Raw genomic sequence first — 114,647 nt, forward strand, 5'->3', positions numbered from 1 at the left:
CTGCTCACCCTCGCGGGCGTCGGCGCCGTGACCTCGGCCGTCGGGGTGTTCCTGTTCGACCGTCGCGATGTCGGTGTCTGAAGCACGCCGTGGTGACCGCCGCCCCTCGGGGGACGGTCACCACCACGCCCGGCAGGAGCGGCCCGGAGGCGATCACACCTGGCTGGCCCGAGGCTGCGAAGGTCTCCTGCGTGTCCCGGCCGGCGGCCAGCGGGGCGAGGCTGCCGCCCGGCTGGGCGCCCGCGCCGCCGACGAGGATCTGCAACCACATGACCTTGTCGACGGGGTGTTCGCCGCTGCCCGCCTCTGCTGGAGCACGTCCCTCGAATCCACCGACACCGTCGCCGCCGTCCGTACCCGCGCCGCGACGCTGCTGGAAACCGCCCATTCGGTGCTGGTGGCGGCCATGGACGGCTACCTTCGGCAAGCCAGGGCCGAGCTGGTTCGCCACGGCACCGAACGAGCCGCGTTCGTCAACGACCTGCTCACCGGTCGGGCGGAACCGGGCAGGCTGGCCGAACGCGCCCACCGCTACGGCATCCGCCTGTCGGCCACCCACACCGTCCTGGTCGCCCGTACGCCCCGCCTCACCGCCGACATCGTCCACCGCGTCGACGCGGCGCTCGCCGCCCGCTTCGGCGAAGGGAACACCCTCACCACCCTGCGCGACGGCGGCCTGGTGTGCATCAGCGCCGGGGGCCTACGGGGCATCGGGGCGGAACTGGCGCACCTGCTCCTGGCCGAACTCGGCCCCGACGGCTGGCAGGTGGCCGTCGGCCGCCCCCACCCCGGCGTGCACGGCCTCGTCGCCTCGCTCGACGAGGCCCGCAACGCCCTCGACCACGCCAGCAAACTCGGCTTCACCGCACCCGTGCTCCACGCCGCCGACCTGCTGGTCTTCCCCGTCCTGCTGCGCGACCGCGACGCCATCACCGACCTGGTCACCACCGTCCTCGGCCCGCTCACCACCGCCCGCGGGGGAGCCCAGCCCTACCTGGACACCCTCACCGTGCTCTTCGACAACCAGGGCAACCACACCGCCACCGCCCGGCAGATGCACCTTTCCGTACGCGCGGTCACCTACCGCCTCGACCGCATCCACCACCTGACCGGCTACCACCCCAACGAACCCACCCAACGATTCACCCTCCACGCCGCCGTACTCGGCGCCCGACTGCTCGGCTGGCCAGACGGGACAGCAGGCTAGGTCCGGCGCGAGCGCTACCGCTCCCCGGCCTCGGCCTCGGCCAGCCACCCGGACACCTCCGCGTCGCTGACCGGGAAGCCGGGGAAACGGACGAGGCGGTTCAGCGGTATCGCCCGGATCATCTCGTTGGCCTGCTCCCCGACCAGCATCGCGCCGAGGCCCGAGGCGTCGGGCCTGGTGCGCAGCGCCGTGTCCAGCCGGGGACCGAGGACGGGGTGGGCCAGCCACTGCCCGGCCAGCGACTCGACGGTCACCGGCCGGGTGAGGTCCTCGCCGGCCACCGCCACCGTGGCCGTCGCGCGGATGTCCCGCGACGAGGCCCCGACCCGGATCTCGACGTCGCCGCTCTCGATCACCCAGCGCCGGTGGGCGGTGTCCCAGTAGGAGAGGTCCCGGGCGGTCAGCGTCACCCGGGCCGCGACGGTCTCGCCAGGCTCCAGCCACACCTTGACGAACGCCTTCAGCTCCTGCGGCGGCCGGTACACCGAGGAGTGCCTGGCGGTTACGTAGACCTGGACGACCTCGAACCCGGCGCGGTCGCCGGTGTTGGTGACGGCGCAACCGACCTCGACCGTGGTCTGCTGCCCGGTGCCGCGCACCGTGGCGTGGGTCCGCCCGTACGCGAAGGAGGTGTAGGACAGCCCGTGCCCGAACGGGTAGGCGACCGGCAACTCGTGGGCGTCGTACCAGCGGTAGCCGATGAGCAGGCCCTCGCCGTAGCGCACGGTGCCGTTCTCGCCGGGGAACGCGCCGACGGTCGGGTTGTCCGCGTAGCGCACCGGGATGGTCTCGGCCAACCGGCCGGACGGGTTGGCCCGGCCCAGCAGCAGGTCGGCGATCGCCCCGCCGCCGGCCTGGCCGAGGAGCCACCCCTCCAGCACGGCCCGGACCCGACGGTGCCACGGTTCCACCGCGACCACCCCGCCGTTGGCGAGCACCACCACGACGCTGTCGTTGACCTCGGCGATCCGCTCGACCAGCGTCACCTGGTGCGGCGGCAGCTCCAGTGAGTCCCGGTCGTACCCCTCGGACTCGTAGCTGGCCGGCAGCCCGAGGAACACCACGGCGACGGCTGCTCCGCGCGCCCGCGCCACCGCCTCCTCGACCAGCGCCGGGTCCGGTTGATCCGCGTCGAGGCGGTACCCGGGTGCGAAGGTGACCTCCCGCCTCCCGCCGAGCGCGGCCCGCAGCGCGGCCAGGGCGTCGTCCAGCCGCGTCGGGTTCACCTGCGAGCTGCCGGCGCCCTGGTAGCGGGGGGTGCGCGCAATCTCGCCGATCACCGCGACGGGGCCGCCGGTTCGCGCCAGCGGCAGCAGGCCGCCCTCGTTGCGCAGCAGCACGGCGCTCTGCGTCGCCGCCTCCCGCGCCAGCCGGTGGTGGGCGTCCGCGTCGTACGGCCGGCGGTCGGCCAGGCCGGGCGACACCCGCTCGAGTAGCCGCAGCACCCGGGTCACCGCGAGGTCGACGGCCGCCTCGTCGAGCGCGCCGGAGCGGACGGCCTCGACGATCCGGGTGGCGCCGACGCCGCCCGAGGCGGGCATCTCCAGGTCCAGGCCGGCGTGTACGGCGCGGTCCCGCTCGTTCACCGCACCCCAGTCCGACACGACCAGGCCGTCGAACCCCCACTCGTCGCGCAGCACGTCGGTCAGCAGCCAGCGGTGCTCCGACGCGTACACTCCGTTGATCCTGTTGTAGGAGCACATCACCGTCCACGGCCGGGCGCGGGTGACGATCCGCTCGAACGCGGGCAGGTAGATCTCCCGCAGCGTCCGCTCGTCGACCTCGGCCGAGACGGTCATCCGGTCGGTCTCCTGGTTGTTGGCGGCGAAGTGCTTCACCGACGCGCCGACACCCTGCGACTGGATTCCGGCGACCAGGGCGGCGCCCAGCTCACCGGCGAGCACCGGGTCCTCGGCGAAGTACTCGAAGTTGCGTCCGCACAGCGGCGACCGTTTCATGTTGACGCCGGGACCGAGCAGCACCGCGACCCCCTCGGCCCGGCACTCCCGGCCGAGCGCGACACCGACCCTGGTCACCAGCTCGGTGTTCCAGGTCGAGGCCAGGCCGGCGGCCGGCGGGAAGCAGGTCGCCGGCACGCTGTCGGCCAGGCCGAGGTGGTCGGCGGCGGAGGACTGCTTGCGCAGCCCGTGTGGGCCGTCGGTGAGCATCACCGCTGGCACACCGCGCCGTTCGACGGCCGTGGTGTGCCAGAAGTCCGAGCCGCCGAGCAGCGCGGCCTTCTCCGGCAGGGTCAACTCGGCGAGCAGCCGGGCGATGTCCAGGTCGGTCACGATTCCTCCGTGCCGGTCGTCGGGCGGTCCGGGTCGCTCGTCGGGCGGTCCGGGGCGGGCCAGGGCACCCGCAGGTCGAGCAGGTGCCCGGAGAACGTCTTGCCGTGCGGGTCGACCCGGGGCGACCGGGTGACCCCGCCGGCCAACCCGCCCCGCACCACCACGGTCAGCGCCGACAGGCCGGGCACCGGTGTGATCGACACGGCGTCGGCGGGCACCCGGAAGTGCTGGGCGACCCGGGCCACGGTCAGCACGGCGGCGAGGGTGTCGAAGTCCTCACCCGGGTAGGCGCGCAGCAGCAGGATCGAACTGTCGCCCTTGTCGCCGGCCCGGGCATGGGCGATGTCCCACAACCGTCTCGTCGTGTCCGTCACGCCAGCACCTCGATCGTCGTCTCCACCTGGGACCGGGGGACGAGGGTCGAGACCACCCCGACCGTCTCACGGACCTGGGAGGTGACCCCGCCGCCACCGGCCGGGCCGTTGGTGTACAGCGCCTCCATCTCCTCGCCGAGGATCGCGGCGTCCTGCCGGGACCAGGTCCGGGCGGAGGCCCGCAGCCACACCTCGGGCGGCTCCGGACCGTCACCCGGCTGCCAGAACGGCCGGGCGCTGGTCAACCCGACCAGGTCGAAGGTCAGCTCGCCGGCCGGTCGACCGTGCACCTCGACCCAGCGTTCGGCGATGACCCGGGCCGCCAGTTCGGCCCGGGACCGGCAGCCGGTGCCGGCGTAGACGATCCCGGCGGAGGCCAGGAACCCGTCGTCGATGCCGACGCTCACCTTCAGCTGCTCCGGTCGGTCGACGATGGTGGCGCCGTACGCGGTGACCTCGTCGGGACCCACCTCACCGACGCTGACCCCGGTCAGGTCGAGCACGCCGTCCGGCGTGACGTAGCGCTGCGGGTCCTCGATCTCGTAGAGCAGCTGCTCCACGACGGTGGAGGTGTCGAGGCGGCCACCGGTGCCCGGGAGCTTGCGGTACACGGCGTGGCCGTCGGCCGTGACGTCGGCGTACGGGAACCCGAGACGGGCCAGGTCCGGGACCGTCTTGCGCGGGCCGTCGGCGTAGTAGCCGCCGGTGAGCTGGCCGCCGCACTCCAGCAGGTGCCCGACGAGCAGGCCGTTGGCGACCGGTGCGCCGCCCCCGTCGAGATCCCACCCGAACCGCACGGCGAGCGGGGCGAGAAACAGCGCCGCGTCGGCGGTACGCCCGGCGAGCACCACCCGCGCGCCGGCACGGATCGCCTCGGCGATCCCGGCCGCTCCGGTGTAGGCGTTGGCCGACACGATGCGGTCCCGGAACTCGTCCAGGGTGGAGTCGGTGCCGAGCACCGGGCACTCGTCGAGCACCAGGCGGTCCAGCACGTCGTCGCCGGTCACCGCGGCGACCGGGAGGTCACGCAGGCCGAGGTCCCGGGCGAGGTCCCGGACCGCCCGCGCCGCGCCGAGCGGGTTGGCGACCCCGGCGTTGGTGACGACCAGGCCGCCGCCCTCGACGACCGGGGCCAGGCTGCCCCGCAGCCGGCGCAGGATCCGGGGGTCGTACCCGGGCGCGGTGCCGCGCCGCAGCCCCTGCTGGGCGAGGGCGATGGTCCGTTCGGCGAGGCACTCGAAGACCAGCGCGTCGACGTCACCCCGCCGGGCCAGGTGCTCGGCGGGCTCGTACCGGTCGCCGGCGAATCCGGCGCCGACCGCGATCCGGTACGTGCTGGCGCGGTCGTGCCGGATCGGGGTGGTGCTGTCGTGCCGGGCCGGGGTGGCCGTGCCGGCCGGTGCTGTGGTCGTCATGGGCGTTCGATGCCTTCCCAGAGGTCGCGCCGGCCGGCGCTGAGGTCCTGCCCGGCGCGGAACTGGTCCGCGGCGAGCAGCAGCCCGGTCGACTCGGGTGGCGCCGCCACCGGCGCCCAGCCCGGGTCGCCGGTGTGTGCGAACGCGCCGAGGTGCGCCCGGAACCGGCGGCTGAGGTCACGGCGGGTCGTCGCGCCCTCGGGGTGGTAGCCGAAGAACCGGTGGACCGTCGGGTCCTCGGTGGTGCCGAAGAGCAGCGGCGTCTCGGTGCCGTGCCCGGCGACCGGGCCCAGGCTCGGGCAGCGGCCGAAGGCACACAGCCAGGTCCGGCCACCGGCCGTTGCCCGGGCGGCGGCCAGCCGCAGCGCCGGCAGCCGGTAGACGTAGTCGGTGAGCAGCGCCTCCCGGGCCTGCTCGGGGCTGCGGCCGGCGGCGTAGTGGGCGACGATGCCGGCGGCGCGGTCCGGGGCCACGCCCCAGGAGGTCACCTCGTCGACGACCCCGGCCAGCCCGCCGGGCGCGAACGGACCGGTGCCGCGCAGGGTGGCCACCTCTTCGGTGGTGGTGGCCAGCAGCATGGGCACCGCCGTCGCGGCCACCGCCGCCGGCATCGGGTGGCCGTCGAGGACCGTCGGGTTCAGCACGACGCCGAAGCTGCGCGGTCGCGGGCCGTTGCGCGCGCCGATGTCGGTGGCCACCACCGTCGCCTGTGCGGCGAGCACCGCGTCAGTCGACGCGGCGAGCGGCGTTGCGCCGAGCCGGGCGAGGAACGCGTCGCCCAACTCCCGGGCCCGTTGCGGCGGCACCAGCCGGGAGGCCCCACCGGAGAAGAGGGCGAGCCGGTGGAACAGCCCGGCGGCGGACGGGGCAGCCGGCAGGGCGGCGGCGAGGAACGCTCCGGCGCTCTGCCCCATGACGGTGACCTGGTCGGGTCGGCCGCCGAACGCCTCGATGGCGGTGGCCACCCAGGCCAGCGCGGCCACGATGTCGCGCAGACCGAGGTTCGTCGCCTCGGCCAGGGCCGCCCCGTGGTGGGCGAGTTCGGCGAAGCCGAGGGCACCGACCCGGTAGTTGGGCGCGACGACCACCACCCGCTGGTCGCGTACCAGGTGGTGTGGGTCGGTGGCCGGGGTGACCGCCGTGCCGCCCTCGAACCCGCCGCCGTACAGCCAGACCACCACCGGCCAGGGGCCCGGCTCCTCGGGCGCCCAGACCGACAGGTGCAGGCAGTCCTCGTCGGTGCGCAGGCCGGGCAGCCAGGGCGAGGCCGGCTGGACCGGCGCGGGTCCGGGGGTTGTCGCGTCCCGGACGCCGGGCCACGGGGCCGCCGGTCGCGGCGAGCGCCAGCGCAGCGCGCCGACCGGGGGCGCGGCGTACGGTACGGCGTGGAAGACCCGTACCCCGTCGGTGGTGGTTCCCGCGAGGTCGCCGGCCGCCGTGCGGACCCGGCAGGTGGCCGCGGTGCTCACGAGGCCGCCTCGGCGGCCGGGTCGGCGATGCGGGGGATGGCGTCCAGCAGCCGGCGGGTGTAGTCCGTCGCCGGAGCCCGGTAGACGTCGGCGGGCCGGCCCTGCTCGATCAGCTCGCCCCGGTACATCACCCCGATCCGGTCGCTGACGAACTCCACCACCGACAGGTCGTGCGAAATGAACAGGCAGGCCAGCCCGAGTTCGTCCCGCAGGTCCTTGAAGACGTTGAGCACCTGCGCCTGCACCGAGACGTCCAGCGCGGAAACCGGCTCGTCGGCGATGAGCAGCCGGGGCTCCAGCGCCAGGGCACGGGCGATCATGATCCGCTGCCGTTGCCCGCCGGAGAACTCGACCGGCTTGCGGTCGGCCGCCCAGCGGGGGAGCCCCACCTGGTCCAGCAGCCGGTCCAGACGACCCCGGCGCTGCGCCGGGGTGTGCAGCCGGTGGATCCGCCACGGCTCGTAGACCAGATCCCGGACGGTCATCCGGGGGTTGAGCGCGCCGTACGGGTCCTGGAAGACCATCTGCACGTCGCGGCGCAGCCGGGCCAACTCCCGGCCCCTCGCCCCGGCGACGTCCCGGCCGTCCAGCCGGATCGTGCCGGACGCCGGCGTGTCGAGCCGGGCGATCAGCCGGGCGACCGTGGACTTCCCGCTGCCCGACTCGCCGACCAGCCCGTACGTCTCTCCGGCGCCGAGGGTGAAGGAGACGTCCCGTACGGCGTGCACCCTGCGGCGGGTGAACAGCGAGCCGGCGGTGAAGACCTTGTTCAGGCCGGTCACCTCGATCAGGGGGGTCATCGGTCGGTCCCTTCTCCGTCGCGGCGTACCCAGTGCCCGGGCGCCTCCTCGACCAGGCGGCTGGGGGTGCGCCGGTCGGCCGGGAGAGCGCGTTCGTCGCGCAGGTCGCGGGCGGTGGTGGCGACCGTGGGCAACCGGCGACGGGTGTCGCCGATGCGGGGGATCGCCTCCAGCAGAGCCCGGGTGTAGTCGTGTCGCGGCCCGTGCAGGACCGTCCGGGTACGGCCGGTCTCGACCAGCTCACCGGCGTACATCACGGCCACCCGCTCGCAGGTCTCGCTGACCACGGCAAGGTCGTGGGTGATCAGGACCAGCGCGAGACCGAGCTGTCGCTGCAACGAGGTCAGCAGGCCCATCACCTGCTTCTGCAGGGTGACGTCCAGGGCGGTCGTCGGCTCGTCGGCGATCAGCAGCCGGGGGCGGCAGGAGATCGCCATGGCGATCATCACCCGTTGCCGCATCCCGCCGGAGAGCTGACCGACCCGGTAGCGGGCGATGTCCCGCCCGTCGCCGAGCCCGACCAGGTCGAGAAGTTCGGCGATCCGCTCCCGCCGCTGCGCCCGGGACAGCTCGAAGTGCGCGTCGAGGGCCTCGGAGAGCTGCTGGCCGACGGTGAGGATCGGGTGCAGCGCGGACATCGGTTCCTGGAAGACGAAGCCGATGTGCCGGCCGGCGAGCTCGCGGCGCCGGGCCGCCGGCATGCCGACGAGCTCCTCGCCGGCGAAGGTGACCGAGCCGGTCGCCGTCAGGTTCGGCGGCAGCAGCCCTGCGACGGCCGAGGCGGTCACCGTCTTACCCGAGCCGGACTCGCCGACCAGCGCGAGTGACTCCCCGGCGTCGACGGTGAGGTCGACGTCCCGGACCGCGGCGAAGGGACCCCGCCCGGCGATGTCGACGCCGAGGCCCCGGACGGTCAGCAGCGCGCCCGACGGATCCGTGGTGCTGGTGGCGTTCACCTGTCGGCCGCCTTTCCGTACCTGACCCTCGGGTCGACGACCGCGTACAGCACGTCGACGGCGAGGTTGACGACGATGATGAAGATGCCCACGAAGAGCACCACGCCCTGGATGACGTCGTAGTCGCGGCGGCCGACGGCGTCGAAGAGCAGCCGGCCCATGCCGGGGATGCCGAAGATGTTCTCCACGACGACGCTGCCGGAGAGTACGGTCGCCAGCAGCAGCCCCATGATCGTGAGGATCTCCACCGAGACGACGCGCATGACGTGCGCCGTACGGATCCGCGCCGGCCGCACGCCGAGCGAGCGGGCGGTGGTCACGAACGGCTCGTGCAGCACGTCGACGATGCTGGAGCTGACCATCCGGCTGACGATGCCGAGCTGCGCCAACGCGAGCGTGAGAGCGGGCAGGAAGATCGCCTGCAGGTGCGGGCCCACCCCCTCGGACCAGGTGCGATAGCCGCTGACGGGGAAGGCGCGTACCTGCACCGCGAACACCACGACCAGCAGCAGGCCGAACCAGAACTGCGGGATGGAGATCCCGATGATGCCCACCGCGCTGGCGATGCGACCGTCGGGCCGGCCCCGGCGGAACGCGGCGACCATCCCGATCGCCATGCCCCCGACCGTGGACAGCGCCAGGCTCAGCAGGCCGATCTCCAGGGTGACGGCGGCGTACCCGGGGATGAGGTCCCGGACCGGCTCGTGCAGGAAGAGGCTGTCGCCGAGGTCCAGCGTGACCAGTTTCCGCAGGAAGGCGCCGAACTGGGCGAGCAGCGCGGCGTCCAGGCCGAGCTGGTGGCGCAGCGCGGCCACCTGCTCGGGGGTCGCCTGGTCGCCGAGGATCTGGGCGGCCGGGTCACCCGGCGCCAGGCGGATGATGACGAAGACCATGACGACCGGCACCAGCGCGGTCGGCAACAGGGCCAACAGGCGCTTGACGAGGTACGTCAGCACGGGTCACCTCCTTTCGCCGAGCGGGTCGAGGATGTCGCGCACCCCGTCGATCACGACGTTCGCCGACAGCACGGTGAGCAGTAGGGCCAGCCCGGGGAACAACCACATCCACCAGGCGGTCTGCAGATAGTTGCGGGATTCGGCGAGGCTCGCGCCCCAGCTCGGCACGTCCGGGGGCAGGCCCGCGCCGATGAAGCTCAGCGCCGACTCGATGAGCACCGCCGTGGTGAAGACGATGGCGGCCTGCACCAGGACCGGCGTGAGGCAGTGCGGCAGCACGTAGGTGCGCATGATCCGCCAGCGTCCCGCGCCGACCATCCGGGCCGCGTCGATCATCGGTAGCTGCGAGACCACCAGGGCCCGGCCGCGGACCACCCGGGCCACCGAGGGCACCAGCACGATGGTCAGGCTGGTCACCACCGTGTTCAGCCCGGGGCCGAGGATCGCCATCATCGACAGGGCCAGGACGATGACGGGGAACGACATGATGCCGTCGACCACTCGCATCACGATCAGGTCGACCGGACGGAACATCGCCGCCGCGATGCCGACCAGCGCGCCGACGGTGACGCTGAGCAGGCCGACGGCGAAGCCGACGGTGAGTGAGGCCCGACCGCCGTAGAGGACCCGGGTGGCCACGTCGCGGCCGAGGTTGTCGGTGCCGAAGGGATGTCCGGGGCCGGGGGCCCGCAACCGTTGCAGGGCGTCGAAGGCGTTGGGATCCCCAGCGACCATCGGGCCGACCAAGGCGGTCGCCACCACCAGGGCGAACAGGGAGACGGCGACGAGGATCGACGGCCGGCGCAGCGCCTGACGCAGGGCGCCGTAGCGGTGCGGGCCGACGGTCGGCTCCGCTACGGCGCCCTGTGACGGAGTGTCGAGGTGCGTGGTCATGGGTCAGGAACCCTGGATCCAGACGTTGTAGTAGCCGCCCATCAGGGCGTCGGCGTTGTCGAAGTGGGTCCGCTGTGAGACCGCCAGCAGCGGACGGGTGGTGCCGAACTTGAGGAACGGCACGTCGGTGTAGATCAGCGCCTGCAACTGGCCCCAGAGCTGGACTCGCTTGGCCTGGTCCGGTTCGTTGGCCAGCTTGGTCAGCAGCGCGTTCTTCTCCGGGTTGGTCCACGCCCCGGGGAAGGCGTCCTGGAGGTACGGCAGCAGCAGCGGGTCGGCGTAGGTGGGGATGCCGGAGGAGAACAGGTCGAACCCGGTCGGATCGGTGCGGCGCTGGATGAGCGACGCCTGGTCCATCACCTGCAGGTCGACGTTGATGCCGGCGGTCTTGAGCAGCTGCACCGCCGGCTCCACCGGCCCGTACCAGGTGGGGTCGGCCTTGGTGGTCATCCAGCGCACCGGGGTGCCGTCGTAGCCGGCTTCCTTGAGCAGCTGGGTCACCTTCGCGGTGTCCGGCTTGTTGTAGGCCTCGGTGCCCTGTGTGGCGTGGAAGGTCGTGTTGACCTTGGGGATGATGCTGCCGTCGAGCTCGTAGAACTCCGGGTTGCCGAAGCCGGCGCCCATGATCTGGGTCTGGTCGAGCGCGGCGAGGAACGCCTGGCGCATCTTCACGTTGGCCATCACGCCCTTGGCCTTGTTGAACACCACCGTCGAGCCGCTCAGTGCGCTGAGCAGCACCGGAACGGCGGTGGTGGAGCCGCTCAGGGGCTGGTAGGTGTCCAACGGCAGGGCCGAGGTCACGTCGACGGCCCCGGTCTGCACCGCCTGCACCTGCGCCGAGCTCTCCGGCATCGGCGTGAAGACGATCTTGTCGGCGTACGCGACCTTCTTGCCGGTGGGGCCGTCGCCGGCCTCGTCGCGGGCTGCGTACCCGTCGTAGCGGACGAGCTGGATCTCGCGGTCGGCCTGGTACGAGGCGAGCTTGTACGGGCCGGTGCAGATCAGGTCGTTGGCGGGCTCGGTGATCGGGCGGTCGGACTGCACCGAGGCGGGCATGACGTACGCGGTGGTCAGCAGCGTCGGCACGATCGCGCTGGGCTGCTTCAGGGTCAGGGTCAGCTCCAGGTCGCCGCTCGCCTCGACCGAGGCCAGGTTGTTCGCGAGCAGCGCGCCGTTGCCGGGGGTGAGCAGGAAGCGCTGGATGCTGGCCACCGCGTCCGCCGCGGTCAGGGCCGCGCCGTTGTGGAAGGTCACGCCCGAGCGCAGCTTCACCGTGTACGTCACGTTGCGGTCGTAGCTGAAGGTGTCGACGAGGACGGGCTTGACCTCGAACTTCGTCGAGATGTCGAACAGTGGCTCGCACACGTTCCGGGCGGTCTGCCAGTTGGCCTGGAGCGTGGTCGCGTAGGGGTCGATGACCGGGGGGATCGAGGAGAGCGCGACCGTCAGGGTCCCGCCGGCCTGGGGGGTGCCGCCGCGTGTGGAGGGCCCGGAGGCGGCGGTGGTCGGGGTGCCGCCGCCGCTGCACGCGGTCAGCGTGAGGAGGCCGCCGAGCAGGGCGGCGAGGGCTGTTCGGCTCCGTGGCGACCGCGACGGACACCCGTCCGCCGGAGCCCGGGATGAATTTCTGAACACGATTCTTCACATCCCATCTGGCGCAGTCTCTGCGCGTCACGACCTGACTGACCGTGTTGTCCTCGGCGAGGACAGCGAGGACAGCGGGTACAGTAAGGCGGATCACAGCAAGGGCTGTCAAGTAACGAGCCGGAAACGAACCGGCCACGACGGCGGCCGCAGGAGGAGACGAACACCATGGCGACACCTGAGCAGATGGCCGAGACGTTGCGCCGCGCCATCCGGGAGAAGGTCATCCCGCCCGGCAGCCTCCTCGTGCAGGAAGACCTCGCCCGCCGTTTCGAGGTCAGCCGCAACCCGGTGCGCGAGGCGCTCCGCATCCTCGCCAGCGAGGGGCTCGTGGAGATGGCGACCGGCGGGCGGGCGTCGGTCCGCCAGCTCACGCTGGAGGACCTGCGCGACATCTACGACCTGCGGATCACCCTGGAGCCGACCCTCGCCCCGGCGATCGTCGAGGAGGCCCGGGGCCGCGACATTGTGGTGCTGCGTAGGCTCTCCGACGAAATGGCCGTCACCGACACCACGGCCACCTGGCTGCGCCTCAACTACGAGTTCCACCTCAAGCTGTACGACCTCGCCAGTAGGCCGCACGCCCGCCGGGTCTGCGCCAACCTGTTGGCGCTCACCCAGCCCTATTCCCAGGAGAACATCGAGAAGCTCGGCGGTCGGCAGGCCGCGATCCAGGAACACCGCGAGATGGTCGACGCCGTGCAGCGCGGCGACGCCGGGCAGCTCGCCGCGCTGATCCACCAGCACCTCACCACCGCCCGCGACCACCTGACCGCAGCCCGGGTCAATCCCCGGGACCCGGCCACCCTCGACCTGACCGCCCTGCTCGGCACCTAGCTGCGGCTGGAGTCTCAGGCGATCCGCTAGCCGATTCCCGGCGTCGTCGCGATCACCGGTGGACTGCCGAGTTTGCGGCGCAGCCGACCCACCGTCACGGTGACCGTGTTGGTGAACGGGTCGGCGTTCTCGGCGCACCGGGTCGAGCTCGATCCTGGCCGCGCAGAGTCCGGGGCGCGGGCGTCCGGCTTGCGGCGGGCCAGCGCGGAGGCGCAGGATCAGCTCCGGGGAGTGGCATCAACGTCCGCGGCACCCCGTTTACCGTTCAGAAGGCCCCGCCTGTGCTCAACGACGGCGGCTCGGTGATCCTGAACGGCTCCACCAACGTGGACGTCGGCGCGGAGGCCCTCGGCCTCTATGCCCGGGTGGCGACCTTCGCGATGGCCTTGGAACTGGCGGAGGAGTTCGACGCCGCCTGGCACGCGTTCGCGTTGCTCGACGGGGTGGTCACCGAGTGGCCGTGGCAGATGATCGGCGATCCGGTCGAGCGGTTCATCGCCTCCCGTGACCATGTGCACGAGAACCTCGGCTGACGACCCGGGCAAGGTCAGGGGTGGGCTGGGCTGCCCGGCCGAGCCTCGTCGGTGCCAGGTGCGAGGTCCCCGCTCAGCGGGCCTTCCTCGTCGCCCGCTTGCGGGGCGGGGTCAACAGGTCGGCGATCGCCGCGATCGCGGACGGCACCAGGCGGTAGTACGCCCAGACGCCGCGCTTCTCGCGTTCGAGCAGGCCGGCCTCGGTGAGGATCCGGAGGTGGTGACTCACGGTCGGCTGGGAGAGCCCGAGCGGCGCGGTGAGGTCACTGACGGATGCCTCGCCCCCCGGGGCGGACTGGATCAGGCTGAGCAGCCGCAGCCGGGCCGGGTCGGCGAACGCCTTCAGCACTCCCGCGAGTCGTTCGGCGTCGGCGCGCTTGATCGGCTCGCCGGTGAGCGGCGAGACGGCAGGCGCGGAAGTTCTCGGAGTTCCCACGCCCCTCATCGTCGCACCGATGCCATCGATCGGGCGGTAGAACCGGAACCCCGGTCGCCGCAGGTTCGCGGGTGATGCCCCGTCCCGGCTGTGCCGGCGATCGGACCCGGCGCGGGTCCGCGTAGCCCGGCTGTGGCGGCGAAGGCCGCGATCGCCGACATCGCCGCCCCTGCGTCGGTGGGCACTCGGGTTGGATCCGCCAAGGCGTTGGATCCCGCCGAGGCGCTCGCGGCTCCGGTCGCGGTGCGCGGACGACATTCAGGCGGAAGTTCGCGTATGTGCTGGTCAGCGAGAGGCGGGGCAGGAGGTTCATATATATGAACTTGTGTTCTTATCCTTGACAGGCAGGTCTGAGCTGGCAGACGATGCCGGGCGTGTGCAAAATCCCTGTTAACAATCGGCGCCAACTACTGACATCGGCCGGCGCACAGTGAGCGCCGAGCCGGGGTGCGGGCCGCATGGGCTGCGGGTCGGTGGGCGGATCGCGCCACTCGGTGCGCCCGGCGCAGCGCCGCACCTGTCCTGGTCGGTGCCGTGGGATGCCGAGACCGACCCGGATCGCGGATTCCGGGTCTCGGTGGCGGCGTCCCGGCAGGCGGTCGAGTCGGGCACGGACCTCGCCTGGTCGACCACCTGCGCCCGGCCCTGGACTGTGTACGGGGGGCCGGCCCTGGCCTCGCGCGACCGCCGCTACTGGCGGGTCACCGCCACCGACCGCTCCGGCCAGCCGGTCAGCAGTGCCACGGCCACCTTCGAGGTCGGGCTGACCGAACCGACGGACTGGTCAGCCGCTTGGATCAGCGCACCCGTACCCACCTACCGGCGGGAGAGCTGGGATCCCTGCCCCTACCTGCGACACGAGTTCGACGTCGACGAGGTGGGTACCGCCCGGGTGTACGCCAGCGCGCTCGGTCTGTACCGGCTGTGGCTCAACGACGTCGAACTGACCGGCGACGCGCTGTACCGCCCCGGTTGGACGGACTACCGCACCCGGGTCCACCACCAGACCTTCGACTGCGGGACGGCGCTGCGTCCGGGCCGTAACACCCTGGCAGTCGTGCTGGCCAACGGCTGGTACGCCGGACGCCTCGGCCTGCTGCGCGAGCCCGGCTTCTACGGCGACCGGCCGGCGCTGCTGGCCCAACTGGAGATCGACGGCAGGCCGGTCGCCTCGACCGGTGCCGGTTGGCGCGCCGGGCACGGGGCGCTCCAGGCGACGGACCTGTTGCGCGGTGAGTCCCAGGACCTGCGGCAGGAACCGGTGGGCTGGCGGCTGGCCGGCTTCGACGACACCGGGTGGGCGTCGGCCGAACCGTTCGACGGTGGCACGCCCCCGGTCGAGCCGCAGCCCCACGACTCGATCACCGCCTACCAGGTGCACACCGGTCGGCTCGTGCACGCGCACGCGCGGGGCCCCGCCGTCTTCGACTTCGGGCAGAACCTGGTCGGTTGGACGAAGCTCACCACGAAATGCCTGCCGTCGGTCGAGTTGATCGTGCGCCACGGCGAGATCCTGACTCCCGAGCGGCTCGTCTACCGCGACAACCTGCGCGGGGCTTTCCAGGAGGACCGCTTCGTGGTGCCCGACGCCGGACCGCACGAGCTCGCGACGTCGTTCACCATGCACGGGTTCCGCTACGCGGAGGTCTGGGGACTGCCCAGCCAACTGCCATACCACAACTTCGCCCTGCTGCCCGACACCTCGATCGAGGCGGTGTCCGTCACCGGGCTGCCCCGCGCGGTCGGCGAGTTCACCTGCTCCGACGAGCGCCTGACCCGCCTCGCGCGCAACGTGGAGTGGACCGTCCGGGACAACTTCCTCGAGGTGGCCACCGACTGCCCCCAGCGCGACGAGCGGCTCGGCTGGCTGGGGGACGCCGGGGCGATCGGGCCGACCGCCGCCTACCACTTCGACGTCTCCGCCTTCCTGGCGAAGTTCGCGCGGGACGCGGCGGACACCCAGGGCCCGGACGGGGAGATCCGCAACTACGCCCCGGCGATTCCGCCCGCCACCCTGCGGCCCGGCGCGCCCGGCTGGTCCGACGGCTTCATCCGCCTCGTCCACCTGCTCGTGCAGCGCTACGGCGACCTGCCGACCGCCGAGCGGCTGTTCGCGTCGATGGTCCGCTTCCTCGACCACGTGGACCGCGCCAACCCGGCCGGGCTGCGGGTCAACGAGGTCGGTGCCGACTTCGGCGACTGGCTGTCGCTCCCGGAACGGGAGGGCCTGGCGTTCCATCCGGGCTACGCCTACACCGGCGCCTACTCGACCACCCCGACCGCCATCGCCGACACCGCGCACAGCTACCGCTCCTTCGTCCAGCTCGCCCAGATCGCGGCCTGGCTGGGCAAGGACCGGGAGGCGGCCCGGCTGGCGGATCGGGCGGCGGAGATCCGCGACGCGTACCGCACCGCGTTCCCGCTCGCGGCCGGCGGCGTCGACGACGCGACCCAGACGGCGTACGCGCAGGCGGTGGGGTACGGGCTGCTCACCGGCGCCGAGGCCCGGGCCGCCGCGGACCGGCTGCGCGCCGCCATCGAGCGTGCCGGTCACGTCACCACCGGCATCCACGGCGTGGAGCACGTGCTGCCCGTGCTCTGCGCCCACGGGCACGCGGACTTCGCGCTCGAGCTCCTGCTCCGCGACCAGATGCCCGGCTGGCTCTACATGGTCGACCAGGGGGCGACCACGATCTGGGAGAAGTGGGACGGCATCCGGCCCGACGGCGCCCTCGCCACGGCCGAGATGAACTCCTTCAACCACTGCGCGCTCGGCGCCGTGGGCCGGTTCCTGTTCGAGCACGTCGCCGGAATCGACGCCACCGAGACCACCTGGACCGGGGAGATCACGGTGCGGGCGGCGTACTCCACCGCGCTCGGCTGGGCCCGAGCGTCCTACGACAGCCCGGTGGGCCCGATCAGCAGCGCGTGGCGGTGGTCGGGCGACGTGGTCGAACACGAGCTGCGGGTTCCCGCGACCGCCCACGCGATCGTACGGGCGCCGGCCGGGGCCCGGCTCGCCCTGGCCGGCCAGGGCGGCGACGCCGGTGCCGCCGAGCTGCGGCTCGGTCCCGGCCGGCACACCGTCGTCGTGCACGGGCTGGTCGCGTCATGATCCCGAGCTGGCCGATGGCCCGTACCGCGCTTGTGAAGATCGTCCGGCTTGCGGCGGTCCTGTTCGTGGTGTCGCTGCTCTGCTTCCTCAGTCTCAGCCTGCTGCCCGGCGACCCCGCCCAGGCCATCCTCGGCGAGTCCGGGTCGCCGCAGGCGGTCGCCGCGCTGCGCGACCAGCTCGGGCTGGACCGGCCGTTCCTGGAGCGCTTCCTCAGCTGGCTCGGCAACGCGTTGCAGGGCGACCTCGGCCGGTCCTACGCGACCAACCAGACGGTCGCCCGGATCATCGCCGACCGGGCCCCGGTCACGATCGAGCTGATCGTCCTCAGTCAACTGATCGCGATCGCCGCCGCGATTCCCGCAGCCGTGGCGGCCGCGGCCCGGCGTGGCTCGGCGCTCGACCGGGGGATGAGCCTGTGGGTCTTCACCGTCCTGTCGACGCCCAACTTCGTCATCGGATTCGTCCTGATCTGGGTGTTCGCGGTCCAGCTCGGGCTCTATCCGGCGAACGGATACGTCCCGGTCAGCGCGGGTGTCGGGCAGCACTTCGGCTCCCTGCTGCTGCCCTCGCTCACGCTGGCCGCCGCACCGTTCGCGCTCTACCAGCGCGTGCTGCGCGCCGATCTGGTCGAGACGTACGGCCAGGAGTTCATGCAGGTGGCCCGGGCCAAGGGCATCTCGCCGATCCGCGCCGCCATGCGGCACGCCTTCCGGCCGAGCCTGCTCAACCTCACCACCTCCGTCGGCGTCACGGTGGGGGTGCTCATCGGATCGGACGTGATCGTGGAGACCCTGTTCAGTCTCCCCGGGCTCGGTGCCGAACTCGCGCACTCGGTCAGCGCCCGCGACTACGCGGAGGTGCAGGGCCTGGTGCTGGTGATCGCCGCCGCGTTCGTGCTGATCAACGCGGCGGTCGACCTGATCTACGGGCTGATCGACCCGCGGCTGCGGGCGCACACCCGGGCGGTGACCCGATGAGCCTCGACGTCGAACCCACGGCGCCGGCCACCGGGGCCACCCCGTCGACACCGTCCGTCCCGGCGCGGCGTGGCCGGCGGTGGCGACTGACCGACCTGCTGTCGATGGTCTGGCTGGTGCTGCTGGTCCTGTCGATGCTGTTGCTGCCGACCGTGCTCGGCCTGGACGACCAGACGATGGCCGCCGCCGACCGGCTGAGCGGGCCGTCCGCCGCGCACCTGCTCGGCACGGACAACTACGGCCGCGATCTGCTCGCGCGGGCGCTGTCCGGGGCCCGGGTCTCGCTGGTGATCGGCTTCGGGTCGGTCGCCGCCGCAGCGGTCGTCGGGGTGCCGCTGGGCATGCTGGCGGGTTACCTGCGCGGCCGGCTCGACGCGGTCGTCTCGTTCGTGGTGGACGTGATCCTGGCCTTTCCGGGCCTCATCCTCGCCCTCGCCCTGGCGTCGTTCCTCGGTGCCTCGATCACCAACGTGCTGCTCGCGATCACCGTGCCGATGACACCGGTGTTCATCCGGCTGGCCAAGGCGCAGACCCTGGCCGTGGCCGGTCGGGAGTACGTGGAGGCCAGCCTGGTGATCGGTACGCCGGCCCGGTCCATCCTGTGGCGGGACGTGCTGCCGAACATCCGCGCGGCGGTGCTGGCGTACGCGCTGGTCAGCATCGGCACCGCGATTCTCATCGAGGGCGGTCTGAGCTTTCTGGGCCTGGGCGTGCCCTCGCCCCAACCATCGTGGGGAAGCATGATCAATCTTGGCCGGTCCTTCATCGCGAACGATCCGTTGCTGGTCGTGGTGCCGGCGGCGTTCATGCTGCTGACGATCCTCAGCCTGAACCTGCTCGCCGACCGGTTCCTGTCCGGGGCGGACGCCGTGACGGGCGGTGTGCGATGACCGGTGACGCCCTGCTGAGCATCCGTGACCTCGTGGTGGAGTTCCCGACCCCGACCGGCCCGGTGCGCGCGGTCGACCAGGTCAGCCTCGACCTGGGCCTCGGCGAACGGCTGGGGATCGTCGGGGAGTCCGGCTCGGGCAAGAGCGTCCTGGCGCGTACGGCGATGGGCCTCACCCGTACCCGGGCGGCCCGGGTCACCGGCCGGGTCCAGCTCGCCGGCCACCCCGTGCTCGACCTGAGCGAGCGCCGCCGCCGGGCCCTGTGGGGCCGGGAGGTCGCCATGGTGTTCCAGGATCCGCTCAGCGCACTGCACCCCATCACCCCGATCGGGGAGCAGATCGCCGAGGCGGTGCGGCGCGACCCCCGGGTGACGCGCCGGCAGGCCGCCACCCGGGCCGTCGAGCTGCTCGAGACGGTGGGCATCCCGTTGGCGGCGCAGCGGGCCCGGGCCCGCGCCCACGAGCTGTCCGGTGGGATGCGACAGCGGGTGGCGATCGCGATGGCCATCGCCTGCCGACCCAAGCTGATCTTCGCGGACGAGCCCACGACCGCCCTGGACGTCACCGTGCAGGCCCGCATCCTCGACCTGTTCGACGACCTGTGCCGGGAGTTCGGCATCGGGCTGGTCATGGTGAGCCACGACCTGGGCGTGGTGGGCCGGCACACCGACCGGGTGGCGGTGATGTACGCCGGCCGGATCGCCGAGCGCGGTCCCGTCACGGACGTCTTCGCCAGCCCGGGCATGCGCTACACCAGCGCACTCATGGCCGCGATCCCGCAGGCCGACGTGGCCCGGCAGATTCTGCCCAGGCCGATTCCGGGGCTGCCGCCGAACCTGCTGGACCCGCCGCCCGGCTGCCGGTTCGCGCCCCGGTGCGGCTTCGCGTCCGACCGGTGCCGGACGGCACAGCCGCCGATGACCGCGCGCGCGGCGCGGGCCGGGCACGAGTTCGCCTGCTGGCACCCCGGCGGGCCGGCGGCCGACGCGGTGGCCACGCCGCGCCAGGACAGGGAGGCGGTCGAATGACCACCCGGCAGAGCACCCCGGTGTTCGAACTCCAGCACGGCTCGGTCCGGTACGGCACCGGCCCGGTCGACGCCGTCTCGCAGGTCTCGGTGCAACTGCACCGGGGCGAGATCCTCGGACTGGTGGGCGAGTCGGGCTGCGGCAAGTCCACGACCGCCCGGGCCATGCTGGGCCTCGTCCCGCTCAGCGGCGGCACCCTGCTGCTGCACGGCGAACCGGTGCGCCGCCACGACCGCCGGCTGCGCAGATCCGTACAGGCGATCTTCCAGAACCCGGCGGCGTCGTTCAACCCGAAGCGGTCCCTGCTCGACTCGGTCGCCGAGCCGCTGCGGGTGCACGGGCACGGCACCCCCGCCGAGCGCCGCCGACGAGCCCTCGCCGAACTGGACCGGGTGGGCATCACCGAGCAACTGGCCCACCGCCGGCCCCGGGAGGTCTCCGGCGGCCAGTGCCAGCGCGCGGCGATCGCCCGGGCCACCATCCTGCGCCCGGAGATCCTCGTCTGCGACGAGCCGGTCTCCGCGCTGGACGTCTCGATCCAGGCCCAGATCCTGGAACTGCTGGCCGAACTGCGCGCCGAGCAAGGGCTGGCGATGCTGTTCATCTCGCACGACCTGGGCGTCGTCGCGTCCCTGTGTGACCGCACGGCGGTCATGTACGCCGGCCGGGTGGTGGAACAGGGCAGCGCCCTCGACATCGCCCACGATCCACGCCACCCCTACTCCGTCATGCTGCAGGACTCCGTACCGACCCTGGACCTGTCCACCGGTCGGGTGCCCAGGATCCAGCCCACCCCGGGCGTCGAGGACGTCGACGGCCGTCAGTTGAGCGGCTGCCGGTTCGCCGCGCTGTGCCCGTCGGTGACCACCACCTGCACCACGTCGTCACCTCCGCTGCGGGAGCTCGCGCCGCGGCACGAGGTGGCCTGTGTCCATCCCCTCCCAGCCACCACACCGCGTGTCGCGCCGACACCGTCGGCCACGGTCTGACCCACCTCACCGGGGCTGCCCGGCTGGCTCGCGACACGGTTTCGCCGCTGTCCACGACCGTTACCTGAAAGGCCCCGACATGCCCGTCTCTTCCGTCCGCCGCCGCTTCCGTTGGGGCACAGCCCTGCTGGTGGCCCCCCTCCTGGCGGTTGCCCTGACCAGTTGTACGACCAACGCCGGCACCGGTGACGCCGGCTCCGACGGCGCGCCCCGCACCGGCGGAACGTTGACGGTCGCCCTGGCCGTCGAGGTCAAGACCCTGGACCCGAGCAAGGGGTCCGCCAACGCGATGGCGCTGGTCGGCTCGTCGATCTACGACACCCTCATGGTCGTTCCCAAGGTCGGCGACCAGCCCCAGCCCAATCTCGCCACGTCGCTGACCGCGAGCCCGGACCAGTTGACCTGGACGATGACCCTGCCCACCGGGGTCCAGTTCAGCGACGGCACGCCGTTCAACGCCGAGGCGGTGAAGTTCAACCTGGAGCGCGGCATGGCCAAGGGCTCCACGGCTGCCGCGCTGCTCTCCTCGGTCAAGTCGGTGGAGGCTCCCGACGAGACCACCGTGCTGCTGCACCTGAAGGAACCGTTCGCCAGCCTGCCGTACGCCTTCGCCTACGACGGATCCGGGACCGCGGGCTACATCGCCTCGCCCACCGCCCTCAAGCAGTACGGCGACGACTACACGGCCCACGCGGCCGGGGTCGGACCGTTCAAACTCCAGTCCTGGTCGCCCGGCAAGCCGGTGGAGCTGGTGCGTAACCCGAACTACTGGAACAAGGACCGGCAGGTCTACCTGGACCAGGTCGTCATCAAGACGATCGCCGACCCGCAGAGCGCCTACCAGGCGCTACAGGCGGGTGACATCGACCTGATGTCGACCGTCAACCCCACCCTGATGCAGACGGCCAAGGCCAACAACCAGGTCAACTTCGTCCAGGGGGTCGGCGGCGACCAGGACGCCGTCATCCTCAACCTGGCCCAGTCGCCGTTCGACGACCTGCGGCTGCGGCAGGCGGTGTCCAAGGCGCTCAACCGGCAGGAGATCGTCGATCTGACCACCGAGGGCTTCGGCACGCCGGCGGTCAGCCTGTTCCCCGCGGGGAACGCCTTCCACGGCACGGCGGCCGATCCGGGCTTCGACCTGGAAGGAGCCAAGGCGCTGGTCAAGGAGTACGAGGCGGCGACGGGCAGGAAGGCGACGTTCTCGTACACGTGCAACACGATCCGCCCGGCCACGGACGTCATCGTCGCGCAGCTCAAGGCGGCCGGCTTCGACGTCAAGCTCGACGCGCTGGACTACTCCGCGTGGGTGGCCGCCTTCTTCGGCAAGAAGTACCAGGCGATCTGCTGGACCATGGCCGGCTTCCTGACGCCGGACCTGCTGCCCTACCGGTTCCTGCACTCGGCGGGCGACCTGAACACGGGCGGGTTCGCCGACGCGACGTTCGACGCCAGGGCGACCGCGGCGCGCGCCGAGTCGGACCCGGCCAGGCAGAAGCAACTCTGGAACGAAGCGGACGCCGTGCTGACCACCCAGTTGCCCTGGGTGTGGACGACCAGCGCGCCGATCGGCTTCATCTGGTCGAAGCGGATGCGCAGCGCCGACTACGACGAGCCGAGCCGGCTGCGCTACAGCGTGCCCACCTTCGCCAACGCCTGGGTCACGAACTGATGCCGCCGCTGATCACGCGGCCGGCTGCCTGAGGAAGGGGAAACCATGGATTGGATCGGTCGGGTCGGTGTCGTCACCGGGGCAGCCTCGGGCATCGGGGCCGCGACGGCGCAGGAGTTGGCCGCCCGCGGCGTGCACGTGGTCGCGATGGACGTCGACCCGGCCGGTCTGTCCGCCACGGTCGCCGCGATCGGGGCCGCCGGGGGCGCCGCGACCGCCGCGGTCGTCGATGTCGCCGACCGGGCCGCGGTGGGGGACGTGGTCGGCGGCGTCGCGGCGTCGCACGGACGCCTCGACCTCGTCGTCAACTGCGCCGCGACCTTCCTGGCCCGGGGGCTCGACGTGACCGGCGCCGACTGGGACCACGTGCTGCGGGTCAACGTGCAGGGCATCAGCAACGTGGTGCAGGCGGCCCACCCCCTGCTGGCCCGCGCCCCGGGCGCGGCGATCGTCAACACCGCCAGCATCTCGGCGCACGTCGCGCAGCGGTCGCGGTGGACGTACAACACGACGAAGGGCGCGATCGTCACGCTGACCAGGTGCATGGCGATGGACCTGGCCCCGGACGGCATCCGCGTCAACGTGGTGAGCCCCGGCTGGATCTGGACCCCCGAGGTCAGCCGGGCGGCGGGCGGTGACCGGGCCGCCTGGGAGCCGGTCTGGGGCCGGTTCCACCTGCTGCGCCGCCTCGGGGAGCCGGCGGAGGTGGCCCGCGCCATCGCCTTCCTGTGCTCCTCCGACGCCAGCTTCATCACCGGCGCCGAACTGCCGGTGGACGGCGGCTACCTGGCCATGGGTCCCGAGGGGCTCGGGGACGACTCCTCGTTCGCCGGCTCCCGGTAGCACCGCCCGTCCGCCCCACCGGGCGCATCGACTAGTGATTCGAGGAACGACAGTGACAACGAACATCGTCATCACCGACACCAACCTGGGGGACGGCTCGATCGAACGAGCCGTGCTGGCCGGCGACTTCGCGGTGAGCCGGTTCGACGCCAGGACCGAGGACGGGGTCCTCGGCGTCGCCGCCGAGGCCGACGGGCTGCTGGTGCAGTGGGCGCCCATCACCGACCGGGTGCTGGCCGGGCTGCCCCGGCTGCGGGCCGTCGTACGCTACGGCATCGGCCTCGATAACATCGACCTGGCCGCCGCCGCCCGGCGGGGGATCGCGGTGCGCAACGTCGACGACTACTGCCTGGCGGAGGTCGCCGACCACAGCATGGCGGCCGTCTACGCGCACAACCGCCGGCTCACCACGGCGAGCCGGTCGTGCGCCGACGTGGGTTGGACCACCGCGGGCATCGCCCCCGCGCTGCCGCCCGGGCAGGACCCCGTCGGCGTCGCCGGCTTCGGCCGCATCGGCCGCGAGGTCGCGGCGCGGGCTCTGGCCCTGGGCTTCCCGGTGCACGTGTGGGATCCGTTCGTGTCCGATGTGCCGGCCGGCGTCACGGCGCACCCGACGCTGGTCGAGCTGGCCGCCGCCGTAAACCACCTCACCCTGCACGTGCCCGCGACGCAACAGACGCGCGGGATCGTCGACCGCGCCGTGCTCGACGCGCTCGGGACGGACGGCCACCTGGTGAACACGGCCCGGGGCGCCCTGGTGGTCGAGACCGACCTGCTGGCCGCGCTCGACGCCGGCACGCTGGGCTTCGCCTCGCTCGACGTGCTGGCCAGCGAGCCGCCCGAGCAGACGTCCGCGAAGCTGTCCGGGCACCCGCGGGCCCTGGTGACACCCCACATCGCGTACCTGTCGACGGTGTCGCTGCCGCAGTTGCAGCAGCGGGCCGCCGAGATCCTGCGCGACCTGCTGACCACGGCGGGCTGACCGGTGCGTGCCCTCGTCTTCACCAGGCCGAACACCGTGGAACTGCTCGACGTCGAGCCACCCGTACCGTCCGACGCCGAGGTCGTCGTCGCCGTCCACGCGGTCGGCATCTGCGGCAGCGAACTGCACGGCATCGCGGACTCCCACTTCCGCAGCCCACCGCTGATCATGGGCCACGAGTTCTCCGGCACCACGAGCGACGGGCGTCGGGTGACGGTGAACCCGCTGCTGAGCTGCGGCACCTGCGACCTGTGCCTCCTCGGTCGCGACCAGTTGTGCCGGCGCCGGCAGATCCTCGGCATCCACCGGGCCGGCGCGTTCGCCGAGTACGTGGCGGTGCCCGAGCACGCACTGCACCCGCTGGCGCCCACGATGTCGTTCGAGACGGCCGCGATGATCGAGCCGCTGGCGAACGCGGTGCACGCGCTGAACCTGGCCCGCCCGGCCGAGGGGGCGCGGATCGCGGTCCTGGGCGCCGGCACGATCGGCCTGGTCTCGCTGCTCGTCGCCCGCCAGTATTCCGACGAGGTGACGGTCTGCGACCTGTCCGAAACCCGCCTGGCAGTGGCCGAGCGCCTCGGCGCGGCGGCCGTCGGCCCGACCCTGACCGGCGAGTTCGACGTGATCATCGACGCGGTGGGTGCCTCGGCCACCCACCGGCTCTCGGTGCAGCGCCTGCGTCCGGGCGGCACGGCCGTCTGGGTGGGGCTGCTCAGCAGCGACGCCGGCTTCGACGGACAGCAGATCGTCCGGGAGGAGAAGCACGTCGTGGGCTCGTACTGCTACACCGCCGCCGAGTTCGCCCACGCGGTCGTTCTCGCGGAGACGGTCGCGCTGGACTGGACCTCGTCGTTCGACCTCGCCGACGGCGCCGCCATCTTCACCGAGCTGATGCGGGGCCGCCAGGATGTCGTGAAGGCCGTCCTGCGGCCGTGACCGGTACGGCCACGGCCACGGCCGATCCCAAGGAAAGGAGGAACGCCATGTTCGGCGTTCGCTTGCTTCATCTCGGTGACGGTGACGTCCCCGGGCCCGAGGTGTACTGGATGTCGGACTGGGACCGCTGGTACCGGCTGGCCTTCCAGGCCGTCCTGATCCAGGGCGCGGGCGTCAACGCCCTGGTGAGCACCGGCCCGGCCCGGGACCTCGGCCCGATGAACGCGCGATGGGCCACCTTCCTCGGCGAGCGGGCCGCCCTGCGGCGGGCCCCCGGGCAGTGGCTGCCCGACCAGTTGGTAGCCCAGGGCCTCGCCCCCGAGGACATCACGCACGTCCTGCTGACCCCGTTGCAGCTCTACACCACGTCGAACGTCGCGTTCTTCCCGCGTGCGCAGATCTGCCTGACCGAGCGGGGGTGGACGCACTTCCACCGGACGAAGAAACACCCGCATGACGACCGCTGGTCCTGCCTGCCGCCGGAGGTGCTGCACCACCTCACCCACGAGGCGTGGGACCGGGTCCGGCTGCTCGCCGACGAGGACGAGGTCGTGCCCGGCATCCGTACCTGGTGGACCGGGTCGCACCACCGCGCCTCGATGGCCGTCGAGATCGACAGCACGGTCGGCGTCGTCACCGTCACCGACGCCTACTTCACCCGCCGCAACCTGGACTCCGACCACCCGATCGGGATCTGCGAGAACATCTACGAGGCCATGGCGGCGCACGAGCGGGTGCGACGGGTCGCCGACGTGCCGCTGACCCTCTACGACGCCGATCAGCTCACGACGTACCCGGACGGGCTGGTCGCCGCACCGCCGCCTGGTCGGTGAGGTGACCGGGGGTCGCTTCCCGCTGTCCGACCCGGCCGGACAGCGGGAAGCGGCGGGGTCAGCCGGCCGGGTGGTATCCGACGACGGTCTGCTCCTGCCGGCCCAGCCCCTCGATCTCCAGGGTCACGACGTCGCCGACCCCGAGATAGGGGAACCGGCCGGACAGCGCGACGCCCTGCGGGGTGCCGGTGTTGACGACGTCGCCCGGCATCAGCAGCATGTGCTGGCTGAGGTGGACGATCAGCTCGGGGACCGAGAAGATCATGTCGGCGGTGCTGGAATCCTGCCGGGGCTCACCGTTGACCCAGGAACGCAGCCGGAGCCGGCCCGGGTCGAGCTCGCCCGCCGGGCGCAGCACCGGACCGAGCGGGTTGAACGTCTCCGCGCACTTGCCCTTGGACCACTGGCCGCCGGAGATCTCGATCTGGAAGGCGCGCTCGGACAGGTCGTTGGCGAGCGCGAAGCCGGCCACGTAGTCCAGCGCGTCGGCCGGGTCGGTGAGGTGACGCGGCGTGCGCTTCATGACGACGGCGAGTTCGACCTCCCAGTCGGTCTTCACCGAGCCGGGCGGCAGGATCACGTCGTCGTCCGGGCCGACCACGCAGCCGGGATGCTTGAGGAAGACCACCGGGTGCTGCGGCGGGGCGGCGCCCGACTCCGTGGCGTGGGCCGCGTAGTTCATCCCGATGCACACCACGGCGGGCGGTCGCGCGACCGGCGCGCCGATGCGCTGCCCGGCGGTGTCCACCGGGTCGAGCGTGCCGGCGGCGAGCGCGGTGGCCACCCGCTCGATGCCGTCGGTCTCGAAGAAGGGGCCGTCCAGGTCGGCGGTGAGCCCGGCGAGGTCGTATTCCCGGCCCTCGTGGCGCACGGCTGGCCGCTCCTTCCCGGGGGCGCCGAATCGGAACAGTTCCACGTCAGTCCTTTCGTGTCGTCGGTCAGGCGCCGTCGCGGTAGCCGAGGCGGAGCGAGAGCTGCTGGGTGGTGGAGCAGAGCGTGTCGATGGTGCGCCGGATGAGGTCAGGCGTCTTGCGAACCTCGGGGATGGAGACGCTGATGGCGGCCCGCGGGGCGGCTCGTAGGCCGTTCAGCGGAGCCGCTACGCAGAAGACGCCGGGGGTGTACTCGCAGTTGTCGATCGCGTACCCGTTCGCCCGGGCCTGCCGGACGGCGGCGACGAGCTCGGGGAGCGAGGTGACCGTCTGCGGGGTGTACCGGACGAACTCCGTGGCGGCGAAGCGGTCCCGCAGGTCGTCCTCGTCGAGTTGGCTGAGCAGCGCCTTCCCGATGCCGGTGGCGTACGCCGGCAGGCGCACGCCGACCCGGGAGGCGAGCCGCAGGTGGTGATCCGGATCGACCTTGGCGATGTAGACGTTGTCGGTGCCATCGAGGGTGGCCAGTTGGACCGTCTCGTTCAGCGTGTCCCGGAGGGTCTCCATGTACGGCAGCGCGACCTTCTCCAGGTCGTTGATCGCGACATAGCTCTGGCCGGCCTGCCACAGCCGGATGCCGATGCGGAACCGGCGGGTGTCGGGGTCCTGTTCGAGGAAGCCGCGGGCCGTCATCGTCATCAGCAGCACGTAGGTGCTGCTCTTGGGGAACTCCAGGTGGCGCTGAACCTCGGTCAGCGTCAGCCCGTCACGGTGCTCGGTCAGCAGGTCGAGGATTGCCAGCGTGCGGTCTGCCGACTTGACGAGAGTGCTCATAGGACCGGACCTGTTCATGTAGATGAACCGTGGTTTTGATACTGGTACCATACAACCTCGTTGCCGCCGGTGCTTCACCGGGCCGGGCACCGCACGGTGAAAGGACGTCGAATTGGGCCAGGATGCCGGGCCGTGCGCCCGTACCGTCGCGGTGAGTCCACCTTCTGCCCGGGTGGCGTTGTTCGTCACCTGTCTCGTGGACGGGTTGACGCCCGGCGTCGGCGCCGCGACGGTCGCGGTGCTCGAACGGCTGGGGCTGGACGTGGCCGTACCGCGGCGACAGACCTGCTGCGGTCAGCTGCACGTCAACTCCGGCTACCCGGATCAGGCGCTGGCCCTGGTCCGCAACCACGTCGCCGCGTTCGCCGACGCCGAGACGATCGTCGCGGCCAGCGGCTCGTGTGTCGCGGCGGTCCGGCACCAGCACGTCGAACTCGCCCGGGCGGCCGGTGACGAACGGCTGGCCGCCGAGGCCGCCGCCGTCGCCGCACGCACCTACGAGCTGTCCGAATACCTTGTCGACGTGCGCGGCGTGCTGGACGTCGGGGCGTGGTTCCCCCACCGGGTGACGCTGCACCAGGCCTGCCACGCGCTGCGCCTGCTGCGCACCGGTGACCGGGCGCGGCGGCTGCTGGACCGGGTCGAGGGCATCGAACTCGTGGACCTGCCCGACGCCGACTCCTGCTGCGGCTTCGGCGGCACCTTTGCGCTGAAGAACGCGCCCGTCTCCGCCGCCATGCTCGACGACAAGCTGCGGGCGGTCCGCGCGACCGGCGCGACCGTCGTCACCGCGGGCGACGCCTCATGCCTCACACACCTCGGCGGCGGGCTCTCCCGCGCGGCGGCGGGAACGCGGGCCGTGCACCTGGCCGAGATCCTGGCATCGACCCGGGACCAACCGTGGACACCGCCCCCGTCCGGTGCCCGGCCGCACCCGAGGAGGCAACCATGACGGTGTTCCTGGGCCTGCCCACGGCGCCGCCCGGCATCGGCAACCTGCACGCCGCGACGCCGTTTCCGACCGCCGCCGCCGAGGCACTGCGCGACGACCAGTTGCGTCGCAACCTCGCGCACGCCACCCGGACGATCCGCGGCAGGCGGCTGCGCACGGTCGCCGAGCTGGACGACTGGGAGCAACTGCGGGCCGCCGGGGCGGCCGTCAAGGACGACGTGCTCAGCAACCTGGACCGCTACCTGCCGCAGCTGGAGCAGGCGGTGACCGCCCATGGCGGCACCGTGCACTGGGCCCGGGACGCGGCTGAGGCGAACGCCATCGTCGTCGACCTGGTCCGGCAGGTCGGTGCGCCCGAGGTGGTCAAGGTCAAGTCGATGGTCACCGCGGAGATCGGCCTCAACGAGGCGCTGGCGCGGGCCGGCATCGGGGCCGTCGAGACGGATCTGGCCGAGCTGATCGTGCAGCTCGGCCGGGACCACTCCAGCCACATCCTGGTGCCCGCCATCCACCGCAACCGGCGGGAGATCCGCGACATCTTCCGGCGCGAGATGGCCGGGGTGGACCCGGCGCTGGGCGACGAGCCGGCCGAGCTGGTCGAGGCGGCGCGGGCCCACCTGCGGCAGCGCTTCCTCGCCGCCCGGGTGGCCGTCTCGGGGGCGAACTTCGCGATCGCCGAGACCGGCACCCTGGCGGTCGTCGAGTCCGAGGGCAACGGGCGAATGTGCCTCACCCTGCCCCGCACCCTGATCACCGTGCTGGGGATCGAGAAGATCCTGCCGACCTGGCGCGACCTGGAGGTGTTCCTGCAACTGCTGCCACGGTCGTCGACCGCCGAGCGGATGAACCCGTACACGTCGATGTGGACCGGCGCGGTGGAGGGGCAGGACTTCCATCTCGTACTGCTCGACAACGGCCGCACCGCGACCCTCGCCGACCCGGCGGGCCGGGCGGCCCTGCGGTGCATCCGGTGCTCGGCGTGCCTGAACGTGTGCCCGGTCTACGAGCGGACGGGCGGGCACGCGTACGGCTCGGTCTATCCCGGGCCGATCGGCGCGGTGCTCACCCCGCAACTGACCGGGGTGGCCGACCACCCCCACCTGCCGTTCGCCTCGACCCTGTGCGGGGCCTGCTTCGACGCCTGCCCGGTGGCGATCGACATCCCGCGCATGCTGGTGCACCTGCGGGCGCAAGCGGTGGCGGCGACCGCGCAACAGCGGCGGCTACCGACGCCCGAGGCCGCCGCGATGTCGGTTCTCGGCTGGCTCATGTCCGGCCCGTGGCGCTGGTCCGGGGCCCTGCGCGCGCTGCGGTTGGGGCGGGTCCTGGGCCGGCGTACCGGCTGGATCCGCCGGTTGCCGCCGCCGATGTCGGCGTGGACGAGGTCGCGGGACGCGCCGCGTCCGCCGCGACGTCCGTTCCGGGCCGGTGGGAGTCGCCGATGACCCGCCACGTGCCCGCTGGCCGTCCTGGTCGCGACGCCACCACCGGCGACCGGCCGGCCGACACCGCGCGGGCCGAGGTGCTGCGCCGGGTCCGGCTCGCCGTCGGGACGCAGCCACCCGGCGTCGGGGTGCCCCGGGACTACCGGGGTGCCGGGTCGCGCCCGGTCGACGACCCGGTCGGGCTGTTCGTGCAACGGCTGACCGACTACCGGGCGAGCGCGTACCGATGCGGCGCGGCCGAGGTCGGCGCGACGGTCACGGGCATCCTGGGTGAGCGTGGCCGGACGCGGATCTGCGTTCCCCACGACCTGCCCGCGCAGTGGACCGCCCCCGACTGGCAGGTGATCCCCGGTGGAGTGCTGCCGGACCCGGCCGCCCTCGCCGCCTTCGACGGCGTGGTCACCGGCTGCGCACTGGCGATCGCGCTCACCGGCACGATCGTGCTGGACTCGGGACCTGGCCAGGGCTGGCGTGCGGTCACCCTCGTCCCCGACTACCACCTGGTCGTGGTGCGTGCGGACCAGATCGTGCCGGCTGTCCCCGACGCGATCGCCCGACTCGACGCCACCCGGCCGATGACCTGGATCAGCGGGCCGAGTGCCACCAGCGACATCGAGTTCGACCGGGTCGAGGGGGTGCACGGTCCGCGCACCCTGGACGTGCTGGTGGTGGCCGAACCCGGGTAGGGCTCAGTCCTGCCGGGCGGCGGCGCGCAGCTCGACCTTTCGGACTTTGCCGGACGCGGTCTTGGGCAGGTCACGGAACTCGATGCGGTCGGGCACCTTGAACGCGGCCAGGTGGGCCCGCACGTGGGCCCGCAGCGTGTCCGGGGCGGCGTGGGCGCCGGGCCGCAGCGTCACGAAGGCCACCGGTCGTTCGCCCCAGCGTTCGTCGGGCACCGCGACCACCGCGGCCTCCAGCACCGCGGGGTGGCCGGACAGCACCGCCTCGACCTCGATCGACGAGATGTTCTCCCCGCCCGAGATGATCACGTCCTTGGCGCGGTCGCGCAGCTCGAGGTATCCGTCCGGATGCCGGACCCCGAGGTCGCCGGTGCGGAACCAGCCGTCGGGCGCGGCCGCCCGGGTCGCCGCCTCGTCCCGGTGGTAGCCGAGCATCACGTTGTTGCCCCGCATCGCGACCTCGCCGACCGTCTCGCCGTCGGCGGGGACGTCGTGTCCGTCGGTGTCCACCACCCGCAGCGCACACGAGATCACGTTGGCCACGCCCTGCCGGGCGCGCAGCGTCGCCTGCTCCGGGGCCGGCCGGTGGTCCCACTCCGGCTGCCAGTCGCAGATCGCGACCGGGCCGAAGGTCTCGGTCAGCCCGTACAGGTGCGTGATGTCGAAGCCGAGCGCCGCGCACCGGCGCAGCAGGCTGGGCGACGGCGGTGCGCCACCGACCGCGACGGTCACCCGCCGGTCCGGGACGGAGCTGGCCGAACCCGCCTCGGCGAGCGAGACGAGCACCGTGGGCGCGGCGCACAACATGGTCACACCCTCACTTTGGATCAGGTCCCAGACCCGATCCGGTACGACCCTGCGAAGGCAGACGTGGGTGCCCCCGGCTGCGGTCACCGCCCAGGTGAAGCACCACCCGTTGCAGTGGAACATCGGCAGTGTCCACAGGTAGACGGTGCCGGTGCCCAGTCCGAAGTGAGTGACCATCGCCAGCGACTGGAGGTAGGCCCCCCGGTGGTGGTACATCACCCCCTTGGGGTGGCCGGTGGTGCCGCTGGTGTAGTTCAACGCCATTAGCGCCCGCTCGTCCGGCACCGGCACCCGGCGCGGTGCCGCCGCGGCGAGCAGCCGCTCGTACTCCGTACCGCCGTCGACCAGCCGCACCCCGGGCAGCGTGCGGACGATCGCGGCGGCGAGCTCGGCGAGATCCGGGTCGTACAGCAGCGCCCGGCAACCGGCGTGCTCGACGATGTAGCGCAGTTCGTCGGCGGAGAGCCTGGTGTTCAGCGTGACGAGGACCGCGCCGCCGTAGAGCACCCCGAAGTGCGCCTCCAGCAGGAGGTGGGTGTTCGGCGCCAGGACGGCGACCCGGTCACCCGGCCGTATCCCGAGGTCGGCAAGCGCGCCGGCCAGGCGTAGGCAGCGGTCGTGGAACTGGTGGTACGTCAGCCGCAGCGCGCCGTCGACCACCGCCAGCCGGTCGGCGTGCACCGCTGCGGCCCGGTCGAGGAAGGCGGTCGGGGTCAGGGGTTCGAAGCTGAGGCTGCCGTGGGGCCCGTCCCGATCGGCAAGGCCCGTTCGGGCGCTGCTCGCCATAACAGAGGGTTCCGTCTCGTTCGGCTGAAGAGTTCGGCCATTGTTGCCCTCAGTTCCAAATGCTGTCAATAGGTTCAGATATGTGAACCTGACTGGTGGTTGCTTCCCGCGATCCGCAGGGCCATCTCCCCGTACTGGTGGACGATCTCGTCCTCGGCGAGCTCGCCGTGCGGTCGGAACCACATCGCCACACCGATGCCCATGTCGAGAATCGCGTACGAGGCGAGCCGGGTCGACGGCACCCGGAACCGGCCGAGGTCGACGCCGTCGGCGATGAGCTGACGGAGCCGCCGTTCGTAGGTGCCGCGCCGGTCGAGGATGTCGGCGCGGTGCGGCTCCTCCAGGCTGTTGATCTCCCGGTTGCCGACGAACGCCTCCGCAGCGTGCCGGGCGTGGTACCGCACGTGAGCCTCGGCGACCCGGCGCAGCCGGGTCTCGATGTCGTCGCTGCTGTCGAGGGCGGCCTGCTGGTTCTCCAGCAGCGCGGTCATGGTGCGCAGCATGATCCCGGCCAGCAGGTCCTGCTTCGAGCGCACGTGCTTGTACACGCTGGGGCCGCGGATCCCGGCTCGTTCGCCGATCTCGTCCATGGTGGTGAGCTGGTAGCCCCGGGCGGCGAACAGGTCGAGCGCCGCGGCGCGGACCTGCTCAGCCCGGTCGGGTCGCCCACCCGCCGGGGCGGGGACCGGGTCCTGCGGGCGTGCCTGGTCGCCCATCGTCTGGAATTCCACCGGCACATGTTGACACGCCGCTGGCAGGGCTGATTCCCTGTTTGGCTAGTGAGCGTTAGCTCAAGTCGATGGCACCGGAGGCAACCTTGGCCGTGGATCTCAGCCCCGACGACGCGGCCCGAGCCGTCGCCGAACGGACCCGGGCGTTCATCCGGGACACGGTGCTCCCGGTCGAACGCGAACACCGGGGCAACGCCCACGCGGCACCGGAGCAGCTGCGGCTCGACCTGCAGGCGGCCGCGAGACGCGCCGGGGTCTTCTGCCCCCACCTGCCCCCACGGTGGGGCGGCCTGGGCATCGACCGGCGTGGGCAGGCACTCGTGTTCGAGGAAGCCGGCTACTCGCTGTTCGGCCCGCTGGCGCTCAACATCGCGGCCCCCGACGAGGGCAACATGCACCTGCTGGCGGCGGTGGCCAACCCCGATCAGCAGGAGCGGTACCTTCGTCCGCTCGCGGCCGGGCTGATCCGCTCCTGCTTCGCCATGACCGAACCGGCACCGGGGGCGGGATCCGATCCGAGCGCGCTCGCCACCACGGCCCGCCCGGTGCCCGGTGGGTGGGTCCTGAACGGCCGCAAGTGGTTCACCACCGGCGCCGACGGGGCGTCGTTCGCCATCGTCATGGCCCGCACCTCCGGCCAGCCGGGGGACCGGGGCGGCGCGACCATGTTCCTGGTGGACACCGGCGACCCCGGGCTGGAGCTGGTCCGGACGATCGAGACTCTCGACGAGGCGATGATCGGCGGGCACGGCGAACTGGCGCTGCGGGACTGTTTCGTCGCGGCCGACAGTGTCCTCGGGGCGGTGGACCAGGGGTTCGAGAACGCCCAGGTCCGGCTCGCGCCGGCCCGTCTGACGCACTGCATGCGGTGGCTCGGCCTGGCCCGCCACGCCCAGGACATCGCGCTGGACCGCGCGGCGGGCCGGCGGGCCTTCGGGTCGGCGCTGGCCGACCTGGGCATGATCCAGCAGATGCTCGCCGACAGCGAGATCGAGATCGAGGCCAGCCGCGCCCTCATCCTGCGGGCGGCGTGGGAACTCGACTCCGGTGGCTCCGGGGCGCAGTCCACCTCCATCGCGAAGGCATTCGTCGCGGAGGCGGTGTGGCGGATCGTCGACCGGTCGCTGCAGGTCTGCGGCTCCCTCGGCGTCTCGGGTGACCTCATGCTCGGTCGCTACCTGCGGGAGGTGCGTCCGTTCCGGATCTATGACGGACCGAGCGAGACCCATCGGTGGGCCATCTCGCGTCGCGCGGTCAAGCGCCGGGCCCGCGAACTCGACGCCACCGCGAGCGGAGCGCAGCCGGCATGACCGTCGAGCTGGGGACGTTGGACCTGCGGGCGCTGGGGGCGTACCTGGCCCGGCACATCCCGGACCTCACCGGGCGACTGCGGGCGGACTTCGTGGACGGTGGCAGATCCAACCTGACGTACGCCGTCCACGATGGCGACCGGTCGTGGGCGCTGCGGCGGCCCCCACTGGGCACCATCGCGCCCTCGGCGAACGACATCCATCGCGAGTTCCGGGTCACCACCGCCCTGGTCGGCTCGCCCGTGCCGGTCGCGACACCCGTGCTGTACTGCGCCGACCCGACCGTGATCGGGGCGCCGTTCAGCCTCGTGGCCTGGGTCGACGGCGTGGTGATCCGAGACCCCGGGCAGCTTGCCGTCCTCGCACCGTCGACCGTGTGGTCCATCGGGCATTCGATGATCGACCTGCTGTTGCGGTTGCACGCGGTCGCACCCGCCAGCGTCGGACTCGGCACGTTCGGTCGGCCGGAGGGCTTCCTGCTCCGACAGGTGCACCGCTGGAAGCGGCAGTGGGACGTCGTGGCGACCAGGCCGTCCACCGACGCGGACGAGCTACAGCGCCGGCTGGTGGCCGCAGTGCCACCGCAGTCCGCGCCCGGCATCGTGCACGGCGACTTCCGGCTGGACAACATCATCTACTCGGCGGACCTGTCCGGTGTGGCGGCCCTGCTCGACTGGGAGATGGCCACGATCGGCGATCCGCTGACCGATCTGGGTCTGCTGCTGGTCTACACCGATCCGGTGTGCGCACCCGTGCTGCCGCACGGCTGCCCGGTGACCGGCAGCGACCGCTTCCCGACCCGGGACGAGATAGTGGCGACCTACGCCGCCGGCACATCCAGGGACCTGACCCACCTCACCTTCTACGAGGCGCTGGGCTACTACAAGCTGGCCGTGATCGCGGAGGGCGTGCACCGGCGGTTCGTGGAGGGGATGACCATCGGCTCCGGGTTCGAGACGGTGGGTGGCGCCGTACTGGGGCTGCTTGCCGCCGGGCTGGACCGGCTCCGGGGCTGACCCGGGCGCACCGGGGAAGCAGCGGGCACATGGAGCAGACCGGTGATGTGGCTGGGATGCCGGCCGCCGACGAGACCGGCAGGGCGGTGGTGGCGGCCGGCTCGCGCACCCTTCGGGCTGGCCCGTCAACCGTGGCGCCGGGACAGCGCAGGCTCGCCGGTGGGCGTACCGCCCGGGCCTGGCTGGCCGAACCATCGGGTGAGCGCGCGGCGCAGCTGACCGGCGTCCGGCTCGTCCGCGCCGGACTCCCAGGCCACGTAGCAGTCCGGACGCAGCAGCAGGGCGGTCGGGCCACGGCCCGGGACCGTCCCCTCGACCACGTCGACCCGGTCCCGCCACGGCTCGGCCACGGCGGCGAGGGTGCCGGTGTGGTCGAGCAGCAGGGGCCGGGCGGTGCGCGTCAACTCGGCCAGTCGTGCCGGCCCGGTGGCGGTGTGCAGCACCTCGTCCGGTGCCCAGCGCCCGGTGAGCGGCCCGTCGGGCGCGTCCATGTCGTAGCGGACGTCCGTGCCCGCCAGGAGTGCGGCGACGTGGGCGGCGTTCTCCGGCCTGGCCAGGAGTTCGCCGAGGAGCACCCGCAGCGCGGTGACCTCGCTGCCCGGGGAGATCAGCGCCGACTGCGCCTGGGTCGACATGGTCACCCGCCGGGCCACCGGGCGACGCTCCGCCTCGTAGGTGTCCAGCAGCCCCTCCGGTGCCCAGCCGTGCAGCTGCGCGGCCAGCTTCCAGCCGAGGTTCACCGCGTCCTGCAGCCCCAGGTTCAGCCCGGGGCCGCCGATCGCGGAGTGCACGTGGGCGGCGTCGCCGAGCAGCAGCACCCGGCCTGCGCGGTACCGGGCGGCGAGGCGGGTGTTGCCGCCCGTCAGCCGGCGCAGCAGGTGCGGTCCGTCCCCGGCCGGCGGGCCCAGCGGCACGTCGACGCCGAGGACCCGGGCCACGCTGGCGCGCATCTCGGCGAGGGTCATGGCGCCCTCGACCGCCGTCGACTCGGGCCACTCGGTCGTCGTGATGACCGGCAGGCGGCCGGGAAAGGGGGCCCAGGCGATCAGCCCGCGCTCGGTGCGGGTGTGTTGGAAGGGCGGGACGACTCCAAACCCGGGCACCGTCAGGCCACCGGTGGCCGGGTCGATCAGCTCCGCCGGCACGCTGACCTGGGCGGTGCGGGACACCGACCGGTCCGTGGTCACGCCGGGGAAGTCGATGCCGGCCAGTTTGCGTACGGTGCTGCGCCCGCCGTCCGCGCCGACCAGATACCGGCAGGTGAGCGTCGTGCCGTCGGCGAACGCCACCGCCACCGCGTCGGTGCGCTGCCGCATCCCGGTCACCTCGTGCCCGCGACGCACCCGCACCCCCAGCTCGGCGGCGCGCTCGGCGAGCACCTGCTCGATTCGTCGCTGGGGCACCCCGAGAACGTAGAGCGGATTCTCCGGCACCGCGCGCAGGTCGAGCGGCAGCGCGCCGAAGACGAAGCCGGGCTGCGGCCGCAGCGGGGCCGGGTCGGCACTGAGGCGCTGGTAGAGGCCACGCCGGTCGAGCATGCGGACGACCTGGCCGACCAGGCCGTTGGCGCGCTGCTCGGTGCTGGGCTCGGGGAGCCGCTCGCACACCACCGGCCGGATCCCGGCCAGGGCCAGCTCGCAGGCGATCATGAGGCCGTTCGGTCCGGCGCCGACCACGATGACATCGATCACGACAAGATCCCTTTCGGGGCAGGGGTGGGCCGTCCGCCGACCTGCGACGGACCGGTGAGGAGAGGGGCGACGTCAGCCGGCGACGGGTGGCGGCAGGCCCGCGGCGAGTTGGGCCAGTGCGTCGGGGAGCAACCGTTCCATTGCCACCGGCGGATCGGCGTGCAGGAAGTGTCGCGTCACCGCGCCGACGGCGGCGCTGACGGCGGCGGCCACCAGGTGCGGATACAGGTCGCGCTCGGGGTCGGTGCCGGTGCGTTCGGCGACGGCCGCCGCCAGCTCGGCCTCGGCGACGGCGCCCGCGCGCAGCATCTCGCCCTGCAACGCCGGCTCGGCGAGCATCATCCGGAGCCCGCTGGTCCACTCGGCGTGGGCGGCGGGCGGCGACTGCGCGACCTCCGGGCCGGGCTCGAACTGGGTCAGCGCCGCCGCGGTGATCGCCGGCCACAGGGGTTCACCCGGCGGCCGGCCGCGCAGCGCGTCGGCCACTCGCCGACTGCGGTCGAGATGCCGCGCCGCGATCGCCTCGGCCTTGCTGGAGAAGTAGTTGTTGAATGTCCGTGGGGAGACGCCTACGGTCTGCGCGATGTCCTCGACCAGCACGTTGTCGAAGCCGTGTGCCACGGCCAGGCGGATCGCCGCCCAGCTCAGCGCCGCCCGGGTCTCGGCCTTCTTGCGCTCCCGTAGTCCGCTCACGAACACACGCTAGCATGAGTTGCGCGCCGCGCAAATATTCGTGCCCCGCAGTTTTCTGCGCGCTTCCCCGCTCACCCTGGGGCGAGTGTGGAGTTACCCTGAGCGGCGACTCGCCCGACACATCATCTGGTGTTTCCATCTTCGCCGTGCGCCCATATATGGTGTCACCCGTAGCTGGTTCGGCCATCGGTCCACGGTGGTCGAGGCAAGAGGGAACCCGGTGCGAGTCCGGGGCTGCCCCGCAGCGGTGAGTGGGAACGACCGCCGTCAACGAAGCACTGGGCCCGTGCGGGCCTGGGAAGCGACGGCCAGTAGGCACCGAGCACGACGCCCGCGAGCCCGAAGACCTGCCAGCGTGCCGCACGCGACGCGTGCGGCGGTCGAAGGCCGCGCGGGACGGCCGACGCATCAGCTGGTCAGCCACGGTGGGGTGTGCCGTCGGGTGGCCGGCGGCGTCCTCCCGCGCGCCCCTCGATCTCGGGGACGGGCGTGAGGAGAGCGAACATGAGCGGGACGCAGGAGCAGGCGGGGCCGGAGCAACGCCGGCACGTCATGCAGGTCCGCAAGCGGGACGGCGACACCGAGCCGGTGGACGTCAACAAGATCGTCCGGGCGGTGGAGCGCTGGGTCGCCGACCTGGACGAGGTCGACCCGCTGCGGGTGGCGACCAAGACGATCAGTGGCCTGTACGACGGGGCGACCACCGAGGAGCTGGACAAGCTGTCGATCCAGACGGCGGCGGAGCTGATCGGCGAGGAACCGCAGTACTCGAAGCTGGCGGCCCGGCTGCTGGCCGCGTACGTGGAAAAGGAGGTCCGCGGGCAGCAGGTCGCGAGCTTCAGCCAGTCCATCCGGTACGCCCACGGCCTGGGCCTGATCGGCGACGGCACGGCCGCGTTCGTGGCCGCCCACGCGCGCAAGCTGGACGATGCCGTGGATCCGGCCGGGGACCTGCGGTTCGAGTACTTCGGCCTGCGCACGGTCGCGGACCGCTACCTGCTGCGGCATCCGCAGACCCGGCTGGTGGTGGAGACGCCGCAGTACTGGCTGCTGCGGGTGGCCTGCGGCTTGTCGCAAACGGCGGGTGAGGCGGTCGACTTCTACCGGCTGATGTCCGCCCTGGCGTACCTGCCGAGTTCGCCCACGCTGTTCAACTCCGGCACCCGGCACACCCAGATGTCGTCGTGCTTCCTGGTCGACTCGCCGCGCGACGAGCTCGACTCGATCTACGAGCGCTACCACCAGGTGGCGAAGCTGTCGAAGTTCTCCGGTGGCATCGGCATCTCCTGGTCGCGGGTGCGGGGCCGGGGCGCGTTGATCCGGGGCACCAACGGCAGGTCGAACGGGATCGTGCCGTTCCTCAAGACGCTCGACGCCGGGGTGGCGGCGGTCAACCAGGGTGGCCGGCGCAAGGGGGCGGCCTGCGTCTACCTGGAACCCTGGCATCCGGACGTCGAGGAGTTCCTGGAGCTGCGGGACAACACCGGCGAGGAGTCCCGGCGCACCCACAACCTGAACCTGGCCAACTGGATCCCCGACGAGTTCATGCGCCGGGTCGAGGCCGACGGCGACTGGTCGCTGATCGACCCGTCGGACGCGCCCGAGCTGCCCGACCTGTTCGGCGAGGCATTCGACGAGGCGTACCGGGCGGCGGAGAAGAAGGCCGTCCGCACGGTCCGGGCCCGCGACCTGTACGGGCGGATGATGCGTACGCTCGCGCAGACCGGCAACGGGTGGATGACGTTCAAGGACGCGGCCAACCGGCTGTCCAACCAGACCGGCGAGCCGGGCAACGTGATCCACCTGTCGAACCTGTGCACCGAGATCCTGGAGGTCAACGACGACGCCGAGACGGCGGTGTGCAACCTCGGCTCGGTCAACCTGGGCGCGCACGTCAGCGCCGACGGCGTCGACTGGGACAGGCTGCGCGCGACCGTCCGTACGGCGGTGGTGTTCCTCGACCGGGTGATCGACATCAACTACTACCCGGCGCCGCAGGCGGCGGCGTCGAACCCGCGCTGGCGCCCGGTCGGGCTCGGGCTGATGGGGTTGCAGGACGCCCTGTTCACCCTGCGCCTGCCGTTCGACTCGCCCGAGGCCCGCGAGCTGTCGACCCGGGTGCAGGAGGAGATCTTCCTGACCGCGCTGGAGACCTCCGCCGGGCTCGCCGAGCGGTTCGGCCCGCATCCGGCGTACGCGCAGACCCGCGCCGCGCGCGGCGAGCTGCACCCGGACCTGTGGGGCGCGGAGGTCACGCAGGCGCGGCGGTGGGCCGCGCTGCGCGAGCGGGTCGCCGCGCATGGCCTGCGCAACTCGCTGCTGGTCGCGATCGCGCCGACCGCCACGATCGCCTCGATCGCCGGCTGCTACGAGTGCATCGAGCCGCAGGTGTCCAACCTGTTCAAGCGCGAGACCATGTCCGGCGAGTTCCTCCAGGTCAACACGTACCTGGTCCGTGAGCTGAAGGCGCGGGGGCTGTGGACACCGGCGGTCCGCGAGCGGATCAAGCGGGACGAGGGCTCGGTGCAGGGCGTCGCCGAGCTGCCCGAGGCGGTGCGCAGACTGTTCCGCACCGCGTGGGAACTGCCGCAGCGCGCCCTGATCGACCTGGCCGCCGCCCGTGCCCCCTACATCGACCAGTCGCAGTCGCTCAACCTGTTCCTGAGCGCACCGACCATCGGCAAGCTCTCCTCGATGTACCTGCACGCCTGGAAGTCCGGACTCAAGACCACCTACTACCTGCGCTCGCGTCCCGCGACCCGCATCCAGCAGGCCACCGTCGCGGTCACCCCGGCCGCCGGGCCGGTCGTCGCGGTGAGCGCCGACGAGGCGCTGGCCTGCTCCCTGGAGAACCCCGAGAGCTGCGAGGCGTGCCAGTGACCGCTGTCTCCGAGTCCCACACCACCACCGGCCGGCGGCACCTGCTGCTCGACCCCGGGATGGACCTGACCCTGCGGCCGATGCGCTACCCGCGGTTCTTCGACCGGTTCAAGGACGCGATCAGGAACACCTGGACCGTCGAGGAGGTCGACCTGCACTCCGACCTCGCCGACCTCGCCCGGCTCTCCCCGGCGGAGCAGCACCTGGTGTCCCGGCTGGTCGCGTTCTTCGCCACCGGCGACACCATCGTCGCCAACAACCTCGTGCTCAACCTCTATCAGCACGTCAACTCCCCGGAGGGCCGGCTCTACCTGTCCCGGCAGCTGTTCGAGGAGGCGGTGCACGTCCAGTTCTACCTGAATCTGCTGGACACCTACGTGCCGGACGAGCGGGAACGGTTCGCGGCGTTCGCGGCGGTGGAGAACATCCCGTCGATCGCCCGCAAGGCCGAGTTCTGCTACAAGTGGATCAACTCGATCCACGACCTGCGGGAGCTGCGGACGCGGGAGGACCGGCGGGCGTTCCTGCTCAACCTGATCTGCTTCGCCGCCTGCATCGAGGGGCTGTTCTTCTACGGCGCCTTCGCGTACGTGTACTTCCTGCGCTCCCGGGGACTGCTGCACGGGCTGGCCTCCGGCACCAACTGGGTGTTCCGCGACGAGTCGATGCACATGGCGTTCGCCTTCGACGTGGTGGACACCGTGCGCGCCGAGGAGCCGGAGCTGTTCGACGCGGAGCTGGAACGGCAGGTGCGGCAGATGCTGGCCGAGGCCGTGGAGTGCGAGGTCCAGTTCGCCGCCGACCTGCTGGAGCAGGGCGTGTCCGGGATGTCGCTGGCCGACATGCGTGAGTACCTTCAGCACGTGGCCGACCGGCGGCTGGCTACGCTCGGCATCGCGCCGATGTACCACAGCCGCAACCCGTTCGCGTTCATGGAGTTGCAGGACGTGCAGGAGCTGTCGAACTTCTTCGAACGGCGGGTGTCGGCCTACCAGATCGGGGTGACCGGGACGGTCGGCTTCGACGACGACTTCTGACGGTGTCGCGGGGGTGTCCGACCGGGCACCCCCGCGACGTCGCGTGCCCTCAGCCGCCGCCGGCCGCCGGCACCGCCCGCAGGTCCGCGATCGCCGCCGCGACCCGCTCGACCCCCGCGCCGGAGAGCAGCGAGTAGTGGTCGCCGGCAAGGGGTACGTGGGTGAACCGGTCCCGCGCCAGACCCGCCCAGAAGCGGCGCACCGCCTCGGGTCGGGCGTCGTCGCCGCCGGCCCCGGTGACCAGCAGCAGCGGCACGGCCGCCGGTTCCGGACGGTACGCCGCGATCGCGTCGAGGTGCGCGGTGAACAGGGCGAGTAGCCGGTCGAAGTCCGGTCCGGCGGCGACCGACTGGCCGGTGCCGGCGAGGTCGACGCGCAGCTCGCGTGCCGGGTCTTGGGTGTACCCGTCGACGTCCATCAGCTCGCCCGGGTAGGTGTCCACCAGCACGACCGGCACCACGGTGCCGCGTTCGGCCCACCGCCGGGCCAGCTCCCACGCCACCAGACCGCCCATGGACCAGCCGACCAGGAGTTCCGGCGGGCCGTCCAGCCGTTCGTCGACGGTGCGCAGGTAGGCGTCGGCCATCGCGGTGACGGAGTCGCGTGGGGTCTCGCCGGACACCAGGCCCTCCGCGCGCAGCGCGTGCAGGCAGAGATCCGGGGCGAGGGCCGTGGCGAGCCCGAGGTACGGCGTCACGCCGCCGCCCACCGCATGTACCGCCAGGGCCGGCCGAACCGCCGGCGGGCCGCCGAGGGTGACGAGCCGGTCGAGCCGTGGTTCCTCCGCCCCGTCCGGCTGCCCCGACCCGGTGCCGACAGCGGCGACGGCGGCGGCGACCGCGCCGACCGTCGGCGCGCGGAAGAAGTCGCCGGCCGACAGCCGCGCTCCGGTGGCCCGGTGCAGATCGACCAGGAACCGCAGCGCCTCGAACGAGTTGCCGCCGAGGGCGAAGAACGAGTCCGCCGCGCTGCCCGGCGACCGGCCGATCCGCTCGGCCCACATCTCGGCCACCACCCGCTCGGTGCCCTCCGGCGTCCAGCCGGTGCCGCCGTCGGCCTGCCCGGCGGCGCGTACCGCCGGGCGGTCGAAGTCGCGCAGCAGTGCCACCCGGTCGACCTTGCCGTTGGCGGTCAGCGGGATCGAGCCGACCCCGACCACGTACTTCGGCACCGCGTACCCGGGCAGCAGGGTGGCCAGTTCGGCGCAGATCGCGCGGTCGTCGACGGCGTGCCCGCCGGCGGCGCGGACGAACAGCACCAGCTCGGCGCTCTCGCCGCTGCCGTGCACGGCAGCGGCGGCGGCGTGTACCGCGGCCTGCCGCTCGGCGGCCACCTCGACCTCGCCCAGCTCGACCCGGTTGCCCCGGATCTTCACCTGGCTGTCGCGCCGGCCGAGGAAGACCAGCGTGCCGTCCTCGGTGAGGATGGCGAGGTCGCCGGTGCGGTACATCCGGGCCGGACGCTCGGCGGTGGAGGTGCGCGGGTCCAGCAGGAAGCCGGCGGCGGTGCGTTCCGGATCGTTGACGTAGCCGAGCGCCGGGCACACCCCGCCGAGGTGGACCTCGCCGACCGCGCCCGGCGGCACGTCCCGGCCGGTCGGATCGAGCAGGTACACGTTCACCCCGGGCACCGCAGCGCCGATCGGCACGTGCGCCGGCCCGCCCGCGTCCCCGCCCGGTAGCACGTGGTAGGTGACGGCGTGCGTCTCGGTCGGGCCGTACAGGTTCATCAGGTTGCCGCGCAGCCGGCCGAGCAGCGCGCGGGACCGGCTGTCCAGGTGGAGCTGTTCGCCGGAGACACAGATCCAGCGGACCTGATCGAGGCCGAGATCCGCGCCGGTCACCGCGTCGGCGAACGCGCCGAGCGCGGCGACCGGCAGGTACACGTGGGTGAGCCGGGCGGACTCGACGAACCGGGCGACCGCGGCGAAGTCCCGGCGGTCGACGTCGCCGAGGCCGCAGACCGTGCCGCCGGCCGCGAGGGTCGGCAGGATCTCCTGGTACGACACGTCGAAGCCGAGCTGCGCGTACTGGAGGAACCGGGTGTCCGGGCCCATGCCGAGCGCCTCGACCTGCCAGTGCAGCAGGTTGAGCAGCGGCCCCTGCCCCATGTGCACGCCCTTCGGGCGGCCGGTGGAGCCGGAGGTGAAGATGACGTACGCCGGTTCGGCGCCGGTCGGCACCGCTGCCGGTGGGATGCCGGCCGGCGCGTCGGCCGCAGTCTCCAACTCGGCGAGGCTGACGGCCGGCGGGCCGTCGGGGACCGGCGAGCGGCCCACGACCAGCCGGCTGCCCGCCTGCCCCAGCATGTACGCCAGCCGGTCAGCCGGCAGCGCCAGGTCCAGCGGCAGGTACGCGGCGCCGCAGCGCAGGATGGCCATGATCGCCACCGTGGTCTCGTGCAGGGTCCGCGGCGTGATGCCGACGATGTCGCCCACGCGTACGCCGTACGCGTGCAGTCCGGCCGCCGCCCGTTCGGCCCGGTCCAGCAGGTCCCGGTAGGTGAGGTCCGGTCGGCCCGGCTCGGTCACCGCGACCGCGTCCGGTGTCCGCTCGGCGGCTGCCTGCACCAGCGCGTAAATGCCGGGTCCGGGTTCGGCGGCGGCGTGGTCGAGACGGTGTGGACGGTATCCCGGCGCGTCGCCGCGCACCGGCGCGGACAGCCGGGCCAGGGCGATCGTCGGGTCGGCGACCACCCGGTCCAGCAGCTGTCGGTACTCGTCGGCGAACCGGCCGGCGAAGCTGGCCGGGAACAGGTCGACGTCGTACTCCAGCTCCAGTTCCAGCCCGTCGTCGGTGGGGGTCGCGCCGAGCCACAGGTCGAACCTGGCGGTGTCGTTGCTGACGTTCTCGACGGCGACGGACAGGCCGGCGGTGACCGGCCGCCGGGTCACCAGCGCGTCCTGCATGGCGAACATGCACTGGAACAGCGGGTTCCGGTTGGACGAGCGGTCCGGGCCGATCTCGGTGACCAGTGCGTCGAACGACACCGCCTGGTACCGCTTCGCCTCGCGTACGGTGTCGGCGACCTCGCGGCAGTGCCCGGCGAACGTGGCGTCGTCGGTGCCGGCCGGCAGCACCAGGGGCAGGGTGTTGAGGAAGAAGCCGCACAGGTCGTACGCGGCGACCGTGCGACGGGTCAGGAACGGGCTCCCGACCACCACCCGGCTGTTGCCGGAGTACGCGCCGAGCAGCATCGAGTAGCAGGCGAGCAGCACGGTGAACGGGGTGGTGCCGATCCCGCGCGCGGTCCGCTCCAGGTCCTCCCACTGCGCCCGGGTCAGCCAGCGTTTGACGCTGCGGGCGTCGAAGTTCGTGTCGACGGGGCGTTCCGGCACCGGGTGGAGCAGCGTCGGCGGCACGTCGGCCAGCCGGGCAGCCAACTCTGCGGCCCGGCCGTCGGCCACCGCCGCCTGTGCGGCCGTGACCTGTGCCGCCTGTTCCCGGGCGAACTGCTCCTCGCGTGTCGTCACGTCCGGCTCGGGCGGCAGGTCCGCGACCGGTTCGCCGAGGGCGAGCCGGTAGCCGGCGACGAAGTCGTCCAGGAACAGGTTCATCGAGTAGCCGTCGCTGACGGTGTGGTGGATGGTGCACAGCAGCGCGCCCCGGCCCGGCCCGGTGAGTAGCCGGAACCGGCACAGCGGCGGCTCTGCCAGGTCCAGGGGCAGGCGGGCGAACCGGTGGCTCTCCTCGTCGAGCAGGTCCGGCCACCGGGCCGGGTCGTCGGTCGTCCGCCGCACCTCGAGCGGCACCCGCACCGCCGGTGCGACCACCGCCCGGGGCGTTCCGCCGGAGATGTCGAAGCCGGTGCGCAGCGACGGCTGGATCCGCAGCATCCGGGCCAGCGCGGCGCGCACCGCCCGCTCGTCGGGCTCGCCGTCGAACAGCAGCCGGAAGCTGATGTTGTAGAGGTCCTTGCGGGGTGCCACCTCCTGGATGAACAGCAGGCTGTGCTGTGCCGGGGTCACCGGCACCTCGCGGGTCGTCCCGGCCATCTCTCGTCCTCCGCTCGTCATCGGGTCAGTCCAGCCGGTGCCAGGCGGCGAGGTACTCGTACAGGTCGTGCACGGTGTCGACGGCGTCGAGCTCCATCGGCTCGATCTCCCGGTCCGGATCGTCGGTGACGATCGCGATGAGGCGCAGCAGGGTCAGGGAGTCGGCGCCGAGCTCCACCAGGGGAGTGCCGGCGTCGTAGCTCGTATCGCCGAGCAGCCGCCGGATCGCCTGGCGCAGCCGGTCGGCCACCGCATCCGTGGGCAGCTCCAGGGCCGTGTCGGCGGGGTACGGGTTCATCGGTCACCTCGTCTTCCACTCGGTCTTGCTCGTCGGGGGTGCGTGCGGGCCGCAGCGCGGCAGCCGCGGGCCTGGCCGCAGCGACGACCGTGGCTCGGGCCGCGGCGCGGCAGCGCGCACCGGTCAGCGGGTCAGCTTCGTGAAGGCGTCGCCGACGCGCAGCAGCAGCTCGGCGACGTGTGGCACGCGCAGCGGGTCCGGCGCGGCCAGCGCCTCCCACTGCTGCTCCGGCGTGTCGCCGTAGAGCATGCTGGTGGCTGCCTTGAAGCGCAGCGCGCGCGGGTCGTCGCCGAGCAGGTGCCCGGCGAGGACGGCGACCGAGTACTCGTCCAGCAGGTGCCGGCGCAGCGAATCGGAGTCGGTCACCCCGTGGCCGGCCAACGCGTCGCGCATCGGCGCGAAGTCCGGATACACGTAGAACCCACCGGTCGGCGGCCGGCACCGCGCGCCGCAGTCCACCATGATCCGATGCACGGCGCGGGCCACGACGCCGTGCAGCCGGGCGCTGGCGGCGAGATGCGCGCGCAGCTCCGGCGGCTCGGCGAACGCGTAGGCGGCGACCTCCTGCATCGGCCCGGCCAGCGTCGACCACACCTCGCTCGCCACCGAGAGCACGCCGTCGCGCAGCCGCGCCCCGGCCTCGCCGGCCGGGAACCGGGCCACGCCGATGCGCCAGCCGCCGACGGCGAGGCTCTTGGAGAGCCCGCTGGTGACCACGGTCCGGCCCGGTGCCACCTCGGCCGGGCTGAGGAACGGCAGCTGCGGGTCGTGCACCAGGTCGCGGTAGATCTCGTCGGAGACGATGAACAGGTCCTCCGCCTCCGCGACGGCGCAGAGCTCGCGGACCAGCTCCGGCGGGGCGAGGGTGCCGGTCGGGTTGTCCGGCAGCGTGAGGATCAGCACCCGCGGGTCCTCGCCGCGCCGCCGGGCGTCCGTGATCGCCGCGCGCAGCGCCGCCGGATCGGGCACGCCGCCGCACGCGTCGGGGATCGGCACGCCGATCGCCCGCTTGCCGGCGAACCCGGCCTGTGGCGCGTACGTGTTCCACGCCGGGCGCGGCAGCAGGACGTCACCGGGCAGCACCAGGTTCAGCGCCATCAGCAGCGGCTTGCTGCCGGGGGCGACGACCACCTGGTCCGCGTCGGTGGGCAACCGCCGTCGGCTGAAGTACCCGGCGACCGCCGAGCGCACCGCGTGGTCACCGGCCACCGGCCCGTACGCGTTGCGTCCGGCGCCGGCGCACAGCCGTTCGACCAGCGGCGGGAAGGCCGGCAGGCGCGACTCGCCGAAGGCCAGGTGGATGATGGACTCGCCGCGCGCCTGGCGGTGCAGCACGAGTTGGTTGAGGGCCAGGTTGGGGGACAGTCCACGGTCGGCCATCGTCGGCTCCCTGTCAGTTTCGGGTCAGTGCGGTCGCGACCGGTTCCGGCCGGGTGCCCCGGATCGCCGCTGCGATGTCGGCCGGCGCGTCCGCGTCGAGCTCCAGTTCGTCGAGCCAGGCGGCGCTGGTCGAGTACCGGGCCCGGAACGGGCGGCCCACCAGGACGGGGTTGCGCGCCTGGAGCATCCGCAGCTGGAAGAACCGGCCCTGTGGGGTCTGCTCGACCCCGTCCACCACCACCTTGCCGGGGGCGGCGGACATGATCGGGCCACGCACGGTCCGCGCGAGACCCGGCAGCTTCCGGTACGCCGCGTGGAAGATCTCCACCGCCCGGGCCAGCGGCACCTTGAAGTAGTCGTGCGGTCCGGTGTCCCGCTCCACGAACATGTAGTAGGGGATCGCTCCGACGGACAGTTCCGCGCGCCACAGGTCGGTCCAGGCGCTGGCGAGGTCGTTGACGTGCGCGATCATCGGGGCCTGGCAGTAGACCATGGCACCGGTCGACCGGATCCGGGCCACCGCCTGCCGGGCGAGGTCGGTGGAGAGTTCGCGGGGGTGGCTGAAGTGCGCCATCACGGCGAGCTGGCGGCCGCTGGCCACGACCTGCTCCATGAGGCGCAGCAGGTCGTCGGCGTCGGCGTCTGTGACGTACCGGTGCGGCCAGTACGCGATCGACTTGGTGCCGATCCGGATCGTCCGCACGGTGTCGACGGCGAGCAGGGGCTCCAGGTGGCTGCGCAGGCGCGCGGTCGACATCACCATGGGGTCGCCCCCGGTCACCAGGACGTCGCTGACCTCCGGGTGCCGGTGCAGGTATCCGATGAGCTGGTCCGGGTCGGGGGCGGCGAAGCGCAGGTCGGCGTCGCCGATGAACTGCGCCCAGCGGAAGCAGTACGTGCAGTACGCGTGGCAGGTCTGGCCCTGACCGGGGAAGTAGAGCACCGTCTCGCGGTACTTGTGCTGCACGCCCTGCACCTCGACGCCGTCGAGCCGGGGCACGTTGAGTTCCTTCTGTCCCGACGGGTGCGGGTTCAGTCCGGACCGGATGTCGCGTACGGCGGCTTGCAGCTCCAGCTTCCGGGCCGGGTCGGCGGAGAGCAGCGCGAGCCGCCGTTCGTCGGCGTCGGACAGCATGCCGGGTTGCGGGAAGACCAGCCGGAACACCGGGTCGTTCGGCACCTGCTGCCAGTCGACGAGTTCGGACAGGACGTACTCGTTGACCCGGAACGGAAGCACCATCGACACGAGTCGGATGGTCTCCCGGAACTCGTCCGACAATCCGTACCGGGACGCGATCTCGTCTATCTGTCGTGGTCCGATGGCGCGAAACCGCGCCTTGTCCAGCACGCTGGCCGACAGCATCGTCATTCGACTACCTCCGGAGGTTTCGGGGATCGCACCGGTGGCCGGCGAGCATTCCGGTCGAATGTCGGCGGCACTGCGGAGTGCAGTGGATTTCCAATACCGCCAGTCTATTTCCGGCAACGTGAGGATGGTCGATGCGCGGGGTGGCACGTGATAGCCGGGGCGTATGGCGCAATAGCGCGCCCGGATCGGCGGCACGGCCTTGGCGTGTCGACGCCGGACAACGAGGGGCGGGCCACCGAAGCGGCCCGCCCCACCGTTCGGGGGAGTGAGGTGCTCAGCCGCGGCCGACCGGCACCTCGGCCAGGGCGGCGGGCGTGACCGTACGCAGGAACGGCACGACCAGCGCCAGGGTCGCCACCGCGAACACGGCGAACGCGGCGCGGATGCCGAACCACTCGGCGAGCAGGCCGACCAGGCCGGCGCCCACCGGCAGCGCACCCCAGCTGAACAGCCGGGCGGCGGCGTTGTAGCGGCCCAGCATGTCCTCGGAGACCAGCTGCTGGCTGATGGTCCGCGAGTTCACCGTCCACAGGGTCCCGCCCATGCCGCCGAGGAACGCGGCCACGGCGACCACCCACATGTCGGTGCTGACCACCGGCGCCGCCACCATCGCGGCCGTGCCGAGGATGTCGGCGAACATGGCCCAGCGCCGGCCGAGCCACCGGTTGATCGGCCCCACGGTCAGCGCCCCGACCAGGCCGCCGACCCCGAGCGCGCTGAGCAGGATGCCGTAGCCCCTCGCGTCCAGCCCCATCACGTTCGTCGCGACCAGCGGGATCAGCGCCAGCCACGCACCCCAGCACGCGGCCAGCACGGTCACCACCATGGTCATCACCCGCAGCAGGTGGTGCTGCCAGAGCGTGCGCAGCCCGGCGGCGATCTGCTGGTTGACGGTGCCGGCCGGACGCTGGTCGCCGGCCCGGGGCCGGAACCGGCCCACCAGCAGCGCGAGCACCAGCATCGAGATGACGAACGTGACGCCGGTGGCACCCAGCGCCACGCTGACGCCGGCCGCGACCAGCAGGCCGCCGACGAACGGTCCGCAGAACTCGTTGCAGACGGTCTCGGCGCCGGCCACCCAGGAGTTGGCCCGCTCGCGGTCGGCGGTGGGCACCGCCGACGGCACGATCGCCGCCCCGGAGGTGAGCGCCACGACCGAGGCCACGCCCAGGGTCAGCCCGGACAGGTACAGCAGCGGCAGGCTGATGGCATCCACCGCGACCGCGACGAACAGCCCGGCGATCGTGGCCAGCCGGACCAGCTCCGCCGCCCACAGCAGCCGTCGGCGGTCGAACCGGTCGACCAGCACCCCGACGTGCAACGCCACCAGCAGCCAGGGCAGGGTGAGCGTGAGCGCCACGCCGGAGATCTGCGCCGGTGAGTCGGTGAGCCGGGTCGCCATCAACGGCAGGATCACCTTGGTGACACCGTCGGCCAGGTTCGTCATGGCGGTGAAGAGCACCAGCACCGCCGTGTTCCGGCTACTGGCGACAGGCGTGGCGGTGACCGGTGGGGACGCTGCCGTGCTGGTGCTGCGATCAGTCACGACCAACTCCAAGTCCGTGGCCCAGGGATGTTCCGACAGCATACGGCAGCTCGCGGTCTCGTCGATTTGCAAAGCCTATGGGCGCATTGTGGAAACCAATTGACCGCGGGGCTCGCGCCGGTTGCCGGAAACCGTCGGGGATCGTTGGGTGAATAGCCCGCTATGCTGCCATGCGATCCGTCTATCGTGACCCGGTCCCCGTCTCCTTCCGCCCTCCCCGGTCAATTCCATACGCTCGAACCAGTTCGACGTCCGGATTCGAATTCGAGGAGGCGGATCGGTGGGTCGCGGTCGGCAGCCCACCCGGGAGCAGGCGCCACGAGCAGAAGGAGTTCTGATGTCCGTACCACTCGCGTTGGTCACCGGCGGCACCCGGGGGATCGGCCTGGCCCTGAGCCAGCGCCTCATCCGCATGGGCCACCGGGTCATCGCGTTCTACTGGTCCGACCGGACCGCGGCGGAGAAGGCCGAGGCCGACCACCCCGACCGGCTGCACGCCCGGCGCGTCGACCTGTCCGACCCGCAGGAGGTCGCCGCCGCGGCCCGCGCGGTGCTGGCGGAGTTCGGGGCCCCGAAGGTGCTGGTCAACAACGCCGGGATCAACATCGACCGGCCGTTCTTGGAACTGTCCGACGACGACTGGCGGCGGGTGCTGGACACCAACCTCTCCGGACCGTTCTGGCTGACCCGGGCCCTCGCGCCGGCGATGCTGGCGGCCGGCGGCGGCTCGGTCGTGAACATCGGCGCCACCACCGGCATCCGGCCCCGGGTCGACGGGGCGAACTACTGCGCCAGCAAGGCCGGGCTGCTCCAGCTCACCAAGTGCCTCGCCCTCGAGCTCGCGCCGGGCATCCGGGTCAACTGCCTGATCCCCGGCATGATCGACACGGAGGAGCTGCGGGTCCGGTGGCGCCTGGACGACCCGGCCCGGATGGCCGCCACGCTCGACGAGATCCCGTCCCGACGCATCGGTTCCGCCGAAGACATCGCCGACGCCCTCGAGTTCATGGTCGGGCCCGCGGGCACCTACCTGAACGGGCAGAAGCTGATCGTCGACGGCGGGCAGTTCATGTGGTGAGGCCGCGATGACCGACGAACTGCTGACCGCCGCCCGCGCCGCCTTCGACGCGGCACCGCCCATCGGCGACCCGGCGTACCTGCGCTACTGCCACGAACTCGGCCGGCAGCTCACCCGGGCCTGGCCCGCCGTGGTCGCCGCCAACGACCGGGACGTCGCTGCCGCGCAGCGCCGGGGACACCCGCCCACGCTCGTCGACCGGCTGCGGCTGACCGACGAGCACCTCGACCGGCTGCTCCGGTTGACCGCCGACGTGGCCGCCGAGCTGCCCGCGGTCTGCGCCGACGGCCCCGGCATCCCGGCCGGCGGCTGGGGGACGCTGCGGCGGGTGCCGAAGCCGCTCGGCGTGGTACTGATGATCTACGAGGCCCGGCCCACGGTCACCGTGGACGGCGCGCTGCTGCCGGTCGTGGTCGGCAACGCGGTGCTGCTGCGGGGCGGCAAGGAGATCGCCGAGACGGATGCCGTCCTCGCCCAGGTGATCCGGTCCGCGCTGGTCGCCGCCGGGCTCCCGCCGGACCTCGTCACGGTCCTCGACGACCCGCAGCGCAAGGTGATGCGCGCGTTGTTGGCCCGGCCGGACCAGGTCGACGTGCTGGTGCCCCGGGGCAGCCCGTCCCTGATCGACTACTGCCGGTCGGCCAGCACGATCCCGCTGATCGCCAGCGGCGGCGGGGTCAACCACCTGTACGTGCACCGCAGCGCCGACCTGGCCCTGGCCGCCACCGTCACGCTGGACAGCAAGCTGCCCGAGCCGGCCGGCTGCACGTCGGTCGAGCTGGTGCTCGTCGACGAGGAGGTGGCCGGCGCGTACGTGGCCGAACTGCGTCGCCAGGTCGAGGCCCGCACCGCCGTCCTCACCCTCCGGCTGGACCCGCGCGTGCCGGCGCCCGTCCCGGTGACCGTGGCCGTCCCGACGACCGGCCCGGCGCAACCGCGACCCGGCCCGGCCGCCCCGACCGCCGACCCGGGCTCCGGTTGGCGGACCGAACCGCTGGAGAAGCACGACCTCGGACGCGAGTTCCTCGATCCGACGATCGGGGTGCTGCCGGTGTCCGGGCTGGACGAGGCGGTACGGCACATCCGCCGCCACGGCTCCGCCCACACCGAGGGCGTCGTCGCCACCGACCGCGCCACCAGCGCGGAGTTCGCCCGCCGGGTGGACGCCGCCACGATCGTCGTCAACGGATCGCTGCGCCTGCACGACGGTCCCAAGCTCGGCCTCGGCCCCGAGATCGCCATCGCCACCGGGCGGCTGCACGTACGCGGCCCGGTCACCCTCGACGCGTTGATGACCAGCTCCTGGCTGGTCGAGGCGAACGGCGAACTACGCGGCTGAGCGACCGGCCCGAACCCCCCGCCCGTCACGTGAAAGGACCGAACATGTCCACCGTAGAGACAGTCGACCGGGTCGCGGTCGTCGACACCGTCAAGCGGGTCGTCATCGCCGAGTCCCGACTCTCCATCAGCCCGTCCGACATCTCCGAGGCGGAGCCGCTGGTCGGCGACCTGCTGCGGGTCAACTCCCTCGGCTTCGTCGGCATGCTCGTGCGCATCGAGGACGAACTCGACATCGTCCTGCCGGACGACCTGTTCGTCGGCCGCAGCTTCCAGACCGTCGCCGACCTGGTCGACGTCGTCCTGGGTGTCGCGGAGGCGACCCGATGAGCACCGGGGTGCCGACCAGCTGGCGCAGCGTGCTGCCGTACCTGTCCGAGCCGATGCCGCCGGACCTCAGCCCGGCTGCCGGCGACCGGACCGGGGTGCAGGTGAACCTGCCGATGGAACTGGTCCGGCAGAGCGTGCTGGAGCGCGAGTACTGGCCGATCCCGGAGGAGGTGCTCGCCACCTACCGCAAGTTCCGGCCGACCCCGCTGTGGCGGGCCACCGGCTTCGAGGCGGCGATCGGCGCCCGGGTGCCGATCTACGTCAAGTACGAGGGCGGCAACATCTCCGGCAGCCACAAGCTGAACACCGCGCTGGCCCAGGCGTACTACTACCAGAAGGCCGGCGTTCGCGAGCTGGTCACGGGCACCGGCGCCGGGCAGTGGGGCACCGCCATGGCGGCGGCCTGCGCGTTGTTCGGGCTGCGCTGCCGGGTGTTCATGGTCGAGTCGAGCCTGCGGCGCAAGCCGTACCGGGGTGTGCTGATGCGCATGCTCGGCGCGGAGGTGCACTCCAGCCCGAGCGGGCTGACCCGGGTGGCCGTGCAGCGGCGCGACGGCACCGGCAACAGCCTGTCCCTGGCGATCGGGGAGGCGGTCGAGTACGCGTCCCGCCACGACGGGGTCGCGTTCTGCATCGGCAGCGGTGAGACGTACAGCATCCTGCACCAGTCGGTGATCGGCCTGGAGTCGCAGGACCAGCTCGCCGCACTGGACGCCGAGGTCGACACGGTCGTCGGCTGCGTCGGCGCGGGGTCGAACTTCGGCGGCATCGCGCTGCCGTTCCACGCCGCCGCCGCGTCGGCCGGCACCCGGCCGCCGCTGCTGGTCGCGGCCGAGTCCAGCACCGCGCCGAAGCTCACCCGAGGGGTCTACGCGTACGACAAGACCGACGCCACCGGCAGCGGCCCGCTGGAGGCGATGTACACCATCGGCAGCGACTTCCCGATCCCGGACGCGCACTCGGCCGGGCTGCGGTTCCACGGCGCGGCGAAGGTCATCTCCGCGATGCGGCACACCGGCGACCTGGCCGCGACCGCGGTCAGCCAGATCGACGCGCTCACCGCCGGCCGGCTGCTGACCAAGCACGAGACCGTGCTGCCGGCGCCGGAGTCCGGTCACGCGCTCGCCGCCGCCGCGCGGCTGGCCACCGTCGGCGCGGACGGCATGCGGTCCGACAAGGGCGTGCTGGTCTGCGTCAGCGGGCACGGCTACCTCGACCTGGCCGCGTACGAGCAGCTGCTCAACGACGAACTCGACGACGAGGCCCCGGCCGAGCAGGCGCTGCTGTCGGCGGTCGCCGGGCTGGCCCCGGTGTCGTCGGACCGGTCGGGTGTGCCGGGTGCCCTGCCGGGGCTGCTGCCGGTGGGAGGGACCCGCTGATGTCGACCGCGCCCCTCGTCTCGCGACCCGCGCGTACGGCGGCGTCCGTGGCCGCCGCCCCGATCCCGCCGGTGCACGCCGAGCTGCTCGACTGCGTCCAGTCCAACCTGGCGGTCCTGGCCGATCACTTCCACGGCCTGGACACCCACCTTGCCCTCGGTGCGACGCTGCGCATGCGGCCCCGCGCCGGTGCCGGCGGCCTGCCCACGGTGGAGCCGCTGCTCGACGACCAGCTCGCCGAGGCGCGCCTGCTCGGCCTGGTGGAGGAGTTGCGCCTGCACGACGTGCCCGCCAGCGAGCTGGCCGCCCTCGCGGCCCGGCACGGCACGCTGTACGTGGTGGCGGACGCCTTCCACATGTCCTGGCTGCCGTACTTCGGCCGGCGGCACATGGAGCACAGTTATCTGGTCTCCGTGGAGCCGGGCGACGCCGGCCCCGCCCCGGACGCCGGCGGCATGGCCCTGGTCACCGACGCCTACCACAACCGCACGCCGTGGGGCCTGATCAGCCCGGGGCGCTGGACCGTGCCCTGGTCCGAGCTGCCCGTCTCCTCGCTGGTGCTGGTCCTGGGGCCGGCGGCGACCGGAGCGCCGATCCTCACCCCGGGAACCCGGCTCGACCCGGCCGGCGACTATGTCGCCGCGTACGCCGAGCACCCCGACCGGGTGGCGGCGCTGACCCAGCTCACCGTCGAGACCTGGCTGTTGGCCCGGTCCCGGCGGCTGCACGCCGAGTTCCTCGCCGCCACGGGTGCGCCGGAGCGGCCCGGCACCGAGGCGCACCTGCGCCGCTGGCACCGGCTCGCCGAGCAGACGTTCCTGGCGCTACGGCGGGTCGACTGCGGGCGTCCGGAGCCGGAGCGGCTCTGGCGCGACCTGGCCGCCGCGTTCGACGGGGACCGGGAGGTGTTCGGCGGCGGTGACCCGCTGCGCGACGCCGTCGCCGAGACGGTGGCGCAGGTGTGCGGCACCGATGTCGTCGCGGTGCTCGCCGCGTCCGGCTTCGCCGACCTGCCCGGCTTCGACTCGTTCCGCGTGGTCGAGATCGTCGAGGGCCTCGAACGGCGGCTCGGCGTCGAGTTCGACCCGGACGACCTGGTGCCGGAGAACCTGCACCGGCTCGACGACCTCCGCCGGCTCGTCGGCCGGTCCACCTCGTCGGCAAACCGCCCGTGAGACGACCCGTGACAAGGAGAGTGCGCCATGGATCCGCGCTTCGTCGACCTGCTCGAACCGTTCCTGAAGTTCCTTCGCGGCCAGGAGATCACCACCGGGTCCCGGCTGCGTGAACTCGGTCTCGACTCGATGCAGTCCATCGAGCTGCTGTTCGCCATCGAGGACACGTTCGGCATCTCGCTGCCCGACGACGACCTCAACGACACCACCTTCGAGACCGCCGGAAGCCTGTGGCGTGCCGTGCAGGCCGCCCGGGACGGCACGTCCGAGACGGCGGCGGCGTGAGCGCGCCGACGGTCGAGGCCGGCGCGGTCCGCACCGGGCCGGGGCCGCAGACCGCGCCGAGCGGGCCACCCACCCTGGCCGAGCGGGCCCGCCGGGTCGTCGCCGTGACCGCCGAGCACGTGTCGCGTACCGACCGGGACGCGGAGTTCCCGGTCGAGGCGCTGACCGCGATGCGGGAGACCGGGCTGCTCGGGCTGCTCGTCCCGGTCGGCTACGGCGGGCTCGGCGGCTCGACCACCGACCTGCTGGACGTCACGCTGGACCTGGGCCGGGCCGACATGTCCACCGCCATGATCTTCGCGATGCACTGCCAGCAGGTGGCCGCGATCGTGCACCACGCGGCCGACCCGCTGCGGGCCGAGCTGCTGCCGGCCATCGCCGCCGGGCACGTGTACCTGGCCTCGGTCACCACCGAGGCGGGCAAGGGCGGTCACCTGCTCAGCGCCGACTCGGAGCTGGTCGCGGAGGCCGGCACGCTGGACGTGGACCGGTTCGCGCCGATCGTGACCGGGGGCGGGCACGCGGACGGCTTCCTGATCACCATGCGCAGCCCGGACGCCACCTCCCCGAACCAGGTGTCCCTGGTGTACGCCCGCCGCGACCAGCTGCGCATCGAGGTCTCCGGCGACTGGCAGCCGATGGGCATGCGGGCCAGCCACAGCATCGCGATGCGGCTGGTCGGGCGGGTGCCCGCCGAGCAGGTCGTCGGGGAGCACGGCGACTTCGCCCGGATCGCCACGGAGGTGTTCGGGCCCCTGGCCCACCTGGGCTGGTCGGCGAGCTGGCTCGGTACGGCCGCCGGCGCGCTGGCGCGGGTGTCGACGCTGCTGCGTTCCGCCGAGGGCCGCAAGCGGTTCGACCTCGGCTCGGAGCTGCTGCTGACCCGGTTGTCCCGGGCCCGTCAGCGGCTGGACACGGTGCACGCGCTGCTGCGCCACACCGAGGAGGCGGTGCGTGCCGCCCGGGACGTGTCCGCACCACGGATCCAGCTCCTGCTGAACGCGTTGAAGATCGTCGCGGCGGAGCAGTGCCACGCCGCCGTGGACGACCTCGTCGACGCGGTCGGTCTGCGGCACGGCTACCTGCGGGACTCGCCGACCCGGCTGGAGCTGGCCCTGCGGGACCTGCGGTCGGCGGCGCTCAACTACAGCAACGACCGGTTGCACCTGGCCGACGGACGGTTGGCCCTGCTGGACCCGGAGGTGCGTCTTGTCTGAGCAGGTGATCCTGTCGGTGGTGCCCCCGCCGCGGGAGACGGAGCCCGGTGCGTCGACGTCTCCGACCCCGCTCGACGGGCTGTCCCCGGGCTGCGGTGGCCGCGAGATGTGGGCGGCGCTCGGCGGGCAGGGCCGGATCCGCCAGGTGTACCGCGGCGGTGACCCGGCCGCCGGCGTGGTCCCGGAGCGGCTCGGTGAGCTGCTGGCAGACGTGGACGCCCGGGTCGGCATCGGCACCACGCTCGCGGTCTGCGTCCAGGTCGCGACGGCGGTGCCGCTGCTCACCCTGGGCGGCGAGCCGGCCGCCCGGGCACTCGACGCCGCGCTCGCCGGCCGGTCGGTGACGGCGCTCGCGGCCACCGACGAGGGTTCCGGCTCCGACCTGACGAATCTGGGCACCGAGGTCCGCATCGGCGGGGACGGGCTGGAGCTGAACGGCACCAAGCGGTGGATCACCAACGCCACCCAGGCCGACCAGCTCCTGGTGCTGGCCCGGCACCGGCCCGGCCGGCACTTCACGAACTTCACCTGGGTGCTGGTGCCGGCCTCGACGCCCGGGGTCAGCGTGGAGGCGGCGGACACCGAGCTGTTCGACGGCTCGGGGACCGGGCATCTGCGGTTCGACCGGGTACGCCTGCCGCGTGAGCACCTCGTCGGGCGGCCCGGTCGCGGGCTGGCCGCCTTCGCCGCGCACATCGCGGTCGAGCGGCTCGCCGGTGCGCTGTGGGGGGTCGCGCTGTGCCGCCGGGTGCTCGCCGACACGCAGCGGCGGCTGGCCGCCCGCCAGGGTGCCGACGGTCCGCTGTGGCAGTTGGGCGTCGTGCGGCAGCGGTACGCGACGTGCGTGACCCTGGTGCGGCAGCTGCACGCGCTGACCCGGGAACTCGCGCCACGGGTGGCGCAGCGGCACGACACCACGGCCGCGGCGCTGCTCAAGAGCGCGGTCGGGCTCACCCTCGACCGGGTCCTCGGTGAGTGCGCGCAGTTGCAGGGGGCGGGCGGATTCGCCCGGGACGGGGCGCAGCAGCTCCGGGCGCAGGCCGCGCTGTTCGGCATCGGCGGCGGCACCACCGAGGTGGTGCTCGCCGCGGTGGCCGACTCGACCGAGGCGATCCTCGCCGAGCTGGGGCCATGAGGGCGCACGAGGTGGCCCCCGGCGTCTGGGTCACCGCCCGCCGCGACACCGGGGCGACCTGGCCCCACCCCGACGACAGCGCCGCCGCCGGCATGGCGGGCTGGCGGGCCCGGGAGTTCCTCGCCGGGCGGGCCCTGCTGCGCACCCTGCTCGCCGAGGTGCTGCCGGACGCGGCCCGGGCCCGCGTCGTGCCCGGCCACAACGGCAAGCCGTACCTGCCGCAGTGGCCCCTGGTCGGGATCAGCGTGGCGCACGACGGCGGTGCCGTCGCCGCCGCCGTCGCCCGTGACCGGCCGGTTGGCGTCGACGTCCAGCTTCCGCCGGACCGGCTCGCAGACGCGGTGATCCGGCGGTGTCTGCGCGGGTACGCCGGGCAGCTCACCGCGCTGCCGCCCGACGACCGGGCCCGCGAGTTCGCCTGGGTCTGGACGGCCCAGGAGGCGTGCGTCAAGGCTGCGGGGACCGGCCTGTCCGGCAGCCCGTGGGCCATCGACGTCCCGCCCCGGCGCACCGGTGGCACCTGGCACGACTACCGCTGGATCAGCCTCCGCGACCTGTCCGACACCCCGTTGAGCTGCGCATGGAAGGAGACGCCGTGACCGCCCCGACGCTGGCCACCGCGGTCAGGCTCAGTTGCTACACCACCAACCTGGTGGCGTACCTGGAATTCGACCGCCCCGACGCGGCCCGGGACCTGGCCCGGTCGGTGCGGCTGTCCGTCCGGGTCGACACCCCCGACGGCGTCCTGGCCTTCACCCACCACGCCCGCGTCGACACCGGCCCGGACGGCTGGCAGCTCGGCTACCGGGGTGCCCCGGACTGGGACCGGACCCGGGCGGCGCTGCGCCGGGAGCTGGACGACCACCGGCGGGTGCTGGCCGTCGGCAACACCCGCCACCTGCCCTGGTCACCGGGGTACGGCGGGGCCGGCGTGCCGCACTGGCTGCTGCTGACCGGTCACCGGGACGGCCGGTGGTCGGTGGTCGACCAGTTCGCCGCCCTGCTGCCCAGCGGCGAGCAGCACCCGTACACCGGCTGGCTGGACGACGACGAACTGCGCTCGGCGCTCACCCCGACCGGCGCGGTGCCGGCCCAGATCGCGCTCCGGGACGTGCACGCGCTGGGCGAGCCGGTGCCGTTGCCGCCGGCCGGGCACCACCGCTGGCTGGTGCGGCAGCCGCAGATCCGCGCGGCGGCCGACCGCGAGGGCTGGCTGTCCGGGCCGGAGGAGGTGCTCCGGTTCCTCGCCGGTCGGCTCGCCACCGACGGCGCGGCGTTGGACCGGCACGCCGACGACCTGTGGGCGGCCGGCCGTCACCAGCAGCACCGCCTGGCCGAGCTGGCCGCCACCGGGCGGCTGCCCGCTGCGGTGGCCGACGCGGCCATCCGGAGCTGGAACGAGCTGCCCCGGTCGCTGCGGTTCGCCGCCGCGTCCGCGCAGCGGGGACGGCCCCGGCCCGGGGTCGTGACGAAGGCCTTCGACGACGTGATCGACACGATGGACCGCGCACGACGGGAGGAACGGTCGTGAGAAGCGAGAAGAACACCATGTACGACTGGTTCGCCGCCTCGGTGGACCGGTACGCCGACCGGCAGCCGGCGCTGGAGGTGGCCGGCGAGACGTTAGGGTACGCCGAACTCGACGACGTCGCCGGCCGGGTGGCCGCCGAACTGGTCGCGCACAACGGCGGCGTACCCGGGCGGGTCGGCCTGCTGTCGGCCCGCAACCTGCTCGCCTACGCGGGGTACCTGGCCGTGCAGCGCCTCGGCGCCACCGTGGTGCCCCTCAATCCCGCCTTCCCGGTGGGCCGGCACGCGGCGGTCGCCCGGGAGGGCGGGCTCGACCTGGTCCTCGCCGACACGGCGGTGCTGGAGCCGGACTCGCTGCCGGTGCCGACGCTGCGCATCGACGGCGCCGTGTCCGGGCTGCGCGCCGGTGCGGTGCCGGGACTGCCGCCGTCGTCGGCCGGCCCGGACAGCCTCGCCTACATCCTGTTCACGTCCGGCTCGACCGGGCAGCCCAAGGGCGTACCGATCATGCACCGCAACGTCACCGCGTACCTCGACCACGTCGTCCCGCGCTACCGGCTCGGGCCGGACGCCCGCGTCTCGCAGACGTTCGACCTCACCTTCGACCCGTCGGTGTACGACCTCTTCGCCGCCTGGGGATCCGGGGCGACGCTGGTCGTGCCGAGCCAGCAGGACCTGCTCTCGCCGGTGCGGTTCGTCAACCGGACCCGGATCACCCACTGGAACTCGGTGCCGTCGGTGGTGTCCATCGCGACCCGCCTGCGTGCGCTGGTGCCGGGCAGCATGCCGACCCTGCGGTGGAGCCTGTTCTGCGGCGAGGCGTTCACCCTCACCCAGGCGTCGGCCTGGCACGCCGCCGCGCCGAACAGCGTGCTGGAGAACATCTACGGCCCGACGGAGAACACCGTCACCTGGACCGAGTTCCGGTTGCCGCAGCGGGAGGAGCAGTGGCCGAGGCCGGCCAACGGCACGGTGCCGATCGGCACCCCGTACCCGGGGCAGGAACACCTGGTCCTGGACGAGGACGGGTTCCCGACCGACGACGGCGAGCTGTGCGTGCGCGGCCCGCAGCGGTTCCCCGGCTATCTCGACCCGGCGAACAACACCGGCCGGTTCGTGGCGTACGACGGCCGGCGGGCCACCGTCTACGACGGTTCCGTCCCGTTGACCGCCGCGCACTGGTACCGCACGGGGGACCGGGTGGGCGTCCTCGACGGGGAACTGGTGCACCTCGGGCGGCTCGACCACCAGATCAAGATCCGGGGGTACCGGGTGGAGCTGGGCGAGATCGAGTGCGCGTTGCGCGAGCAGCCCGGCGTACGCGAGGCGGTCGTGCTGGCGCGACCGGGCCGCGACGGCGAGATCCTGCTGGAGGCGGTCTACACGGGTTCGCCGGGGCAGCCGGAGCACCTGCTCGGCGCGCTGCGTACGCGGCTGCCCCGCTACATGGTGCCGCGGACCATCCGGGTCCTGGACGAGTTCCCGCTCAACCCCAACGGCAAGGTCGACCGGTCGGCGCTGGCCAATGTGGTCTCCGCTCCGGTCGGCGGATGAGGAGCGGGAGAGATGAACGAGTTGTCGACAGGCGTGCTCGACGGCGTGGACGTGTCCGCGTTCCGCCGGACCATGTCGCGGTTTCCCACCTTCGTCACGGTGATCACCGCGGCGACCCCGGACGGACCGGTCGGCTGCACCGCGACGGCCGTGCTGTCGCTGTCCCTGGAGCCGCCGACGATGGTGGTGTCCCTGCGCACGGCCGGCCACACCCTCGCCGACATCCTGCGGGCCGGGATGTTCGGCGTGAACGCGCTGGCCTGGCAGCAGCGGGAGCTGATCCGCCGGTTCGCCACCGGCCGCCCGGACCGGCGCTTCGACGGGGTGCCGTACACGGTGTGGGACGACGTGCCGGTGCTCGACGGCGCCTCGGCCACGGTGGTCTGCCGGCTGCGGGAGACCGTGTCGTTGCTCGACCACACGCTGCTGGTGGGCACGGTCGCGCGGACCGGAACCGGCGCCACCGACCCGCTGGTCCTGCTCGACGGCGAGTCGCAGGTCGCGGTCGCCTCGGCCGCGTGGTCCGAGGGAGGAGCCCGATGAGCACCATGGTTCGCGGTGCCGACGCACCGCTGTCACCGTCGGCGCCGCCGCGGCCCGCCGGCCCTCGGCACGGCCCGGACGAGAAACTGCACGAGTTCCTGCTGGCGGCGGCCCGCACGACGCCGGACGCGCCGGCGGTGGTCGAGTGCACCGGCGACGGCGACCCGCGGGTCGTGTCGTACCGGGAACTCGAACGGCTGGTGCGCGACTACGCCGGGACGCTGGACCGGCTCGGGCTCGACATCGGCGACCGGGTGATCCTGGAGTCGGACACGTCGGCGTGCGCCATCGCGGCGTTCGTCGCCTGCTCGTCGCTGGGGCTGACCTTCGTGCCGGTCAGTCCCGAGGCGCCGGACCAGCGGCTGGGGTTGATCATCGACACCACCCGGGCGGCGCTGTTCCTCCAGGCGTCGCACGGGCGGCGGGAGGCCGTTGCGGCGTCGGTCGGCACCGCCCGGTTCGGCCCGTCCGGGCTGGTGGTCGAGCGGGCGCCGCAGGCGCGGCACCGCCACCGGCGGGAACTGACCGACACCGACACCGCCTACATGATCTTCACCTCGGGTACGACGGGCCGGCCCAAGGGGGTGGTGATGAGTCACCGCGCGGTGGTGTCGTTCTACCGGGGCATGCTGCGGCACGGCATCGTGGACAGCTCGGACCGGGTCGCCACCACGTCCCCGCTCCAGTTCGACTTCTCGCTGCTCGACATCGGGCTGGCGCTCGGCAGCGGCGCCGCGGTCGTGCCCGTGCCGCGTGCGTCGCTGCGCTGGCCGAGCCGGTTCCTGCGGGTGCTGCGCGACACCGGGGCGACCCAGGTCGACGGGGTGCCGTCGATCTGGCGGCAGGCCCTGCGGCACCTGCCGGAGCGGCTGGCCGAACTGGACCGGGTGCGCGGAGTGCTGTTCTGCGGGGAGGACTTCCCGCTGCCGGAGCTGCGACAGCTGCAACGGCTGCTGCCGTCGGCCCGGATCGTCAACTGCTATGGCGCCACCGAGTCGATGGCGTGCTCGTTCACCGACGTGCCGAACCCGCTCCCGGAGGGGCTGGCCAGGCTCTCCATCGGGTTCGCGCATCCCGGTGCCGAGATGATGATCGTCGACTCCGACGGCGATCCGATCGAGGCCCCGGACGTCGTCGGCGAGATCCACCTGCGCAGCCCCGCGCTGTTCACCGGATACTGGGACGACCCGGAGGCCAGCGCGCGTGCGCTGGTGCCCGACCCGGTCGACCCGCGGTCGGGGCAGCGGGTGTTCCGCAGCGGTGACCTCGCCTACCGTGGCCCCGGCGGCGAGCTGTACTTCTGTGGCCGGGCGGACTCCCAGGTGCAGATCCGCGGCAACCGGGTGGAGCTGGGCGAGGTGGAGCACCGACTGCTGGAGTTCCCCGGCGTGACGGCCGCGGCGGCGCTGGTGGTGCGGCGGCCGGACGCGGACCCGGAACTGCGGGCGTTCGTGGTGTCGGCGACGGCCACCGGTGGGCAGGCGGCGTCGGTGGTGGAGGCCGAGTTGGGCCAGTTCTGCCAGGCGACGTTGCCGGGCTACATGGTGCCCGGCCGGATCGGTCTGGTGGACGAGATGCCGGTGACCCCGAACGGCAAGATCGATCGGGTCGCGTTGGCGGCCAGGTCGGGGCCGTAGTCACCGCGATTCGGCAGTGCTTCCGGCGGACCCCGGTCGCCGTCGCGCATCCGGGGTCCGCGCCACCGAAGATGTTGGACAATGCACAATGGGACGGATCGCGTGAGATGAAGGGATGCGTCACGAATGGCGGGCGGTGACGCTTCGGCCGCCCGGCGACCGGGCGCCGGCGTGGTGGCGATCGGCATCGACCACGTGCGACTGAGCTACCACTATCTCGACTGTGCCGACCTCGATGGCTACGCCTCGCTGTTCGACGACGACGCCATCCTCTACCGACCCCACGGTGGGCACATCCGGGGTGGCCGGGAGGTCGGGGAGTTCCGGTCACGCCAGCTACGCGCCTGGGGGGCCAGGCACGCGCTGGTCGACGTCCTCGCGGTCGAGTCGCAGGTCGTCGCGATCGGCCGGCTGGTCCGCGACCGGCCCGGCGCGGACGCGGGCGACATCGAGCTGGCCGACGTCTTCACGATCTCACCGGAGGGTCTGCTCCTGACGCAGAAGACGTACTTCTTCGTGGACCTGGACGGCTGGGAGCTGCCCGGCTGGCACGGGTGAGGGTGGTTGTCCGGACGACGGTCGGGCGGAGCTCGGCGGTAACCGGCATTCATCGACCAACGGTAATCCGAAGGTGACGGCTAGCATGGACGGTGCGCGGTGCGTCGCCGTGCGTCGCCGCGTAACTGCCCAGTTCGGCGGCCCACGGGGGCGCGGGGGAGGTGACTGATGGCGTGAACGTGGCAGGGGGCATGCCGGAGGGCGCGCCAACCTATCGGATCCTCGGCGCGATCGAGGTGGTCAACGGACCCCAGCGGGAGTTCCGGGCACCGCGGGGGCGCCAGCAGATCGTGCTCGGGGCGTTGCTGCTGGAGGCGAACCGGGTCGTCAGCATCGAGCACCTGATCGACGCGATCTGGGACGACGATCCGCCCCCGACCGCCCGCACCCAGGTGCAGATCTGCGTCTCGGCTCTGCGTACCAGCCTGACCAAGATCGGCTGCGGCGAGGTCATCGTCACCCGGGTGCCCGGCTACCTGCTGCTGGCGAGCGACGAGCAGGTCGACTTCCGGGTGTTCCACCGACTGGTCGACGAGTCCGCGAACCTCGACCGGGCCGGTCGGCTGGCCGAGGCGGCGCAGGTCGCCCAACGCGCGGCCGACCTGTGGCGGGGGCCGGCGTTGAGCGGCACCACCAGCCGGATCCTCCAGGCGAAGGCGGCCCAGCTCGACGAACAGCGACTCAGCCTCCGCGAAACCCACCTCGACCTGCGGCTGCGGCTCGGTGAGCACCACGATCTCATCGGCACGCTGCGGGCCCTGGTCGACGAGCACCCGCTGCGGGAACGGCTGCGGGCGTGGCTCATGCTCGCCCTCTACCGGGCCGGGCGGCAGGCGGAGGCGCTCGAGACCTACCGCGTCGGCCGGGAACTGCTGATCGACCAGCTCGGTCTGGAACCGAGCGACGAGCTGCGGGAGCTGGAGGGCGCGATCCTCGGCCAGGACCCGGCCCTGCGCCTCGACCAGTCGAAGGCGGTGCCCGCCCGCCCGGCCGAGACCGAGATCGTCACGCCGTGCCAGCTTCCCGCGGACATCACCGACTTCACCGGCCGGTCGGCCCTGATCGCCGAGATCGAGGCACCGCTGCTGGACCCGGCCGGCAGACGGGGGTCGCGGGTGGTCGTGCTCGTCGGCAAGCCCGGCTCGGGCAAGAGCGCGCTCGCCGTGCACCTGGCCCACCGCCTCCGCCGGCACTTCCCGGACGGTCAGCTCTACTGCGACCTCGGTGGCACCCGCGCCTACCCGGCCAGCCCCGAGGATGTGGCCGGCCAGTTCCTCCGCGCCCTCGGCATCCCCGGGTCCGCCATCCCCGACACGCTCGACGAGCGGGCCGAGCTGTTCCGGCGGCTGGTCGCCGGCCGGCGTCTCCTGGTCGTGCTCGACGATGCCGCGTCCGAGCGACAGGTCCAGCCGCTGCTGCCCGGCGGTGCCAGCGCGGTGGTGGTGACCAGCCGGGCCCGGTTCGCCGGGCTGGCCGGGACGCGTCCGCTCGACGTGGACGTCTTCGAGCCCGACGAGGCGATCGGCATGCTCGGCGCGGCAATCGGCGAGAGGCGCCTCGCCGGCGAACGCGTCGCCGCCGACGCGCTGATCCGCATGGTCGGTCGGCTGCCGCTGGCCCTGCGCATCGTCGCCGCCCGGCTCGCCGCCCGTCCACACTGGTCGCTGGCCTGGATGCTGGAGCGGCTGTCCGACGAACGCCGTCGACTCGACGAACTCGCCCACGGCGAGTTGGTGGTCCGCGCCAGCCTGGCGTTGACCTACGACGGGCTGGACCCGCAGGCCCGTCAGCTGTTGCGCTGGCTCAGCCTGCTCGACGGGCTGAGCTTTCCGCCCTGGGTCGCCGCCGCCCTGCTCGACACCGACGTGTTCCCTGCGGCCGACCTGCTGGAGCTGCTGGTCGACGCCCAGATGCTCGAGGTGGCGGCGATCGACCTCACCGGCAACCCCCGGTTCAAGCTGCACGACCTCATCCGCCTGTTCGCCCGCGAGCACCTGGAACAACAGGAGGAGTTGGTGGAGCGGCGGGCCGCGGTCAGCCGGGTCGTCGGCGGCTGGCTGGGCATGGCCGACGAAGCGCACCGCCGTATCTACGGCGGCGACTTCACCATCCTGCATGGCAGGGCGCCGCGCTGGGACCTCTCGCAGCTCCACGTCGACCGCGCGCTCGCCGACCCGCTCGTCTGGCTCGAATCCGAGCACAACAACCTCTGCGCGGCGGTGACGCTGGCCGCCGAAGCCGGTCTGGACGAGGCGTGCTGGGATCTCGCGACCACCCTGGTCTCGCTGTTCGAGGCGCGCGGCTACTTCGACGACTGGGAGCGGACCCACCTGCGGGCGCTCGACGTCGTACGCGAAGCCGGCAACCGGCGGGGTGTCGCCGTACTCATGTGTTCGCTCGGCTCGCTCCACCTCACCCGGGGCCAGCCGGCCGCCGCCGAGCAGCGGCTGCGTCCGGCGTTGGACGCGTTCGTCGCACTCGGCGACGCGCACGGGAGCGCGCTGGCGCTGCGCAACCTGGCCCTGCTCGCCCAGCGGCGTGGCGACGCCGACGAGGCGGTGCGGCTCTACCGGTCGGCGCTGGAGGGCTTCGGGCAGGCCGGCGACCCGGTAGGCCAGGCGCACGTGCTCGTGCACATGGCCCGGATCGACCTGGACCGCGACCAGCCGGAGGCGGCGGGCCGGCACCTCGAGGAGGCGGAGGCCGCCTGCCGGGACGTCGGCGGCCAGCGGGTCCGGATGCAGATCCGCTACATGCAGAGCGAGCTGATGGTGCGTCGGCACCGATTCCAGGAGGCGGCGGAGGTGCTGAGCGGGTTGCTGGAGGCGGTACGGCTGGAGCGGGACATCGTCGGGCAGTCCCGGATCCTGCATCAGCTCGGGCTGGTCCGGATCCGGCTCGGCGAGCCCGACGCGGCACACCTGCTGCTGTGTGAGGCGCTGGCCCTGCGCGAGCAGTGCCTCGACCCCGTCGGCGCCGAGGAGACCCGCGCGGTGCTGGCCACGCTGCCGGCACCGGCCGACGGACAGCCGCCCGCGCGGGGCGCCGCCCGGGGCCCGCTGCACTTCGCCGAGCTGGACTGACCGCGCGGCTGGCCATCCGCCGATATGGACTGACCGTCCGCCGGGATCGGGGCCGTCAGCACGGGCTGGTCGCCTGCTCACGAACCACCTGCACGGCGGCCGAGACGAGCGAGTCCAACGCCGGGTTCGCGCCGCCGTCCCGTCGCCAGACCACCTGGGTGAACGCCTCGAACGTCGGGGTCCAGTCGATCCGGCGGAGCCGGCCGTCGACCAGTTCGCGGGCCACCGTCACCTCCGGCACCAGGGCCATGCCCATGCCGAGGGTCACGCTCTGCTTGACCGCGTCGATCGAGTCCAGCTCGAACACGCGACGCCGGTCGTCGTGCCCGGACAGGCCGATGCTGTCCTCGAACTGCCGGTGATAGCGGGCGCCGCCGTCGGCCCGGATCAGCGCGGCGCTGCACAGGTCCTCGTTGGTGACCTGGTGCCGGTTGACCAGCAGATGATCACGGTTGGCCACCAGCACCAGCGGCTCGGCGCACAGCACCCGCGTCTCCAGGCCCTCGTGCCGCGTCATCGGGTCGACGATGAACGCGCAGTCGAGGCGACCGTCCCGAACCTCGCTGAGCGTGTCGCCGGCGGGGGAGGAGCGGGTGGAGATCAGCACCTTGGGGTAGCGCCGGTAGAGGTACTCGATCAGCGGGAGGAGCCGGTAGCAGGTGAGGCTCTCCACCGTGCCGACGTCGACCCGGCCGTGCGGCTGCCCGCCGGAGGCGACGGCCCGCCGGGCCCGCCCGGTCAGCGCGACGATCTCCCGCGCGTAGGGCAGCAGTTCGACGCCGGCCGCGGTCGGCCTGATGCCGCCGGGCAGCCGCTCGAGGAGGGTGGTGCCCAGGCCCTGCTCCAGGGTCTTGATCCGGGTGGTCACCGTCGGCTGGGACAACCTCAGCCTGGCTGCCGCCCGCGTGAAGCTGCCGATGTCCACCACGGTGATGAAGGCGTCGAGCTGGGGTGTGTCCACGGCGCAACCTCCCGAGCGGTCCCGATGTTCCTCCTCCAAGGATCTGGAGTCCGTTATCGCGCGGCTATCACGGCACCAGCCCGGTGCCGATAGCGGAGCCGATAGGGGCGGCCCGGCGCGCGATAGCTGCCCGATGCCACCGGTTCCTAACGTGGTGGCATCGATACCGGCACGACGGGCCGGGCCACTTTCGACAGCAGAGGCGGCAAGTGATGCGAACCATCAAGTTCACCTTCGTGGCCATCGTCAGCGGCGTCACCTTCGCCTTCGGTCTGATCTCCACCACGGGCCTGCAGGCGGTGACCTCGGGGAACGTCACCACGGTCGACACCCACGCGGTCGCCGTCCCGGGCCCCGAGGGCGACACCCCGTGGCCGCTTCCCTCGGCCAGCCCGGTCCCGGGCGGCCTGGCCGGCGCGTGACCGACACCATGGCCCGCCTTCCCGGGCTGCTGGAGCCGGACCGTGGAAACCATTCGCGTCCGCTCGCCCCGCCCGGTACGGTCTCGGGCGTGCTCCCGCTGCGGGGAGCCCAGGGGCGTCCCGCAGCCGCTCGGCAGTTCCGCCACGCAGAGTAGGTCTCGTCAATGGCATGTCGGATCAGTGAACTCGTGCTCAGTTGCCGCGACCCCGAGTTGCTGGCGCGGTTCTGGTGCGAGGTCCTGGACTTCGTGGTGCTCGACCGCGAAGGGGACGGCAGCATCGAGATCGGCCCGCGCGAAGGGTTCGGCGGCCCGCAGCCGACGATCATCCTCAGCCCCACCGACGAGCCGGAGCAGGCGAAGCCCCGGCTGCACATCGACGTCAACGCCACCGACCGCGAGCAGGACGCCGAGCTCGAACGCCTGCTGAAGCTCGGGGCGCGCCGGGCCGACATCGGCCAGAGCGGCGAGGAGCCCTGGCACGTCCTCGCCGATCCCGAGGGCAACGAGTTCTGCCTGCTCAAGGCCCGCCTCAAGCCGCTCTGACGGCGCCGCGCCCCGCTGCGTTCTCGCTGCGCCGTGCAGCCGAACGAGCGGGCGGGGCGCGCCTCGCCCGGGCAGCGCCCAAGGCCGCCCGGTGCGAAGGCGCGCCCCGCACCGGTCAGGTGGTCGTGCAGGTGAGGTTCGTCGGCGGGTTGTTGGTGCCGTTCGTCGTGGCGATGAAGCCGAACGTGGTGGAGGCACCCGCGGCCAGCGCCCCGTTGTAGTCGACGTTGCGCACCGTCACGTTGGCTCCGCTCTGGGTGTGCGAGCCGCTCCAGATCTGGTTGATGACCTGTCCGTTGGGGAATGTCCAGGAGACGGTCCAGCCGCGGATCGCGGTCGCGCCGGCGGTGACGGTGACCTCGCCCTGGAAGCCGCCCGACCAGGACCCTGTCACCGCGTACGTCGCCCGCGCCCCGGACGACGGGGGCGAGCTCGTCGGGGGCGGGGTGGGCGTCGGTGACCCGGTGGGCGTGGTGGTGGGAGTGGGGGTGGGGGTCAGGGTCGGCGACGGCGTCACGCCGGGCCGCGCCGCGCGGTAGGTGTGGCCGGCCCGGACGCTGAGTTGGACGACGTCCGTCTCCGGACGGGTGGCGGCCGGCGTGCTGCCGTCGGTGACGTCGACGAGGGTGAAGCTGCCGGTGAGGAGCCGGGCGCGCAGCCGCAACGTGCTGTCGCGGTCGGCCTGGATGCTGATCTCGTCGATCTGGCTGTTGGTCCAGGCCACGCCGACGGTGTATCCGCCTCGGCCGCGCAGGCCCGCGACCTGCCCGGTGGGCCACGCCGTCGGCAGCGCGGGCAGCACGTGCAGTTCGCCGGTATGGCTGTGCAGCAGCATCTCGGCGATGCCGGAGGTGGCCCCGAAGTTGCCGTCGATCTGGAACGGCGGGTGCAGGTCGAACATGTTCGGCGCGAGCCGGTCGGTGCGCACCAGGTCCTTGAGGAGCTTGTGGGCGCGGGCGGCGTCCTCCAGCCGGGCCCAGAAGTTGATCTTCCAGGCGAGGGACCAGCCGGTGCCGTCGTCGCCGCGCAGCTCCAGGGTCTTGCGGGCGGCCTCGTGCAGGGCCGGGGTGCCGCGCTTGGTGATCTGGTTGCCGGGGTGCAGGCCGTACAGGTGGGAGACGTGCCGGTGGGTTCGCTCGGTCTCGACCCAGTCGGCGAGCCACTCCTGCACGTTGCCGCGCGAGCCGACGCGGCTCGGGGGCAGCCGGTCCTTGGCGGTGCGCACCTGGGACCGGAAGGTGGTGTCGACGCCGAGCGTCTCGCTGGCCCTGGCCGCGGCGTCGAACAGGTCGCGCAGGATCTGGTTGTCCATCGTGGGGCCCGCGCAGACGCTGACGTTCGCGTGGTGGGCGAGTTCCGGCGAGTTCGAGGGGTTCGTGACCAGGTAGCCGAGCGTCGGATGGGCGACCAGGGTGTCGAGGAAGAACTGCGCGGCACCCTTCAGGGCCGGGTAGTTGGTCTGGAGGAGCCCGAGGTCGCCGGTGAACAGGTAGTGCTCCCAGACGAGCGTGGCCAGCCAGGCGCCGCCGGTCTGCCACATGCCCCAGAATGCCCCGTCGACGACCGACGCGCCCCGCCACGCGTCCGTGTTGTGGTGGGTGACCCAGCCGCCGGCGCCGTACTGGGCCTGGGCGACGCGCGCGCCGGTCACCGCCAGGTCCTTGATCATCTCGAAGACCGGCAGGAAGCACTCGGACAGGTTCGTCGTGTCGGCGGGCCAGTAGTTCATCGGCAGGTTGGCGTTGATCGTGTACTTCGAGTCCCACGACGGTGCCAGGGAGTCGTTCCAGATCCCCTGGAGGTTCGCCGGCTGGGTGCCCGGCCGCGAGGAGGAGATCAGCAGGTAGCGCCCGAACTGGAAAAGCAGCGCGGAGAACTGCGGATCGTCGGTGCTTCCGTGCTGCGCGATCCGCACGTCGGTCGGCTGGTCGGCCGCGGCCGTGCGCCCCAGGTCGATCGTCACCCGGTTGAACAGCGCCTGGTAGTCGGCGACGTGGCGGCTGCGCAGCTGGTCGATGGCCATGCCCTTGGCGGCGTTCAGCCGGGTGCGCGCGATGCCCTGGTAGTCGCCGTTGACGGTGCGGTAGTTGACGTAGCTGGACCCGATCGAGATCAGCAGGGTCACGCTCGTCGCCCCGGAGACCCGCAGGGAGCCCCCGGAGCTGCTGACCGTGCCGCCCGTCGCGACGGCGTGGGCCAGGCCGAGGAAGCGCACCGACCCGTTGATGCCCTCCATGTTGCCGGAGATGCCGTCGACGGCGATGGTGGTGGCGTCCGGGCTCGACATGGTCGTCCGTTGCGGACTGTCGAAGGTGGCGGTGAACGTGATCGAGTTGGCGCGGTCGGCGGTCAGCCGCAGCACGATCACCTGGTCGGGGGCGCTGGCGAACACCTCACGCTGATAGCGGACACCGCCCAGCACGTACGTCGTGGTGACGGTGGCGGTGGTGAGGTCGAGGGTGCGGTTGTACTGCGACACGCCGCTGGCCGAGCCGAAGGCGAGCCGCAGGTTGCCCACGGTCTGGTAGGCGAGCTGACCACCCGGCGTCCCCATCATCGTCTGGTTGATCAGGTCCTGCGCCGAGGACCACTGGTCGGCGAAGACGCGTCGGCGGATCTCGGCCAGGTTGGCCGCGCCCCGGGTGTTGGCGGAGTCGTACGGGCCGCCGGCCCAGACGGTGTCCTCGTTGAGCTGCAACCGCTCGGTGTCGACGTTGCCGAAGACCATGGCGCCGAGGCGCCCGTTGCCGATGGGCAGCGCGCGCAGCCAGTCGGTGCCGGCCCCCTCGTCGTACCACAGGGCCATGTCGCCCGCGGCCAGCACCTGCGGCGGCGCCGCCGAGTCGGCGCGGGCGACGGCGTTCCACGCGGCCGGCACCAGCGCGGCCCCGGCCCCCACCGCCCCGGCCTTGAGCACGTTCCTTCGTGTCACTTCAGACATGATCTCTCCAGTTCACGCGGATCAGAGGCTGACGCAGGTGAGGGACGGCGTCGTCGGCGGGCCGCCGGCCATGACACCGAAAGCCGGGTACGCGCCGACGGGTCACTGCCGTGCCGGGCCGGCCCGGCACGGCACGGTGATCAGGTCAGCGTGAGGATCGACGCTGTTAGCGTTAACAGGATGCCGCCCGGCAGCCGGACGCCGCCACGTGCCGATTGTCTGCCGGCGCCCGAGCTCCCGACGGCGCGCCAGCTTTGCCCATATGGACTGTCGTGGATGCAAGCGCCCGCCGTCAAGATATGACGATCAGGTTTCGCGAGAGTTGTCCCGGCGTCCCCGGGTTGAGTCCGGTGGCGGTTTCTCGTAGCATCCAGTTTCCGAAATGTTATCGCGAACATTTTCGAAGGTGGTGTTCGTGTCCGCACGCTCGTCCGCCGACCCGCACTACCGCAACCCGGTCGTCCCCGGCTTCTATCCCGACCCGAGCGTCTGCCGCGTCGGCGAGGACTACTACCTGGTCTGCTCCAGCTTCGAGTACTTCCCGGGCGTCCCCATCCTGCACAGCCGGGACCTGGTCAACTGGCGACAGATCGGCAACGTCCTCGACCGCCCGAGCCAGCTCGAACTCCCCCCGGACACCGCGGCCTCCCAGGGCATCTACGCCCCGACCATCCGGCACCACGACGGCCGGTTCTGGGTGGTCACCACCAACGTCAGCCTGGGCCGACACCTCATCGTCACCGCGCAGGACCCCACCGGCCCGTGGTCCGACCCGGTCCACCTCGACCTGCCCCACGTCGACCCGTCGCTGGCCTGGGACGACGAGGGAAACTGCTGGCTGACCACCTCGGGGGTGAAGTCCTACCGGATCGACCCGGAAACCGGCCAGGTGCTGGAGGGGCCGATTCCCCTGTGGTCGGGCACCGGCGGCCAGTACCCCGAGGCCCCGCACCTCTACCGGATCGACGGCTGGTGGTACCTGCTGCTCTCCGAGGGTGGCACGCACACCGGCCACGCCGTCTCCGTCGCCCGGTCGCGCAGCCCCCGGGGGCCCTTCGAACCCGCACCGACCAACCCGATCCTCACCCACCGGGGCAGCAACCTCCCGGTGCAGGCCACCGGGCACGCCGACCTGGTCCAGGCCGTCGACGGCAGCTGGTGGATGATCCTGCTCGGCATCCGGGCCAAGGGCCAGTGGCCGCCCTATCACGTCCTCGGCCGCGAGAGCTTCCTTGTGCCCGTGCGCTGGGTCGACGGGTGGCCCGTCGTCGACCCCGTCCGGGAGATCACCGCCGCGCCGGCCGGCAGCGCCCCGGCGCTCGCGGCCCCGGCCGACCCGGGCGCGTACCGCGACGACTTCGACGCGGCCGTCCTCGCCCCCGGCTGGATCTCGCCGCGCTCCCGGCCCGGCGCCGCCTGGTCGCTGACCGCGCGGCGCGGCTGGCTCACCCTGAACGCCACGGGGACGACGTTGGACCGCGCCGGCGCGACGATCGTGGCCACCCGGCAGCGGCACCACGACTGCCGCGCCGGCGCGCGCGTAGACCCGGGCGGCGGCACCGCCGGGCTCACCCTCCGCATCGACGAGGCGCACAACTACGACCTGGAGGTCCGGGACGACACCGTGCGGGTCGTCGGCCGGGTCGGCCCGTTCCGGCAGGTCTTCGCCACGCTCGCCGTACCCCGTGGGCCGCTCGTCCTGACGATCGCCACCCGCACCCGCGACCTCCACCCGCCGACCGTGACCTGCGCCGCCGACCTGGCGGCCGAGGCCGCACCCTTCGGCGTACGCGCCGCCGCCTGCGACATGGTCGCCTTCGAGGTGGAGACCCCCGAAGGCCCCCGCGTGCTGGCCGAGCTCGATGGGCGCTACCTGTCCACCGAGGTCGCGGCCGGCTTCACCGGCCGGGTCATCGGCATCTACGTCACCGAGGGCAGCGCCCAGTTCGACTGGTTCGACTACCGCCCGGCGGACTGAGCGCGGCCGGCGGACCGATCGCGGCTGGCCTGCGCGCGTGACCGCCGCCCGGAGCCTCCCCGGTCTCCGGACGGCGGTGGCCGCTCAGCAGATGATCCGCAGCGGCTGCTCCAGGATCCCGACGAACGCCCGCATCCACTGCGCGGCGAGCGCACCGTCGATCGCCCGGTGGTCGACCGAGAGGGTCACCCGCAGCACGGTGGCGACGGCGAGGTCACCGGCGTCGGTGACGACCGGCTCCCGGCGGGCCGCGCCGACGGCGAGGATCGTCGCCTGGGGCGGGTTGAGGATGGCGCTGAACTCCTCGGTGCCGTACATGCCGAGGTTGGTGACGGTGGCGCTGCCGCCCTCCAGCTCGTGCTGGCGCAGCGCGCCGCGCGTGGCGCGGTCGGCGAAGTCGCGGATGGCGGCGGCCACCCCGGACACGCTCATCCGGTCGACCCCCCGCAGTACCGGGGTGACCAGGCCGCCCACGGTGGCGACGGCGATGCCGAGGTCGACCCCGGGGAACACCCGCATCCCGTCGTCGGTCCACCCGACGTTGACCTGCGGCACCGCCAGATGCGCCTGGGCGACCGCCTTGACGACCAGGTCGTTGACCGAGATCTTCACCGGGGCGGCGGCGTTGAGTTCGGTGCGGAGCGCGAGCAGCGCGTCGACCCGGGCGCTGCCGCGCAGGTAGAAGTGCGGCACGGTGGACTTGCTCTCGGCCAGCCGCCGCGCGATGGCCCGACGAAGCCGGGAGTGCGGCACCAGGGCGTCGTCCCCGCCGGGCGTTCCCGGTGCGCCCAGCGGGCCGGGCGCAGCCGGCGCGGACACCGGCCCGGGAGACCGGTCGGCCGGCGCGGACACCGGCGCGGCCCCGGCGGGCGGGCGATCGACCGGTGGGGCGGGGGAGGCGGCGGTCGGTGCGGTCGCCGGAACCGCAGCGCGGGCGGCGGCGATCGCCGCCGCCACGTCGGCCCGGACCACCCGCCCCTGCGGGCCGCTGCCGCGCAGGGTGTCGAAGGGGATGCCTGCCTCGCGGGCCATCTTGCGGGCCAGCGGGCTGGCGAACATCCGGCCGGCTCCCCCGGTGCCGGTCGTGGGGCCCCCGGCGGGCACGGGCACCGCCGTGGTGCCGGCCGGTCCCGGTGCGGCGGTCGCCGTTGGGGCGGGTGCGGGTTCCGGTGCCGGTTCGACCGTGGGCGCGGTGCCGAGGCCGAGGCGGGCGAGGGCGGCGCCGACGTCGCCCACCACCTCGCCGGGGGCCGCGATCAAAGCGATCGGGTCGCCGACCCCGACGTTGGCACCCTCGGGCACCAGGAGGCGGACGACCGCGCCCGGCGCGGGCGCCTCGACGTCGACCACCGCCTTGGCGGTCTCGATGGTGGCGATCACGTCGCCGGCGGCGAACTCGTCGCCCTCGGCGACCGGCCACCCGGCCAGGACGGCCTCCTCGGTGTTGGCCGCGATCTCGGGCATGCGCAGCAGGTCAGCCATTGGTGCCACCGTCCGTGAGCGTGGTGAGGCCGCGTACGACGTCGGCGACGTCGGCGATGGCGGCGCGCTCCAGCACCTTGCTGATGCTGGGGGAGGCGACGCCGCCGGTGACGCGTTCGATCGGCGCGTCGAGCCAGTCGAAGTAGCGGCGCTGGATCTCGTCGGCCAGCCAGCCGCCGTACGAGGTGCCCAGTGCCCCCTGCTCGGCGATGAGCACCCGGTTGGTCCTGCGGACGCTCGCGCCGATCGTGTCCCAGTCGATGCTGGCCCGGTCGAGCCAGCGCAGGTCGATCACCTCGGCGTCGATGCCGGTGCGGTCGACCGCCGTGAGCACCCGGTCGGTCATCGCCAGGTAGGTGAGCACGGTGGCGGCCGAGCCGGTACGCCGTACCGCGGCCCGCCCGACCGGCAGGCAGTAGTCCCAGTCCTGGGTCGGCCCCTCGCCGGTGCCGGTGTAGAGGTCGACGTGCTCCAGCACCACGACCGGGTCGGCGCAGCGCAGCGCGGCGTTCATCAGGCCCACGTAGTCGAAGGGGGTGGAGGGGGCGACGATGCGCCAGCCGGGGGCGGTGGCGAAGACGCCCGCCGGGTCCATCGAGTGCTGGGAGCCGTAGCCCGTGCCCATGGCGACCTTGGCGCGCAGCACGAACGGCACCGCGTCGTCGCCGCCGAACATGTGCCGGGCCTTGCCGATCTGGTTGAAGATCTGGTCGGCGGCGACCCACATGAAGTCGGCGTACATGAACTCCACGACGGGCCGGAACCGGCCGTCGAGCGCCAGCCCGCCGCCCAGGCCAGCGAAGGCGTTCTCGCTGATCGGGGTGCCGAGCACCCGGTCCGGGTAGCGGTCGGCGAGCCCCCGGGTGGCGCCGTTGGTGCCCCCGGCGAGGCGGTGCACGTCCTCGCCGAGGACCACGACGCGCTCGTCGGCGGCCATCCGGCGGTCCATCACCCCGGCGACGGCGTCGATGAACTTCATCGGCGCGGTGACGCCGTACCCGTCGCGGTCGACGGTGCGGGCGTCGGCGAACTCCGACAGGTCGCCGCGCACGCCGACGTCGACGAACGCCGGGTCGGGCCACTCGGCGGGGCGGATGCGCCGCTCCTGCGGCTTGCCGCCGGGGGTCGGTTCGAGCAGCAGGTCGCCGGTGTCGGTGAGGAGCTGCTTGGCCCGCGCCACGGTGGCCCGCTGCTGCTCGGGGGAGAGGATGCCCCGCCGGGCCAGGTGCCCTTCGAGCTGGTCGATCGGGTCCCGGGCCCGCCAGGCGTCCTCCTCCTGGCGGGTGCGGTAGCGGAACGCGCTGCCCGGGAAGGGGCCGTTCTGGTGGTAGTAGCGGTAGACGTCGGCCTCCACCAGGGTCGGGCCCGCCCCGGCCCGCATGTGCTCGACCGCCTCCCGCATCGCCAGGTGGACGGCGAGCACGTTCATGCCGTCCACCCGGTAGCTGCGGATGCCGAAGCCGGGGCCCCGGGCGGACAGGCGCGGCTCGGCGGTCGACTCCTCGACGGTGGTGGACACCGCGTAGTGGTTGTTCTCGACGAAGAAGCAGACGGGCAGCCGCCAGGCGGCGGCCAGGTTGAACGTCTCCAGGGTCGAGCCGATGTTGATCGCGCCGTCGCCGAAGTAGGTCACCGCCACGGAGTCGGTGCCGGCCCGGCGGTGCGCCCACGCGCTGCCGGCGGCGAGCGGGACGCCGCCGCCGACGATGGCGTTCGTGCCGATGGCCCCGGCCTGCTTCCACTGCAGGTGCATCGAGCCGCCCCGGCCGTGGCTCCAGCCCCGGTCCAGGCCGCAGATCTCGGCGAGGGTACGCAGCACGACGTCGCGCACCTCGGGCGAGTGGTCGGCGCTCGGGTCGATGCCCTTCGCCTCGACGTGGGCGAGGGCCTTGGCCAGGAACTGGTGGTGGCCCCGGTGCGAGCCGTTGACGGTGTCCCCGGCGTGCAGCGCGAGCACCGAGCCGACCGCCCCGCCCTCCTGGCCGATGCTGGAGTGGGCGGGGCCGTGCACCAGCCCCTCGGCGGCGAGCTGGAGCACGTACTGCTCGAAGGCCCGGATCAGGACCAGCTGGCCGTACATGGACGTCAGGAGTTCCGGTGCGGCGGCGTCCCAGTCGGCGTCGGTGACGGTGAACTCGACCCACGGCTGGTCCGGCGCGAGCGGGCGGCGCTCAGGCATGTGACTGCACCCCTTCACGGGCTCAAGCGGCGGCGTTCTCTGGCCGCGCTGCCGAAGTCTCACACCAAATGGATCCATTCTCAAACCCTGACCCTGCTGTTTTCCGAGCAAGACGGGTATCATGAAGGGAAAATGGATCCACTTGGAGGTGCGGATGGCGGCATTGCCGGGGCTGCGCGGCGTCGATCACATCGGTTTCACCGTGCCCGACCTGGAGGAGGCCCGACGGTTCCTGGTGGAGGTGCTCGGCTGCGAATACCTCTACTCGATCGGGCCGTTCCGGCACGACGACGACTGGATGGCCGAGCACCTGGCCGTCCACCCCCGCGCGGTCATGCGCCGGCTCGACTTCTACCGCTGCGGCGGGCAGGCCATCTTCGAGGTCTTCCGGTACGAGGCGCCGGACCAGCAGCCCAGCCCCCCGCGCAACAGCGACGTCGGCGGCCACCACGTGGCCCTCTACGTCGACGACCTCGACGCCGCCGTGGCGCACCTGCGCGCGCACGGGGTGACCGTGCTCGGCACGCCGACTGCCAGCTCGGGGCCGAGCCGGGGGCAGCGGTGGGTGTACTTTCTGGCCCCATGGGGAATGCAGTTCGAGCTGGTGTCCTATCCCGACGGGAAGGCGTTCGACCGGGCCGGGGCGGCGGCACGGGACGGGCATGGTGACTGACGACGCCACCGACGGCGCGGCGAGCGTACGGGTGGCCGCCTACCTGCGGCAGGCCATCCTCGACGGCGAGCTGCCCCCCGGGCACCGGATCCGCCAGCACGAGATCGCCGAGCGGCTCGGCGCCAGCCGGCTGCCCGTCCGGGAGGCGCTGCGCATGCTCGCCGCCGAGGGCCTCACCGAGCTGGAGCCGAACAAGGGCGCCCGAGTCCCCCGGCTCGGCCCGCACGAGCTCGACGTCGTCTACCGGATGCGGGAACGGCTCGAACCGCTGGCGCTCGCCGAGAGCCTGCCCCGGCTGGACGACGCGGACGTCGCCGAACTCGCCGACCTGCAGGACGCCATCGAGCGGCACACCGACGTCACCGAGTTCCTGCGCCTGGACCGGCAGTTCCACCTGCTCACCTACTCGCGCTGCGACACCGAGCCGCTCGCCGGCGTCGTGGTGCGGCTGTGGAACTCCACCCAGTACTACCGGCGGACGTACATGACGCTCAGCGGCGAGTCCCGCCGCTGGGTCGTCAACGCCGAACACCAGCTGCTGCTCGACGCCGTGCGCCGCCGCGACCCGGTGGACGCCGGACGGGTCCTGGAGGGCCACATCCGGCGTACCCGGGTCGAGCTGTCCCGGCACCCGGCGATATTCACCGGCCGATCCACACCGCCTTGAGGTTGCAGAATTCGCGGATGCCCACGGCGGCCAACTCCCGGCCGTACCCGCTGGTCTTGACGCCGCCGAAGGGCAGCTCCGGATAGGACGTGGTCATGCCGTTGACGGTGACCGCCCCCGACTCCAGCTCGGCGACGCACCGGGCCCGCTCGGCCTCGTCGGTGGTCCAGACGACCGCGCCGAGGCCGAAGGCGGTGGAGTTGGCCAGGTCGAGCGCGGCGTCCAGGTCGGCGACCCGGTAGACGGTGGCCACGGGGCCGAAGGTCTCCTCCAGGTGCAGCCGCATCGACGGGTCGACGTCGGCGAGCACCGTCGGCGGGTAGAACCAGCCCGCGCCGGCCGGCCGCGCGCCGCCGGTCAGCACCGTCGCGCCCCGGGCCACCGCGTCGGCGACCAGCTCCTCCAGCTCGGCCCGGCCCTGCTCGGTGGCGATCGGCCCCACGTCGGTGCCGGGCTCGGCCGGGTCGCCGACCCGCAGCGCCGCCATCCCGGCGGCGAACGCGGCGACGAACTCGTCGTAGACGTCGGTGTGCACGATGAACCGCTTCGCGGCGATGCAGGACTGCCCGTTGTTCTGGCAGCGGGCCCGTACCGCCGTGGCCGCGGCCCGCGCCACGTCGGCGCTCGGCAGCACCAGGAACGGGTCGGAGCCGCCCAGCTCCAGCACGGTCTTCTTCAACGCGTCCCCGGCGATGCGGGCGACCGAGCGGCCGGCCGCTTCGCTGCCGGTCAGGGTGGCCGCCGCGACCCGGTCGTCGCGCAGCACCCCCTCGACCTGCGCCGCGCCGATGAGCAGGGTGGCGAAGGCCCCGCGCGGGAAGCCCGCCCGGGTGAACAGCTCACCGAGGTACAGGGCGGTCTGCGGCACGTTCGACGCGTGCTTGAGCAGGCCGGCGTTGCCGGCCATCAGGGCCGGCGCGGCGAAGCGCAGCACCTGCCAGACGGGGAAGTTCCACGGCATGACCGCCAGCACCACGCCCAGCGGCTGGTACACCGAGTAGGCCGTGGCGGCCCCGACGGCGGCGGCGTCCGCCGGCTCCGGGGCCAGCATCGCCTCGGCGTGCCCGGCGTAGAACCGGCAGCCGTACGCGGCCTTGCGCACCTCCGCCTCGGCCGAGGCGAGGGTCTTGCCCATCTCCCGGGTCATCGTCGCCGCCAGCGTCGGGGCGTCGGCCTCCAGCAGGTCGGCGGCGGTGCGCAGCCAGCCGGCCCGCTCGGCGAAGGTGGTGCGGCGCAGGGCGTTCGCCGCCCGCTGCGCGTCGGCCAGGGCCCGCTCCACGTCGGCGGCGGACATCGGCGCGTACGTCCGCTCGACGACCCCGGTGGTCGGGTTCACCGTCGCGATGGCCATCAGGCGTCTCCCGCCGGGCGGTTGTTGACGTGCGACTGGGCGTGGCGCTGGGTCGGCAGCGGGCCGCCGGTCGTGTAGTACCGCTGCCCGGCGACCAGCAGCTCCTCGGCCGGGAACTTGGTGATGACCTCGGCCCCGTCGGCGGTGACGACCAGCTCCTCCTCGATCCGCGCCGCGCCCACCCCGTCGGCCGACGGCCAGTACGTCTCCAGCGCGAACACCATCCCCTCCTGGAGCACCTCCGGGTGCTCCAGCGACACCAGCCGGCTGAAGATGGGCTTCTCCCAGATCGACAGGCCCACGCCATGGCCGTACTGGAGGGCGAACGCGGCCTCCTCGTCGGCGAAGCCGAACTCCTGCGCGGTCGGCCAGACGCTGACGATGTCGGCGGTGGTGGCACCCGGCTTCACCAGCTCGATCGCCCGGTCCATGTACTCGCGGCACCGCTTGTACGCGTCGACCTGCGCCCGCGACGCGCTGCCCACGGCGAAGGTGCGGTAGTAGCAGGTGCGGTAGCCCATGAAGCTGTGCAGGATGTCGAAGAAGGCCGGGTCGCCGGGGCGCAGCAGCCGGTCGCTGAACACGTGCGGGTGCGGCGAGCAGCGTTCGCCGGAGATCGCGTTGACCCCCTCGACGTGCTCGGAGCCGAGGTCGTAGAGGCGCTTGGCGACCAGGCCGACGGTCTCGTTCTCCCGCACCCCGGGGCGCAGGAAGCCGTACAGGTCGTCGTAGGCGGCGTCCACCATCGACGCGGCGGTGGTCAGCAGGGTGATCTCGTCGGGCGTCTTGATCCGGCGGGCCTCCAGGAACACCTGCTGGCCGTCGACCACCTCGATGCCCTTGGCGCGCAGCGCCTGGAGGATGGGCATCTCCAGCACGTCCACCCCGACCGGGGAGGTGTGCAGGCCGTACCGTTCCAGCTCCTCGTAGATCTTCTGGGCGACGGCCTCGGCGACGCCCGAGTCGGGGTGGAAGGCCCCGCGCAGCACCGAGATGCCGGCCCGCGCGCCGCTGGTGCCCCGGGCGCCCTCGGCGACGTCGTCGCCGGTGCGGTAGTCCAGCCACGGCGCGTAGAGCTGGTGGTGGCGGGCCGCCGAGCCGAAGTCCCACAGCACCGGCTCGCCCCCACGGGGCAGCAGCGCGAACCGGATCAGCTTGTCCATCGCCCAGGTGCCGATGTGCGTCGCCGTCATGTACCGGATGTTGTGGAAGTCGAAGGTGAGCAGGGCGCCGACCTCCGACCCCTGGAGCTGGTGCTTCAGGCGGGCCAGCCGCTCCCGGCGCAGCCGGTCCACGTCGACGCGGCTCTCCCAGTCGACGACGTTCATGCCGAACGTGGCAGTCCCCATGGTTGGTGTTCTCGCTTCCTGATCAGGTACCGGCCGGTGCCGGCGGCTGGGTGGTGGTCCCGGGACGAAACGGCGCAGGTTCAGCCCCGTGCCGGGCCCGACGCCTCGGCCAGGACGTCGTCGATGCGGGAGACGTGGTACACGGTCCTGCCTTTCTCTGGCGGGCGTCGGTGGTCCCCGGCGGCGGTGTCGGCTCGCCGGCTAGGCGGTGGTCAGGGCGACGAGGGCGCGGCGTCGGCGGCGACCGCGCAGCAGCGGCACCAGCGCCGCGGCGACGACGAAGCCGCCCTGGATCCAGTACTGCCAGGAGAGGCTGACCGACAGGAAGCTCAACGAGCTGGTGATCGTCTGCAGGAACAGCGCCGTGGCGAGGGTGGCCAGCGCGGACCCGTTGCCGCCGAAGACGCTCGCCCCGGCCAGCACCACGGCGGTCACCGAGGCCAGGGTGAGCGCCTGCCCGGTCGAGGCGTCGCCGATGCCGGTCTGCGCGTAGAGCGCCAGCCCGCCGCCGGCCGCCAGCGTCCCGCCGAGCAGGTACGCCAGCAGCCGCGTCGGCACGGTCGCCACGCCCATCCGGGACGCGGACAGGGGGTCCGATCCGGTAGCCCGCAGCGCGCGGCCGGCCCGCGCCCGGCGGACCAGCAGGTGCCCGGCGACGCCGACCAGCACCACGACGGCGAACACCACCGGCACCCCGGCGATCGTCGTGCCCAGCGCGGCCAGCAGCGTGTCGCCGGCCTGCCCGCCGGGCAGCGGGCGCAGCAGCTGCGCCAACCCGACCACGCCGATCGAGGTGATCAGGGTGGCCACCACCGGTGGCAGGCTCACCCGGGTGACGAGCACCCCGTTGAGCAGGCCGACCGCCGCTCCGGTGGCGAGCGCGACCAGCACGCCCACGGCGAACAGCGCGGGCGTGCCGGCGCCGAAGAACGACACGGCGACCACACTCAGCGCGACCACCGACCCCACCGACAGGTCGATGCCGCCGGTCATCACCACCACCAGCTGCCCGAGGCTGACCAGGGCCAGCGACGCGGCGGCCAGCAGCAGCTGCCCGACGGTCAGCGAGCTGAGGAAGGCCGGTGCCCGGACGGCGGTCGCCGCGCCGAGGACGAGGGTGAGCAGCAGCATCAGCGCGGCCTGGGACTCGCCGCCCAGCAGCCGTCGGCGCGGGCCCGGCCGGGGCCCGGCGGCCGGCGCGGCGACCGCCTGCTCGGTGGCGAGCACCGCCGCGCCGGTGATGTCCCGCTCGGAGAGCGTGGCGGCGGAGAGCTCGGCGTGGACGCGTCCCCGGGAGAAGACCAGAACCCGGTCGCAGAGCCCCTCCAGCTCCACCGCGTCGGTGGAGAGCACGACGACCGCCGTGCCCTGCCCGGCGAGTTCCCGCAGCACCCGGTAGATCTCCAGGCGGGCCCCGGCGTCGACGCCCTGGGTCGGGTCCTCCACCAGCAGCACCGCCGGGCGGCCGATGCTGGCGCGGGCGAGCAGCACCTTCTGCTGGTTGCCGCCGGAGAGCGTGTTGACGGGGGTCTCCAGGCTCGCCGCCTTGACCCGCAGCGCCGCCACCGCAGGCGCGACCAGCGCCCGCTCCCGGCCCGGCACGGGCAGGGTACGCAGCAGCGACACCCGGGGCAGCGCGAGCGCGTCGACGTTCTCCCGGATGCCGAGGTCGCCGAAGACGGCCTCCCGCAGCCGTTCCCCGGAGAGGAAGACGACGCCCCGCCCGGCCGCGGCGGCGGGGCTGGCGAGGGTGACCGGGCGGCCGGCGACGGTGACCCGCCCGTGCGAGCGGACCAGCCCGGCGAGCGCCCGTAGCGCCTGGCGCTGCCCGTTGCCCTCCACCCCGGCGAAGCCGACGATCTCGCCGGCCGACACCCGCAGGTTCAGGTCAGCGAAGCCGACGCCGCGCAGCCCCTCGGTGACCAGCACGACGGGGGCGTCGCCCAGGTCGGGCTTGTCGGGGAAGGTGGTGTCCAGCGACCGGCCGACGATCAGCTCGACGATCTGCTCGTCGGTGTGCGCGGCGACCGTGCCGCCGCCGACGACCCGCCCGTCGCGCATCACGGTGAGGGTCTGCGCGATCTCGCGGATCTCGGGGATCCGGTGGGTGATGTAGACGACGGCGGTGCCGGTCGCCACGAGCTGCCGGATCCGGTCGAACAGCCAGGTCGTCTCGTCGGGGCCGAGGGCCTCGGTCGGCTCGTCGAGGACCAGCACCCGTGGGTCGGTGGCGAGCGCGGCGGCGATCTCCACCAGGTGCGCCTCCCGCATGGTCAGCTCGCTGACCAGCCGGTCGGCGTCGATGTCCAGGCCGAGTCCGCGCAGGTGCGCGGCGGTCCACGCCGACGCCGCGCCGACGCGGGGTCGGATCTGCTCGGGCAGGAGCACCAGCATCGACTCGGCGACGGTCAGGCCGCCAGCCAGCGCCGGGGTCTGGTAGACCAGCGCGAGCCCGTTCTCCCGGGCGAGGGCGGGGGTCAGCGCCGGGTGGTCCCGGCCGCCGATGGTGATCCGGCCCTCGTCGGGGGTGACGGAGCCGGCGGCCACCCCGACGAGGGTGGACTTGCCGGCCCCGTTCTCACCGAGTACGGCGTGGACCTGACCCGGCGACACGGCCAGGTCCACGCCGTCGAGGGCCCGTACGCCCGGGTACTGCTTGACGATCCCCGTCAGCGTCAGCGCGGCGTCCCGTACGGTCGTCATGGGATGTCCGATCAGCCCTGGAAGAGGGTGGCGAGCTGGGCGGTGGTGAGCTGCGAGGACGGCGGGGCGTCGTTGGGCAGGTCCGCCTTGCACGCCGTGCCCGGCGCGACCGCGCCGCCGGCCCCGCCGGTGGAGTCCTCGAAGAGGTCCAGTTGCAGCCGCGACGGCTCGGCGTCGGCCCTGCCGTTGACGACGGCGACGCCCTTGCGCAGCGCGACCCGGCCGATCCAGGTGCGGGAGGAGACGGTGGCCAGCTCGTAGGCGCTGTCCTTCGCCTTCAGGGCGGTGAAGCCGCAGCTCAGCTCGTTGTCGTCGGTGGTGGCGATCGGCACCAGCGGTCGCCCGGCGCTCTGGTACGCGCGCAGCACGCCGGTGGCGGCGGCGCCGTAGTCGCTGATGACGCCGTCGATCTTCGGGTACTTGGCGAGCAGGCCGCTCATCGCCTGCTGCTCCATCGCCGGGTCCCAGTTCGTGGTCACCGGCTCGTCGGTCAGCAGCTTCACCTGCGGCGCACCGGCCAGCACCTTCTTGATTCCGGTGAGGTGGGCCTGGGAGACGGGGTTGCCGGCGGGGCCGCCGAGCATCACGATGTTGCCCCCGTCCGGGCCGAGCCGGTCGACCATCCACCTGGCCCACACCTCACCCAGGTACGCGGTGTCCCAGTCGACGTAGTCGAAGTAGTCGCTGCCGGCCTTGCCCTGCGGGTCGGCGGCGATCGGGATGACGGTGACCCCGGCACCGGCGGCGGTCCGCAGCGCGGACAGGTGCGCGGGGCCCGGCCCGGCGTCGGGGATCACCAGCAGCACGTTGACGCCCTTGCTGGCCATGCTGGTGATGCCGGCGAGGGTGGACTGGAGGTCACCCCGGCCGGCGACGTACTCGACGCCGGTGATTCCGGGACACCTGCTGGCCTCGTCCTCGACCTCGGCCCGGACGATCTTGGACCACGAGTTGGTGCCGAGACCGTCGACGAGGCCGACCTTGATCGGCTTGTCGCCGCAGACGGAGGCCATCGCGGCGGCGGCCGAGAGCGGTCCGGTGTTGCCGACGGCGACCTGCGCGGCGGCGCTCGGGTCGCTGCCCGCGGCGGAGCCGGTCTTGTTGGTGGTGGAGCAGCCGGTGACCGCCAGGACGGCGGCGGTGCCCAGGGTTATCGCGGTGGCGAGGGAACGCCGGTGTGTCGACATGGGGACTCCAGGGGTGGGGGCATCGGCGGGACGGCGACGCCGTTCCGCGAGGGGTGGACCGGTCGGGTCAGGTGGGATTGCGGCGGATCGCCCGGCGGCGCAGCCGGGTCGCGATGCCGAGTTGCACCACGATGCCGACGCCGATGATCACGGACTGCACGATGTTCTGCACGGCCGTGGTCTGGGTGTAGGTCTGGACGAGCTGGTTGAGCTGGCCGAGGAAGAGCGCGCCGAGCGCCGTTCCGGTGAGGCTGCCGCGCCCGCCGGTCAGCGCGGTGCCGCCGAGCACCACGGCGGCCACCGACGGCAGCAGGTAGGCGTCGCCGGCGGAGATGGTGGTGGTACGCAGGAACCCGGCGAGCAGGACGCCCGCGCCGCCGGCGAGCAGCGCGGAGAGGGCGTACGCCGAGACCGTGTACCGGCGGGTGTTGATGCCGGCGGCATGCGCGGCAAGCCGGTTGGCGCCGACGAGTTCGAAGCGCCGCCCCGCGACGGTGCCCTTCAGCGCCAGTTGCGCCGCCACGATGACGACGGCGGCCACCAGGACGAGGTTGGGCACGCCGAGCGTGCGGCCGACCGCGAATCCGGTGAGCGCCTCCGGCGCCTGCGCGCTGTAGCCGCCGGAGAGGAACTGCACCAGCCCGATCAGGATCGCGTTGACGGCGATCGTGACGACCAGCGGCGGCAGCCCGAAGGCCGTGACGACCAGGCCGCTGACCAGTCCGGCGAGCAGCGTGGCGGCCAGCGCCACGGTCACCGCTAGGCCGAGGCCCCACTGTCCGGCGTCGCCGTAGCGGGCCACCACGAGGGCACCGAGGGAGATGCCGCCGGCCACCGAGAGGTCGAGCCCGGCCTGCTGGACGACGAGGGTCTGCCCCACGGCGACGATCGCGGTGAGCGCCGCGAACGGCAGCATCGCCAGCAGGGCGGTGCGGCCGACGCTGGCGCTGGAGAGCATGGCGCTCACGGCGAACAGCACGGCCACGGCCGCCGCCGCGCGGCTGGTCGGCCAGCCGAGCAGGCGGGGGCCGAGCGGTTCGGTCGGGCGCACCGCCGCAGGCTGCGGCGCGGTGCCGGCGAGGGAGAGTCCGAGCAGGCTCATGCCAGGTTCAGCTTCGGTTCGGGCTGCCACCGGCCGCCGATCTCGGCGCCCGCCATGGAGCCGATCACGTGGTCGCGGGACGCCTCGGCGAGCGCCCGCAGCCGGTCGAGGTCGACGCCGACGAGCCTGCCGTCGCGCTTGACGAACCGGCCGTCGACGAGCACGTCGCGGACCAGCCCGGGATGGGCGGCGTAGACGATGGTGCCGAACGGGTTGTTGATCGGCGTGGTGGCGAGGGTGTCGCCGGCGAGGACGACGATGTCGGCGGCCTTGCCGACCTCCAGCGAGCCGGTGACGTCGCCGAGGCCGTTGGCCCGCGCGCCCTCGATGGTGGCGAAGCGCAGCACGTCGGAGCAGGCGAGCTTGACCCGCTCGGGGACCTCGCCGGCCTCGACCGCCGCGTGGTTGTCGGTGGCCCGCTGCACGGCCAGGGTGGTGCGCATCGTGGTGAACATGTCGCCGCCGATGGAGCTGCACACGTCGACCGAGAGTGACGGCTGGATGCCCACCGCCAACAGCCGGCCGGTGGCCGGCCAGCCGTGACCCATCTGCATCTCGACGTCGGTGGCGACGGAGGCGCTGCCGCCGGTGTCGGCGATCAGCTTCAGCTCGTCCTCGGCGATCGTGTTGCAGTGCACGTAGGTCGTGGTGGCGGCGAGCAGCCCGGCCGCGTTCATCCGGTGGATCGGCTTGGTCTTGCCCCAGTGCCCGTCGCCGACGTGCACCGACACGCGCAGGTCGAGCTCCCGGGCGAGCTGGAAGTCCGCGGTGGTGACGTCCATCGTCGAGAACTGGGGGCCGCGCAGGGCCAGGCCCAGGGTGACCCGGCCGTCGTTGGCGGCGAACCGCCCGGAGCGCAGCCGGCGGACGTCGTCGGCCGGGTGCGGCACCGGCGACGGCATCACGCCGCCCCACTGCGGTGCGCCGCCGCCGTGCGAGAAGACGGCGCGCAGGCCGGCCTCCTCCAGGGCGTCGATCGCGGCGTCGGTGTGGTCCGGGGTGAAGAGGTTGTGCGACCAGTCGAGCAGGGTGGTCACGCCGGAGTCGAGGGCCTCCAGCGCGCCGAGCAGGTTGCCGGCGTAGGTGTCCTCGGGGCGGAAGTAGCGGCTGAGGCCGGCGTGCAGGCCGACGAGGTACTGGTCGAGGGTCCAGTCCGAGGCGATGTTGCGGACGACGGACTGCCAGGTGTGTCGGTGGGTGTCGACCAGGCCGGGCATCACGATCCGGCCGCTGACGTCGATCCGCTCGGCGTCGGGGACGTCGAGGTCGCGGCCGATCGCGGCGATCCGTCCGTCCCGGACGAGGACGTCACCGGGCCACAGCACCTCGTTGGGGCCGGCGCAGGTGACGACGATTCCGCCGGCGAGAAGCAGGTTGGACATGAAAGGGACCTCCACAGACGCCCTCAGGGGTGTGGTGTTCGTCCGATCCAGGACTGGCAGGACGGCGGATCGGCGGTCCCCATGATGCGATCGTCGTCACAGCCGTGTCAAGTCTTGTTTAACATCTTGTTGACAGGCACTCATCGGGGTGAATTGCTACTGCCCCGGCAGCCCGCCGGGCCCGGCGTCGCGGTGGCGCAACACCAGCCACACCGCCCTCATGTCCACGCTCCCGTTGTTCTCGAACAGGTGCGGACGGGACGAATCGATCGTCAGGCTGTCCCCTGCGCCGAGGACCACCTCCTCGAAGCCGACCTTGCAGGTCAGCTCGCCCTGCATCACGTGGGCGCACTCCAGGCCGCTGTGCCGCTGGTAGCGCCCCGAGTCGCTGGAACTGGCCCCCGGTGGGTACGTGACCAGCATGAACTCCACGCCATCCTGCTCGTTGTGGCCGAGCTGCTCCCAGACGACGCCGGTCTCCATCTCGATGCGCCGCCGGTTGCCGGCCCGGACCACGACCAGCTCCGAGCCGGTCTGCGGGGCGACGCCGGTGGCCCGCGCGGGCGGCTCCGCCGCCGGCGCGGGGGGCTGCTCCGGGGACGACTGCGCGCCGGAGAAGAGCTCGTCCATCGACAGGTCCAGGGCCTCGACCACGGCGTAGAGCGTGGGGATCGAGGAGCGTGACCGGCCGTTCTCCAGCAGCGAGAGCATGCTCGCCGAGACCCCGACCTTCTCGGCGAGCGCGCGCAGGGACATCCCCCGGGCCTGCCGCGCGGCGCGGATCCGGCCGCCGACGGCGTCCAACTCGGTCACGTTGAGTGCCCCTTTACAAGTCTCGATCACGTTGAAGTGTGCTCATCTTACGGGTCGTCGTGGGGGCGTGGGGGTTCCGACCCCGGCCGACGTGTGCCCGCGCACGTGCGCCCCGGCAGCCGGGCCCGGGTCAGCCCTTCAGTGGGTACGGGATGAAGGTGCTGCGGTTCTCGTCCAGGTCGAGCCGGCCCGTGATCGGCGCGGCGGCGCGCTGCGGGCAGGTCATCCGCTCGCAGGTCTTGCAGCCGGGGCCGATCGACGTGGTGGCGTCGGCGGCGTACAGGTCGATCCCGGCGGAGTAGACCAGCCGGTCGGCGTGCCGGGTCTCGCAGCCGAGCCCGATCGCGTAGACCTTCCCCGGCTGGTTGTAGCCGCCGTGGTGCCGGGTGATGGTGCGGGCGATCCACAGGTAGCGCTGCCCGTCGGGCATCGCGGCGACCTGCACGACGACCCGGCCGGGTGAGCTGAACGCCTCGTAGACGTTCCACAGCGGGCAGGTGCCGCCGGTGAGCGAGAACGGGAAGCCGGTGGCGGACTGGCGTTTGGACATGTTGCCGGCCCGGTCGACCCGGACGAACGAGAACGGCACGCCCCGCGCGCGGGGCCGTTGCAGCGTGCTGAGCCGGTGGCAGACCGTCTCCCAGCCCATCGCGAAGTGCTGGGTGAGCAGGTCGATGTCGTACCGGTGCTGCTCCGCCGCCGCCAGGAAGCGCTCGTAGGGCAGGATCAGCGCGGCGGCGAAGTAGTTCGCCAGGCCGACCCGGGTGAGGATCTGGGTCTGGACGTCGTCGAAGCGCTCCTCCTCCACGATCTCGTCGATCACGTCGGCGAACTCCAGCAGCGCGATCTGCGCCGCCATCCGCATCGCCTCCTGCCCGGCCCGCAGCGACGTCGACAGGTGCAGGGTGCGGGTCTGCGGGCGGTAGCGGTGCAGCTCGTCGCCGAGCAGGGTGGCGTCGTCGCGGAGCACCTGGACGCCGTGCCGCTGGCCGAGCCGGTCCTGCAGCGCGGAGCGCACCTCGCCGCGACGCAGCCCGATGGTCGCGGCCAGCCGTTCCGCCGCCTCGTCCAGGTCAGGGACGTAGTTCTGCCGCCGGTAGAAGAACTCGGTCACCCGGTCGTGCGGGCTGCGGGAGACCGTGTCCCGGTCGCCGAGCAGCTCCGCGAGCTGCTCGTCGGCCTGCCGGTACCGCCGGTGCAGGTCGATGACGGCCTCCGCGACCTCGGGCAGCCGGGTGGCGAGCTCGGTGAGGTCGGCGACGCCCGGCCGCCCGGGGAGCGCCTCGCGCAACCCGGCGACCAGCCGTGGCGTGTCGCGCGGGGCGAACACCGTCGGGTCGACGCCGAAGACCTCGGTGATGCGCATGAGCACCGGCACGGTCAGCGGACGCGCATCGTGTTCGATCTGGTTGAGATAGCTCGGGGAGATGTTGAGCAGGCTGGCCAGGCGCGCCTGGCTCAGCGCGCGGTCCTCGCGCATCCGGCGCAGCCGGGCGCCCGCGAAGGTCTTGCTGATCTCCCTCACCTCCTCGTCGGTATTTCGGCAGCCCAGCACCCTTGGCAGGCTGCAAATATATCCCTTCGCAACTTCGCAGGATGAGGCGCGAACTTCTCAGAACTTGGCTTCTTCCGTCCCTCGACCCTGCCGCCGACGCCGTGTGACCGTGGGTGACACGCCGGACGGAGCATCGCGTTCACGCCGCAGGGCGGCACGACGAGTGCCGGCGTCACGACAGTCGAGGAGACGACATCATGCAGAACGCCGTGGAGCAGTTGCGTACCGAGTGGGAGACCGACCCCCGCTGGCGGGGGGTGCGGCGCGGCTACCGCGCGGAGGACGTGGTGCGCCTGCGCGGGGCGATCCAGGAGGAACACACCCTGGCCCGGCACGGGGCGCAGCGGCTGTGGCGGCTGCTGCACAGCGAGGACTACATCCACGCCCTGGGCGCGCTCACGGGCAACCAGGCCGTGCAGATGGTCCGGGCCGGGCTCAAGGCGATCTACCTCTCCGGCTGGCAGGTGGCCGCAGACGCCAACCTCGCCGGGCACACCTACCCCGACCAGAGCCTCTACCCGGCCAACTCGGTGCCCGCCGTGGTGCGCCGGATCAACAACGCCCTGCTGCGCGCCGCCCAGATCACCACCGCCGAGGGCGACGACCGCGGGATGGACTGGCTGGCGCCGATCGTCGCCGACGCCGAGGCCGGCTTCGGCGGACCGCTCAACGCCTACGAGCTGATGACCGCGATGATCGCGGCCGGCGCGGCGGGCGTGCACTGGGAGGACCAGCTCGCCGCCGAGAAGAAGTGCGGCCACCTCGGCGGCAAGGTGCTCGTCCCCACCGGGGCGCACATCCGTACCCTCGAGGCGGCGCGGCTCGCCGCCGACGTCGCCGGCGTGCCGTCGGTGGTCATCGCCCGCACCGATGCCCAGGCCGCCACGCTGCTCACCACCGACGTCGACGAGCGCGACCGGCCCTTCGTCACCGGCGAGCGCACCGCCGAGGGCTTCTACCGGGTGCGCAACGGCGTCGAGCCGTGCATCGCCCGGGGCCTGGCCTACGCCCCGCACGCCGACCTGCTCTGGATGGAGACCTCCACCCCCGACCTGGAGATCGCCCGGCGCTTCGCCGAGGCGATCAAGAGCGAGCACCCGGACCAGCTCCTCGCCTACAACTGCTCGCCGTCGTTCAACTGGCGCAAGCACCTCGACGACGCCACCATCGCCAAGTTCCAGCGGGAACTCGGCCACATGGGCTACAAGTTCCAGTTCATCACCCTGGCCGGCTTCCACGCCCTCAACTACTCGATGTTCGACCTGGCCCGTGGCTACGCCGCCGACGGCATGTCCGCCTACGTGTCGTTGCAGGAGCGCGAGTTCGCCGCCGAGCCGGCCGGCTACACCGCCGTCAAGCACCAGCGCGAGGTCGGCACCGGCTACTTCGACCTGATCAGCACCGTGCTCAACCCGGCCGCCGAGACCACCGCCCTGCGCGGATCCACCGAGGAGGAGCAGTTCGCATGAGGTACGAGATCATCGGTCCGATGGCCGACCGGTTCGACGAGGTCCTCACCGCGCGGGCGCTGGAGTTCCTGGTCGAGCTGGACAGCGAGTTCGCTGCCCGCCGGGTGGCCCTGCTGGACACCCGCCGGGCCCGCCGGGACCGGTACGCCACCGGCCAGTTCCCCGACTTCCTCCCCGAGACCGCCGCGATCCGCGCGGACCCCACCTGGCGGGTGGCCCCGCCCGCGCCCGGCCTGCTCGACCGGCGGGTCGAGATCACCGGACCGCCCGACCGCAAGATGACCGTCAACGCGCTCAACTCCGGGGCGCGGGTGTGGCTCGCCGACTTCGAGGACGCCACCTCGCCGACCTGGCACAACGTCGTCGCCGGGCAGCTCAATCTCATCGACGCCCTGGACCGGCGCATCGACTTCACCGACCCGCGCGGCAAGCGGTACGCCCTCGGCGACGAGCTGGCCACGATCGTCGTCCGGCCGCGCGGCTGGCACCTCGTGGAGAAGGGGATCGTGGTGGACGGGCGGCCCATCTCGGCCAGCCTGGTCGACTTCGGGCTCTACCTGTTCCACTGCGCGCGACGGCAGCTCGACGCGGGCGCCGGGCCGTACTTCTACCTGCCGAAGCTGGAGAGCCACCACGAGGCGCGGCTGTGGAACGACGTCTTCGTCTTCGCCCAGCAGCGCCTGGGTCTGCCGCGCGGCACCATCCGGGCCACCACGCTCATCGAGACGATCACCGCCGCCTTCGAGATGGAGGAGATCCTCTACGAGTTGCGCGAGCACTCGGCGGGCCTGAACGCCGGGCGGTGGGACTACATCTTCAGCGTGATCAAGAACTTCGGGCAGTGGTCGGACTTCGTCCTGCCGGACCGGGCCGAGGTCACCATGACGGTGCCGTTCATGCGCGCCTACACCGAGCTGCTGGTGGCGACCTGCCACCGGCGGGGCGCGCACGCCATCGGCGGGATGGCGGCGTTCGTCCCCAGCCGCGACCCGCAGGTCAACGAGGTGGCCCTCGGCCGGGTGCGGGCGGACAAGCGGCGGGAGGCCGGCGACGGCTTCGACGGCTCGTGGGTCGCCCACCCGGGCCTGGTCGACACCTGCCGGGAGGAGTTCGACGCGGTGCTGGGCGAGCGCCCCCACCAGCTCGACCGGCTCCGGGACGACGTCGCCGTGGCCGCCGCCGACCTGCTCGCCGTCGACAAGACCCCCGGCCAGGTCAGCGCCGTGGGGCTGCGCGCCAACATCGCGGTCGCGCTGCGCTACATCGACGCGTGGCTCGGCGGCGCCGGCGCGGTGGCCCTGTGGAACCTGATGGAGGACGCGGCGACCGCCGAGATCGCCCGCTGCCAGGTGTGGCAGTGGCTGCACCACGGCACCCCGCTCGCCGGCGGCGGCTGCGTGACCGACGAACTGGTCCGGACGATCCTCGCCCAGGAGTTGGCCGACCTGGTGACGGGCCGCGAGGCGGCCGACCGGGAGCGCGCCGAACGGGCCGCGCGCATCGTCGAGGACACCGCGTTCGGCGAGGACCTGCCGGCGTTCTTCACCACCGGCGCGTACGCCCGGCACCTCGGTCCGCAACAGCGGCCCGCCGTGCCGGCGCGCTGACGCTCCAACCGCAGGAGCCGGGAGGGGCACCGGCCCTTCCCGGCTCCGTGGTCACCGGCCCGGACCCGCCGCCAGATCCTCCTCGACGCGTTTCGCGGTGGCCAGCAGGGGCGGCAGCAGTTCCGTGCGGATCGTCTCGAAAGAGCCGCGGCTGGCGTGCGCGGAGACGTTGACCGCGGCGACCACCGATCCGTGCTCCCCGTGGATCGGCGCGGCCAGCGAGCGCAGCCCCTCCTCCAGCTCCTGGTCCACGATCGCGTATCCCTGCGCGGCGATCGTGGCCAGGGCGGCGCGCAGCCGGACCGGGTCGGTGACGGTGTGCCGGGTCAGCGCCCGCAGCCGCGCCGTGGCGAGGTAGTCGTCCAGCCAGCCGGCGGGCTGCGCGGCGAGCAGCACCCGGCCCATCGACGTCGCGTACGCGGGGAACCGGCTGCCGACGCTGATCCCCACCGTCATGATGCGTCTGGTGGCGACGCGGGCGACGTAGACCACCTCGTCGCCGTCGAGGACCGACACCGAGCAGGACTCCCGTACCTGCGTGGCCAGCGCCTCCAGGTGCGGCTGGGCGACCTCCGGCAGGCTCAGGCTCGACAGGTAGGCGTAGCCGAGATCGAGCACCCGTGGGCGCAGCGAGAACAGTCGCCCGTCGGTGTGCACGTAGCCCAACTCGACCAGGGTGAGCAGGAAGCGACGGGCGGCGGCCCGGGTCAGCCCGGTGGCCCGCGCCACCTCGCTGAGGGTGAGCCGGGGATGCTCGGCGTCGAACGCGCGGATCACGGCCAGGCCGCGCTCCAGCGACTGGACGAACTCCCCGGATCGCGCCGCGTCGGTCACTCGGTCTCCTGCCGCAGAGCCTCCCGGGCGCCCTGGAGCGTCCGGTCACCGCCGGTGGCCAGCGTAGCCGCGCCGCCCGCAGCGGCACGCACCGGTGCCGGCAGGCCGCGCGGCGTCGAGTCACCCGAGCCAGGACCGCGCGTGCCGTCAGGCCTCCAGCACGACGGCCAGGCCCTGACCCACCCCGATGCAGATGGCCGCGAGCCCCCGGCCGCCGCCGCGGCGGTGCAGCTGCCAGGCCAGTGACCCGAGGATGCGCGACCCGGAGGACCCGAGCGGATGGCCGAGGGCGATGGCGCCGCCCTGCGGGTTGACGATCCCCGGGTCGAGGTCGGGCCACCGGGCCAGGCAGGCCAGGGACTGCGCGGCGAACGCCTCGTTGAGCTCGACGACGTCGAGGTCGGCCCAGCCGATGCCGGCGCGGCGCAGCGCCTCCTCGGCGGCGGCCACCGGGCCGATGCCGAACAGGTGGGGCTCGATCCCGGTGACGGCCCGGGAGACGATCCGGGCCAGCGGCGCGCGGCCGATCTCCCGCGCCCCGGCGGCGTCGGCGATCAGCAGGACGCTCGCCCCGTCGTTCAGCGGCGACGAGTTGCCGGCGGTGACCGTGCCGGCGGGCCGGAAGACCGGCTTGAGCCGGCCCAGCGCCTCGGCGGTGGTCGTCGGCCGGATGCTCTCGTCCCGGTCGACGTCGGTGCCGGGCAGCGGGGCGACCTCGTCGGCGTACGCGCCGTCGCGCCAGGCCCGGTCGGCCCGCTGGTGGCTGCGCAGCGCGAACTCGTCCTGCTGCTCGCGGGTGATCCCGTGGCGCTCGGCGAGGATCTCGGCACCCTCGCCCAGCGCCACCGTCCACTGTGGCGGCATCGCCGGGTTGACCATCCGCCAGCCCAGCGTGGTGGAGTGCAACGTCTCGTGCCCCCGGGGGTAGGCCCCCTCGGGCTTGGCGAGCACCCACGGCGCGCGGCTCATCGACTCCACCCCTCCGGCGAGGCAGATCGACGCGTCGCCGAGGGCGATGGCCCGGGACGCGCCGATGACGGCCTCCAGGCCGGAGCCGCAGAGCCGGTTGACGGTGGCGCCGGGCACCGACGGCGGCAGGCCGGCCAGCAGGGCGGCCATCCGTGCCACGTCCCGGTTGTCCTCACCGGCGCCGTTGGCGTCGCCGAGGAGCACGTCGTCGATGCGCGCCGGGTCGAGCCCGGGGCTGCGGGCGACGACCTCCCGGACCACGTGGGCGGCGAGGTCGTCGGGGCGTACGCCGGCCAGGCCGCCGCCGTGGCGACCGATGGGGGTGCGGACGGCGTCGAGCACGTACACGTCGCGGGTCATGCCGTCGCCGTCAGGGTGGCCTGCAGGGCGCGCAGCACGGCGAGTTCGTCGGGGGTGGGCGGCGCGCCGGTGGTCAGCCCGTCGGCGACGGCGAGCGGCCAGCCGGTGGCCGCGCGGGCCTGCTCGACGGTGACGCCGGGGTGCAGCCGGGTGAGGGTCAGCTCGCAGGTGGCCGGGTCGGGTTCGAGTACGCCGAGGTCGGTGATCACCGTCCGGGGGCCGCCGCCGCGCAGCCCGAGTCGGGCCCGGTCGTCCGGCCCGGCACCGTAGCCGACCGAGGTGACGAAGTCGACGCGCTCGGTGAACGTGCGCCGGCTCTGCCGAACGATGACGACCACCTCGCCGCAGGACGCGGCGATCTCCGGGGCGCCGCCGGCACCGGGCAGGCGGACCGACGGGTCGGCGTAGGAGCCGCCGACGACGGTCGTGTTGATGTTGCCGTGGCGGTCGAGCTGGGCCGCGCCGAGGAACCCGACGTCGATGCGGCCGGGCTGGAGCCAGTAGTTGAACACCTCCGGCACGGAGACGACCGCGTCGGCGGTGTCGGCGAGGACGCCGTCGCCGATGGACAACGGCAGCCGGTCGGGCTTCGCGCCGAGGCAGCCCGACTCGTAGACCAGCACGAGACCGGGGGCGTGGGTGGCGCGGGCCAGGTTCGCCGCGGTGCTGGGCAGGCCGATCCCGACGAAGCAGACGGTGCCGTCGCTCAGCTGCCGGGCGGCGGCGACCGTCATCATCTCGTCGGCCGAGTAGTCCGCCGCGCTCATGCCGGCACCTGCGTCGTCAGCACGTGCCGGGCGATCCAGGCCCGGAAGGTGTCGCGGTCCCGGCTGATCGCGTCCCAGTCCCGGTAGAAGTCGTTGTCGCGCACCGAGTAGCCCTGGGTGTACGACGGGTGCGCGCCGCCGGGCACCCGCGCCACCGCCGTGATCGCCCACCCGGGCAGGACGACCTGCCCCGGCACCGGGGTCAGCTCGTCGACGAGCTCCTCGACGGTGACCAGGGACCGGCGGGCGGCCAGCACCGCCTCCTTCTGCACGCCGGTGATGCCCCACAGTTGCACGTTGCCGGCCCGGTCGGCGCGTTGGGCGTGCACCACCGTGACGTCGGGGCGCAGTGCGGGAAGCGCGGTCAGCGTCTCGCCCGTGAACGGGCAGTCGACGGTGCGGATGGTGGTGGTGTGGCGGGGCAGGTCGGTGCCGGTGTAGCCACGCAGGACGGCGAACGGCAGTCCCGAGGCGCCCGCGACGTACCGGTTGGCCATCCCGGCGTGGCTGTGTTCCTCCAGCTCCAGGGGCACCGGCCAGGAGTGCTGCACGGCGTCGCGGAAGCGGTGCAGCGAGCCCACGCCGGGGTTGCCGCCCCAGGAGAAGACGAGCCGGCTGGCGCAGCCGGCCCCGATGAGCTGGTCGTAGATGACGTCCGGGGTCATCCGCACCAGGGTCAGGCCGCGCCGTCCCTGACGGATGATCTCGTGACCGGCGGCGAACGGGATGAGGTGGGTGAACCCTTCCAGGGCCACCACGTCCCCGTCGCGCACCAGCTCCGCGATCCCCTCGGCCAGCGAGACGATCTTCGCCATCGGCCTCCCGCCTCCTGTGCTGTGGTGCGTCCGCGTCGCCGTGTTCGGCATGCGGACGAGTGTGCTCATGTCGAACGTAGTGCCTGGCGGCGGAGGCCGTCAACGGGGCGGCTCGGACGCGCGGAACGCGGATCCATCCGTCGACGCCCGGCCGCCCCGTCGGGCGAGCAGCAACGCCGCCGTGAGGACCGCTACCGCCACGGGCAGGCCCCAGGGGCGTCGGGCGGCCTCCACCGTGAACGCGACCGGGTGGCCGGGCACCTCGATCCGGCCGTCCACCTCGTACCTGCCGAACGGGGCCTGCCCCGTGGGCACCGTCACCCGGTAGTCGCGGGTCCCTCCGGCGGCGACGATGCCCACCGCCGGGGCGGCCACGATGGTCCGGGCCCGGCCGGGGGGTCCGACCAGCAGCGTGAGCGGCGGGTCGGTCACCTCCTCGGGGCCGGGGTTGCGCAGGGTGAACCGCACGGTCAGTTCGCCCGGCAGGCCGAACCATCCGCGTGGCCCGGACCGGTCGTCGGCGCGCAACGTCACCAGGGTCAGCTCGGCCGGGACGCCCGTTGCGGCGGGTGGCGCGGCCACCCCGTCCAGCGGTAGGTCGGCGGTGGCGGTGGCGGTGCCGGTCGGCGTCCGGACGCGCAGCACGCAGGGGCAGGCCACCGGCGGGGCGGCCAGCAGCACCGGCAGCCGGGTGCGGCCGGACGGCGGCACCTGGGCGTGGGTGGCGTCGGCGGTCGCGCAGTCCAGCACCCCGCGTCGGGCGGCGTTGCCACACACCTCGGCCTGCACCGTGCCGGCGGGCCAGCCGTCGAGGCCGACCAGCACCCGCTGCCCGACCCGCAGCGGCCCGGCGGGCGGGGTGACGCCGGGCCCGCCGCCAGCGGCTCCGGGCGCCTCGGGCGCCAGCGCCAGGGCGGCGACCACGGCCAGCAGGGTCGCCCGGGCCCCCGCGGTCATGACGCCTCCGCCGACTCGGCATCCACCATGGCCCGCCCACCGTCGCCGGGGGCGCGGCGACGCCACCACCGCAGCGCGCCCCAGCCGCCCGCAGCGGCGAGCATGGCCAGCAGCAGCCAGGGCGGGGCCCACACCCCGGCGGAGCGGATCACCGGCGGCAGCGCGGTGTCGGTGGTGGTCGCCGCGAGGTCGACCTCGGCGGTCAGCCGCAGCAGCGGGGGTACGCCGGTGATCCGCTCGGTGACGGTGAAGGTGGCCCCGGGCAGCAACTCGGGCAGGTCGGTGGGGGAGGTGCGGGCCTGCTCCCAGCCGAAGGGCCCGGCGACGGTCACCGTGCCGCTGCCGGCGACCCGGACGTTACCGGTGTTGCGCAGCCGGTAGCGGACCACCAGGTCACCACCGGCGAGCGGGTTGACCGGGTTGTCGTAGGAGACGTCGACCGACTCGACGGTGACGGCGGGGCGGACCGGACCGGTGACCCGCAGGTGGACCCGGGCGGCCAGGCGCTGGTCGACCAGGACCCGCTGCCCGTCGGCGGTGGTCCGGGTGCGGGTGATGGAGCCGATCACCCCGCCGGTGTGGTCGCCCGGGGTGGCGTCGGCCGGCACGGCGAGGCGGAACGGGATGTCGACCCGTTCGCCGGGCGGGACCGTCCAGGCCCGCCGCTCGAACCGGATCCAGGAGCCCACGTCGGTGGCGGGCTGGTCGGCCGGCAGCAGGGCGAACGCGCCGTCGGTGGAGGTGTACGCGTCGGTGCCGTACACGTCGAAGGTGAGCGGACGGTCGCCGAGGTTGGTGATGCCGACGTGGTCGGTCAGGGTGCTGCCCGGGGCCAGGTCGTAGATGAAGTAGTTGCGCCCGGTCGGGCCCTTGGCGCTGGACGGCTGCACGGCCCAGCGTGCCGCGCCGGTCTGGCCGGAGCCGCTGGCACTCGGGGACGGGGTGGGCGCGGCGCCGGCCGGGGCGGGCGGGACCGTCGCCGTGAGCAGCGCGGCGGCGAGCGCGACGCTCGTCCGGGACAGGGCGGTACGCAGGGACATGCCGGGCTCCGCAGGTGGTCGGGCCGGTGGGGCGGGTGGCGAGTCCCGCCCCACCGGGGTGGTGCCGAGAATCAGGAGAGGGTGAGCGTCAGGACCGCGGTGTAGTCGCCCGCCGGGGCGGACGCCGGGATCCCGAGGTTCAGCTGGGCGCCGCAGCCGAAGGTGCCGTTGCTCGCGCCGCTGGCCGAGGTGCACAGCGCGCGCGCCGTGCCCAGGCCGGCACCGGGCGCGGCGGTCGCGCCCGGGGTGACCACGCCGGGGGCGCCGGCGAGGCCGTCGGTGACGACGGACGCGCTCGGCACCCAGCCGAGGTTGTCCGCGTCGATGGTGCCGCCGCCGGCCGAGGCGAAGTCGGAGACCTGCCCGACCAGGCTCCAGCCGGCGTTGGTGCCGCGCAGGTCGGCCACCGTGGCGGTGTTCAGTGCCCCGCTGGTGACCTGCCCGTTGCTGACCGCCGGCAGCGCGACCGTGGAGCCGGCCACGCCGAGGGTCAGCGCGCCGCCGGTGACGGTGGCGGTGATCTGCTGGTCGGCGTCGCCGCCGCCCACCGGAGTGCCGCCGAACGTCACCGGGGTGAAGGTGTCCTGGCTACGGTCGGCCGAGCCGCGGGCGGCGAAGGTGATCACGTAGCACTGCACCTGCGTGCAGTCGACCTGCGCGCCGGTGCGGTCGGTGTAGACCGCGCTGATCGGCAGGGTGGTGTGGAACGTGCCGTCGGCGTTGAGCCGGTCACGGGCCTCCGTCGGCTCGTTCGTCTTGCTCACCCACTTGGTTACCTGGAGGACACCGGCGTTCGTCCAGTGCTCGTCGACCTTCGGGCCGAAGGAGACGTAGATTCCCGCCGCCCCGTTGGCCTCCGGATCGAAGCCGCTGCCCTCGACCGTGATCGTCGCCCCGGCCGGGTCGACCCCGGTGGACGGGGTGACGCCGACCGCCGGGCCGGCCGGCTCGCCGCCGCCACCGGTGGAGAAGGTGAACGACAGCGGGTCGAGCGCGGTGCCGGCGGTGTAGAAGCCGTTGAACGCGGTGGCGCCCTCGGCGGTCAACGTCGCCGCCAGGTCGGTCGCGGTCACCGTGCCGCCGCTGCCGCCGGGGTTGCCGTCGGTGACGGCGATGGTGGCGATGGTGGCCTGGCGGACCGAGACCGGATCGGTCGCGGTGGTGGCCAGGTCGACGTCCGCCTTCAGGGCGGCGGTGCCGCCGGAGACGGCGACCGTCGGGTTGGCCAGGGTGATGGTGAACATGTGCGCCGGGTACGAGAAGACGACCGTCCCGCCGTACTCGGCGTCGATGACGCCGGTGCCGGCGTCGTACGTGCCGCCCTTCGCGGGGAAGGTGAACGTGCCGTCGCTGTTGATGCTGGCGCCGTTGCTCGCCGCGATCGGCGGGTTGCCGTTGCCGGTGTTCACGTAGCTGCGGAACGACGCCTTGAAGCCCCAGGTGAGGCTGCCGGTGCTGATGTCTGCCTCGGCCGCCGAGGCGGGGCCGGCGCCGACGAGTGCGGCCGAGGCACCGAGGAGGGCGACCGCCGCCCACCGCAGCGACCGCCATCGGCCGGTACCGGTTCTGGATCGGACCATGCTGTTCCTTTCTCGCGCCCAATACGGACAGTGGTTGAGGTTAGGCAAACCTAACTAGGCGGTACAGGGGTGAGGGGTTGGAGATCTTGACCCGAAGAACCCCTTGTGAACTGCGGATCCGTCGCTTAGGTTAGGCAAACCTTAATCACGGTCGGTGTGTCAGCCGGCCTGATCTGTCATGTGGGGAGCCTGATGCGATCACTGCGTCGCGCCGTCCTGACCGCAGCACTGATCACCGTCGGTATTGCCGCCGGCGCGGTCCCGGCCCACGCCGGCACCGGTCGGGGAACCGGCGGCCAGAAGCTCACCGTCACGCCCAGCAGCGGTGTCGCCCGCTCCGGCACGAGCGTCACCGTCTCCGGCACCGGGTACGACGTCACCAAGGGCATCTACGTCGCCTACTGTGTGGACAACGGCTCCGGTGTCGTGCCCACCCCGTGCGGCGGCGGGGCCGACACCACCGGGAGCACCGGCGCCTCGCACTGGATCTCCTCCAACCCACCCTCCTACGGGGAGGGACTGGCCGTGCCGTACGGCGCCGGCGGCTCGTTCCGGGTCACCCTCACCGTCGGCATCCGCATCGGCGACGTGGACTGCACCGTCCGTCGGTGCGTGGTGGCCACCCGCGCCGACCACACCCGCACCGCCGACCGGTCCCAGGACGTCCGGGTGCCGGTCACCTTCGCCGCCGCGGCGACCGCGGCCCGGACCAGCGCCGCGCCGACCACCGCCGGGGCCGCCGGCACGGGCGGACCCGCCGCGCGTACCACCGCGCCGGCCGCTGCCACGACCGCCCCGGCCACCGCCGCACCCGCCGGCAGCGCGGCACCGGCCGCCTCCGGCACCGCCGTGGCCGCCACCCCGGGCGGCACCACCGACCCGGCCGCTCAGGTCACCCGGGTCAGCGCCGCCTCCGGCACCGGCCGCTGGTGGCTGGCCGCGCTGGTCGTACCCCTGCTCGGGTTGACGCTCCTCGCCGGCCTGCGCCGCCGTCGGCGCAGGGCCGCGCCGTGACCCGGCGCGCGGTGTCGCCCGCCCAGACCCGCGCCGCGTCACGGCGCGTGCCGCTGGCCGTCGTGCTGCTGCTCGCCGGCGCCCTGGCCGGCTGCACCGGCACGGCGGCCGGGGGCGAGCCGACCTCGGCCACCTCCTGCGGCCCGGTCACCGCCACCCTGCCCGACACCGACGTCACCCCGCTCGACCCGGCGCCGACCCCGGCCCTGCCGGTCACCGTCGCCTCCGCCGACGGTGTCGCCACCACGGTCACCGACGCGGCACGGATCCTGCCGGTCAACCTCTACGGCTCGATCGCCGAGATCGTGTTCAGCCTCGGGCTCGGCGGCAACGTCGTCGGCCGGGACACCTCGACCACCTTCCCGGCCGCCGCGCACCTGCCCGTGGTCACCCCGGCCGGGCACGACCTGTCCGCCGAGGCGGTGCTCGCCCTCGCCCCCACCGTGATCCTCGCCGACGACAGCATCGGCCCACCCGAGACGCTGCGTCAGCTGCGCGCGGCCGGCATCCCCGTCGTCCTCGTCGCGGCCGAGCAGAGCCTCGACGCCGTAGCCGCGCACGTGCGGGCGATCGCCGCCGCGCTCGGCGTCGGTGAGGCCGGCGAGCGGCTCGTCACCCGGGTCGCCGGGGAGATCGCCGCCGCCCGCGACGGCGGGCCCGACGGCGCGTCGCCCCGCGTCGCCTTCCTCTACCTGCGCGGCGCCGCCGGGGTCTATCTGATCGGCGGCCGGGGCGCCGGCTCCGACGCGATGATCGAGGCGGCCGGCGGGGTGGACGCCGGCACCGCGATCGGCCTGGCGAAGTTCCGGCCGTTGACCAGCGAGGGCCTGATCAACGCGGCCCCCGACGTGATCCTGGTGATGACCGGGGGACTGGAATCCGTCGGCGGCGTCGACGGCCTGCTCACGCTCCCCGGGGTGGGGCAGACCCCCGCCGGGGCGGCCCGCCGGATCGTCGACATGGACGACGGTGTCCTGCTCACCTTCGGCACCCGCTCCGGCCGGGTCGTGCGGGCCCTGGCCGACGCGCTGCACTGCCGGGGCCGGACATGACCACCACCACCGACACCCCACCGGCCACCGTGGACGCCGCGCCCGAGGGTGCCCGGCCCCGTCGGACCCGACGCGGGGCGCTCCTGCTCGCCGGGCTCACCGCCGGCCTGCTGCTGGTCGCCCTGTTCGCCGCCGGTCGGGGGCAGGTGGCCGTCGCCCCGGCGGAGGTGCTCGGCTCGATGCTGCACCGGCTCGGCCTGGACATCGGCCCCCGGCCCGCCGCCCCGCACGGCGAGAGCGCGCTGTGGCTCGTCCGCTTCCCCCGGGTGGTGCTCGCCGCCGTGGTCGGCGCCGCGCTCGGCTGCGCCGGGGCGGTGATGCAGGGCGTCTTCGGCAACCCGCTGGCCGAACCCGGCGTCATCGGCGTCTCCGCCGGCGCGGCCCTCGGCGCGGCCCTGGCCATCGTCACCGGCGCCACCGTCCTCGGCGGCTGGACGGTGCCCGCCGCCGCCTTCGCCGGCGGGCTCGCCACCACCTGGCTGGTCTACGCCCTGGCCCGCTCCGGCGGCCGGACCGAGGTGGTCACCCTCGTGCTCACCGGCGTCGCCGTCAACGCCGTCGCCGGTGCCGCGATCGGGCTGCTGATGTTCGTCGCCGACGAGTCGGGCGTGCAGGCCATCGCGTTCTGGAACCTCGGCAGCCTCGCCCAGGCGAGCTGGTCGGCCGTCTGGCTGGCCGCACCCTGCCTCGCGGTCGGCCTGGTCGCCGCCCTCGCCGACGCCCGCCGGCTCGACCTGCTCGCCCTCGGCGAACGGTCCGCCCGGCACCTCGGCGTCGACGTGGAACGGCTGCGCGTCCGGATGATCGTGGTCACGGCGCTGCTCGGCGCGGCGGCGGTCGCCTTCACCGGCATCATCAGCTTCATCGGCCTGGTCGTGCCGCACCTGGTGCGGATGGTCGCCGGCCCCGGACACCGGCTGCTGCTGCCGGCCAGCGCGCTCGGCGGCGCGATCGTGGTCATCGCCGCCGACCTCGCCGCCCGGACCCTCGTCGACTACCAGGAACTGCCGCTGGGGGTGCTCTCCGCGGTCGTCGGCGGGCCCGCGTTCTTCTGGCTGCTGCGGCGCACGAGGGACCGCGCGGGAGGCTGGGCGTGAGCGGGCGCGGGACGTCGACCCCCGAGGGCGGCGCAGAGCCCGCGCGCGGGCGGGCGCGGCGGGGCCAGCTGCGCGTGCTCGGCCGGCGGGTGGCACCGTTGGCGCCGGCCCCGGCGGCGCCGGGCAGCACCCGGATCCGGGCTGCCGGACTGCGGGTCGAACGTGCCGGCCGGCCGGTGCTCGACCAGATCGATCTCGCCATCCGTGCCGGTGAGTTGCATGCCCTGGTCGGCCCGAACGGCGCCGGCAAGTCCACCCTGCTGGCCGCCGTCAGCGGCGACCTGCCGGCCGCGGCCGGGACCGTCGAGGTCGACGGCCGCCCGCTGGGCGAGTGGTCCGCCGTGGAACTGGCGATGCGTCGGGCGGTGCTGACCCAGCGCCACACCCTGAGCTTCCCGTTCGCCGTGGTCGACGTCGTCCGGATGGGGCGCGCGCCCTGGGCCGGGCGGCCCGAGGAGGCCCACGACGAGGCGATCGTCGCCGAGACCATGCGGCGCTGCGACGTGGTCCGGTTCGCGGGCCGGCCGTTCCCCACCCTCTCCGGTGGCGAGCAGGCGCGCGCGGCGCTGGCCCGGGCACTGGCGCAGCGGGCCGGGGTGCTGCTGCTCGACGAGCCGACCGCCGCCCTCGACCTGCACCACCAGGAACTGGTCATGCGGATCGCCCGCGACCGCGCCGACGCCGGGGACGCCGTCGTGGTGGTGCTGCACGACCTCGCCCTGGCCGGGGCGTACGCGGACCGGATGACCCTGCTCGCCGACGGGCGGGTACGGGCCGCCGGGGCACCCGCCACGGTGCTGACCACACCCCTGCTCAGCGAGGTCTACCAGCACGACATCGAGGTCGTGCCGCACCCGCGTACCCGCCTGCCGCTGGTCGTGCCCCGCCGTCGGGGCCCGGCACACCCGGCCCACCCACCGCCGTCACGGAGGAACAGATGAGCACACCACCGATTCCGTTCTCGGCCCGGCTGCGGGCCGCCAGTCAGGGGGCCCACGCCGCCGCCGAGGGCCAGCGCTACGTCACGGCGCTGGTCGCCGGCGACGTGGACCTCCCCGGCTACGTCGACCTGGTGGTGCAGCACCACGCCCTGTACCGGGCGTTGGAGTCGGCCGCCGAGGCGATGCGCGACGACCCGCTCGCCGGGCCGTTCGTCGACGACGCGTTGACCCGGCTGCCCGCGCTGGAGGCGGACCTGACCCACCTGGTCGGGCCGGACTGGGCGCGCCGGAGCGCGCCGCACCCGGCGACGCTGGCCTACGCCGACCGGATCCTCGCCGTCGGCACCACCTCACCGGAACGCTTCATCGCCCACCACTACACCCGCTACCTCGGCGACCTCTCCGGCGGCCGGCACATCGGCCGGGCCGTCGCCCGGCGGTACGGGCTGAGCGGGCAGGCGGGGGCCGGCTTCTACGCGTTCGACCGGATCGTCCGGCCGAAGGCGTACAAGGACGCCTACCGGGCTCGGCTGGACGCCCTGCCCCTCGACCCGGCGGCCGAGGCGGCCCTGCTGGAGGAGGTGCTGCTGGCGTACCGGCACAACACGGCGGTCTTCGCCGCCCTGGCCCGGCACGTGCCCGAGGGCGACCCCGAGGCGACGGAGGCGGTGGCGTGACCGGCCAGCCGACCCGACCCGCGTCCCGCGACAGTGGGCAGCCGTTCGACGCGGACACCGTGCGCGCGGTCTGCCGGCACATGAACGCCGACCACGCCGAGGATGCGCTGCTGATCTGCCGCACCCTCGGCGGCTGTCCCGACGCCACCCGGGCGCGGGCGACCGGGCTGGACGCCGACGGCATGGACTTCGCCGTCGGCGTCGACGACATCGAGGTGCCGGTGCGGATCCCGTTCGCCCGCCGGCTCACCGAACGGGCCGAGATCCGCCGGGAGGTGGTCCGGATGTACGAGCAGGCGCGCGAAGCGCGCTGATCCCGTGCACCGTGGCACGTGGCCGAGTTCGGGGCCGGGGGACGACGCCGCCCTCCCATCGGTCATTCGTCCTCCTGGCGCACCGCCTGCCGGGCCACGGCGAACGCCCGGTTCGCCGCCGGTACGCCGGCGTAGACGCCGACCTGGAGCAGGACCTCACTGATCTCCTGCGGGGTGAGGCCGTTACGCAGGGCGGCGCGGACGTGCATCGCCAGTTCCTCGTCGTGGTGCAGGGTCGCGAGGATCGCGAGGGTGATCACGCTGCGGGTGCGCCGGTCCAGGCCGGGGCGCGACCAGATCTCGCCCCAGGCGTAGCGGGTGATCAGGTCCTGGAAGTCGGCGGTGAACTCGTCGGTGGCGGCGACGGCCCGGTCGACGTGCGCGTCGCCCAACACCTGTCGGCGGACCGCCATGCCGGTGGCGTGCCGATCGCGTTCGGGCGTGGACCCAGGTGTCACGGTGTCTCCTCGGCGAGGTGTTCGAGCAGCAGGCGGCTGACCCGCTCCGGCTGCTGCACGTTGGCCAGGTGCGCGGCGTCCTCGACGATCGCCAGCCGGGCCCCGGCGATCCGTTCGGCGATCAGGCGGGCGTGTGGCACCGGGGTGGCCTGGTCGTCGGCCCCGGCGACGACCAGGGTCGGCGCCCGCACGCCGGTCAGGTCGTTGCGCAGGTCCATCGTGGCTATCACCGCGCAGCACGCCGCGTACCCGTCGACCGGCGTCGAGGTCAGCATGGCCCGGCAGGCGGCCACCGTCTCCGGTCTGGCGGCGGCGAATCCGGGCGTGAACCAGCGGGTCACCACGGCGTCGGCGATCGCCGGCATGCCGCCGGCGCGGACGGCCGCCGCCCGGTCGCGCCACATCTGCGCCGGGCCCAGGGCCGCCGACGTGCACAGCAGCGCGAGCCGGCCGACCCGCTCGGGGGCGTGGGCGGCCAGCCACATGCCGACCATCCCGCCGAGGGAGAGCCCGGCGTAGTGCACCCGCCGGGCATCGAGGCCGTCGAGCAGGCGCAGCAGTTCCCGGCCGAGCAGCTCGATGGTGTACGGGCCCGGTGGCACCGCCGAGCGGCCGTGGCCCGGGTGGTCGTACCGGATCACCCGGAAGTGGGCGGTGAGGGCGGGCAGCTGCGGGGCCCACATGGCGCCGACGGTGCCCAGCGAGCTGCCGAGCACGAGGGCCGGGGCATCGGGCGGGCCGTCGACGGTGGCGTGCAGGCGGGGCGTCACCGCGCCGGCTCCGTTCGTTCTCGGCAAGCGGCCAGTGCCCGGTCGACGAGGAGCCCGGCCGATCCGAGCCACCCGTGCGGGTCGAGCGCCTCGTCGAGCTCGTCCGGGCTCAGGCAGGCACGGACCTCGGGGTCGGCCAGCAGCGCGTCGCGGAAGGAGGGCCCGGTCGCGGCCCGCGCGACGGCGTCGTGTGCGACGCTGCGGCCCAGGGCGGGTGCCAGCCGTGCGGCCACCGCCTCGGCCAGCACGAGGCCGCCGGTCGCGTCGAGGTTGGCGCGCATCCGACGCGCGTCGACCCGCAGGCCGCCCAGCATCCGGGCGGTCCTGGCGGCCGCGCCGCCGGCCAGGTGCAGCAGGTCGAGCAGCGGTTCCCACTCCGCGTGCCACGCTCCGGCGGCCCGCTCGTGCTCCTGCACCGCGGCGGCGTACATCGTGGCGACCAGGCCGGGCCCGCGCCGCGCCGCCGCGCCGACGAGGACCGAGTCGACCGGGTTGCGTTTGTGTGGCATCGCCGACGAGCCGCCCCGGCCCGCCCCGCCCTGCGTGACCTCGCCGCCCTCGGTGGCCTCGCCGACCTCGACCTGGGCGAGCAGCCCGACGTCCAGCGCGATCTTGCCGGTGGCGGCGAGCAGCCCGCCGAGCGCGGCGGCGAGGTCGAGCAGCGGCTGGCGGCGGGTGTGCCAGGGCAGCGGGCTCGCGGCGAGGCCCAGGTGGCCGGCGAAGCGTTCGGCGACCGCCGGGCCGGCCGGCCCGAGCGCGGCGAGCGTGCCGACCGCGCCGCCGAGCTGCGCCGGCAGCGTCGCGCGGACCCGGTCCAGCCGGGTCCGGACCTCGGTCAGGCCGACCAGCCATCCGGCGGCCTTCAGGCCGAACGTGGTCGGCGCGGCCTGCTGGCCGAGCGTGCGGGCGAGCATGACCGTGTCGCGGTGGGCGGCGGCCAGCCGGGCTGCGGCGTCGGCGGCCCGGTCGAGGTGGGCCAGCAGTGGTCCGGCGGTCCGCACCGCGACCAGCACCAACGCGGTGTCGAGGACGTCCTGGCTGGTCGCACCGAGGTGGACCCAGGCGCGGGCCGGCTCGGGCAGGGCCGCGGTGAGCTGCCGCACGAGCGGCACCACCGGGTTGCCGGCGTCCTCGGCGGCCCGGCCGAGGGCCACCGGATCGAACAGCTCCGCGCGGCAGTACGCCCCGATGGCCTCGGCCGCCCCCCGGGGCACCACCCCGCAGTCGGCCCCGGCCAGGGCGAGTGCGGCCTCGGTGTCCAGCAGCGCCCGCAACAGCGCCCGGTCGGTGAGTTCGGCGTCGACCCCGGGGTGGCCGGACAGGCCCGAGAGCAGGCCGTCAGACGGTGAAGAAGACGGTCTCATCGTCGCCCTGGAGCCGGATGTCGAAACACACGCCGTCCGCGGATTCCCGGCCGATCAGGGTGCCCCGGCGGTCGGCGTCGACACCGCCCAGGACGGGGTCGGCGGCGTTGGCCGCGGGCTCGTCGGGAAAGTAGAGCCGGGTCACGACCCGGTGCAGCAGCCCGCGCGCGAAGACCGACAGGTTCAGGTGCGGTGCCTCGGTCCCGCCGTCCGGCGCGGGCAGCGGGCCCGGCCGCACGGTCAGGATCGCGTACCGCCCCTGGTCGTCGGTCTCGCTGCGCCCGAACCCCCGGAATCCGGCCACCGGCGGCGTCCGCGCGCCGCGCGGGTCGTCGGGGTGGTCGAACCGGCCGTCCGGGTCGGCCTGCCAGCTCTCGACCATGGCGTCCACGACCGGGGCTCCCTCGCCATCGGTGATCCGGCCGCGCACCCAGAAGGAACCCGGGGTGCCGGGCGGGACGACGTGGGGGCCGTCGGGCCAGCTCAGGCCGATGCTCAGGTACGGCCCGACGGTCTGGGCCGGCGTCACGCCGTGTCGCTCACTCATCGTCGGCCTCGTCGTCCTCGAAGGGCGTGCTCTCCCGACCCCGCAGCACGATGTCGAACTCGTATGCCAACGCCCATTCCGGGCGGGTCGTCGCGTGGTCGTAGCGGGCGATCAGCCGCTCGCGCGCCGCCGGGTCCCGGATCGAGTTGAGGACCGGGTCCTGGAAGAAGAGCGGGTCGCCGGGGAAGTACATCTGCGTCACCAGGCGTTGGGTGAACGCCCGGCCGAACAGCGAGAAGTGGATGTGCGCCGGCCGCCAGGCGTTGCCGTGGTTGCGCCAGGGGTACGCGCCCGGCTGCACGGTGACGAAGCGGTAGCGCCCCCGGTCGTCGGTGAGGGCCCGACCCGCCCCGTCGAAGTGGGGGTCGAGCGGCGCCGCCCAGTTGTCCACCGCGTGCCGGTAGCGGCCGCCGGCGTTGGCCTGCCAGATTTCGATCAGCGTGTGCGGAACGGGCCGGCCGTCGCCGTCGCGCACGTGGCCGTGCACGATGATCCGCTGCCCGAGCGGCTCGCCGTCGTGCTGCCGGGTCAGGTCGTGGTCTCCTGGGCCGAGCCGGCTCTCCCCGAGCAGCGGCCCGGTGACCTCTGTGAGCCGGTGGGGCAGGTGCACCAGCGGCTGCCTCGGTGCGCGGAGCACCGTCGACCGGTAGTCGGGGCTGAGCAGGGGCGGGTGGGCGTCGACGTCGTCACGCCGGTACCGCGGCAGCGGGGCCCGGTCGTCCACCCGGCTGGTGATGTGGTGGTTCACGGCCAAGAGCCCTCCCGCTTCAGGTGCGCCCGCACGCTGTTCGCTGTGCGAACGCGCGTTCTCCTGTCGAACGTTAGAGTCGGTGCGTCGATCCGTCAACGTGTCACGGGGTGATGTCCGGGTGGCCGGGCCCGGCCCTCGGTGCCGGGGTGCACCCGCGCCGGTGGGGTTCTCGGAGTTCACCAACGTCGACTCCGCTGCTCAGAACGCCCGGGCCAGGAGCACGACGCCGACGGCTCCGCCGAAGACGACGATGACCGCGCGTAGGACGCCGGGCGGCAGCCGCCGGGCGAACCGGGCGCCGAGAAAGCCGCCGAGCATGGTCGCCGGGACCAGCACGGCGGTGGCGGCCCAGTTGACCGGCCCGAACACACCGTAGACCAGGACCGTCACGGCGCCCACCGTCGCCGAGAGGACGTTCTTCAGCGCGCCGACCCGGCGTAACGACTCGTCGAGGACGAGCGCCAGCCCGGCGATGAGCAGCAGGCCGAGCGCGGCGTTGAAGTAGCCGCCGTAGATCCCGCACAGGAAGACGACCAGGTGCGACGTCGCGGCGGCCCGGCCGGGGGAGTGGGCCCGTGGCTGCCCGACGACGGCGCGCAGTCGGGTCTGGAACGCCAGCATCGCGGTCGCGCCGAGCACCAGGAAGGGCACGACGACGTCGAACACCGCGCGTGGGGTGGCCAGCAGCAGCACGCTGCCACCGAGGGCGCCCAGGATCGCCGTCGGCAGCACGAGGCGGATCAGCCGGCCCTGCCCGGCCAGGTCGGCGCGGCTGCCGAGAACGCTGGCACCGTAGCCGGGCGCGACGGACAGCGCGTTGCTCACGTTCGCCGACACCGGCGGCAGTCCGATGCTCAACAGCGCCGGAAAGGTGATCAGCGATCCACCGCCGGCGACGGCGTTGACGAGCCCACCGGCCAGGCCGGCGAGAAGCAGGAGGGTGGCCTGGGTCGGGGTCACGATTGCCGCTCGCGCTCTGGATCCAATGTCATATAGAATGGATACACCATTCGGATTGGGGAGGCCAGTCGTGCTGCCGGCTGCTGGCGAACCTGACATCCACACCGCCGGTGGAGGAGACCACGATGCGTGCTGAGCTTCCTGTCCTCGCCCCTGCCCAGGCGCTGTTCGTCGGCGGGGCCTGGCACCCCGGTGGCGAGTTGTTCGAGGTCGTCGACCCGGCCACCGAGGAGGTGCTCACCCGGGCCGTCCAGGCCACCCCGGCCGACATCGACGCGGCCGTGGACGCGGCCCGGCGGAGCCTGGCCGACCGGCGCTGGGTGGGAATGCCGCCGCTGGAGCGGACCCGGATCCTGCATCGGGTCGCCGACCTGATCGAGGCGGAGCTGGAGCAACTCGCGGTCCTGGAAACCCGCGACAACGGCAAGCCGATCGAGCGGTCCCGTGCCGACGTGGCCACCGCCGCGCGTACCTTCCGGCACTTCGCCGGCGCCCCGAGCCGGCTGCTGGGCGGCACCGTCCCGATCGATCCCGGCGCCCACCACGTCTACACCACCCTGGAGCCGGTGGGGGTGGCCGCTCTGATCCTGCCGTGGAACTTCCCGATCATGACGGGCGCCTTCAAGATCGCTCCGGCGCTGGCCGCCGGCTGTTCGGTGATCGTCAAGCCGGCCGAGCAGACGCCGCTGACGATGCTCCGCCTCGCCGACCTGATCACCGCCGCCGGCGTCCCCGCCGGCGTGCTCAACGTGCTGACCGGCGACGGTCGGGTCGGCGCCGCCCTGGTCGACCATCCCGGCGTGGGCAAGGTCTCCTTCACCGGGAGCACGGCGGTCGGCCGGCTGGTCGGCGCGGCGGCGGCCCGGCGGTTCGCGCGGGTCACCCTCGAACTGGGCGGCAAGAGCGCCAACATCGTCTTCGCCGACGCCGACCTGGACACCGCTGTCGCCACCGCGATCCGCGCCTCGTTCGGCCACTCCGGGCAGATGTGCACCGCGGGCAGCCGGCTGCTGGTGCACCGCGCGGTCCTCGCCGAGTTCACCGAACGGCTCGCCCGGGCGGCGGCGCGGGTGCCGGTGGGCGACGGGCTGTCCGGGGGCGTCTCGGTGGGGCCGCTGGTCTCGGCCGAGCAGCGCGAGCGGGTCCTCGGCTACGTCGAGCAGGGGCGGGCCGAGGGTGCCGAGATGGTCGTCGGCGGCCCGGCGCCGGCGGGCCGTGGCTTCTACGTGGCCCCCACCGTCTTCGCGGGGGTGACCAACGACATGGTCATCGCCCGGGAGGAGATCTTCGGGCCGGTGGTCGGGGTGCTCGCCTTCGACGACGAGGCCGAGGCGGTGCGGATCGCCAACGACTCGACGTACGGCCTGGCCGCGGGGATCTGGACCACCGACCTGAGCCGGGCGCACCGCGTCGCCGCCCAGTTGGAGGTGGGGACGGTGTGGGTCAACAGCTACAACGTGTTCGATCCCGCGCTCTCCTTCGGCGGTCGTAAGGAGTCGGGCCTCGGCCGAGATCTCGGCGACGAGGCGTTGCACAGCTATCTGGAGTCCAAGGCCGTCGTGATCAGCCTGTGATCGCATCCGTTCCTAGAGAGATGGTATCCATGAATCTGGCAGGCTTGCGCTGTGCGCCGTGCGATAGGATCCAGGTTCAAACCTTGCGGATCCCTTACCGGAAGGTTGGGGGAGCGGTCGACGGTGGACCTCTCGGTGAGCACTGACCACGCTGACGTCGACCGGCTCGGCACTCTCGTGCGGCCCGTGGACGTCGCCTGGGAACGGGCGCAGACGGTCGGGGTGCGCCACGCGCACCACCTCAACTCCGCGGGTTCGGCGCTGCCGACGGTCGCGGTGGTCGACGAGGTCGTCGCCCACCTGCGGCGCGAGGAGAGCGAGGGCGGCTACGAGGCCGCCGCGGCGGCCTCCGGCCGCATCGAGGAGACGTACGCCGCCGCGGCGCGCCTCATCGGCGCCCGGGCCGAGGAGATCGCCCTGTCCGACAGCGCGAGCACCGGACTGCGGGTCATCGTCGACGCGCTTCGCCTGGACGCGACAAGCCGCGTCCTGGTCGCCCGCTCGACCTACGTCAGCCATGCCCTGCACCTGCTCAGCCTGACCCAGGAGACCGGCGCCGAACTCGTCGTCCTGCCCAACGGCCCCGACGGGGCGGTCGATCTCGACCAGCTGGAGCGAACCCTGACCGGTGGCCCGCGCGACGTCGTGTGCGTCGCCCAGGTGCCGACGTCGTCGGGCCTGGTCGAGCCGGCGCGCGACATCGGCGCGCTGACCCGCCGCTCCGGCGCGGTCTACCTGCTCGACGCGACCCAGTCGGTCGGGCAGCTGCGCGTCGACGTCGACGAGATCGGCTGCGACGCCCTGGTGACGACCGGACGCAAGTTCCTGCGCGCCCCCCGGGGCACCGGGTTCGCCTACCTGCGCACCGCCCTCCTCGAACGGCTCACGCCCGTCGCGCCCGACGTACGGGGCGCGGTGTGGACGGGGGCGCGTCAGTGGAGCCTGTCGCCGACGGCCCGCCGGTTCGAGACCTGGGAGTCCTCGGTGGCCGGCCGGCTCGGCCTGGGGATGGCACTGACCCAGCTGCTCGATCGCGGCGTCGAGGCCACCGGGGCGTACCTGGCCGAGACCGGCGTCCGGCTGCGTCGGGGGCTCGCCGCCATCGACCGGGTGACCGTGCAGGACCCGCCGGCCAGCCCCTCCGGCATCGTCACGTTCACCGTCGACGGTCTCGGCAGCGACGCGGTCAGCCGGCGGCTGGCCGTACGCGGCGTGCGTACCGTGTCGGTGCCGGCCAGCCACGGCCAGTGGGACCTGGGCCTGCGCGGCGTGCCCGCGGTGGTCCGGGCCTCGGTGCACGTCTACAACAACGACGCCGACCACGAGGCGCTGCTGGGCGCGGTGGCCGAGATCGCCCGGGGAGCGAACCCGTGAGCGGGCAGCCCGAGGCCGACGTCCTCGTCGTCGGGCTCGGCGTCCACGGCTCGGCCGCCGCCTACGAGCTCGCCCTGCGCGGGGCGCGTGTCGTCGCGATCGACCAGTTCGCCGAGGACCACCACCGGGGCTCGTCGCACGGCCGCACCCGGATGATCCGGCGCGCGTACCCCAACCCGGTCTGGAACGACCTCGTCGCGCAGGCCTTCGCCGGCTGGGAGCGCTGGGAGCGAGCCAGCGGCGAGACCCTCGTGCGCCGCACCGGCGGCCTCTACGCCCATCGCGGGACGTCCCAGCTCCAGGGGCCCGGCTGCGAGATCGTCGAGGACCGGGGCCGGCTGCGGGAGCTGATGCCCTCCTTCGCCGTGCCGGACGGCTACCGGGCCGTGTACGACCCGTCCGCCGGGGTCGTGGAGGCCGGGACCGCCCTGGCGGTCGCCCGTGCCGGGGCCCGGGCGGCCGGCGCGGAGCTGGCCTTCGGCGAACGCATGCTGAGCTGGCGGGCGGCCGGCGACGGGTGCCTGGTCGAGACCACCGACCGCCGGATCCGGGTCCGGTCGCTGGTGCTCGCCACCGGTGCCTGGGTCGGCCGGGTCGTGCCCGCGCTCGCCGACCTGTTCGAGGTGTGGCGCATCGTCACCGTCACGCTCCGCGCCGGCCAGCCGCTCGCCCGGCCGCCACGGCTCGGCGCATTCTCCGTGGACCGCCCCGACGGCCTCGTCTTCGGCATCCCCGACGCCGCCGGCAACGGCTTCAAGGCCGGCATCGACGCCGGCGAGGTCTGGGATCCCGGGCGGCCGGCCGCGCCGCCGACCGCCGGTGA

Annotated in this window: 98 protein-coding genes, 1 pseudogene and 1 riboswitch (2 of these 100 cut by a window edge); of the genes and pseudogenes, 52 read left to right on the forward strand and 47 right to left on the reverse strand. The window is 73.3% G+C overall.

From position 1 onward, the window contains the following. Together ACFT41_RS03700 and ACFT41_RS03705 are read left to right on the forward strand one after the other, a co-directional pair. Positions 1-81: the 3' end of an ABC transporter permease subunit gene (locus ACFT41_RS03700; protein WP_377585591.1), read on the forward strand. 708 nt of this gene lie to the left of the window's left edge; the window shows 81 of its 789 coding nt (coding positions 709-789); its start codon lies beyond the left edge, outside the window; the stop codon is at positions 79-81. Continuing rightward, complete coding sequence (locus tag ACFT41_RS03705) at positions 68-1,207, forward strand: PucR family transcriptional regulator (protein WP_377585594.1); 1,140 nt, start codon at positions 68-70, stop codon at positions 1,205-1,207. The genes ACFT41_RS03700 and ACFT41_RS03705 overlap by 14 nt, the downstream gene beginning before the upstream one ends. A gap of 14 nt (positions 1,208-1,221) precedes the next feature. Here ACFT41_RS03705 and ACFT41_RS03710 read toward each other — a convergent pair whose 3' ends face one another. The 9 genes from ACFT41_RS03710 to ACFT41_RS03750 are packed head-to-tail and all read right to left on the reverse strand — an operon-like array spanning position 1,222 to position 11,997. Then, entirely contained in the window at positions 1,222-3,498 is a 2,277-nt protein-coding gene (locus ACFT41_RS03710; RefSeq protein ID WP_377585597.1) for a glycoside hydrolase family 3 C-terminal domain-containing protein, read from the reverse strand. Beyond that, the gene (locus ACFT41_RS03715) at positions 3,495-3,872 is read right to left on the reverse strand and encodes a hypothetical protein (RefSeq protein ID WP_377585600.1); all 378 of its coding nucleotides are present in this window, start codon (positions 3,870-3,872) and stop codon (positions 3,495-3,497) included. The genes ACFT41_RS03710 and ACFT41_RS03715 overlap by 4 nt, the downstream gene beginning before the upstream one ends. Further along, positions 3,869-5,287 carry an acyclic terpene utilization AtuA family protein gene (locus ACFT41_RS03720; protein ID WP_377585602.1) on the reverse strand — a complete coding sequence of 473 codons (1,419 nt, stop codon included), beginning with the start codon at positions 5,285-5,287 and terminating at the stop codon, positions 3,869-3,871. Before ACFT41_RS03720 ends, ACFT41_RS03715 begins: the two co-directional genes overlap by 4 nt. Continuing rightward, positions 5,284-6,756: a carboxylesterase family protein gene (locus tag ACFT41_RS03725; protein ID WP_377585605.1), complete on the reverse strand. Its 1,473-nt coding sequence runs from the start codon at positions 6,754-6,756 to the stop codon at positions 5,284-5,286. Before ACFT41_RS03725 ends, ACFT41_RS03720 begins: the two co-directional genes overlap by 4 nt. Then, positions 6,753-7,556, reverse strand: a complete 804-nt coding sequence (locus tag ACFT41_RS03730) for an ATP-binding cassette domain-containing protein (RefSeq protein WP_377585607.1) — start codon at positions 7,554-7,556, stop codon at positions 6,753-6,755. Before ACFT41_RS03730 ends, ACFT41_RS03725 begins: the two co-directional genes overlap by 4 nt. After that, positions 7,553-8,512 (reverse strand): ABC transporter ATP-binding protein, encoded by a 960-nt coding sequence (locus ACFT41_RS03735; protein ID WP_377585610.1) that lies wholly within the window; start codon positions 8,510-8,512, stop codon positions 7,553-7,555. The genes ACFT41_RS03730 and ACFT41_RS03735 overlap by 4 nt, the downstream gene beginning before the upstream one ends. Next, a complete protein-coding gene (locus ACFT41_RS03740) occupies positions 8,509-9,468 on the reverse strand; it encodes an ABC transporter permease (protein ID WP_377585612.1) in 960 nt (319 codons plus the stop codon). The genes ACFT41_RS03735 and ACFT41_RS03740 overlap by 4 nt, the downstream gene beginning before the upstream one ends. A gap of 3 nt (positions 9,469-9,471) precedes the next feature. After that, on the reverse strand, positions 9,472-10,362 hold the full coding sequence (locus ACFT41_RS03745) for an ABC transporter permease (RefSeq protein WP_377585615.1): 891 nt from the start codon (positions 10,360-10,362) through the stop codon (positions 9,472-9,474). A 3-nt stretch (positions 10,363-10,365) separates the two neighbouring features. Next, on the reverse strand, positions 10,366-11,997 hold the full coding sequence (locus ACFT41_RS03750; RefSeq protein WP_377585617.1) for an ABC transporter substrate-binding protein: 1,632 nt from the start codon (positions 11,995-11,997) through the stop codon (positions 10,366-10,368). 177 nt (positions 11,998-12,174) lie between these two features. On the opposite strand from ACFT41_RS03750, the gene ACFT41_RS03755 reads away from it, so the two are divergent. Then, positions 12,175-12,843, forward strand: coding sequence for a GntR family transcriptional regulator (locus ACFT41_RS03755; protein ID WP_377585620.1), 669 nt, complete (start codon positions 12,175-12,177; stop codon positions 12,841-12,843). A 26-nt stretch (positions 12,844-12,869) separates the two neighbouring features. Here ACFT41_RS03755 and ACFT41_RS03760 read toward each other — a convergent pair. Continuing rightward, positions 12,870-12,974 (reverse strand): annotated as a pseudogene (locus ACFT41_RS03760) (winged helix-turn-helix domain-containing protein); the annotation flags it as partial. Positions 12,975-13,124: 150 nt separating this feature from the next. Between ACFT41_RS03760 and ACFT41_RS03765 the strand changes: the two are divergent. Beyond that, positions 13,125-13,376 carry a hypothetical protein gene (locus tag ACFT41_RS03765; protein ID WP_377585623.1) on the forward strand — a complete coding sequence of 84 codons (252 nt, stop codon included), beginning with the start codon at positions 13,125-13,127 and terminating at the stop codon, positions 13,374-13,376. 73 nt (positions 13,377-13,449) lie between these two features. Here the strand turns inward: ACFT41_RS03765 and ACFT41_RS03770 are convergent, their stop codons facing one another. Beyond that, entirely contained in the window at positions 13,450-13,821 is a 372-nt protein-coding gene (locus ACFT41_RS03770) for an ArsR/SmtB family transcription factor (protein ID WP_377585626.1), read from the reverse strand. A 421-nt stretch (positions 13,822-14,242) separates the two neighbouring features. Here ACFT41_RS03770 and ACFT41_RS03775 point away from each other — a divergent pair, with 421 nt between their 5' ends. The 10 genes from ACFT41_RS03775 (at position 14,243) to ACFT41_RS03820 (ending at position 26,077) form a co-directional block, all read left to right on the forward strand. Beyond that, complete coding sequence (locus ACFT41_RS03775; protein ID WP_377585629.1) at positions 14,243-16,927, forward strand: family 78 glycoside hydrolase catalytic domain; 2,685 nt, start codon at positions 14,243-14,245, stop codon at positions 16,925-16,927. Continuing rightward, positions 16,924-17,904, forward strand: coding sequence for an ABC transporter permease (locus tag ACFT41_RS03780; protein ID WP_377585632.1), 981 nt, complete (start codon positions 16,924-16,926; stop codon positions 17,902-17,904). Before ACFT41_RS03775 ends, ACFT41_RS03780 begins: the two co-directional genes overlap by 4 nt. After that, on the forward strand, positions 17,901-18,794 hold the full coding sequence (locus ACFT41_RS03785; RefSeq protein ID WP_377585635.1) for an ABC transporter permease: 894 nt from the start codon (positions 17,901-17,903) through the stop codon (positions 18,792-18,794). Before ACFT41_RS03780 ends, ACFT41_RS03785 begins: the two co-directional genes overlap by 4 nt. Continuing rightward, a complete protein-coding gene (locus ACFT41_RS03790; protein WP_377585638.1) occupies positions 18,791-19,822 on the forward strand; it encodes an ABC transporter ATP-binding protein in 1,032 nt (343 codons plus the stop codon). The genes ACFT41_RS03785 and ACFT41_RS03790 overlap by 4 nt, the downstream gene beginning before the upstream one ends. Then, a complete protein-coding gene (locus tag ACFT41_RS03795) occupies positions 19,819-20,811 on the forward strand; it encodes an ABC transporter ATP-binding protein (RefSeq protein ID WP_377585641.1) in 993 nt (330 codons plus the stop codon). The genes ACFT41_RS03790 and ACFT41_RS03795 overlap by 4 nt, the downstream gene beginning before the upstream one ends. Positions 20,812-20,890: 79 nt before the next feature. After that, positions 20,891-22,483, forward strand: a complete 1,593-nt coding sequence (locus ACFT41_RS03800) for an ABC transporter substrate-binding protein (protein ID WP_377585643.1) — start codon at positions 20,891-20,893, stop codon at positions 22,481-22,483. Between the two features lie 45 nt (positions 22,484-22,528). After that, positions 22,529-23,326, forward strand: coding sequence for an SDR family oxidoreductase (locus ACFT41_RS03805; RefSeq protein WP_377585646.1), 798 nt, complete (start codon positions 22,529-22,531; stop codon positions 23,324-23,326). A 52-nt stretch (positions 23,327-23,378) separates the two neighbouring features. Further along, positions 23,379-24,308, forward strand: coding sequence for an NAD(P)-dependent oxidoreductase (locus ACFT41_RS03810; protein ID WP_377585648.1), 930 nt, complete (start codon positions 23,379-23,381; stop codon positions 24,306-24,308). 3 nt (positions 24,309-24,311) lie between these two features. Then, on the forward strand, positions 24,312-25,244 hold the full coding sequence (locus ACFT41_RS03815; RefSeq protein WP_377585651.1) for a zinc-binding dehydrogenase: 933 nt from the start codon (positions 24,312-24,314) through the stop codon (positions 25,242-25,244). Between the two features lie 47 nt (positions 25,245-25,291). Continuing rightward, positions 25,292-26,077 (forward strand): hypothetical protein, encoded by a 786-nt coding sequence (locus ACFT41_RS03820; protein WP_377613732.1) that lies wholly within the window; start codon positions 25,292-25,294, stop codon positions 26,075-26,077. A gap of 58 nt (positions 26,078-26,135) precedes the next feature. On the opposite strand, the gene ACFT41_RS03825 is transcribed toward ACFT41_RS03820, so the two are convergent. After that, entirely contained in the window at positions 26,136-26,993 is an 858-nt protein-coding gene (locus ACFT41_RS03825) for a fumarylacetoacetate hydrolase family protein (protein WP_377585657.1), read from the reverse strand. 22 nt (positions 26,994-27,015) lie between these two features. Next, a complete protein-coding gene (locus ACFT41_RS03830) occupies positions 27,016-27,783 on the reverse strand; it encodes an IclR family transcriptional regulator (RefSeq protein ID WP_377585659.1) in 768 nt (255 codons plus the stop codon). A gap of 151 nt (positions 27,784-27,934) precedes the next feature. Between ACFT41_RS03830 and ACFT41_RS03835 the strand changes: the two genes are divergently transcribed. The 3 genes from ACFT41_RS03835 to ACFT41_RS03845 are packed head-to-tail and all read left to right on the forward strand — an operon-like array spanning position 27,935 to position 30,866. After that, entirely contained in the window at positions 27,935-28,735 is an 801-nt protein-coding gene (locus ACFT41_RS03835; RefSeq protein ID WP_377585662.1) for a (Fe-S)-binding protein, read from the forward strand. After that, complete coding sequence (locus ACFT41_RS03840) at positions 28,732-30,180, forward strand: lactate utilization protein B (protein WP_377585665.1); 1,449 nt, start codon at positions 28,732-28,734, stop codon at positions 30,178-30,180. The genes ACFT41_RS03835 and ACFT41_RS03840 overlap by 4 nt, the downstream gene beginning before the upstream one ends. Beyond that, positions 30,177-30,866: a lactate utilization protein C gene (locus ACFT41_RS03845; protein ID WP_377585668.1), complete on the forward strand. Its 690-nt coding sequence runs from the start codon at positions 30,177-30,179 to the stop codon at positions 30,864-30,866. The genes ACFT41_RS03840 and ACFT41_RS03845 overlap by 4 nt, the downstream gene beginning before the upstream one ends. A gap of 3 nt (positions 30,867-30,869) precedes the next feature. Here ACFT41_RS03845 and ACFT41_RS03850 read toward each other — a convergent pair whose 3' ends face one another. Together ACFT41_RS03850 and ACFT41_RS03855 are read right to left on the reverse strand one after the other, a co-directional pair. After that, complete coding sequence (locus ACFT41_RS03850) at positions 30,870-32,456, reverse strand: long-chain-fatty-acid--CoA ligase (protein WP_377585671.1); 1,587 nt, start codon at positions 32,454-32,456, stop codon at positions 30,870-30,872. 74 nt (positions 32,457-32,530) lie between these two features. Next, positions 32,531-33,187 carry a TetR/AcrR family transcriptional regulator gene (locus ACFT41_RS03855; protein ID WP_377585674.1) on the reverse strand — a complete coding sequence of 219 codons (657 nt, stop codon included), beginning with the start codon at positions 33,185-33,187 and terminating at the stop codon, positions 32,531-32,533. Between the two features lie 92 nt (positions 33,188-33,279). Between ACFT41_RS03855 and ACFT41_RS03860 the strand changes: the two genes are divergently transcribed. After that, a complete protein-coding gene (locus tag ACFT41_RS03860) occupies positions 33,280-34,497 on the forward strand; it encodes an acyl-CoA dehydrogenase family protein (RefSeq protein ID WP_377585693.1) in 1,218 nt (405 codons plus the stop codon). Next, entirely contained in the window at positions 34,494-35,513 is a 1,020-nt protein-coding gene (locus tag ACFT41_RS03865) for a phosphotransferase family protein (protein ID WP_377585677.1), read from the forward strand. The genes ACFT41_RS03860 and ACFT41_RS03865 overlap by 4 nt, the downstream gene beginning before the upstream one ends. 125 nt (positions 35,514-35,638) lie before the next feature. Here ACFT41_RS03865 and ACFT41_RS03870 read toward each other — a convergent pair whose 3' ends face one another. Together ACFT41_RS03870 and ACFT41_RS03875 are read right to left on the reverse strand one after the other, a co-directional pair. After that, positions 35,639-37,204 (reverse strand): FAD-dependent oxidoreductase, encoded by a 1,566-nt coding sequence (locus tag ACFT41_RS03870; protein WP_377585680.1) that lies wholly within the window; start codon positions 37,202-37,204, stop codon positions 35,639-35,641. A gap of 72 nt (positions 37,205-37,276) precedes the next feature. Further along, on the reverse strand, positions 37,277-37,897 hold the full coding sequence (locus ACFT41_RS03875; protein ID WP_377585683.1) for a TetR family transcriptional regulator: 621 nt from the start codon (positions 37,895-37,897) through the stop codon (positions 37,277-37,279). 158 nt (positions 37,898-38,055) lie between these two features. Continuing rightward, positions 38,056-38,267: riboswitch (cobalamin riboswitch) on the forward strand. Between the two features lie 134 nt (positions 38,268-38,401). Between ACFT41_RS03875 and ACFT41_RS03880 the strand changes: the two genes are divergently transcribed. Beyond that, complete coding sequence (locus ACFT41_RS03880; protein ID WP_377613734.1) at positions 38,402-40,777, forward strand: ribonucleoside-diphosphate reductase subunit alpha; 2,376 nt, start codon at positions 38,402-38,404, stop codon at positions 40,775-40,777. 59 nt (positions 40,778-40,836) lie between these two features. Continuing rightward, a complete protein-coding gene (locus ACFT41_RS03885; protein WP_377588177.1) occupies positions 40,837-41,814 on the forward strand; it encodes a ribonucleotide-diphosphate reductase subunit beta in 978 nt (325 codons plus the stop codon). 49 nt (positions 41,815-41,863) lie between these two features. Here ACFT41_RS03885 and ACFT41_RS03890 read toward each other — a convergent pair whose 3' ends face one another. The 5 genes from ACFT41_RS03890 to ACFT41_RS03910 form a co-directional block, all read right to left on the reverse strand. Then, a complete protein-coding gene (locus tag ACFT41_RS03890) occupies positions 41,864-45,808 on the reverse strand; it encodes an amino acid adenylation domain-containing protein (protein WP_377588173.1) in 3,945 nt (1,314 codons plus the stop codon). Between the two features lie 25 nt (positions 45,809-45,833). Next, on the reverse strand, positions 45,834-46,106 hold the full coding sequence (locus ACFT41_RS03895) for an acyl carrier protein (protein WP_377588172.1): 273 nt from the start codon (positions 46,104-46,106) through the stop codon (positions 45,834-45,836). Between the two features lie 123 nt (positions 46,107-46,229). After that, positions 46,230-47,486, reverse strand: a complete 1,257-nt coding sequence (locus ACFT41_RS03900; RefSeq protein WP_377588171.1) for a pyridoxal phosphate-dependent aminotransferase — start codon at positions 47,484-47,486, stop codon at positions 46,230-46,232. Between the two features lie 13 nt (positions 47,487-47,499). After that, positions 47,500-48,855, reverse strand: coding sequence for a KamA family radical SAM protein (locus ACFT41_RS03905; protein ID WP_377588170.1), 1,356 nt, complete (start codon positions 48,853-48,855; stop codon positions 47,500-47,502). A 274-nt stretch (positions 48,856-49,129) separates the two neighbouring features. Continuing rightward, positions 49,130-50,401, reverse strand: coding sequence for an MFS transporter (locus ACFT41_RS03910; RefSeq protein WP_377588169.1), 1,272 nt, complete (start codon positions 50,399-50,401; stop codon positions 49,130-49,132). 337 nt (positions 50,402-50,738) lie between these two features. On the opposite strand from ACFT41_RS03910, the gene ACFT41_RS03915 reads away from it, so the two are divergent. The 15 genes from ACFT41_RS03915 to ACFT41_RS03985 all read left to right on the forward strand — a co-directional run bounded on the left by ACFT41_RS03915 (position 50,739) and on the right by ACFT41_RS03985 (position 67,243). Then, positions 50,739-51,479 (forward strand): SDR family NAD(P)-dependent oxidoreductase, encoded by a 741-nt coding sequence (locus tag ACFT41_RS03915; protein WP_377588168.1) that lies wholly within the window; start codon positions 50,739-50,741, stop codon positions 51,477-51,479. A 7-nt stretch (positions 51,480-51,486) separates the two neighbouring features. Then, a complete protein-coding gene (locus tag ACFT41_RS03920) occupies positions 51,487-52,818 on the forward strand; it encodes a glutamate-5-semialdehyde dehydrogenase (RefSeq protein ID WP_377588167.1) in 1,332 nt (443 codons plus the stop codon). Between the two features lie 44 nt (positions 52,819-52,862). Next, the gene (locus ACFT41_RS03925) at positions 52,863-53,147 is read left to right on the forward strand and encodes an acyl carrier protein (RefSeq protein WP_377588166.1); all 285 of its coding nucleotides are present in this window, start codon (positions 52,863-52,865) and stop codon (positions 53,145-53,147) included. Then, positions 53,144-54,526: a TrpB-like pyridoxal phosphate-dependent enzyme gene (locus ACFT41_RS03930; RefSeq protein WP_377588165.1), complete on the forward strand. Its 1,383-nt coding sequence runs from the start codon at positions 53,144-53,146 to the stop codon at positions 54,524-54,526. The genes ACFT41_RS03925 and ACFT41_RS03930 overlap by 4 nt, the downstream gene beginning before the upstream one ends. Continuing rightward, positions 54,526-55,701 (forward strand): acyl carrier protein, encoded by a 1,176-nt coding sequence (locus ACFT41_RS03935; protein WP_377588164.1) that lies wholly within the window; start codon positions 54,526-54,528, stop codon positions 55,699-55,701. Before ACFT41_RS03930 ends, ACFT41_RS03935 begins: the two co-directional genes overlap by 1 nt. 27 nt (positions 55,702-55,728) lie before the next feature. Then, a complete protein-coding gene (locus ACFT41_RS03940) occupies positions 55,729-55,986 on the forward strand; it encodes a phosphopantetheine-binding protein (protein ID WP_377588163.1) in 258 nt (85 codons plus the stop codon). A gap of 74 nt (positions 55,987-56,060) precedes the next feature. After that, a complete protein-coding gene (locus tag ACFT41_RS03945; protein ID WP_377588176.1) occupies positions 56,061-57,203 on the forward strand; it encodes an acyl-CoA dehydrogenase family protein in 1,143 nt (380 codons plus the stop codon). After that, on the forward strand, positions 57,196-58,338 hold the full coding sequence (locus ACFT41_RS03950) for an acyl-CoA dehydrogenase family protein (RefSeq protein WP_377588162.1): 1,143 nt from the start codon (positions 57,196-57,198) through the stop codon (positions 58,336-58,338). Before ACFT41_RS03945 ends, ACFT41_RS03950 begins: the two co-directional genes overlap by 8 nt. Further along, positions 58,335-58,937, forward strand: a complete 603-nt coding sequence (locus tag ACFT41_RS03955) for a 4'-phosphopantetheinyl transferase family protein (protein WP_377588161.1) — start codon at positions 58,335-58,337, stop codon at positions 58,935-58,937. The genes ACFT41_RS03950 and ACFT41_RS03955 overlap by 4 nt, the downstream gene beginning before the upstream one ends. Then, positions 58,934-59,869 carry a hypothetical protein gene (locus tag ACFT41_RS03960; protein ID WP_377588160.1) on the forward strand — a complete coding sequence of 312 codons (936 nt, stop codon included), beginning with the start codon at positions 58,934-58,936 and terminating at the stop codon, positions 59,867-59,869. Before ACFT41_RS03955 ends, ACFT41_RS03960 begins: the two co-directional genes overlap by 4 nt. 17 nt (positions 59,870-59,886) lie before the next feature. Continuing rightward, positions 59,887-61,422, forward strand: a complete 1,536-nt coding sequence (locus tag ACFT41_RS03965; protein ID WP_377588175.1) for an amino acid adenylation domain-containing protein — start codon at positions 59,887-59,889, stop codon at positions 61,420-61,422. A gap of 12 nt (positions 61,423-61,434) precedes the next feature. After that, positions 61,435-61,965 carry a flavin reductase family protein gene (locus ACFT41_RS03970; RefSeq protein WP_377588159.1) on the forward strand — a complete coding sequence of 177 codons (531 nt, stop codon included), beginning with the start codon at positions 61,435-61,437 and terminating at the stop codon, positions 61,963-61,965. Continuing rightward, positions 61,962-63,602, forward strand: a complete 1,641-nt coding sequence (locus ACFT41_RS03975) for an AMP-binding protein (RefSeq protein ID WP_377588158.1) — start codon at positions 61,962-61,964, stop codon at positions 63,600-63,602. Before ACFT41_RS03970 ends, ACFT41_RS03975 begins: the two co-directional genes overlap by 4 nt. A 126-nt stretch (positions 63,603-63,728) precedes the next feature. Further along, a complete protein-coding gene (locus tag ACFT41_RS03980; protein WP_377588157.1) occupies positions 63,729-64,160 on the forward strand; it encodes a nuclear transport factor 2 family protein in 432 nt (143 codons plus the stop codon). Between the two features lie 173 nt (positions 64,161-64,333). After that, positions 64,334-67,243 carry a BTAD domain-containing putative transcriptional regulator gene (locus ACFT41_RS03985; RefSeq protein ID WP_377588156.1) on the forward strand — a complete coding sequence of 970 codons (2,910 nt, stop codon included), beginning with the start codon at positions 64,334-64,336 and terminating at the stop codon, positions 67,241-67,243. A gap of 55 nt (positions 67,244-67,298) precedes the next feature. On the opposite strand, the gene ACFT41_RS03990 is transcribed toward ACFT41_RS03985, so the two are convergent. Next, a complete protein-coding gene (locus ACFT41_RS03990; RefSeq protein WP_377588155.1) occupies positions 67,299-68,204 on the reverse strand; it encodes a LysR family transcriptional regulator in 906 nt (301 codons plus the stop codon). Between the two features lie 212 nt (positions 68,205-68,416). On the opposite strand from ACFT41_RS03990, the gene ACFT41_RS03995 reads away from it, so the two are divergent. Together ACFT41_RS03995 and ACFT41_RS04000 are read left to right on the forward strand one after the other, a co-directional pair. Further along, the gene (locus ACFT41_RS03995; RefSeq protein WP_377588154.1) at positions 68,417-68,626 is read left to right on the forward strand and encodes a hypothetical protein; all 210 of its coding nucleotides are present in this window, start codon (positions 68,417-68,419) and stop codon (positions 68,624-68,626) included. A 164-nt stretch (positions 68,627-68,790) separates the two neighbouring features. Next, positions 68,791-69,171 carry a VOC family protein gene (locus ACFT41_RS04000; RefSeq protein WP_377588153.1) on the forward strand — a complete coding sequence of 127 codons (381 nt, stop codon included), beginning with the start codon at positions 68,791-68,793 and terminating at the stop codon, positions 69,169-69,171. Positions 69,172-69,286: 115 nt separating this feature from the next. Here ACFT41_RS04000 and ACFT41_RS04005 read toward each other — a convergent pair whose 3' ends face one another. After that, positions 69,287-72,112, reverse strand: a complete 2,826-nt coding sequence (locus tag ACFT41_RS04005) for a glycoside hydrolase N-terminal domain-containing protein (protein ID WP_377581338.1) — start codon at positions 72,110-72,112, stop codon at positions 69,287-69,289. 415 nt (positions 72,113-72,527) lie between these two features. On the opposite strand from ACFT41_RS04005, the gene ACFT41_RS04010 reads away from it, so the two are divergent. Next, positions 72,528-74,090, forward strand: a complete 1,563-nt coding sequence (locus ACFT41_RS04010; RefSeq protein WP_377581335.1) for a glycoside hydrolase family 43 protein — start codon at positions 72,528-72,530, stop codon at positions 74,088-74,090. Between the two features lie 84 nt (positions 74,091-74,174). On the opposite strand, the gene ACFT41_RS04015 is transcribed toward ACFT41_RS04010, so the two are convergent. Together ACFT41_RS04015 and ACFT41_RS04020 are read right to left on the reverse strand one after the other, a co-directional pair. Next, positions 74,175-75,572, reverse strand: coding sequence for a dihydrolipoamide acetyltransferase family protein (locus tag ACFT41_RS04015; protein WP_377581333.1), 1,398 nt, complete (start codon positions 75,570-75,572; stop codon positions 74,175-74,177). Continuing rightward, the gene (locus ACFT41_RS04020) at positions 75,565-77,751 is read right to left on the reverse strand and encodes a thiamine pyrophosphate-dependent enzyme (protein ID WP_377581331.1); all 2,187 of its coding nucleotides are present in this window, start codon (positions 77,749-77,751) and stop codon (positions 75,565-75,567) included. Before ACFT41_RS04020 ends, ACFT41_RS04015 begins: the two co-directional genes overlap by 8 nt. Positions 77,752-77,905: 154 nt before the next feature. Between ACFT41_RS04020 and ACFT41_RS04025 the strand changes: the two genes are divergently transcribed. After that, entirely contained in the window at positions 77,906-78,424 is a 519-nt protein-coding gene (locus ACFT41_RS04025) for a VOC family protein (protein WP_377581328.1), read from the forward strand. Further along, complete coding sequence (locus ACFT41_RS04030; RefSeq protein WP_377581325.1) at positions 78,414-79,091, forward strand: GntR family transcriptional regulator; 678 nt, start codon at positions 78,414-78,416, stop codon at positions 79,089-79,091. The genes ACFT41_RS04025 and ACFT41_RS04030 overlap by 11 nt, the downstream gene beginning before the upstream one ends. On the opposite strand, the gene ACFT41_RS04035 is transcribed toward ACFT41_RS04030, so the two are convergent. The 8 genes from ACFT41_RS04035 to ACFT41_RS04070 all read right to left on the reverse strand — a co-directional run bounded on the left by ACFT41_RS04035 (position 79,066) and on the right by ACFT41_RS04070 (position 90,503). Next, the gene (locus ACFT41_RS04035; RefSeq protein ID WP_377581322.1) at positions 79,066-80,442 is read right to left on the reverse strand and encodes an NADP-dependent succinic semialdehyde dehydrogenase; all 1,377 of its coding nucleotides are present in this window, start codon (positions 80,440-80,442) and stop codon (positions 79,066-79,068) included. The genes ACFT41_RS04030 and ACFT41_RS04035 overlap by 26 nt on opposite strands. Continuing rightward, entirely contained in the window at positions 80,442-81,791 is a 1,350-nt protein-coding gene (locus tag ACFT41_RS04040) for a M24 family metallopeptidase (RefSeq protein WP_377581319.1), read from the reverse strand. Before ACFT41_RS04040 ends, ACFT41_RS04035 begins: the two co-directional genes overlap by 1 nt. A 201-nt stretch (positions 81,792-81,992) precedes the next feature. After that, positions 81,993-84,494: an ATP-binding cassette domain-containing protein gene (locus ACFT41_RS04045; protein ID WP_377581316.1), complete on the reverse strand. Its 2,502-nt coding sequence runs from the start codon at positions 84,492-84,494 to the stop codon at positions 81,993-81,995. Positions 84,495-84,505: 11 nt separating this feature from the next. Beyond that, positions 84,506-85,681, reverse strand: coding sequence for a substrate-binding domain-containing protein (locus tag ACFT41_RS04050; protein WP_377581313.1), 1,176 nt, complete (start codon positions 85,679-85,681; stop codon positions 84,506-84,508). Positions 85,682-85,748: 67 nt separating this feature from the next. Then, a complete protein-coding gene (locus ACFT41_RS04055) occupies positions 85,749-86,783 on the reverse strand; it encodes an ABC transporter permease (protein WP_377581310.1) in 1,035 nt (344 codons plus the stop codon). Next, positions 86,780-88,165, reverse strand: coding sequence for an amidohydrolase family protein (locus tag ACFT41_RS04060; protein ID WP_377581307.1), 1,386 nt, complete (start codon positions 88,163-88,165; stop codon positions 86,780-86,782). Before ACFT41_RS04060 ends, ACFT41_RS04055 begins: the two co-directional genes overlap by 4 nt. Before the next feature lie 156 nt (positions 88,166-88,321). Beyond that, positions 88,322-88,978: a helix-turn-helix domain-containing protein gene (locus ACFT41_RS04065; protein WP_377581304.1), complete on the reverse strand. Its 657-nt coding sequence runs from the start codon at positions 88,976-88,978 to the stop codon at positions 88,322-88,324. A gap of 130 nt (positions 88,979-89,108) precedes the next feature. After that, on the reverse strand, positions 89,109-90,503 hold the full coding sequence (locus tag ACFT41_RS04070) for a short-chain fatty acyl-CoA regulator family protein (RefSeq protein ID WP_377581302.1): 1,395 nt from the start codon (positions 90,501-90,503) through the stop codon (positions 89,109-89,111). 227 nt (positions 90,504-90,730) lie between these two features. On the opposite strand from ACFT41_RS04070, the gene aceA reads away from it, so the two are divergent. Both aceA and aceB read left to right on the forward strand, forming a co-directional pair. After that, positions 90,731-92,002 carry an isocitrate lyase gene (gene aceA, locus ACFT41_RS04075; RefSeq protein ID WP_377581299.1) on the forward strand — a complete coding sequence of 424 codons (1,272 nt, stop codon included), beginning with the start codon at positions 90,731-90,733 and terminating at the stop codon, positions 92,000-92,002. Then, entirely contained in the window at positions 91,999-93,609 is a 1,611-nt protein-coding gene (gene aceB, locus ACFT41_RS04080; RefSeq protein ID WP_377581297.1) for a malate synthase A, read from the forward strand. The genes aceA and aceB overlap by 4 nt, the downstream gene beginning before the upstream one ends. 51 nt (positions 93,610-93,660) lie before the next feature. Here aceB and ACFT41_RS04085 read toward each other — a convergent pair whose 3' ends face one another. The 7 genes from ACFT41_RS04085 to ACFT41_RS04115 all read right to left on the reverse strand — a co-directional run bounded on the left by ACFT41_RS04085 (position 93,661) and on the right by ACFT41_RS04115 (position 100,931). Continuing rightward, entirely contained in the window at positions 93,661-94,443 is a 783-nt protein-coding gene (locus tag ACFT41_RS04085) for an IclR family transcriptional regulator (RefSeq protein ID WP_377613736.1), read from the reverse strand. Positions 94,444-94,590: 147 nt separating this feature from the next. Next, positions 94,591-95,772: a thiolase family protein gene (locus ACFT41_RS04090; RefSeq protein ID WP_377581291.1), complete on the reverse strand. Its 1,182-nt coding sequence runs from the start codon at positions 95,770-95,772 to the stop codon at positions 94,591-94,593. After that, positions 95,769-96,539: a CoA-transferase subunit beta gene (locus ACFT41_RS04095; RefSeq protein WP_377581287.1), complete on the reverse strand. Its 771-nt coding sequence runs from the start codon at positions 96,537-96,539 to the stop codon at positions 95,769-95,771. The genes ACFT41_RS04090 and ACFT41_RS04095 overlap by 4 nt, the downstream gene beginning before the upstream one ends. Then, a complete protein-coding gene (locus tag ACFT41_RS04100) occupies positions 96,536-97,354 on the reverse strand; it encodes a CoA transferase subunit A (protein WP_377581284.1) in 819 nt (272 codons plus the stop codon). The genes ACFT41_RS04095 and ACFT41_RS04100 overlap by 4 nt, the downstream gene beginning before the upstream one ends. A 99-nt stretch (positions 97,355-97,453) precedes the next feature. Continuing rightward, positions 97,454-98,311, reverse strand: coding sequence for a hypothetical protein (locus tag ACFT41_RS04105; RefSeq protein ID WP_377581281.1), 858 nt, complete (start codon positions 98,309-98,311; stop codon positions 97,454-97,456). Next, on the reverse strand, positions 98,308-99,351 hold the full coding sequence (locus tag ACFT41_RS04110) for a WxL protein peptidoglycan domain-containing protein (RefSeq protein WP_377581278.1): 1,044 nt from the start codon (positions 99,349-99,351) through the stop codon (positions 98,308-98,310). Before ACFT41_RS04110 ends, ACFT41_RS04105 begins: the two co-directional genes overlap by 4 nt. A 71-nt stretch (positions 99,352-99,422) precedes the next feature. Continuing rightward, a complete protein-coding gene (locus tag ACFT41_RS04115; protein WP_377581275.1) occupies positions 99,423-100,931 on the reverse strand; it encodes an HtaA domain-containing protein in 1,509 nt (502 codons plus the stop codon). A gap of 192 nt (positions 100,932-101,123) precedes the next feature. Here ACFT41_RS04115 and ACFT41_RS04120 point away from each other — a divergent pair, with 192 nt between their 5' ends. From ACFT41_RS04120 to ACFT41_RS04145, 6 genes are read left to right on the forward strand one after another with little or no spacing between them, the layout of a single operon-like run. After that, the gene (locus ACFT41_RS04120; RefSeq protein WP_377581272.1) at positions 101,124-101,945 is read left to right on the forward strand and encodes a hypothetical protein; all 822 of its coding nucleotides are present in this window, start codon (positions 101,124-101,126) and stop codon (positions 101,943-101,945) included. Further along, the gene (locus ACFT41_RS04125) at positions 101,942-102,997 is read left to right on the forward strand and encodes a hemin ABC transporter substrate-binding protein (RefSeq protein ID WP_377581269.1); all 1,056 of its coding nucleotides are present in this window, start codon (positions 101,942-101,944) and stop codon (positions 102,995-102,997) included. The genes ACFT41_RS04120 and ACFT41_RS04125 overlap by 4 nt, the downstream gene beginning before the upstream one ends. Further along, entirely contained in the window at positions 102,994-104,094 is a 1,101-nt protein-coding gene (locus ACFT41_RS04130) for a FecCD family ABC transporter permease (RefSeq protein WP_377581266.1), read from the forward strand. Before ACFT41_RS04125 ends, ACFT41_RS04130 begins: the two co-directional genes overlap by 4 nt. After that, a complete protein-coding gene (locus ACFT41_RS04135; RefSeq protein WP_377581263.1) occupies positions 104,091-105,035 on the forward strand; it encodes a heme ABC transporter ATP-binding protein in 945 nt (314 codons plus the stop codon). The genes ACFT41_RS04130 and ACFT41_RS04135 overlap by 4 nt, the downstream gene beginning before the upstream one ends. Beyond that, positions 105,032-105,712: a heme oxygenase (biliverdin-producing) gene (locus tag ACFT41_RS04140; protein ID WP_377581260.1), complete on the forward strand. Its 681-nt coding sequence runs from the start codon at positions 105,032-105,034 to the stop codon at positions 105,710-105,712. The genes ACFT41_RS04135 and ACFT41_RS04140 overlap by 4 nt, the downstream gene beginning before the upstream one ends. After that, complete coding sequence (locus ACFT41_RS04145; RefSeq protein ID WP_377581257.1) at positions 105,709-106,026, forward strand: DUF2470 domain-containing protein; 318 nt, start codon at positions 105,709-105,711, stop codon at positions 106,024-106,026. Before ACFT41_RS04140 ends, ACFT41_RS04145 begins: the two co-directional genes overlap by 4 nt. Before the next feature lie 62 nt (positions 106,027-106,088). On the opposite strand, the gene pcaC is transcribed toward ACFT41_RS04145, so the two are convergent. From pcaC to ACFT41_RS04175, 6 genes are all read right to left on the reverse strand, one after another. After that, positions 106,089-106,439 (reverse strand): 4-carboxymuconolactone decarboxylase, encoded by a 351-nt coding sequence (gene pcaC / locus ACFT41_RS04150; protein WP_377581346.1) that lies wholly within the window; start codon positions 106,437-106,439, stop codon positions 106,089-106,091. Positions 106,440-106,480: 41 nt separating this feature from the next. Beyond that, positions 106,481-107,254: a 3-oxoadipate enol-lactonase gene (gene pcaD, locus ACFT41_RS04155; RefSeq protein WP_377581254.1), complete on the reverse strand. Its 774-nt coding sequence runs from the start codon at positions 107,252-107,254 to the stop codon at positions 106,481-106,483. Next, a complete protein-coding gene (gene pcaB, locus ACFT41_RS04160) occupies positions 107,251-108,618 on the reverse strand; it encodes a 3-carboxy-cis,cis-muconate cycloisomerase (protein WP_377581251.1) in 1,368 nt (455 codons plus the stop codon). Before pcaB ends, pcaD begins: the two co-directional genes overlap by 4 nt. Next, positions 108,593-109,165, reverse strand: a complete 573-nt coding sequence (gene pcaG / locus ACFT41_RS04165) for a protocatechuate 3,4-dioxygenase subunit alpha (protein WP_377581249.1) — start codon at positions 109,163-109,165, stop codon at positions 108,593-108,595. Before pcaG ends, pcaB begins: the two co-directional genes overlap by 26 nt. Next, entirely contained in the window at positions 109,158-109,871 is a 714-nt protein-coding gene (gene pcaH, locus ACFT41_RS04170; protein WP_377581344.1) for a protocatechuate 3,4-dioxygenase subunit beta, read from the reverse strand. Before pcaH ends, pcaG begins: the two co-directional genes overlap by 8 nt. Before the next feature lie 243 nt (positions 109,872-110,114). Further along, on the reverse strand, positions 110,115-110,876 hold the full coding sequence (locus ACFT41_RS04175) for a sulfite exporter TauE/SafE family protein (RefSeq protein ID WP_377581246.1): 762 nt from the start codon (positions 110,874-110,876) through the stop codon (positions 110,115-110,117). A 125-nt stretch (positions 110,877-111,001) separates the two neighbouring features. On the opposite strand from ACFT41_RS04175, the gene ACFT41_RS04180 reads away from it, so the two are divergent. From ACFT41_RS04180 to ACFT41_RS04190, 3 genes are all read left to right on the forward strand, one after another. After that, the gene (locus ACFT41_RS04180) at positions 111,002-112,450 is read left to right on the forward strand and encodes an aldehyde dehydrogenase family protein (protein WP_377581243.1); all 1,449 of its coding nucleotides are present in this window, start codon (positions 111,002-111,004) and stop codon (positions 112,448-112,450) included. Between the two features lie 135 nt (positions 112,451-112,585). Then, entirely contained in the window at positions 112,586-113,824 is a 1,239-nt protein-coding gene (locus ACFT41_RS04185; protein ID WP_377581240.1) for an aminotransferase class V-fold PLP-dependent enzyme, read from the forward strand. Beyond that, positions 113,821-114,647, forward strand: the 5' portion of a protein-coding gene (locus ACFT41_RS04190) for an FAD-dependent oxidoreductase (RefSeq protein ID WP_377581238.1). It continues 286 nt past the right edge of the window; only the first 827 of its 1,113 coding nucleotides appear in the window; it begins with the start codon at positions 113,821-113,823; its stop codon lies beyond the right edge, outside the window. The genes ACFT41_RS04185 and ACFT41_RS04190 overlap by 4 nt, the downstream gene beginning before the upstream one ends.

It is taken from the genome of Micromonospora sp. NPDC057141, from assembly GCF_042670805.1.
Taxonomy (GTDB): domain Bacteria; phylum Actinomycetota; class Actinomycetes; order Mycobacteriales; family Micromonosporaceae; genus Micromonospora.

What these genes read in the sequence shown, in the direction of transcription:
- ACFT41_RS04000 (WP_377588153.1), top strand. Translation starts at nt 68,791, where the DNA reads ATGGCATGTCGGATCAGTGAACTCGTGCTCAGTTGCCGCGACCCCGAG.
- ACFT41_RS04050 (WP_377581313.1), bottom strand. Translation starts at nt 85,681, where the DNA reads ATGTCGACACACCGGCGTTCCCTCGCCACCGCGATAACCCTGGGCACC.
- ACFT41_RS03925 (WP_377588166.1), top strand. Translation starts at nt 52,863, where the DNA reads ATGTCCACCGTAGAGACAGTCGACCGGGTCGCGGTCGTCGACACCGTC.
- ACFT41_RS04120 (WP_377581272.1), top strand. Translation starts at nt 101,124, where the DNA reads ATGCGATCACTGCGTCGCGCCGTCCTGACCGCAGCACTGATCACCGTC.
- ACFT41_RS03965 (WP_377588175.1), top strand. Translation starts at nt 59,887, where the DNA reads ATGTACGACTGGTTCGCCGCCTCGGTGGACCGGTACGCCGACCGGCAG.
- ACFT41_RS03850 (WP_377585671.1), bottom strand. Translation starts at nt 32,456, where the DNA reads ATGGCGAGCAGCGCCCGAACGGGCCTTGCCGATCGGGACGGGCCCCAC.
- ACFT41_RS04015 (WP_377581333.1), bottom strand. Translation starts at nt 75,572, where the DNA reads ATGGCTGACCTGCTGCGCATGCCCGAGATCGCGGCCAACACCGAGGAG.
- ACFT41_RS03895 (WP_377588172.1), bottom strand. Translation starts at nt 46,106, where the DNA reads ATGAACCCGTACCCCGCCGACACGGCCCTGGAGCTGCCCACGGATGCG.
- ACFT41_RS04025 (WP_377581328.1), top strand. Translation starts at nt 77,906, where the DNA reads ATGGCGGCATTGCCGGGGCTGCGCGGCGTCGATCACATCGGTTTCACC.
- pcaC (WP_377581346.1), bottom strand. Translation starts at nt 106,439, where the DNA reads ATGGCGGTCCGCCGACAGGTGTTGGGCGACGCGCACGTCGACCGGGCC.
- ACFT41_RS03930 (WP_377588165.1), top strand. Translation starts at nt 53,144, where the DNA reads ATGAGCACCGGGGTGCCGACCAGCTGGCGCAGCGTGCTGCCGTACCTG.
- ACFT41_RS04180 (WP_377581243.1), top strand. Translation starts at nt 111,002, where the DNA reads ATGCGTGCTGAGCTTCCTGTCCTCGCCCCTGCCCAGGCGCTGTTCGTC.
- ACFT41_RS03720 (WP_377585602.1), bottom strand. Translation starts at nt 5,287, where the DNA reads ATGACGACCACAGCACCGGCCGGCACGGCCACCCCGGCCCGGCACGAC.
- ACFT41_RS04105 (WP_377581281.1), bottom strand. Translation starts at nt 98,311, where the DNA reads ATGACCGCGGGGGCCCGGGCGACCCTGCTGGCCGTGGTCGCCGCCCTG.
- ACFT41_RS03995 (WP_377588154.1), top strand. Translation starts at nt 68,417, where the DNA reads ATGCGAACCATCAAGTTCACCTTCGTGGCCATCGTCAGCGGCGTCACC.
- ACFT41_RS03820 (WP_377613732.1), top strand. Translation starts at nt 25,292, where the DNA reads ATGTTCGGCGTTCGCTTGCTTCATCTCGGTGACGGTGACGTCCCCGGG.
- aceB (WP_377581297.1), top strand. Translation starts at nt 91,999, where the DNA reads ATGAGGTACGAGATCATCGGTCCGATGGCCGACCGGTTCGACGAGGTC.
- ACFT41_RS03970 (WP_377588159.1), top strand. Translation starts at nt 61,435, where the DNA reads ATGAACGAGTTGTCGACAGGCGTGCTCGACGGCGTGGACGTGTCCGCG.
- pcaB (WP_377581251.1), bottom strand. Translation starts at nt 108,618, where the DNA reads ATGAGACCGTCTTCTTCACCGTCTGACGGCCTGCTCTCGGGCCTGTCC.
- ACFT41_RS04055 (WP_377581310.1), bottom strand. Translation starts at nt 86,783, where the DNA reads ATGAGCCTGCTCGGACTCTCCCTCGCCGGCACCGCGCCGCAGCCTGCG.
- ACFT41_RS04115 (WP_377581275.1), bottom strand. Translation starts at nt 100,931, where the DNA reads ATGGTCCGATCCAGAACCGGTACCGGCCGATGGCGGTCGCTGCGGTGG.
- ACFT41_RS04140 (WP_377581260.1), top strand. Translation starts at nt 105,032, where the DNA reads ATGAGCACACCACCGATTCCGTTCTCGGCCCGGCTGCGGGCCGCCAGT.
- ACFT41_RS04110 (WP_377581278.1), bottom strand. Translation starts at nt 99,351, where the DNA reads ATGTCCCTGCGTACCGCCCTGTCCCGGACGAGCGTCGCGCTCGCCGCC.
- ACFT41_RS03955 (WP_377588161.1), top strand. Translation starts at nt 58,335, where the DNA reads ATGAGGGCGCACGAGGTGGCCCCCGGCGTCTGGGTCACCGCCCGCCGC.
- ACFT41_RS03920 (WP_377588167.1), top strand. Translation starts at nt 51,487, where the DNA reads ATGACCGACGAACTGCTGACCGCCGCCCGCGCCGCCTTCGACGCGGCA.
- ACFT41_RS03805 (WP_377585646.1), top strand. Translation starts at nt 22,529, where the DNA reads ATGGATTGGATCGGTCGGGTCGGTGTCGTCACCGGGGCAGCCTCGGGC.
- ACFT41_RS03830 (WP_377585659.1), bottom strand. Translation starts at nt 27,783, where the DNA reads ATGAGCACTCTCGTCAAGTCGGCAGACCGCACGCTGGCAATCCTCGAC.
- ACFT41_RS03705 (WP_377585594.1), top strand. Translation starts at nt 68, where the DNA reads ATGTCGGTGTCTGAAGCACGCCGTGGTGACCGCCGCCCCTCGGGGGAC.
- ACFT41_RS04100 (WP_377581284.1), bottom strand. Translation starts at nt 97,354, where the DNA reads ATGGCGAAGATCGTCTCGCTGGCCGAGGGGATCGCGGAGCTGGTGCGC.
- ACFT41_RS04020 (WP_377581331.1), bottom strand. Translation starts at nt 77,751, where the DNA reads ATGCCTGAGCGCCGCCCGCTCGCGCCGGACCAGCCGTGGGTCGAGTTC.
- ACFT41_RS04040 (WP_377581319.1), bottom strand. Translation starts at nt 81,791, where the DNA reads ATGGGGACTGCCACGTTCGGCATGAACGTCGTCGACTGGGAGAGCCGC.
- ACFT41_RS04095 (WP_377581287.1), bottom strand. Translation starts at nt 96,539, where the DNA reads ATGAGCGCGGCGGACTACTCGGCCGACGAGATGATGACGGTCGCCGCC.
- ACFT41_RS03885 (WP_377588177.1), top strand. Translation starts at nt 40,837, where the DNA reads ATGGACCTGACCCTGCGGCCGATGCGCTACCCGCGGTTCTTCGACCGG.
- ACFT41_RS03865 (WP_377585677.1), top strand. Translation starts at nt 34,494, where the DNA reads ATGACCGTCGAGCTGGGGACGTTGGACCTGCGGGCGCTGGGGGCGTAC.
- ACFT41_RS04090 (WP_377581291.1), bottom strand. Translation starts at nt 95,772, where the DNA reads ATGACCCGCGACGTGTACGTGCTCGACGCCGTCCGCACCCCCATCGGT.
- ACFT41_RS04060 (WP_377581307.1), bottom strand. Translation starts at nt 88,165, where the DNA reads ATGTCCAACCTGCTTCTCGCCGGCGGAATCGTCGTCACCTGCGCCGGC.
- ACFT41_RS03730 (WP_377585607.1), bottom strand. Translation starts at nt 7,556, where the DNA reads ATGACCCCCCTGATCGAGGTGACCGGCCTGAACAAGGTCTTCACCGCC.
- ACFT41_RS04130 (WP_377581266.1), top strand. Translation starts at nt 102,994, where the DNA reads ATGACCACCACCACCGACACCCCACCGGCCACCGTGGACGCCGCGCCC.
- ACFT41_RS03800 (WP_377585643.1), top strand. Translation starts at nt 20,891, where the DNA reads ATGCCCGTCTCTTCCGTCCGCCGCCGCTTCCGTTGGGGCACAGCCCTG.
- ACFT41_RS03780 (WP_377585632.1), top strand. Translation starts at nt 16,924, where the DNA reads ATGATCCCGAGCTGGCCGATGGCCCGTACCGCGCTTGTGAAGATCGTC.
- ACFT41_RS03795 (WP_377585641.1), top strand. Translation starts at nt 19,819, where the DNA reads ATGACCACCCGGCAGAGCACCCCGGTGTTCGAACTCCAGCACGGCTCG.
- ACFT41_RS03890 (WP_377588173.1), bottom strand. Translation starts at nt 45,808, where the DNA reads ATGGCCGGGACGACCCGCGAGGTGCCGGTGACCCCGGCACAGCACAGC.
- ACFT41_RS03790 (WP_377585638.1), top strand. Translation starts at nt 18,791, where the DNA reads ATGACCGGTGACGCCCTGCTGAGCATCCGTGACCTCGTGGTGGAGTTC.
- ACFT41_RS03845 (WP_377585668.1), top strand. Translation starts at nt 30,177, where the DNA reads ATGACCCGCCACGTGCCCGCTGGCCGTCCTGGTCGCGACGCCACCACC.
- ACFT41_RS04005 (WP_377581338.1), bottom strand. Translation starts at nt 72,112, where the DNA reads ATGTCTGAAGTGACACGAAGGAACGTGCTCAAGGCCGGGGCGGTGGGG.
- ACFT41_RS03975 (WP_377588158.1), top strand. Translation starts at nt 61,962, where the DNA reads ATGAGCACCATGGTTCGCGGTGCCGACGCACCGCTGTCACCGTCGGCG.
- ACFT41_RS04035 (WP_377581322.1), bottom strand. Translation starts at nt 80,442, where the DNA reads ATGGCCATCGCGACGGTGAACCCGACCACCGGGGTCGTCGAGCGGACG.
- ACFT41_RS04030 (WP_377581325.1), top strand. Translation starts at nt 78,414, where the DNA reads ATGGTGACTGACGACGCCACCGACGGCGCGGCGAGCGTACGGGTGGCC.
- ACFT41_RS03770 (WP_377585626.1), bottom strand. Translation starts at nt 13,821, where the DNA reads ATGAGGGGCGTGGGAACTCCGAGAACTTCCGCGCCTGCCGTCTCGCCG.
- ACFT41_RS03905 (WP_377588170.1), bottom strand. Translation starts at nt 48,855, where the DNA reads ATGACGATGCTGTCGGCCAGCGTGCTGGACAAGGCGCGGTTTCGCGCC.
- ACFT41_RS03755 (WP_377585620.1), top strand. Translation starts at nt 12,175, where the DNA reads ATGGCGACACCTGAGCAGATGGCCGAGACGTTGCGCCGCGCCATCCGG.
- ACFT41_RS03745 (WP_377585615.1), bottom strand. Translation starts at nt 10,362, where the DNA reads ATGACCACGCACCTCGACACTCCGTCACAGGGCGCCGTAGCGGAGCCG.
- ACFT41_RS04045 (WP_377581316.1), bottom strand. Translation starts at nt 84,494, where the DNA reads ATGACGACCGTACGGGACGCCGCGCTGACGCTGACGGGGATCGTCAAG.
- ACFT41_RS03940 (WP_377588163.1), top strand. Translation starts at nt 55,729, where the DNA reads ATGGATCCGCGCTTCGTCGACCTGCTCGAACCGTTCCTGAAGTTCCTT.
- ACFT41_RS03785 (WP_377585635.1), top strand. Translation starts at nt 17,901, where the DNA reads ATGAGCCTCGACGTCGAACCCACGGCGCCGGCCACCGGGGCCACCCCG.
- ACFT41_RS03935 (WP_377588164.1), top strand. Translation starts at nt 54,526, where the DNA reads ATGTCGACCGCGCCCCTCGTCTCGCGACCCGCGCGTACGGCGGCGTCC.
- ACFT41_RS03980 (WP_377588157.1), top strand. Translation starts at nt 63,729, where the DNA reads ATGGCGGGCGGTGACGCTTCGGCCGCCCGGCGACCGGGCGCCGGCGTG.
- ACFT41_RS03840 (WP_377585665.1), top strand. Translation starts at nt 28,732, where the DNA reads ATGACGGTGTTCCTGGGCCTGCCCACGGCGCCGCCCGGCATCGGCAAC.
- ACFT41_RS03900 (WP_377588171.1), bottom strand. Translation starts at nt 47,486, where the DNA reads ATGGCCGACCGTGGACTGTCCCCCAACCTGGCCCTCAACCAACTCGTG.
- pcaG (WP_377581249.1), bottom strand. Translation starts at nt 109,165, where the DNA reads ATGAGTGAGCGACACGGCGTGACGCCGGCCCAGACCGTCGGGCCGTAC.
- ACFT41_RS03880 (WP_377613734.1), top strand. Translation starts at nt 38,402, where the DNA reads ATGAGCGGGACGCAGGAGCAGGCGGGGCCGGAGCAACGCCGGCACGTC.
- aceA (WP_377581299.1), top strand. Translation starts at nt 90,731, where the DNA reads ATGCAGAACGCCGTGGAGCAGTTGCGTACCGAGTGGGAGACCGACCCC.
- ACFT41_RS03915 (WP_377588168.1), top strand. Translation starts at nt 50,739, where the DNA reads ATGTCCGTACCACTCGCGTTGGTCACCGGCGGCACCCGGGGGATCGGC.